104 protein-coding genes and 7 tRNA genes (1 of these 111 running past the window's edge) are annotated in these 115,343 nt (G+C 49.4%); 59 read left to right on the forward strand and 52 right to left on the reverse strand.

All coding sequences use genetic code 11. The annotated features are described in order from the left end of the window. Window positions 1–108: 108 nt before the first annotated feature. The 9 genes from NHN17_RS04580 to lolB all read right to left on the reverse strand — a co-directional run bounded on the left by NHN17_RS04580 (window position 109) and on the right by lolB (window position 5,266). Window positions 109–185, reverse strand: a tRNA-Met gene (locus NHN17_RS04580). Window positions 186–230: 45 nt separating this feature from the next. After that, window positions 231–305: transfer RNA gene (locus tag NHN17_RS04585), tRNA-Gln, on the reverse strand. Between the two features lie 59 nt (window positions 306–364). Next, window positions 365–449, reverse strand: a tRNA-Leu gene (locus tag NHN17_RS04590). 31 nt (window positions 450–480) lie between these two features. Further along, window positions 481–557 (reverse strand) — tRNA-Met (locus NHN17_RS04595). A 325-nt stretch (window positions 558–882) separates the two neighbouring features. After that, the gene (gene ychF, locus NHN17_RS04600; RefSeq protein WP_255040958.1) at window positions 883–1,974 is read right to left on the reverse strand and encodes a redox-regulated ATPase YchF; all 1,092 of its coding nucleotides are present in this window, start codon (window positions 1,972–1,974) and stop codon (window positions 883–885) included. Window positions 1,975–2,064: 90 nt separating this feature from the next. Beyond that, on the reverse strand, window positions 2,065–2,655 hold the full coding sequence (gene pth, locus NHN17_RS04605; RefSeq protein WP_107350369.1) for an aminoacyl-tRNA hydrolase: 591 nt from the start codon (window positions 2,653–2,655) through the stop codon (window positions 2,065–2,067). Between the two features lie 126 nt (window positions 2,656–2,781). After that, window positions 2,782–3,729, reverse strand: a complete 948-nt coding sequence (locus NHN17_RS04610) for a ribose-phosphate pyrophosphokinase (RefSeq protein ID WP_255040959.1) — start codon at window positions 3,727–3,729, stop codon at window positions 2,782–2,784. A gap of 32 nt (window positions 3,730–3,761) precedes the next feature. After that, entirely contained in the window at window positions 3,762–4,625 is an 864-nt protein-coding gene (gene ispE / locus NHN17_RS04615; protein ID WP_255040960.1) for a 4-(cytidine 5'-diphospho)-2-C-methyl-D-erythritol kinase, read from the reverse strand. An 8-nt stretch (window positions 4,626–4,633) separates the two neighbouring features. Continuing rightward, entirely contained in the window at window positions 4,634–5,266 is a 633-nt protein-coding gene (lolB, locus tag NHN17_RS04620; RefSeq protein WP_255040961.1) for a lipoprotein insertase outer membrane protein LolB, read from the reverse strand. Between the two features lie 245 nt (window positions 5,267–5,511). On the opposite strand from lolB, the gene hemA reads away from it, so the two are divergent. Genes hemA through kdsA form a run of 6 tightly spaced genes read left to right on the forward strand, consistent with a single transcriptional unit; the run spans window position 5,512 to window position 10,862 of the window. Next, a complete protein-coding gene (gene hemA / locus NHN17_RS04625) occupies window positions 5,512–6,774 on the forward strand; it encodes a glutamyl-tRNA reductase (RefSeq protein WP_255040962.1) in 1,263 nt (420 codons plus the stop codon). 50 nt (window positions 6,775–6,824) lie between these two features. Then, window positions 6,825–7,913, forward strand: a complete 1,089-nt coding sequence (prfA, locus tag NHN17_RS04630) for a peptide chain release factor 1 (RefSeq protein WP_255040963.1) — start codon at window positions 6,825–6,827, stop codon at window positions 7,911–7,913. Next, window positions 7,913–8,761, forward strand: a complete 849-nt coding sequence (gene prmC / locus NHN17_RS04635) for a peptide chain release factor N(5)-glutamine methyltransferase (RefSeq protein ID WP_255040964.1) — start codon at window positions 7,913–7,915, stop codon at window positions 8,759–8,761. The genes prfA and prmC overlap by 1 nt, the downstream gene beginning before the upstream one ends. A 14-nt stretch (window positions 8,762–8,775) precedes the next feature. Then, window positions 8,776–9,156, forward strand: a complete 381-nt coding sequence (locus NHN17_RS04640; protein WP_255040965.1) for a SirB2 family protein — start codon at window positions 8,776–8,778, stop codon at window positions 9,154–9,156. 2 nt (window positions 9,157–9,158) lie between these two features. Next, window positions 9,159–9,971: a SirB1 family protein gene (locus tag NHN17_RS04645; protein ID WP_255040966.1), complete on the forward strand. Its 813-nt coding sequence runs from the start codon at window positions 9,159–9,161 to the stop codon at window positions 9,969–9,971. Between the two features lie 36 nt (window positions 9,972–10,007). Beyond that, window positions 10,008–10,862: a 3-deoxy-8-phosphooctulonate synthase gene (gene kdsA, locus NHN17_RS04650; RefSeq protein ID WP_255040967.1), complete on the forward strand. Its 855-nt coding sequence runs from the start codon at window positions 10,008–10,010 to the stop codon at window positions 10,860–10,862. Between the two features lie 71 nt (window positions 10,863–10,933). On the opposite strand, the gene NHN17_RS04655 is transcribed toward kdsA, so the two are convergent. Further along, window positions 10,934–12,817, reverse strand: coding sequence for a methyl-accepting chemotaxis protein (locus tag NHN17_RS04655; RefSeq protein ID WP_255040968.1), 1,884 nt, complete (start codon window positions 12,815–12,817; stop codon window positions 10,934–10,936). Between the two features lie 329 nt (window positions 12,818–13,146). Here NHN17_RS04655 and NHN17_RS04660 point away from each other — a divergent pair, with 329 nt between their 5' ends. From NHN17_RS04660 to NHN17_RS04680, 5 genes are all read left to right on the forward strand, one after another. Next, window positions 13,147–14,508 (forward strand): Na+/H+ antiporter NhaC family protein, encoded by a 1,362-nt coding sequence (locus NHN17_RS04660; protein WP_255040969.1) that lies wholly within the window; start codon window positions 13,147–13,149, stop codon window positions 14,506–14,508. Window positions 14,509–14,721: 213 nt separating this feature from the next. Further along, window positions 14,722–16,395: a bifunctional UDP-sugar hydrolase/5'-nucleotidase UshA gene (gene ushA / locus NHN17_RS04665; protein WP_255040970.1), complete on the forward strand. Its 1,674-nt coding sequence runs from the start codon at window positions 14,722–14,724 to the stop codon at window positions 16,393–16,395. Between the two features lie 113 nt (window positions 16,396–16,508). Then, complete coding sequence (gene ybaK / locus NHN17_RS04670) at window positions 16,509–16,985, forward strand: Cys-tRNA(Pro) deacylase (RefSeq protein WP_255040971.1); 477 nt, start codon at window positions 16,509–16,511, stop codon at window positions 16,983–16,985. Window positions 16,986–17,026: 41 nt separating this feature from the next. Continuing rightward, window positions 17,027–17,935: a LysR family transcriptional regulator gene (locus NHN17_RS04675; RefSeq protein WP_255040972.1), complete on the forward strand. Its 909-nt coding sequence runs from the start codon at window positions 17,027–17,029 to the stop codon at window positions 17,933–17,935. Between the two features lie 126 nt (window positions 17,936–18,061). Next, window positions 18,062–18,676, forward strand: a complete 615-nt coding sequence (locus tag NHN17_RS04680) for a LysE family translocator (RefSeq protein ID WP_255040973.1) — start codon at window positions 18,062–18,064, stop codon at window positions 18,674–18,676. An 81-nt stretch (window positions 18,677–18,757) separates the two neighbouring features. On the opposite strand, the gene smrA is transcribed toward NHN17_RS04680, so the two are convergent. Then, window positions 18,758–19,339 (reverse strand): DNA endonuclease SmrA, encoded by a 582-nt coding sequence (smrA, locus tag NHN17_RS04685; protein WP_255040974.1) that lies wholly within the window; start codon window positions 19,337–19,339, stop codon window positions 18,758–18,760. Window positions 19,340–19,533: 194 nt separating this feature from the next. Then, entirely contained in the window at window positions 19,534–19,674 is a 141-nt protein-coding gene (locus NHN17_RS04690) for a DUF3149 domain-containing protein (RefSeq protein WP_006232775.1), read from the reverse strand. A 286-nt stretch (window positions 19,675–19,960) separates the two neighbouring features. Between NHN17_RS04690 and NHN17_RS04695 the strand changes: the two genes are divergently transcribed. The 3 genes from NHN17_RS04695 (at window position 19,961) to NHN17_RS04705 (ending at window position 20,313) form a co-directional block, all read left to right on the forward strand. Then, a tRNA-Pro gene (locus NHN17_RS04695) sits at window positions 19,961–20,037 on the forward strand. 61 nt (window positions 20,038–20,098) lie between these two features. Then, window positions 20,099–20,175: transfer RNA gene (locus NHN17_RS04700), tRNA-Pro, on the forward strand. Between the two features lie 61 nt (window positions 20,176–20,236). Then, window positions 20,237–20,313, forward strand: a tRNA-Pro gene (locus NHN17_RS04705). Between the two features lie 90 nt (window positions 20,314–20,403). Here NHN17_RS04705 and NHN17_RS04710 read toward each other — a convergent pair. Together NHN17_RS04710 and NHN17_RS04715 are read right to left on the reverse strand one after the other, a co-directional pair. Further along, complete coding sequence (locus tag NHN17_RS04710; RefSeq protein ID WP_255040975.1) at window positions 20,404–21,267, reverse strand: TraB/GumN family protein; 864 nt, start codon at window positions 21,265–21,267, stop codon at window positions 20,404–20,406. 139 nt (window positions 21,268–21,406) lie between these two features. Beyond that, window positions 21,407–24,391 carry a heavy metal translocating P-type ATPase gene (locus NHN17_RS04715; protein WP_255040976.1) on the reverse strand — a complete coding sequence of 995 codons (2,985 nt, stop codon included), beginning with the start codon at window positions 24,389–24,391 and terminating at the stop codon, window positions 21,407–21,409. 175 nt (window positions 24,392–24,566) lie between these two features. Here NHN17_RS04715 and cueR point away from each other — a divergent pair, with 175 nt between their 5' ends. Next, window positions 24,567–24,959, forward strand: coding sequence for a Cu(I)-responsive transcriptional regulator (gene cueR, locus NHN17_RS04720; protein ID WP_255040977.1), 393 nt, complete (start codon window positions 24,567–24,569; stop codon window positions 24,957–24,959). A gap of 78 nt (window positions 24,960–25,037) precedes the next feature. Here cueR and NHN17_RS04725 read toward each other — a convergent pair whose 3' ends face one another. From NHN17_RS04725 to tesA, 3 genes are all read right to left on the reverse strand, one after another. Next, complete coding sequence (locus tag NHN17_RS04725; RefSeq protein WP_255040978.1) at window positions 25,038–25,892, reverse strand: co-chaperone YbbN; 855 nt, start codon at window positions 25,890–25,892, stop codon at window positions 25,038–25,040. Window positions 25,893–26,485: 593 nt separating this feature from the next. Beyond that, window positions 26,486–27,322 (reverse strand): SDR family oxidoreductase, encoded by an 837-nt coding sequence (locus NHN17_RS04730; RefSeq protein ID WP_255040979.1) that lies wholly within the window; start codon window positions 27,320–27,322, stop codon window positions 26,486–26,488. 47 nt (window positions 27,323–27,369) lie between these two features. Beyond that, window positions 27,370–27,969 (reverse strand): multifunctional acyl-CoA thioesterase I/protease I/lysophospholipase L1, encoded by a 600-nt coding sequence (gene tesA / locus NHN17_RS04735; protein ID WP_255040980.1) that lies wholly within the window; start codon window positions 27,967–27,969, stop codon window positions 27,370–27,372. Here tesA and NHN17_RS04740 point away from each other — a divergent pair. Both NHN17_RS04740 and NHN17_RS04745 read left to right on the forward strand, forming a co-directional pair. Next, window positions 27,968–28,642 (forward strand): ABC transporter ATP-binding protein, encoded by a 675-nt coding sequence (locus NHN17_RS04740; protein WP_255040981.1) that lies wholly within the window; start codon window positions 27,968–27,970, stop codon window positions 28,640–28,642. The genes tesA and NHN17_RS04740 overlap by 2 nt on opposite strands. Next, a complete protein-coding gene (locus NHN17_RS04745; RefSeq protein WP_255040982.1) occupies window positions 28,639–31,095 on the forward strand; it encodes an ABC transporter permease in 2,457 nt (818 codons plus the stop codon). The genes NHN17_RS04740 and NHN17_RS04745 overlap by 4 nt, the downstream gene beginning before the upstream one ends. 78 nt (window positions 31,096–31,173) lie before the next feature. On the opposite strand, the gene NHN17_RS04750 is transcribed toward NHN17_RS04745, so the two are convergent. Continuing rightward, entirely contained in the window at window positions 31,174–32,082 is a 909-nt protein-coding gene (locus tag NHN17_RS04750; RefSeq protein ID WP_255040983.1) for a TIGR01777 family oxidoreductase, read from the reverse strand. Window positions 32,083–32,296: 214 nt separating this feature from the next. On the opposite strand from NHN17_RS04750, the gene NHN17_RS04755 reads away from it, so the two are divergent. The 6 genes from NHN17_RS04755 (at window position 32,297) to focA (NHN17_RS04780) (ending at window position 36,460) form a co-directional block, all read left to right on the forward strand. Continuing rightward, complete coding sequence (locus NHN17_RS04755; RefSeq protein ID WP_255040984.1) at window positions 32,297–33,031, forward strand: DUF1538 domain-containing protein; 735 nt, start codon at window positions 32,297–32,299, stop codon at window positions 33,029–33,031. Between the two features lie 9 nt (window positions 33,032–33,040). Continuing rightward, complete coding sequence (locus NHN17_RS04760; protein ID WP_255040985.1) at window positions 33,041–33,835, forward strand: DUF1538 domain-containing protein; 795 nt, start codon at window positions 33,041–33,043, stop codon at window positions 33,833–33,835. After that, window positions 33,825–34,175: a P-II family nitrogen regulator gene (locus NHN17_RS04765; RefSeq protein WP_255040986.1), complete on the forward strand. Its 351-nt coding sequence runs from the start codon at window positions 33,825–33,827 to the stop codon at window positions 34,173–34,175. The genes NHN17_RS04760 and NHN17_RS04765 overlap by 11 nt, the downstream gene beginning before the upstream one ends. Beyond that, window positions 34,172–34,576, forward strand: a complete 405-nt coding sequence (locus NHN17_RS04770; protein ID WP_255040987.1) for a CBS domain-containing protein — start codon at window positions 34,172–34,174, stop codon at window positions 34,574–34,576. The genes NHN17_RS04765 and NHN17_RS04770 overlap by 4 nt, the downstream gene beginning before the upstream one ends. Window positions 34,577–34,654: 78 nt before the next feature. Beyond that, window positions 34,655–35,203 (forward strand): phosphodiesterase, encoded by a 549-nt coding sequence (yfcE, locus tag NHN17_RS04775; protein ID WP_255040988.1) that lies wholly within the window; start codon window positions 34,655–34,657, stop codon window positions 35,201–35,203. 411 nt (window positions 35,204–35,614) lie between these two features. Further along, window positions 35,615–36,460 carry a formate transporter FocA gene (gene focA / locus NHN17_RS04780; RefSeq protein ID WP_255040989.1) on the forward strand — a complete coding sequence of 282 codons (846 nt, stop codon included), beginning with the start codon at window positions 35,615–35,617 and terminating at the stop codon, window positions 36,458–36,460. Window positions 36,461–36,633: 173 nt separating this feature from the next. Here focA (NHN17_RS04780) and NHN17_RS04785 read toward each other — a convergent pair whose 3' ends face one another. From NHN17_RS04785 to NHN17_RS04795, 3 genes are all read right to left on the reverse strand, one after another. Beyond that, window positions 36,634–37,956 (reverse strand): anaerobic C4-dicarboxylate transporter, encoded by a 1,323-nt coding sequence (locus NHN17_RS04785; RefSeq protein WP_255040990.1) that lies wholly within the window; start codon window positions 37,954–37,956, stop codon window positions 36,634–36,636. 317 nt (window positions 37,957–38,273) lie between these two features. Then, complete coding sequence (gene pta / locus NHN17_RS04790; protein WP_255041069.1) at window positions 38,274–40,412, reverse strand: phosphate acetyltransferase; 2,139 nt, start codon at window positions 40,410–40,412, stop codon at window positions 38,274–38,276. A gap of 168 nt (window positions 40,413–40,580) precedes the next feature. After that, window positions 40,581–41,777 carry an acetate kinase gene (locus tag NHN17_RS04795; RefSeq protein ID WP_255040991.1) on the reverse strand — a complete coding sequence of 399 codons (1,197 nt, stop codon included), beginning with the start codon at window positions 41,775–41,777 and terminating at the stop codon, window positions 40,581–40,583. A 333-nt stretch (window positions 41,778–42,110) separates the two neighbouring features. Here NHN17_RS04795 and yfbV point away from each other — a divergent pair, with 333 nt between their 5' ends. After that, window positions 42,111–42,563 carry a terminus macrodomain insulation protein YfbV gene (gene yfbV, locus NHN17_RS04800; RefSeq protein WP_255040992.1) on the forward strand — a complete coding sequence of 151 codons (453 nt, stop codon included), beginning with the start codon at window positions 42,111–42,113 and terminating at the stop codon, window positions 42,561–42,563. A 41-nt stretch (window positions 42,564–42,604) separates the two neighbouring features. On the opposite strand, the gene NHN17_RS04805 is transcribed toward yfbV, so the two are convergent. From NHN17_RS04805 to rlmA, 9 genes are all read right to left on the reverse strand, one after another. Further along, window positions 42,605–43,210, reverse strand: a complete 606-nt coding sequence (locus NHN17_RS04805) for a TetR family transcriptional regulator (protein ID WP_255040993.1) — start codon at window positions 43,208–43,210, stop codon at window positions 42,605–42,607. A gap of 47 nt (window positions 43,211–43,257) precedes the next feature. Beyond that, window positions 43,258–46,413, reverse strand: coding sequence for an efflux RND transporter permease subunit (locus NHN17_RS04810; RefSeq protein ID WP_255040994.1), 3,156 nt, complete (start codon window positions 46,411–46,413; stop codon window positions 43,258–43,260). Then, window positions 46,410–47,711: an efflux RND transporter periplasmic adaptor subunit gene (locus tag NHN17_RS04815; RefSeq protein ID WP_255040995.1), complete on the reverse strand. Its 1,302-nt coding sequence runs from the start codon at window positions 47,709–47,711 to the stop codon at window positions 46,410–46,412. Before NHN17_RS04815 ends, NHN17_RS04810 begins: the two co-directional genes overlap by 4 nt. A gap of 233 nt (window positions 47,712–47,944) precedes the next feature. Then, a complete protein-coding gene (locus NHN17_RS04820) occupies window positions 47,945–48,247 on the reverse strand; it encodes a DUF6172 family protein (protein ID WP_255040996.1) in 303 nt (100 codons plus the stop codon). Between the two features lie 94 nt (window positions 48,248–48,341). Continuing rightward, window positions 48,342–49,136, reverse strand: a complete 795-nt coding sequence (locus NHN17_RS04825) for an ABC transporter ATP-binding protein (protein WP_255040997.1) — start codon at window positions 49,134–49,136, stop codon at window positions 48,342–48,344. A 15-nt stretch (window positions 49,137–49,151) separates the two neighbouring features. Further along, window positions 49,152–50,081 (reverse strand): ABC transporter permease, encoded by a 930-nt coding sequence (locus NHN17_RS04830; protein ID WP_255040998.1) that lies wholly within the window; start codon window positions 50,079–50,081, stop codon window positions 49,152–49,154. Window positions 50,082–50,130: 49 nt separating this feature from the next. Beyond that, window positions 50,131–51,099: an ABC transporter substrate-binding protein gene (locus tag NHN17_RS04835; RefSeq protein WP_255041070.1), complete on the reverse strand. Its 969-nt coding sequence runs from the start codon at window positions 51,097–51,099 to the stop codon at window positions 50,131–50,133. A 453-nt stretch (window positions 51,100–51,552) separates the two neighbouring features. Then, on the reverse strand, window positions 51,553–52,515 hold the full coding sequence (locus tag NHN17_RS04840; protein WP_255040999.1) for a ChaN family lipoprotein: 963 nt from the start codon (window positions 52,513–52,515) through the stop codon (window positions 51,553–51,555). Between the two features lie 165 nt (window positions 52,516–52,680). Then, complete coding sequence (gene rlmA / locus NHN17_RS04845) at window positions 52,681–53,499, reverse strand: 23S rRNA (guanine(745)-N(1))-methyltransferase (RefSeq protein ID WP_255041000.1); 819 nt, start codon at window positions 53,497–53,499, stop codon at window positions 52,681–52,683. A 325-nt stretch (window positions 53,500–53,824) separates the two neighbouring features. Here rlmA and NHN17_RS04850 point away from each other — a divergent pair, with 325 nt between their 5' ends. Beyond that, entirely contained in the window at window positions 53,825–54,430 is a 606-nt protein-coding gene (locus NHN17_RS04850) for a porin (protein ID WP_255041001.1), read from the forward strand. Further along, complete coding sequence (locus NHN17_RS04855; RefSeq protein ID WP_255041002.1) at window positions 54,403–54,849, forward strand: porin; 447 nt, start codon at window positions 54,403–54,405, stop codon at window positions 54,847–54,849. The genes NHN17_RS04850 and NHN17_RS04855 overlap by 28 nt, the downstream gene beginning before the upstream one ends. Before the next feature lie 140 nt (window positions 54,850–54,989). Here the strand turns inward: NHN17_RS04855 and NHN17_RS04860 are convergent, their stop codons facing one another. The 4 genes from NHN17_RS04860 to NHN17_RS04875 all read right to left on the reverse strand — a co-directional run bounded on the left by NHN17_RS04860 (window position 54,990) and on the right by NHN17_RS04875 (window position 60,642). Beyond that, the gene (locus NHN17_RS04860) at window positions 54,990–56,261 is read right to left on the reverse strand and encodes a sigma-54-dependent transcriptional regulator (RefSeq protein ID WP_255041003.1); all 1,272 of its coding nucleotides are present in this window, start codon (window positions 56,259–56,261) and stop codon (window positions 54,990–54,992) included. Next, window positions 56,248–58,611: an ATP-binding protein gene (locus NHN17_RS04865; protein WP_255041004.1), complete on the reverse strand. Its 2,364-nt coding sequence runs from the start codon at window positions 58,609–58,611 to the stop codon at window positions 56,248–56,250. Before NHN17_RS04865 ends, NHN17_RS04860 begins: the two co-directional genes overlap by 14 nt. Beyond that, window positions 58,608–59,807, reverse strand: a complete 1,200-nt coding sequence (locus tag NHN17_RS04870; protein ID WP_373689542.1) for an ABC transporter substrate-binding protein — start codon at window positions 59,805–59,807, stop codon at window positions 58,608–58,610. Before NHN17_RS04870 ends, NHN17_RS04865 begins: the two co-directional genes overlap by 4 nt. A 334-nt stretch (window positions 59,808–60,141) precedes the next feature. Then, window positions 60,142–60,642, reverse strand: coding sequence for a YfbU family protein (locus NHN17_RS04875; protein ID WP_255041006.1), 501 nt, complete (start codon window positions 60,640–60,642; stop codon window positions 60,142–60,144). A 308-nt stretch (window positions 60,643–60,950) separates the two neighbouring features. On the opposite strand from NHN17_RS04875, the gene NHN17_RS04880 reads away from it, so the two are divergent. Further along, the gene (locus NHN17_RS04880) at window positions 60,951–61,604 is read left to right on the forward strand and encodes a hypothetical protein (protein ID WP_255041007.1); all 654 of its coding nucleotides are present in this window, start codon (window positions 60,951–60,953) and stop codon (window positions 61,602–61,604) included. A 47-nt stretch (window positions 61,605–61,651) separates the two neighbouring features. Here the strand turns inward: NHN17_RS04880 and NHN17_RS04885 are convergent, their stop codons facing one another. The 8 genes from NHN17_RS04885 to NHN17_RS04920 all read right to left on the reverse strand — a co-directional run bounded on the left by NHN17_RS04885 (window position 61,652) and on the right by NHN17_RS04920 (window position 70,245). Then, window positions 61,652–63,406 carry a formate--tetrahydrofolate ligase gene (locus NHN17_RS04885; RefSeq protein ID WP_255041008.1) on the reverse strand — a complete coding sequence of 585 codons (1,755 nt, stop codon included), beginning with the start codon at window positions 63,404–63,406 and terminating at the stop codon, window positions 61,652–61,654. Between the two features lie 359 nt (window positions 63,407–63,765). After that, window positions 63,766–65,862: a flagellar biosynthesis protein FlhA gene (gene flhA / locus NHN17_RS04890; protein WP_255041009.1), complete on the reverse strand. Its 2,097-nt coding sequence runs from the start codon at window positions 65,860–65,862 to the stop codon at window positions 63,766–63,768. A gap of 101 nt (window positions 65,863–65,963) precedes the next feature. Then, a complete protein-coding gene (gene flhB, locus NHN17_RS04895; RefSeq protein ID WP_255041010.1) occupies window positions 65,964–67,100 on the reverse strand; it encodes a flagellar biosynthesis protein FlhB in 1,137 nt (378 codons plus the stop codon). Window position 67,101: 1 nt separating this feature from the next. Then, entirely contained in the window at window positions 67,102–67,893 is a 792-nt protein-coding gene (gene fliR / locus NHN17_RS04900; RefSeq protein ID WP_255041011.1) for a flagellar biosynthetic protein FliR, read from the reverse strand. Then, entirely contained in the window at window positions 67,880–68,149 is a 270-nt protein-coding gene (fliQ, locus tag NHN17_RS04905; RefSeq protein WP_255041012.1) for a flagellar biosynthesis protein FliQ, read from the reverse strand. Before fliQ ends, fliR begins: the two co-directional genes overlap by 14 nt. Further along, window positions 68,149–68,859, reverse strand: coding sequence for a flagellar type III secretion system pore protein FliP (fliP, locus tag NHN17_RS04910; RefSeq protein ID WP_255041071.1), 711 nt, complete (start codon window positions 68,857–68,859; stop codon window positions 68,149–68,151). The genes fliQ and fliP overlap by 1 nt, the downstream gene beginning before the upstream one ends. 46 nt (window positions 68,860–68,905) lie before the next feature. Further along, window positions 68,906–69,289 carry a flagellar motor switch protein FliN gene (fliN, locus tag NHN17_RS04915; protein ID WP_255041013.1) on the reverse strand — a complete coding sequence of 128 codons (384 nt, stop codon included), beginning with the start codon at window positions 69,287–69,289 and terminating at the stop codon, window positions 68,906–68,908. 2 nt (window positions 69,290–69,291) lie between these two features. Further along, entirely contained in the window at window positions 69,292–70,245 is a 954-nt protein-coding gene (locus tag NHN17_RS04920; RefSeq protein WP_255041014.1) for a FliM/FliN family flagellar motor switch protein, read from the reverse strand. 623 nt (window positions 70,246–70,868) lie between these two features. On the opposite strand from NHN17_RS04920, the gene NHN17_RS04925 reads away from it, so the two are divergent. From NHN17_RS04925 to fliJ, 8 genes are read left to right on the forward strand one after another with little or no spacing between them, the layout of a single operon-like run. After that, the gene (locus NHN17_RS04925; protein ID WP_255041015.1) at window positions 70,869–71,735 is read left to right on the forward strand and encodes a MotY family protein; all 867 of its coding nucleotides are present in this window, start codon (window positions 70,869–70,871) and stop codon (window positions 71,733–71,735) included. Further along, window positions 71,732–73,099, forward strand: a complete 1,368-nt coding sequence (locus NHN17_RS04930) for a sigma-54-dependent transcriptional regulator (RefSeq protein ID WP_255041016.1) — start codon at window positions 71,732–71,734, stop codon at window positions 73,097–73,099. Before NHN17_RS04925 ends, NHN17_RS04930 begins: the two co-directional genes overlap by 4 nt. Before the next feature lie 17 nt (window positions 73,100–73,116). Further along, window positions 73,117–73,449, forward strand: a complete 333-nt coding sequence (gene fliE, locus NHN17_RS04935) for a flagellar hook-basal body complex protein FliE (protein ID WP_255041017.1) — start codon at window positions 73,117–73,119, stop codon at window positions 73,447–73,449. Between the two features lie 10 nt (window positions 73,450–73,459). Beyond that, window positions 73,460–75,214 carry a flagellar basal-body MS-ring/collar protein FliF gene (fliF, locus tag NHN17_RS04940; RefSeq protein WP_255041018.1) on the forward strand — a complete coding sequence of 585 codons (1,755 nt, stop codon included), beginning with the start codon at window positions 73,460–73,462 and terminating at the stop codon, window positions 75,212–75,214. Further along, window positions 75,201–76,232, forward strand: coding sequence for a FliG C-terminal domain-containing protein (locus NHN17_RS04945; RefSeq protein ID WP_255041019.1), 1,032 nt, complete (start codon window positions 75,201–75,203; stop codon window positions 76,230–76,232). Before fliF ends, NHN17_RS04945 begins: the two co-directional genes overlap by 14 nt. 2 nt (window positions 76,233–76,234) lie before the next feature. Further along, on the forward strand, window positions 76,235–77,215 hold the full coding sequence (gene fliH, locus NHN17_RS04950; protein WP_255041020.1) for a flagellar assembly protein FliH: 981 nt from the start codon (window positions 76,235–76,237) through the stop codon (window positions 77,213–77,215). Next, window positions 77,212–78,552 carry a flagellar protein export ATPase FliI gene (gene fliI, locus NHN17_RS04955; protein WP_255041021.1) on the forward strand — a complete coding sequence of 447 codons (1,341 nt, stop codon included), beginning with the start codon at window positions 77,212–77,214 and terminating at the stop codon, window positions 78,550–78,552. The genes fliH and fliI overlap by 4 nt, the downstream gene beginning before the upstream one ends. Then, window positions 78,545–78,973: a flagellar export protein FliJ gene (fliJ, locus tag NHN17_RS04960; protein WP_255041022.1), complete on the forward strand. Its 429-nt coding sequence runs from the start codon at window positions 78,545–78,547 to the stop codon at window positions 78,971–78,973. The genes fliI and fliJ overlap by 8 nt, the downstream gene beginning before the upstream one ends. A 254-nt stretch (window positions 78,974–79,227) precedes the next feature. Here the strand turns inward: fliJ and flgN are convergent, their stop codons facing one another. The 3 genes from flgN to flgA form a co-directional block, all read right to left on the reverse strand. Then, complete coding sequence (gene flgN, locus NHN17_RS04965; protein WP_255041023.1) at window positions 79,228–79,662, reverse strand: flagellar export chaperone FlgN; 435 nt, start codon at window positions 79,660–79,662, stop codon at window positions 79,228–79,230. Window positions 79,663–79,715: 53 nt separating this feature from the next. Further along, window positions 79,716–80,024 carry a flagellar biosynthesis anti-sigma factor FlgM gene (gene flgM, locus NHN17_RS04970; RefSeq protein ID WP_255041024.1) on the reverse strand — a complete coding sequence of 103 codons (309 nt, stop codon included), beginning with the start codon at window positions 80,022–80,024 and terminating at the stop codon, window positions 79,716–79,718. Between the two features lie 69 nt (window positions 80,025–80,093). Then, a complete protein-coding gene (gene flgA / locus NHN17_RS04975) occupies window positions 80,094–80,858 on the reverse strand; it encodes a flagellar basal body P-ring formation chaperone FlgA (RefSeq protein ID WP_255041025.1) in 765 nt (254 codons plus the stop codon). 214 nt (window positions 80,859–81,072) lie between these two features. On the opposite strand from flgA, the gene flgB reads away from it, so the two are divergent. From flgB to lafA, 14 genes are all read left to right on the forward strand, one after another. Then, entirely contained in the window at window positions 81,073–81,444 is a 372-nt protein-coding gene (flgB, locus tag NHN17_RS04980) for a flagellar basal body rod protein FlgB (RefSeq protein ID WP_255041026.1), read from the forward strand. 6 nt (window positions 81,445–81,450) lie between these two features. Next, on the forward strand, window positions 81,451–81,873 hold the full coding sequence (gene flgC, locus NHN17_RS04985) for a flagellar basal body rod protein FlgC (RefSeq protein ID WP_255041027.1): 423 nt from the start codon (window positions 81,451–81,453) through the stop codon (window positions 81,871–81,873). Window positions 81,874–81,883: 10 nt separating this feature from the next. Then, window positions 81,884–82,600 carry a flagellar hook capping FlgD N-terminal domain-containing protein gene (locus NHN17_RS04990; RefSeq protein ID WP_255041028.1) on the forward strand — a complete coding sequence of 239 codons (717 nt, stop codon included), beginning with the start codon at window positions 81,884–81,886 and terminating at the stop codon, window positions 82,598–82,600. Between the two features lie 38 nt (window positions 82,601–82,638). Next, window positions 82,639–83,841, forward strand: coding sequence for a flagellar hook protein FlgE (gene flgE / locus NHN17_RS04995; RefSeq protein ID WP_255041029.1), 1,203 nt, complete (start codon window positions 82,639–82,641; stop codon window positions 83,839–83,841). A gap of 10 nt (window positions 83,842–83,851) precedes the next feature. Next, window positions 83,852–84,583 (forward strand): flagellar basal body rod protein FlgF, encoded by a 732-nt coding sequence (locus NHN17_RS05000; RefSeq protein WP_255041030.1) that lies wholly within the window; start codon window positions 83,852–83,854, stop codon window positions 84,581–84,583. Window positions 84,584–84,593: 10 nt separating this feature from the next. Further along, on the forward strand, window positions 84,594–85,379 hold the full coding sequence (gene flgG / locus NHN17_RS05005; protein WP_255041031.1) for a flagellar basal-body rod protein FlgG: 786 nt from the start codon (window positions 84,594–84,596) through the stop codon (window positions 85,377–85,379). Window positions 85,380–85,382: 3 nt separating this feature from the next. Further along, window positions 85,383–86,081 (forward strand): flagellar basal body L-ring protein FlgH, encoded by a 699-nt coding sequence (gene flgH, locus NHN17_RS05010; protein WP_255041032.1) that lies wholly within the window; start codon window positions 85,383–85,385, stop codon window positions 86,079–86,081. Window positions 86,082–86,089: 8 nt separating this feature from the next. Further along, entirely contained in the window at window positions 86,090–87,211 is a 1,122-nt protein-coding gene (locus NHN17_RS05015; RefSeq protein WP_255041033.1) for a flagellar basal body P-ring protein FlgI, read from the forward strand. Window positions 87,212–87,220: 9 nt separating this feature from the next. Continuing rightward, entirely contained in the window at window positions 87,221–87,718 is a 498-nt protein-coding gene (locus NHN17_RS05020) for a rod-binding protein (protein WP_255041034.1), read from the forward strand. Next, window positions 87,715–89,091: a flagellar hook-associated protein FlgK gene (gene flgK / locus NHN17_RS05025; RefSeq protein ID WP_255041035.1), complete on the forward strand. Its 1,377-nt coding sequence runs from the start codon at window positions 87,715–87,717 to the stop codon at window positions 89,089–89,091. Before NHN17_RS05020 ends, flgK begins: the two co-directional genes overlap by 4 nt. Window positions 89,092–89,101: 10 nt before the next feature. Continuing rightward, window positions 89,102–90,007: a flagellar hook-associated protein FlgL gene (gene flgL, locus NHN17_RS05030; RefSeq protein WP_255041036.1), complete on the forward strand. Its 906-nt coding sequence runs from the start codon at window positions 89,102–89,104 to the stop codon at window positions 90,005–90,007. A gap of 53 nt (window positions 90,008–90,060) precedes the next feature. Then, the gene (locus NHN17_RS05035; protein ID WP_255041037.1) at window positions 90,061–91,116 is read left to right on the forward strand and encodes a hypothetical protein; all 1,056 of its coding nucleotides are present in this window, start codon (window positions 90,061–90,063) and stop codon (window positions 91,114–91,116) included. A 93-nt stretch (window positions 91,117–91,209) separates the two neighbouring features. Further along, the gene (locus NHN17_RS05040; RefSeq protein WP_255041038.1) at window positions 91,210–91,806 is read left to right on the forward strand and encodes a hypothetical protein; all 597 of its coding nucleotides are present in this window, start codon (window positions 91,210–91,212) and stop codon (window positions 91,804–91,806) included. A gap of 311 nt (window positions 91,807–92,117) precedes the next feature. Continuing rightward, window positions 92,118–93,047: a lateral flagellin LafA gene (gene lafA / locus NHN17_RS05045; protein WP_255041039.1), complete on the forward strand. Its 930-nt coding sequence runs from the start codon at window positions 92,118–92,120 to the stop codon at window positions 93,045–93,047. A 575-nt stretch (window positions 93,048–93,622) separates the two neighbouring features. On the opposite strand, the gene focA (NHN17_RS05050) is transcribed toward lafA, so the two are convergent. Then, entirely contained in the window at window positions 93,623–95,071 is a 1,449-nt protein-coding gene (gene focA / locus NHN17_RS05050; RefSeq protein ID WP_255041040.1) for a formate transporter FocA, read from the reverse strand. A gap of 794 nt (window positions 95,072–95,865) precedes the next feature. Here focA (NHN17_RS05050) and fliD point away from each other — a divergent pair. From fliD to NHN17_RS05090, 8 genes are read left to right on the forward strand one after another with little or no spacing between them, the layout of a single operon-like run. Beyond that, entirely contained in the window at window positions 95,866–97,242 is a 1,377-nt protein-coding gene (gene fliD, locus NHN17_RS05055; RefSeq protein ID WP_255041041.1) for a flagellar filament capping protein FliD, read from the forward strand. Between the two features lie 11 nt (window positions 97,243–97,253). Next, entirely contained in the window at window positions 97,254–97,649 is a 396-nt protein-coding gene (fliS, locus tag NHN17_RS05060) for a flagellar export chaperone FliS (RefSeq protein ID WP_255041042.1), read from the forward strand. Continuing rightward, window positions 97,639–97,953 carry a hypothetical protein gene (locus NHN17_RS05065; RefSeq protein WP_255041043.1) on the forward strand — a complete coding sequence of 105 codons (315 nt, stop codon included), beginning with the start codon at window positions 97,639–97,641 and terminating at the stop codon, window positions 97,951–97,953. Before fliS ends, NHN17_RS05065 begins: the two co-directional genes overlap by 11 nt. After that, window positions 97,950–99,041 (forward strand): flagellar hook-length control protein FliK, encoded by a 1,092-nt coding sequence (locus NHN17_RS05070; protein WP_255041044.1) that lies wholly within the window; start codon window positions 97,950–97,952, stop codon window positions 99,039–99,041. The genes NHN17_RS05065 and NHN17_RS05070 overlap by 4 nt, the downstream gene beginning before the upstream one ends. A gap of 11 nt (window positions 99,042–99,052) precedes the next feature. Beyond that, window positions 99,053–99,520 carry a flagellar basal body-associated FliL family protein gene (locus NHN17_RS05075; RefSeq protein WP_255041045.1) on the forward strand — a complete coding sequence of 156 codons (468 nt, stop codon included), beginning with the start codon at window positions 99,053–99,055 and terminating at the stop codon, window positions 99,518–99,520. 12 nt (window positions 99,521–99,532) lie between these two features. Then, window positions 99,533–100,267 carry a FliA/WhiG family RNA polymerase sigma factor gene (locus NHN17_RS05080; RefSeq protein WP_255041046.1) on the forward strand — a complete coding sequence of 245 codons (735 nt, stop codon included), beginning with the start codon at window positions 99,533–99,535 and terminating at the stop codon, window positions 100,265–100,267. Between the two features lie 10 nt (window positions 100,268–100,277). Continuing rightward, entirely contained in the window at window positions 100,278–101,135 is an 858-nt protein-coding gene (motA, locus tag NHN17_RS05085; RefSeq protein WP_255041047.1) for a flagellar motor stator protein MotA, read from the forward strand. Then, window positions 101,132–102,103 (forward strand): flagellar motor protein MotB, encoded by a 972-nt coding sequence (locus NHN17_RS05090; protein WP_255041048.1) that lies wholly within the window; start codon window positions 101,132–101,134, stop codon window positions 102,101–102,103. Before motA ends, NHN17_RS05090 begins: the two co-directional genes overlap by 4 nt. Before the next feature lie 414 nt (window positions 102,104–102,517). Here the strand turns inward: NHN17_RS05090 and NHN17_RS05095 are convergent, their stop codons facing one another. Both NHN17_RS05095 and NHN17_RS05100 read right to left on the reverse strand, forming a co-directional pair. After that, entirely contained in the window at window positions 102,518–104,050 is a 1,533-nt protein-coding gene (locus tag NHN17_RS05095; RefSeq protein WP_255041049.1) for a hypothetical protein, read from the reverse strand. Between the two features lie 114 nt (window positions 104,051–104,164). Continuing rightward, window positions 104,165–104,710, reverse strand: coding sequence for a CBS domain-containing protein (locus tag NHN17_RS05100; protein WP_255041050.1), 546 nt, complete (start codon window positions 104,708–104,710; stop codon window positions 104,165–104,167). Between the two features lie 615 nt (window positions 104,711–105,325). Here NHN17_RS05100 and NHN17_RS05105 point away from each other — a divergent pair. Further along, complete coding sequence (locus NHN17_RS05105) at window positions 105,326–106,234, forward strand: LysR substrate-binding domain-containing protein (RefSeq protein ID WP_255041051.1); 909 nt, start codon at window positions 105,326–105,328, stop codon at window positions 106,232–106,234. 277 nt (window positions 106,235–106,511) lie between these two features. Here the strand turns inward: NHN17_RS05105 and pflA are convergent, their stop codons facing one another. From pflA to ycaO, 4 genes are all read right to left on the reverse strand, one after another. After that, on the reverse strand, window positions 106,512–107,255 hold the full coding sequence (pflA, locus tag NHN17_RS05110) for a pyruvate formate lyase 1-activating protein (RefSeq protein WP_255041052.1): 744 nt from the start codon (window positions 107,253–107,255) through the stop codon (window positions 106,512–106,514). A gap of 248 nt (window positions 107,256–107,503) precedes the next feature. After that, entirely contained in the window at window positions 107,504–109,780 is a 2,277-nt protein-coding gene (gene pflB / locus NHN17_RS05115; RefSeq protein ID WP_255041053.1) for a formate C-acetyltransferase, read from the reverse strand. 205 nt (window positions 109,781–109,985) lie between these two features. After that, window positions 109,986–111,500: a DUF3360 family protein gene (locus NHN17_RS05120; protein WP_255041054.1), complete on the reverse strand. Its 1,515-nt coding sequence runs from the start codon at window positions 111,498–111,500 to the stop codon at window positions 109,986–109,988. A gap of 516 nt (window positions 111,501–112,016) precedes the next feature. Then, window positions 112,017–113,774 carry a 30S ribosomal protein S12 methylthiotransferase accessory factor YcaO gene (gene ycaO, locus NHN17_RS05125; RefSeq protein WP_255041055.1) on the reverse strand — a complete coding sequence of 586 codons (1,758 nt, stop codon included), beginning with the start codon at window positions 113,772–113,774 and terminating at the stop codon, window positions 112,017–112,019. A gap of 379 nt (window positions 113,775–114,153) precedes the next feature. On the opposite strand from ycaO, the gene NHN17_RS05130 reads away from it, so the two are divergent. Further along, on the forward strand, window positions 114,154–115,343 hold the 5' portion of the coding sequence (locus NHN17_RS05130) for a M20 family metallopeptidase (protein WP_255041056.1). Its footprint extends 166 nt past the window's final position; 1,190 of the gene's 1,356 nt are visible here — the first part of the coding sequence; its start codon is at window positions 114,154–114,156; the stop codon falls past the right edge of the window.

The raw sequence follows: 115,343 nt of genomic DNA on the forward strand, positions 1-115,343 counted from the left end.
AAGGAGAGACTTGAACTCTCACACCTTGCGGCGCCAGAACCTAAATCTGGTGCGTCTACCAATTTCGCCACTTCCGCATGTTTTGTGTCTCACCATAAAGGAGAGAAATGGTGGCTACGACGGGATTCGAACCTGTGACCCCATCATTATGAGTGATGTGCTCTAACCAGCTGAGCTACGTAGCCATCATGGGTTGCCGACTATACTAGTAATCCACAACCTTGTAAAGTTGGCAGGTCTACCTGGATTCGAACCAGGGAATGGCGGCATCAAAAGCCGCTGCCTTACCGCTTGGCGATAGACCTGCAGTTGCTCTTTTCAGAGACTTGTTTTCCTAATCAAGCAAAAGCTCATTAAGAAAAGATGGTGCGGAAGGAGAGACTTGAACTCTCACACCTTGCGGCGCCAGAACCTAAATCTGGTGCGTCTACCAATTTCGCCACTTCCGCACATTGTATTTCGCTTCCTGAGGAAGAGAAATGGTGGCTACGACGGGATTCGAACCTGTGACCCCATCATTATGAGTGATGTGCTCTAACCAGCTGAGCTACGTAGCCATTTTGTTGTTTTCCAAGCCGTCTGCCTATCTGGCCGCCGTCTCGGGAACGGGGCGCATTATGCTCATACCAGCCAAAAGCGTCAACAGTTTTTTTGATTATCTTGAAAAAACCCGCTTGTTCGTTGGTTATTTGGACGAACTGGGCGTTTGCCGTGCTAAACAACTGCTTTTATGCGTTTTAGCCCGTCTGAAAGCGATAAAACAACATTGGCCATGTAAAACAATATTGCCATACCGAGCGAAGCGAAGGCTAGTACGCCGACAAAAAAGAAAACCAGCGCTAAGGCTGGCTTTCTGAGAGGTTAAAAAAGCGTTGAGCTTAATTACACATTGAAACGGAAGTGGACAACATCACCGTCTTTAACGATGTAGTCTTTACCTTCCAGACGCCACTTGCCTGCTTCTTTCGCGCCGCTTTCACCGTTGAACTCGATAAAGTTGTCGTAACCGACCACTTCTGCACGGATAAAGCCTTTTTCGAAGTCGGTGTGGATCTTACCTGCTGCTTGAGGTGCGGTTGCACCAACAGGGATTGTCCATGCACGCACTTCCTTCACACCCGCTGTGAAGTAAGTTTGTAGTTCCAATAGCTCGTAACCCGAGCGGATCACACGGTTTAGGCCCGGTTCTTCGATACCCATGTCAGACAGGAACTCTTCACGGTCAGCATCGTCAAGCTCTGCAATTTCAGATTCGATAGCGGCACATACAGCAACCACAACCGCATTTTCTTTCTCTGCAAGCTCGCGCACCATATCTAGGTATTCGTTATCTTCGAAACCGTCTTCGCTTACGTTGGCAATGTACATGGTTGGCTTAAGCGTCAGGAAGTTCAGGTAGCTGATTGCAGCAAACTCTTCTTTGCTTAGCTCGATTGAGCGTGCCATACCACCTTCGGTTAGGGTTGGCAGCATTTTTTCCAGTACAGCGATTTCGAATTTGGCATCTTTATCACCGCCTTTGGCGCGCTTGGCCTGGCGTTGGATTGCACGCTCACAGGTATCAAGATCCGACAGAGCAAGCTCTAGGTTGATCACTTCGATATCGTCGATCGGGTTGATCTTACCTGCGACGTGAATGATGTTGTCATTTTCGAAGCAACGAACAACGTGGCCGATTGCATCCGTTTCGCGGATGTTGGCCAGGAATTTGTTACCCAGGCCTTCACCTTTGGATGCACCAGCAACTAGGCCGGCGATATCAACGAATTCCATCGTTGTCGGCAGGATGCGCTCAGGGTTAACGATAGCTGCCAGGGCATCAAGACGCAGATCCGGCACCGGCACAACGCCTGTGTTTGGTTCGATAGTACAGAACGGGAAGTTCGCTGCCTCGATCCCTGCTTTTGTCAGGGCGTTGAAAAGAGTGGACTTACCTACGTTAGGCAGGCCGACGATTCCGCATTTAAAACCCATGGTGTGAAACCCTTTTGGTAGTTGTTCGGTAAAACAGTCCGGCAGACTTGCTGCCGAAAAATAAATTCAGTATTGACTACAGTATCCGGCTTATACAGCTTTGAATGAATGTAGTCGATTTTGGGCCTTGTTTAAGCCATCTTTGAGCAAAATATCCATACAGCGTACCGCTTCATCAACGGCGGCATCGATATTTTCCTGCTCTTTAGCTGGTGCCTTGCCAAGAACAAAACCCGCGACCTTGTTCTTATCACCTGGGTGGCCGATACCCACACGTAGGCGGTAAAAATCTTTGTTGTTACCCATTTTGCTGATGATGTCACGCAAGCCGTTATGGCCACCGTGACCACCACCTTTCTTGAACTTGGCCACACCCGGTGGGAGATCAAGCTCATCGTGGGCAACCAGGATTTCTTCTGGTTTTATTTGGAAAAACTTCGCCAGAGCAGCAACCGATTTACCCGAGAGGTTCATGTAGGTCGACGGGATCAACAAGCGAAGATCCTGCCCATTGGTCTGGATCCGGGCTGTTTGGCCAAAATACTTGGCTTCTTCTCGTAGGCTGACATTGTGTACACGGGCCAGCTCTTCTACGATCCAGGCACCGGCATTGTGACGGGTCCTGGCATATTCGGCTCCGGGGTTTGCTAGGCCAACAAGTAAGCGAATATTGTTACTCACACTGATCTCTCAAGTCTAGGGGCTGTAAAATCGCGCGCCATATTATATCAAATTAGGCAAAATTGATATCTTAACGAAAAACGCCCCGCACAAGGCGAGGCGTTGGATCTCTTTGGCGGTCCAGAATTAGTGCTGGAACATCGCTGAGATTGACTCTTCGTTGCTGATGCGACGGATTGCTTCAGCAAGCATACCTGATAGCGTCAGAACCGATACACGGCCAGTGTCAACGATTTCCTGAGTCAAAGGAATTGAGTCAGTTACGATCACTTCGTCAATCACAGACTCACGAATGTTCTGTGGCGCGCTGCCAGAGAAGACAGGGTGCGTTGCGTAAGCGAATACGCGCTTAGCACCACGATCTTTTAGGGCTTCAGCTGCTTTACACAGTGTACCGCCAGTATCGATCATGTCATCAACGATGATGCAGTCGCGGCCTTCAACGTCACCGATCAGGTGCATTACCTGAGAAACGTTAGCGCGTGGACGACGCTTGTCGATGATAGCGATATCTGTGTCGTCAAGTAGCTTCGCGATAGCGCGGGCACGGACAACACCACCGATATCTGGAGAAACAACAACTGGATCTTCCAGGTTCTTCGCCAGAATGTCTTCTAGTAGTACAGGGCTACCGAACACGTTATCTACAGGAACATCGAAGAAGCCCTGGATTTGCTCAGCGTGTAGGTCAACAGTCAGAACGCGGTCAACACCCACGTTAGACAGGAAGTCGGCAACGACTTTAGCCGTGATTGGCACACGGGCAGAACGGACGCGGCGGTCTTGGCGAGCATAACCGAAGTAAGGGATTACAGCGGTGATACGGCCTGCAGAAGCACGGCGTAGCGCATCGATCATAACAACCAGTTCCATTAGGTTGTCATTGGTTGGCGCACAAGTAGATTGAATGATAAATACGTCGCTACCACGAACGTTTTCATTAATCTGAACACAGACTTCACCGTCGGAAAAACGGTTAACTGTTGCGTCTCCTAGAGAAATGTAAAGACGATCAGCAATGCGTTGGGCTAGTTCTGGTGTCGCGTTACCAGCAAACAGCTTCATATCAGGCACGGTGGAAACCTCAGGTTGCGTCCAAGTTGTAGTTACTGACAATCCATAGAATGTGCGTTCAAGGCTGTCAAAAGGGGAGATGTGTTGACACCTTTTGCGACAAATCCTTGGAGCCAGTCAGGTAAATTTTTCAGGGCTGCAGTGGCCGCTTCGGGAGTGCTAAATTCAGCAAACACGCAAGCGCCAGTGCCGGTCAATCTCGACGGCGCGTATTCTAACAGCCACGAAAGCGCCTTATCAACCTCAGGGTGCAGTGATCTGACGATTTTTTCGCAATCGTTTTCGTAAACCCCTGCTAACAGTGCATTTAAAGACCGTTTTTTACTGTCCCTTTTTAGCCCGGGGTGGGTGAAAATATCAACTGTAGCAATATTTACCTCTGGTTTGACAACCAGATACCACATTTCTTTCGGTTCTGCCGGTTGCAATTCTTCGCCCACACCCTCAGCAAAAGCACTCAGGCCTCGGACAAATACTGGGACATCGGCTCCCAATGTCAAGCCGAGTTTGGCCAGTTCGTCAATGCTTAGGTTGGTTTGCCATAAGTAATTGAGAGCGACCAGGGTGGTAGCAGCATCGGAGGAGCCGCCGCCGAGGCCACCGCCCATCGGTAAAATTTTGTCGATATGGATGTCGGCCCCAGCCTGGATCCCTGCCCGTTGGCGCAGTGCATCCGCGGCACGGTAGATCAGGTTATCCTCGGTTTTCACACCATCAATTGCCGGAGATAGGGTGATTTCATTGCCGTCCTTGGCAGTAATGGTCAAGGTATCGCTATGATCGAGAAACTGGAACAGGGTCTGCAGTTCATGGTAGCCATCCGCGCGGCGGCCGGTGATATAGAGAAATAAGTTCAGCTTGGCCGGTGCCGGCCATTGGGTGGTGCGGGTGATCATAGCGTACTCTAGTTAATGGACCATTGATGGATAATAAGGGTAATGCTCGCGCCAGTCGTGCTCAAGACCATACGCTTGGGCAGTGCCGGGCTGACAGAGTAGTCGTACTCGTTGTAGTCGAGTTGCCACAGTTTACCGTCAACACGCTTAGCCAGGTAGCCAACGCGATTTTCATCATTGAGTTGGTAGGTATCGGCTGCAGTCGGTAAGCCGATGAGCCAGTCGCGCATCTGCTCAATCGGCAAGTTAATACCTGTCAGGCTGGAAACCAGCTCACTGGCATTGGTACCCTGATGGGTTTTTCCTGAATTGTCGACTAAGGTCACGCGACTTGGAGTAGCATCAAGTTTTAACAGGGTCGAACCCAAGAAGTTCGTCAGTAATAGGTGGTCTTGTGCCGGCGCGGTTTCCCAAACCAAATTGGCGCCGAAACGCTGCTTACCTTTGTAGCCGAGCTTTCCTTTAGCCTGATAGCTGGAGAGTGCCTGAAGAGCCTGTTCATGGTTATCCCAGTCGGTTTGGCTTGTCTGCGGTGCTTGGGTGGCACAGCCAGCCAGTAGTGACAGAATAAGGGCTAACCATGGTGCTTTACGGGGAATGCGGGCAAAAGGATGTCGGGCATGTCGCAATAATGACATCATCGTTATCACTTTTTTATTGAGTATTGTTGGCAAACAATAGCGGTTAAAACTTAATATTTCCAACTCCTTCTCTCGGAAAAAGGCAGGTGGCTATCACTCTTTTTTCCTATCCTTTGAATAATTGAATGCTAATTTATGTGGGTTATTGCCATGTAGATTCGATATGCGTTCTTTAATTAAGCGGGGGCATCAAGTAAAATCCGCCCTTAAATCATATTTCATCGGCGAAGTGGTACACCGTCTCCATGACATTGCTTGCACTAGGAATAAACCATAAAACAGCCTCGGTAGACTTGCGTGAGCGGGTTGCGTTTTCGCCTGAAAAGATGAAACAGGCCTTGAACCAGCTGGGAAACCATCCAGAGGTCCATAGTGGGGTGATTGTCTCAACTTGCAACCGTACAGAGCTATATTGTGATGTGACGCAGCAAGGCCCCGGGCTTATGATTGATTGGTTGAGTAAGTTTCACCAGATCAATACCGAAGAGCTGATGACAAGCCTGTACTTTCATGAGGAGCAGGCCGCTGTCCGGCATTTGATGCGGGTATCTTGCGGGCTCGATTCGCTGGTATTGGGCGAACCTCAGATCCTCGGCCAGGTTAAACAGTCTTATTCTGATTCCCGAGAAAGCCAAGTTATTCAGGGGATGCTGGAAAAACTGTTTCATAAAACGTTCACCGTGGCAAAGCGGGTTCGTACTGAAACTGATATTGGCGGCAACGCGGTATCGGTGGCTTTTGCTGCCTGTACACTGGCGAAACAGATTTTCGAATCGCTTGAAGAGGCCACCGTGTTGTTGGTCGGTGCGGGCGAGACGATTGAGCTTGTTTCCCGACATTTAGTCGAACAAGGCTGCAACCGCTTGATAGTAGCCAACCGAACCAAGGAGCGGGCAGAAAACCTTGCGCGCGAATTCGGTGCTGAGGTGATCAGTTTGCCGGAGATCCCAGAGCACTTACACCGGGCTGATATCGTGATTAGCTCAACGGCCAGTCCGCTGCCGATCATTGGTAAGGGGATGGTCGAGAAAGCCATCAAGGCTCGCCGTCATCAACCTATGCTGTTGGTGGATATTGCTGTTCCCCGCGATATTGAGCAAGAAGTGGGTGAGCTTAGCGACGCATACCTTTACTCGGTTGATGATTTGCACAGTATTGTTGAGAAAAACCGTGAACAGCGTAAAGTGGCGGCCATACAGGCTGAAGCAATCGTCAGTGAAGAAAGCGCGGCGTTCATGAGTTGGATCCGTTCGCTCGAAGCGGTTGACAGTATTCGCCAGTACCGTTGTCAGGCCGAAGAGCTCAAGTCAGATCTGCTAACTCGCAGTTTGCAGGCACTGTCCAATGGCGGGGACCCTGAGAAAGTGTTGGTGGAATTCAGTAACAAGTTGACCAACAAACTTATCCACGCGCCTACCCGTGCTATGCAGCAGGCGGCCAAAGAGGGTGAGCCAGAAAAGCTGGCCGTGATCCGTGAAACGCTCGGTTTAGATATCGGCAAGAATTAATTCGGGCAGGGAACCTTCCCTGCCTTTAATGGAATACAGTAGAAATCTATATGAAACCTTCAATTTTAGTGAAATTAGAAACGCTGGTTGAGCGTTATGAAGAAGTCCAGCACTTACTCAGTGATCCAGAGGTCATTGGTAACCAGGACAAGTTCCGTGCGCTTTCCCGTGAATATTCACAGCTGGAGGAAGTCACCAAGTGCTTCCAGGCTTACCAGCAAGCCAAAGAAGATTTGGAAACTGCTGAAGAGATGGCCAACGAAGACGATCCTGAAATGCGTGAAATGGCGCAAGAGGAAGTCAAGGAAGCTAAAGCGGTGATCATCCGCCTTGAAGACGAACTTCAAGTTCTACTGATCCCTAAAGATCCAAACGATGAACGTAACTGTTTTGTTGAAATCCGTGCCGGTGCTGGTGGTGATGAGGCTGGTATCTTCGCCGGTGATCTATTCCGTATGTACAGCAAATTCGCTGAATCACGCGGCTGGCGCATCGAAGTGATGAGTGCCAACGCTTCTGAGCAAGGTGGTTACAAGGAAATGATCGCTAAAATCAGTGGCGAAGCCGTATACGGTACGATGAAGTTTGAATCAGGTGGTCACCGTGTTCAGCGTGTACCTGCGACTGAATCTCAGGGCCGTGTTCATACTTCAGCTTGTACGGTTGCGGTACTGCCGGAAATTCCTGAGGCGGAAATCCCTGAAATCAATACCGGCGATTTGAAAATCGATACCTTCCGTGCTTCTGGTGCTGGTGGTCAGCACGTTAACACCACCGATTCCGCGATCCGTATTACTCACTTGCCAACCGGTATTGTTGTTGAGTGCCAGGATGAGCGTTCCCAGCACAAGAACAAAGCCAAGGCGATGTCAGTGCTGGCGGCCCGCATCATCAAGGCTGAGGAAGAGAAGCGCCATGCTGAAGAAGCGAGCACCCGCCGTAACCTGCTAGGCTCGGGCGATCGCTCTGACCGTATCCGTACCTACAACTACCCGCAGGGGCGTGTATCTGACCACCGTATCAACCTGACTATCTACCGCCTGAACGAAGTGATGGAAGGGGACATGAACAGCCTGATTCAGCCGGTACTGCAAGAGCATCAGGCCGATCAGCTAGCCGCAATGGCTGAGCAAAACTAATGACCGTGTCGATAGACGCCCAGCTCAAGCTGGCGGTGAAGACATTGATGGACGCGGGCTGTGACAGCCCGCATATCGATGCCGCCGTATTGCTGTGCCATGTGCTTGATAAGCCACGCAGCTATTTGCTGACTTGGCCTGAAAAAGAATTAGACGCCGCCCAGCTGGCAGCGTTTGAGGCTGTCATGGCCAGACGCCAGATCGGGGAGCCGGTCGCCTATATTGTCGGTGAACGTGAATTCTGGTCATTGCCATTGAAAGTCGCACCCCATACCTTGATCCCGCGCCCGGATACCGAAAGGTTGGTTGAGTTGGCACTGGAGAAGCTGCCAACGAGCGCTTGTGATGTGCTGGACTTAGGAACGGGAACCGGTGCCATTGCTTTAGCGCTGGCCTCAGAGCGGCGTGACATTGCGGTTACAGGTATTGACCTGCGGCCGGAAGCGGCAGCACTGGCCGAAGAAAACCGCGTCAACCTGCACATTACCAACGCCCGCTTTCTTTCAGGCAGCTGGTATAGCCCGCTGACAGAGCAAGAGCGCTTCTCTGTCATAGTCAGTAATCCGCCATACATTGACGGAGCAGACCCGCACCTTGAGCAGGGTGATGTCCGCTTTGAGCCCAAGAGTGCCTTGGTGGCAGAGGATCATGGCTTGGCTGATATCCAAGTGATCAGTGAGCAGGGGCGCCAACATCTTAAAAGAGGTGGTTGGTTACTGATGGAGCACGGTTACGAGCAAGGTGTGGCGGTACGTGAAATTTTAGAGGCGCTGGGGTACCAGCAGGTATCCACAGCACAGGACTATGCAGGCCTGGATCGTGTAACCATGGGCTGCTGGCAAGGATAGAGAGATAATAACTTATGTATACCGCTGTTAAACATCTACATATGCTGGCTATCGCCTTGAGTGTGACATTGTTTATTTTGCGTTACTGCTTGATGATGGCCAACTCGACCCTGAGCGATAAAAAGTTCATTAAAATTACCCCACATGTTGTTGATACGGTGTTGTTGCTGACCGGGGTAACGTTGATTTTCATTACCGGTTTCGTGCCGTTTACCGAAGCTGGTGGCTGGATGACGCAAAAGATTAGTTGCGTCTTGGCCTATATTGCACTTGGCTACTTCACCCTGAAGGTGGGGTCGAACAAGGTCTTTAAGACCTTTGCTTTTTTCGGCTCGCTGGGCTGGGTAATGGCAGCCGCTCAGATTGCAATGACCAAAACCTCTTTCCTAGGATAACCATGTTACGCTTTACCGAACAAGAACTGGAGCAGATGCCGCTGGTGGATGGCGCGGTTGCGATGACAGAAGCGGTGGATCCGCATTTCCCCGCAGGCTGGGTCAATATCCAGTTGGCACGCCTTGCCCAGGAGGCAGAGCATGCCTTGATGGATGAGCCGGACAGCTACTTACGTCTTGAAGGCTTGTTACGATTGTTTTACCGCGAGTGGGGCTTTATTGGCGATCACGAGCAGTATTTTTCATCAGAGAACGTATTTCTCGACAAGGTGCTCGAGCGTAAGAAAGGGATCCCGGTTACCTTGGGTGCCCTATTCCTATTCCTGGCGCATCGTCTGGACTTGCCGGTAAGTGCTGTGGGTTTTCCGACCCAGTTTATCCTGAAGGTCGAGTGGTACGGCAGCGAACCTCAGTACATTAACCCGTTTGATGGTGAGTACCTGAGCAAGCATATGATGGCTGCTTGGCTGAAAGGGCACAAGGGGCCCTTTAGCGAGTTGCGTAGTGAACACTTCGTCACGGCCGGTAATGGCGATATTTTGGCTCGCTGGCTAACCGTGATGAAAAGTGCCCTGCTGCGCGAGGGGCTGTTTGCCGAAGCGCTGCGCTGCAGTGATGTGGCTATTGGCGCTTTCCGTCCGGGAGACCCGCACGAAATCCGAGATCGCGGCTATATTTACCAGCAGCTGGAATGCAGCCATGCGGCAGTGTCGGATTACGAATATTTTATCGAGCAATGCCCTGAAGACCCAGCTGCTGAGCTGTTGAAAATTCAGGTTAAAGAACTCAACAAAGAGCCGCTGACCCTGCATTGATCCTTGCAGGCATAGGTTCAAAAATTAAGAGAGAAGATGATGGAACAGAAAGTTGTTCGCGTTGGCGATATTGATGTTGCCAATGATAAGCCGTTTGTCCTATTCGGCGGTATGAACGTATTGGAATCACGTGATTTAGCGATGCAGATCTGTGAAAAGTACGTTGAAGTGACAGACAAGCTAGGCATTCCTTATGTCTTCAAGGCTTCTTTCGACAAGGCAAACCGTTCTTCTGTGCATTCATACCGTGGTCCGGGTATGGAAGAAGGATTGAAGATCTTCCAAGAGCTGAAAGACACCTTTGGCGTGAAAATCATTACTGATATCCACGAGCAGTACCAGGCCCAGCCTGTTGCCGAAGTGGTTGACGTGATCCAACTTCCTGCCTTCTTAGCACGCCAGACTGACCTGGTTCAGGTGATGGCTAAGACTGGCGCTGTGATCAACGTGAAGAAGCCTCAGTTTATGAGTCCTGGTCAAGTGGGAAATATCGTTGAAAAATTCGCCGAGTGCGACAACGAAAATATCATCCTGTGTGAGCGTGGTGTGCTGCACGGTTATGACAACCTAGTGGTTGATATGCTAGGTTTTGACGTGATGAAGAAGGCTTCTAAAGGTAGCCCAATTATCTTTGACGTCACTCACGCCCTGCAGTGTCGCGATCCAAACGGTGCAGCCTCAGGTGGTCGTCGTGAGCAGACGGTTGATTTGGCTCGTTCTGGTTTGGCGACTAAGATTGCAGGCCTGTTCATGGAAGCGCACCCGACGCCGGATCAAGCGCGTTGCGATGGCCCGTCAGCGTTCCCGCTGGATAAGCTTGAGCCGTTCTTGAGTCAGCTGAAGCAGCTTGATGACCTGGTGAAAGGCTTCGAAGAGATTGAAATTAAATAAGGCTTAGCGGCTTTACTTATAAAAAAGGCGATACCTAGGTATCGCCTTTTTTGTTGCCGTTGGCTTGTCGCTTACAGCTTAAAGCGGCTGATTTCCTGCTGGAGCTGAAAGGATAGCTCCGACAGTTCTGCGGCTTGCTTGGCGGCCTCGTTGGCTTCTACTGCTAGCTCGTTGGAGACATCGCGGATCCCTTCGGTATTACGGGTAATTTCCGATGTCACAGATGATTGCTCTTCTGCCGCCGAGGCAATTTGAGTCGCCATATCATTGATGTTGGTAACGGCGCTGTTGATCTGCGACAGGCTAGCTGATGCGGAGTTGGCATCATCAACACTGGTCTCAGCCAGTTTGCGGCTGTCTTCCATGATCCCAACCGCTTTACCTGTGGTCTGCTGCAGGGTTTCGATCATCTGCTGGATTTCCTGTGTCGACGCATGTGTACGCTGACTCAGTACTCGTACTTCATCGGCAACCACGGCAAAGCCTCGTCCCTGCTCGCCGGCGCGGGCAGCCTCGATGGCGGCATTCAGTGCCAGCAGGTTGGTTTGCTCGGCAATCCCCTGAATGGTCGACAAAATAGTGTTGATGCTCTGGGCATGAGTATTCAGCTCGCTGATCACGCCGGTAGCCGTATCGACCTCGGTAGCAAGGCTGGTAATAGAGTGCTGACTCTGACCCACCTGGGTCGCACCATGATCAGACACATTCACCGTTTCACCTGCGGTGCGTGCCGTGTTGTCGGCGTTACCGGCAATTTCCTGCGTCGCTGCGGCCATTTCATTGATGGCTGTGGCCACCATATTGATTTCATCCTGTTGATGCTGGATGCGGGTGCTGCGCTCTTCTGCTTGCGAGGCGGTAATGTGTGCCTGCTGGGTCAACGAGTTCGACACATCGTTAAGCTTGCAGACCATGGCATGCATGTTGCCGACGAAGCGGTTGAAGTTATGGGCAAGTTGACCTACCTCATCATCGCTGCGCGGCTCTAGGCGTTGGGTTAAGTCACCTTCACCCGTCGCAATCTCAGCAAGTGCATCAGATACTCGCGCCAAGTCGCGGAATAGGTAGCCGACGAGGGTGGCGGTTATCGCAACGACTATCAGGGTGATCACTATGGCTGTGATAATAAGCTGGCGAAGCAGGGTTGTCTGGTTGGCTTGTTCCGTAGCGCGATCCATCTCTAGGCCCAGCACCCAGTCGGTACCCGGAACAGGTGCAAAGTAGAATAGTTTCTCTTCACCTTTAATGGTCGCGATTTCAATGCGGCCGTTACGGGCTGCATCATCAATCAGAGCCATGTTTAGCTCGTTGCTGAAGCGGTTGATAGGCTGGAGGATCAAAGACTCATCAGGGTGGGCAAGAAAGGTGTTGTCCTGTTTGTTGATCAGCATGGCGTAGGCATTTTTGCCGACATCCAAGTTGATCACATCACTGACTAGCTGGTCGATGAGCACATCGGCACCAACGACGCCCTGAAGACTACCGTTATTTCGTACCGGTTCGGCAATGGTGATCAGCAACGCATTGGTAATGGCATCACGATAGGCGGTGGTCACAATTTGGCGGTTGGCACTGACCGCATCGCCATACCATGGGCGGGTGCGGGGATCGTAGTCAGCACGGTTACGCTCTGGGTGGGAGCGGAACATCTCTCCGGCTGGTGTGCCGAAAAATATATCATCGAATCCGCCAGCTTTTCGGGCTAGCTGGAGATACGGCACCATGTTTTCTTCGGAGCTGTAATCATTGAATGAACTGGCAATATCACGGCGGATTTGCACCCAGTCGCCAATCCCTTCATTGGCTGCATGGGCGATACTCTCGGCACGGGCGTAAATGCCCTGACGGGTCTGGTCAAAAAGTTGGTCGGCAGCAAGCCAAGTAAGAGCCGTTGCCATAATCACAACGGCAAAAAGGCTGGCGCCGATGAGTTTCTGTTTCAAGGTTAATGTCATTGTATTTATCTCAATAACAGAGGGTGGGTAGGGGGTTGCGTGGCGGATTCTATAGCGATTTATTGCCTGTTGCACGGAAAAGTAGCCTTGGTCGAACATTTTTCAACCTGATGATTTATTATGACTTTGGGTTGACGAATTTACACCTGGCGGCGTCAATAAATTGTCGATCTATCGAGGGAATATGTGTGTTGTTACAGTAATACCTGATGAGTTTACTATTCTATGATTGGTGGTTTTTTTAGATGTTTAGACGTCTAGAAGTTGACGCGGCCATTAACAACACTTAGTCTAGACGCAATTTCTAAAATAGATGTCCTGTAGCCATCATGTCGAACACAACACAACATAACTCTAGTGAGCCAACTCCTTCAGCGTTGGCATTACTCCCTCTTGGGATCTTCTTAGCCTTGTTCATCGGTGTCGGTACGTACCTGACATTGCAAGGTGTAGATTTTGCTTTCTACCAACTGCCGGCACCGGTAGCTGCGCTGCCTGCTGTCATGGTGGCTATCTTGCTGAGTAAGGAAAAGCTCAACAAGGCGATTGAACAGTTCCTGCGTGGGGTAGGCCATAGCGATATTATTGCTATGTGCATGATTTACCTGTTGGCTGGTGCGTTTGCTTCTGTCGCTAAAGCGACGGGTGGCGTGGATGCCACGGTAAACCTTGGCCTTTCAATGCTGCCTGCCAGTATGATCCTGCCGGGTATTTTCGTGATTTCGGCCTTTATCGCAACAGCGATGGGGACCTCTATGGGGACAATTGCTGCTGTTGCACCTGTTGCTTTGGGTATCGCGCAAACTGCGGGTATGGATGTCGCCCTGACGGCCGGTGTGGTACTGAGCGGTGCGATGTTCGGTGACAACCTGTCGATTATTTCGGATACCACGATTGCCTCGACACGTTCGCAGGGCTGTCAGATGAAAGACAAGTTCCGTGAAAATATTCGTATTGCCTTACCTGCCGCTATTGCCGCTATTCTGCTGTTCATGTTCAGCAGTACGCCGACAGAAGTGCCAGCAAGTTCGGATGTTGAGTGGCTGAAAGTGCTGCCGTATATCACTATCTTGGTTTTAGCTGTGTCGGGCTTGAACGTCTTTGTTGTGCTGAGTATCGGTATTTTGCTCGCGGGTGGTATTGGTCTGTTTGGCACCCCGGATTACAGCCTGTCGACTTACGGTCAGGACATCTATGCCGGTTTCGGCAACATGCAAGAGATCTTCCTGCTGTCGATGCTTATTGGTGGCATGGGTGAGCTGATGCGCCGCCAGGGTGGCCTGGCTTACCTGACTCAATTGATCAGCAAGGTCATTCGTGTCTTTAGCAAGCAGCATTCGCAAGCCCAGAACTTGCGTGCCAGCGAGATGGGTATTGCCGGTTTGGTCGGTTTGACCAACTGCTGTACCGCGAACAATACTGTGGCGATTATTGTCTCTGGTGGGGTAGCGCGCGAGTTGGCAGAAGAGAACGGTGTGACCCCTCGTCGATCGGCAAGCTTGTTGGATATCTTCTCATGCGTGGTACAGGGTGTTTTGCCTTACGGTGCACAGGCGCTATTGCTGGGATCGGTATTTGGTTTGTCACCGTTAGAGGTTGTCAGCCACTCTTACTACTGTTTCTTCCTCGCTTTTGCAGCGATCACGGCGATCTTCCTTAAGCATCCAACTCGCAAGCCTGCGATTGCTTGATCGGTGGCCAGTTAAGTTAGAAAAATCCAAAGTAGTATCAGAAGCCTCACGCTAGTGAGGCTTTTTTTTGCTTGTTACTCCGGTGTTATGAAATTGCGATGTTCGTATAGTGATCTGGTCAACAGATTGATGAAAACCACACAACAGCGTGCAGTAAATAACTTAAACTGACGCTGTCAAATCAATCATATAACGAGATCAAGGTGACCCCCCATGAAGGAATGCTTTTTCACCAAGGCAGTGCTAACGGCTGCTATTCTGGCCTCATTGACAGGCTGTGCGAGTCAATCTGAAACAACAGCGCCATCTTGGCAGGCTGATCAAACGTACAAGATCACTATTCTCCATACCAACGATCACCATGGTCGTTTTTGGCAGAACTCCAACGGTGAGTACGGTATGGCGGCACGTAAGACGCTACTGGATCAGATCCGTGCAGAAGTGGCGGCTAAAGGCGGAACTACCCTGTTGCTTTCTGGGGGCGACATTAATACTGGTGTGCCAGAGTCAGACTTGCAGGATGCCGAGCCGGACTTCAAGGGCATGAATATGCTAGGTTACGATGCGATGGCACTGGGGAATCATGAGTTTGATAATCCGCTGGAAGTACTGCGCAAGCAGGAAGAGTGGGCTGAATTCCCGATGTTGTCTGCCAACATTTATGGCAAGGAAACTGGCGAGCGCCTGTTCCAGCCTTACCAGATCTTCGAACAGCAAGGCATTAAGATCGCGGTTGTCGGACTGACAACTGAAGATACGGCGAAAATAGGTAACCCTGAATATATCGGTGGTGTTGATTTCCGCGACCCTAAAGCAGAAGCTCAGAAGGTGATCGAAGAGCTGAAGGAAACCGAGAACCCAGACGTTATCATTGCGGCGACCCATATGGGTCACTACGCCAATGGTAACAACGGCATTAACGCACCGGGTGATGTTGCGCTTGCACGTTACCTACCTGCCGGTGAGTTAGATATGATTGTTGGTGGTCACTCCCAAGAGCCTGTGTGCATGGAAGGGCCTAACATGTACAACAAGAATTTTAATCCGGGTGATGCGTGTCAGCCAGATCAGCAAAATGGTACATGGATTGTCCAGGCTCACGAGTGGGGAAAGTATGTCGGTCGCGCTGATTTTGAGTTCCAGAACGGTGAACTTCAGATGGTTAGCTATGACTTGATCCCGGTTAACCTGAAGAAGAAAGTGACGTTGGCTGATGGTTCTAAACAGCGTGTTTTTATCCAAGATGAAATCGCCCAGGATACAGAGGTCAAAGCCTTCCTACAGCCATTCCAGGAACGTGGACAAGATCAGCTGAATATCAAGATCGCCGAATCTAACGGTAAACTTGAAGGTGATCGCAACGTGGTTCGTTTCCAGCAGACGAACCTAGGGCGTTTGATTGCGGCTTCTCACATGCAGCGTGCCAAGGCAGATTTTGCTGTGATGAACTCAGGCGGTGTGCGTGATTCTATTGCCGCGGGCGATATCACCTATAAGGATGTACTGACTGTTCAGCCGTTTGGCAACATTGTGACCTATACCGATATGCTGGGTAGCGAAGTGATGGACTATCTTAACGTGGTTGCCACCAAGCCGGTTGACTCGGGTGCTTATGCCCAGTTTTACGGTATTTCAATGGAGGTTACCAATGGTAAGGTTAGCAATGTATCGATCGGCGGCAAACCGCTAAGCCTGACTGAGACATACCGCTTTACAGTGCCGAGCTTCAACGCGGCGGGCGGTGATGGTTATCCTAAGCTGACCGATCACTTAGGCTATGTAAACACCGGTTTTGTGGATGCAGAAGTCCTGAAGGAATTCCTACAGACCAATAGCCCCATTGACGTGAATGCTTTCGCGGACAAAGGTGAGATGGTTTACCGCTAACGCTTACGGTAAATTGTTAAGTTAGAACGAAGCCCTGCTGATACAGGGCTTTTTGTTTTGGCATCAATTGCATTGGGCTATAGTAGATGCCTGTTATAGATAATGGAGTGGTTATGACCCCTGCTATCAACCTTGCCAAGAAAAAGAAAATCGCTCATACCATTCATCAGTACAAGCACGATCCGACCAACACCAATTTTGGTCTGGAGGCGGCAGAAGTTCTGGGGCAGGATCCGAGTCAGGTATTCAAAACCTTGCTGTTCTCTCTCAATAGCGATCCAAAAAAGTTGGCGGTTGCGATTGTGCCTGTCGCGGGGTTGCTCGATCTGAAAGCGGCCGCGAAGGCGGCTGGTGCCAAGAAGGCAGACATGGCCGATCCCCAAATAGCGGAAAAGACGACTGGATATATTGTCGGCGGGATCAGTCCGCTGGGGCAAAAAAAACGCTTGCCGACCTTTCTTGATGCCTCGGCCCAGCAGTTCGAAACTATCTGCGTCAGTGCCGGACGGCGGGGACTGGAAATCGAGTTGGCTCCCAGCGATTTGCTAGCACTGACGGGGGGACTGTTTGCCCCGTTGGCAAAACTGTAATTGGATCCAGAGACAAATACGTCTAAAGCGAAAGGCTGGCAATGCAGAACGTGAATTTGAACTTGCTGCGAACCTTACAGGTACTGCTGGAAGAGTCTCATGTTAGTCGCACGGCGGAGCGCCTGTGTGTAACCCAGTCAGCAGTCAGCCGCCAGCTGACTCAGCTGCGTGAGCTGTTCGGTGATCCTTTGCTGATAAGAGAAGGTAACCGCTTGTTGCCTACTCCCAAGGCGCTTCAACTGAAAGGCAAGGTTGATAATATCCTTGCTAGTTGCCAAGGGCTACTGGAAGAACCCGCATTTTCACCGCAGCAGTGGACAGGGCCGATGATCATGGCCTCCTCTGATTATGTTGCCCAATATATCCTGCCTGATATTGTCGAACGGGTGCAGCAGCAGGCGCCGCAGGTGAATATCAGTTACCGTTTGTGGTCACCGGAGTACTTATCTAATTTAGCTGATTTAGACATCCAGTTGGTATCGACCATGCTGCCGAAAATCCCAGAAGGGCTGTGCGGAGCTCTTATTGGCTCGGACTTTCCGGTGTGCGTGATGCGTGGGCAGCATCCTCTGGCCAATGAGCCTGAGCTGTCATTGGCACAGCTTGCTGGCTACCCGCATATGCGGGTGTCGGCGGGTGGGGATAAAGATAGCTTTGTCGAGCGGGAGCTCAAAGTACGGGGGCTGCATCGAGATGTTCAGTTTTCTGTTCCTTTCTTCAGTGCTGCCTTTCAAACCTTAGTACGCACCGATATGTTAATGGTGTTGCCCGAGCACATATCCCGTAATATGCAGGCTTGGTTTGATATAACTTATAAACCCTTGCCTATCCCGAAACCCACACATAGCTATTGGCTGCTCTGGCATCTCCGCTATGAAAATGACCCTGCCCACCGCTGGTTCCGCGAGCAAGTACTGATGGTGATGAAAAGCTCGATGTATTCGATTTAGGAGGGGGTTTATACGGTTATGATTTCAAATCATAACCATGATGATTTCTTTTGATTTCCTCGCATGGCATGTCGTTGTTAAAGTGTGTGATATCAAGGAAACACTGTAACCCACAGGAAAACAATAATGACACTCAGTATTTGGCTTTCGTTACTTATGATATGCATGCTAGGCGCAATGTCGCCGGGACCAAGTTTGGCTGTTGTTGCCAAGCACAGCTTGGCGGGAGGTCGCTTGCATGGGGTCGTGACGTCCTGGGCACACGCTGCGGGTGTTGGTGTTTATGCGCTGGTGACCTTGCTGGGCCTAGCGGTTGTACTCAAGCAGTCACCGATGCTGTTTAGTGTTATCACTTATGCGGGGGCAGGTTACTTAGCTTACCTTGGGGTCAATGCTTTGCGCTCTAAAGGTGGAGTCGCAGCGAAATTGGCTGCGGGCCAATCAACGAGCCTAGTGGAAGCTGCTCGCGATGGGGCAATGATTTCATTGCTCAACCCTAAGCTAGCCTTGTTTTTCCTGGCACTATTCAGCCAGTTTGTGGCGGTAGGGACGGAATTGAGCAGCCGAGCGATTATTGTGGCAACACCTCTGCTGGTGGATGGCATGTGGTACACCCTTATTGCTTTTGTTTTATCTAATCCGAAGGTATTAGATAAACTGCGTACCAAAGCGCAGATGATCGATAGGCTATCTGGCGTCGTGCTGATCCTGCTGGCGATGCGGGTTGTTGTTCAGGCTTAGTGCTTTAATATCCAGACTGGTATTCGAATGATAAAAAGGAGCTTCGGCTCCTTTTTTAGTTGGAGGATGTGTACCCTGGGTTTAACTTTGTCGCTTGCTATGACGCTCACGGTTTTCCTGCTTGCGCTCAGCGCTTTTTTTCAGCATGACATAGAGTGCACCGTTACCACCATGCTGGCGCAAGGCTGAGTGGAAACACATCACATCAGATATTTGTTCCAGCCAAGTGGCCACATAACTTTTCATCAGTGCTGGTGGGTTGGATTTCTCTCCTTTACCGTGAACAATCATCACAGTACGGATATCCATTCTTTGGCACTGGCGAAGAAAGTTGAGTACTTCATCACGCGCTTCTTTTAGGGTCTTGCGGTGTAGATCCAGTCGGGCATTGATATCGTATTTACCCAGACGAAGCTTACGGAATACGCCTTCTTGAACACCATCACGTTTAAACGCCAACATATCGTCAGGCTTGACCATTTTTGCGTAGTCTAAAGAAAGGTATTCAGGATCGCTGTCAGACAAGGTCTGTGCCGCAAGACGCCTTGCGAGGTGGGCTTCGGTGACTTGGTGCTTGTGGGCGACTTCGACTTTGTCCTGCTTGATAGGAGCGACATCAGCCATCATCTCTCGGAAGAGATCTAATTCATCGTTTTTAGACATGGTGTTCGTGGGTTGAAGGCATATAACTCGATTATATACCCAGCGACTTCTATACCCAAGTGACTTCAGTTGCTAAGGATTGCAATATGTTACAGGTGAGGGTGTGGTTAGAAATACGGATAGAAGAAAATAAATCCAGGGCCAAAACCGACAAGTTGGACCCTGGCGCAAGCAGATGACATTGCTAAATGGCTCTAGTGAGGAGAAGGTGCAGACAGTACCTTGTAAACAAAGTAACCGCCAAAAAAGAGCATTAATCCCAGCGTGATAAAGATAACGATCATTGACGACAGGCCGACGGCATTGCCAAAGAGGAGATCTAACCAAAAATCCATGTGTAATCCTTTAGGTCACGGGATAGTGGTCATAAGATAAACAATGCAGCGAAAATGTTGTGATGATCTGGATCAATGGTTTACAGGTTGTGTTAAGTTTGTGTTGGTGGGTGTGGTTGCGATCACTTTTTCGCCGGGGTTGGTAGTTCTGTGAGCAGTTGGTAGTGGTTTTTTTTAAAAATGTGCTTTTCTACTTGCGTAAAATCTTTTGCTGAGTAATATAAGCCACCTCAGCAACGAAGCTGATTCAAGTAGAGAGTTTACAAGACTTTTTATTTGTACTTGTCGGTGAATAGCGCAGCTTGGTAGCGCATCTGGTTTGGGACCAGAGGGTCGGGGGTTCGAATCCCTCTTCACCGACCACTATTAAATCTGTTGGTTTAGACCGGGCAGAATCATCTGATAAGATGTCAAACATATATGTCGGTGAATAGCGCAGCTTGGTAGCGCATCTGGTTTGGGACCAGAGGGTCGGGGGTTCGAATCCCTCTTCACCGACCACTATTAAATCTGTTGGTTTAGACCGGGCAGAATCATCTGATAAGATGTCAAACATATATGTCGGTGAATAGCGCAGCTTGGTAGCGCATCTGGTTTGGGACCAGAGGGTCGGGGGTTCGAATCCCTCTTCACCGACCACTATATAAAGCCTCAGTCGAAAGACTGGGGCTTTTTTCATTTCTGTGTCTGTTGAATAGCGCCGTTTGGTCGCGCATCTCTGGCCCTTTTTTAACCGCAAGAACCCTGCTCGCTTTGGCTCAGCTGCTTGATTGAAAAGCCCTGTTGCTTGAGCAGCTCGGGAAGCCCTTCCTCTCCCAATAGATGCATCGCACCGACCACGATCAAGAACTTACCCCGCTGATACGTCGGATCGTTTGTTAGTTGTTTTGCCCAGTCGTGGTTGCGGTCGTTGATAAGGGCAGCGTCGGTTTCGTCGGTGTACTGGCTGTCATCAAACAGGGTTGCGAGCTGTTGTTGATCTCCGGCCTGCCAGGCACTGATCAGACAAGAGAGCTGATTGGTCATCTCTTCCCACTCATTGACCGTCGTCATCAGAAGATCTTTACCGTGATCATCGAGTTGCTCCATCAAACGTAGTTGCTGTTCGATGCTTTCCAGCTCGAGGATAGGCATCTGTTTGGCCTGAGCGCGTTTGAGCAAGGTGATATCAATGCCTCTATCTGGACTCAGCCCAGCTTGCTCGGCCATCTTCATCTGTAGGCTGATGGCTGCCAACCAAGGTGGCGAGCTAAGCAGTGGTGAAGACGATATCCCAGCTTGTTTGGCAGTGGCAGCAAGCGACTGTTTCTCACTGTCTGTCAGCATCTGGGCCGTTGTTGCGATTGCTGGGTTGAGTTGTGCCGAGCTAGGTCTGAGGATATTGGCCTCAACGACGAGGGCATCGGCACTGTCCCAATGGGTGGTAAACGCTGTCGGCAGGGGGTAGAAGTTATCGTCACCGGCATGGATTGAGCCCAGGATGATAAATTGTCGATTGGCATTTTCAGCTTGCCAAACTAGAGGCTCGGCAACAACGCTGGTTGCGATGAAAGGCAGAAGTAACGCTGTATGGGTGAAGAGTGATTTCAGCATAGTGATCCTGTGAGCTGATATAACCAGTGATCTGTTTGTTATATCAGCTCATGACAGGGTCGGGTAGGCCTATTTTGGCTGGAGCCAGAACCACCAGACAATAAAGGCAATGGCAAGGGTGCCGATAATAGCGACCATGTTAACTCTCCATCTTAGGTTGTAGTCGGGTACCTGGTCGGTCTTCGCCATCAGGTTTGAATAGCCTTAACCGGTTGGCATTGCTGACAACGGTAATGGAAGACAGTGCCATGGCGGCACCTGCCACGACAGGGCTGAGCAGCGCGCCGGTGAACGGGAATAGGATCCCTGCTGCAATCGGAATACCCAGCGTGTTATACACAAAGGCGCCGAACAGATTTTGCTTCATATTTCGGAGCGTTGCCTTAGAGAGTTGCAATGCATCGGGTACACCATGGAGGGAGTGACGCACCAGAGTCAGCTGGGCACTCTCAATGGCGACATCACTGCCACTGCCCATTGCGATACCAATATCGGCTTGGGCTAAGGCTGGGGCATCATTGATGCCGTCACCGACCATGGCAATCCGTTTACCTTGTTGCTGGATCTTTGCCACTTCGCTGGCTTTACCGTCAGGCAGTACACCGGCGATGACATGGTCGATACCAGCCTGTCTGGCGATGGCATTGGCGGTTGTTGGAATATCACCCGTGAGCATGATGACCTCAAGGCCCATCTTCTTCATCCGTTTTATCGCTGCCACCGAATCATGACGGATCGGATCACTGACGGCCAGTAAGCCTGCCAGTTGGCCATCGACGGCAACATATATCGGCGTAGCCCCTTGTTCGCTTGTACTTTCGGCGGCTGAATTTGCGAGTACGAGATCGATCTGGTGCTGGGCCATTAATTTCTGGTTGCCCAGTAACACGCTGTGGCCTGACACTTCGCCGCTGATGCCAAAGCCGGGCAGGGCCAGAAAATGTTGCTGCGGCTCTAGGCTGAGTGCTTCTGCTTTGGCAGCGTTAACAATAGCGGTTGCGAGGGGGTGCTCGGAACCTTGCTCAAGACTGGCTGCCAGTGTCAGCAGTTGCCCCTTGTTGAAGCCGTTATAACAGTTACTGTCGACAAGCGCAGGCTTACCTTCTGTCAGGGTACCGGTTTTGTCCAGCACTACAGTATTGATATCAGATGCGATTTGCAGCGCTTCAGCGTTACGGATCAATACCCCGTATTCAGCGGCGCGGCCAACGCCCACTGTGACCGACATCGGGGTCGCAAGACCCAGAGCACAAGGGCAGGCGATGATCAGCACGGTAGTGGCTGTTACCAACATATAGACTGATGAGGGTTCAGGTCCGAAGTAGTACCAGATCATGGCCGTGATGATAGCAATGATCATGACGGCTGGTACGAAAATAGCTGAAATAGAGTCTGCTAATCGTGCTAGTGCCGGCTTACTGCTTTGCGCTTGGCGGACCAACTCAATGATCCTTGCCAGCATAGTGTCGCGGCCAATTTTTTCTGCGGTAAACAGTAGGCTACCGTGCTGGTTGATAGTACCTGCATGGAGGGGTTCGCCTGCTTTTTTATTGGCCGGGATCGGTTCACCGGTCAGCATTGACTCATCAATATAGCTTTGCCCGTCAAGGATAGTGCCATCGACTGGGACCTTGGCTCCGGGATGAAGACGCAAGACCATGCCGGTACGGACATCGGCAAGGGGGACTTCCCGCTCTTTGCCATTGTCCATGATGATGGCGGTTTGCGGCTGCAAATCCATTAGCTGCTCAAGTGCTTTGGAGGTCCGGCTGCGGGCATGAGCTTCCAAGGCATGGCCTAGGGTGATCAAACCTAAAATCATTGCCGAGGCTTCGAAATACACATGTCGGGCCTGCATCGGCAACAAGTCCGGCACCAGTACCACCAACATCGAATACAGCCAAGCCGCACCGGTTCCCAATGCAACCAGAGTGTCCATTGAAGCACGATGGTACTTGAAGGCTTTCCAGGCATTGACGAAGAAATGCCTTCCGACAGTGGCAAGCAGTAATAAAGTGATAAGACCAATGGATCCCCAGCCTAGCTGGTCTGCTCTAGAGGTGATCATCATGCTGCCGCCAAATACTCCCCACGCCATGAGCGGGCCACCGACGGTCAGTGCAATATAGGCATTCTTGATATGCTGGCGGTAAACCTGTTCGTTCTGGGCCTGCTGGCGTTGACGACGTGTGAGTTCATCTTCTGATAGTTCAGCTTGATAGCCAGCATCTTCAATAGCTTGAATGATCAGATTACTTGATGCGCTACCGCTTACCAGCGCGGTTCTTTCGGCGAGATTGACACTAGTGGATGAGACGCCGGATACGCTGAGAATAGCTTTCTCGACAGAGCTGACGCAGCTGGCACAGGTCATACCCGACAAGATAAATTGTTGAGAGGTCACCTCGTCATTCGTTGTTGCATTGTCATTCTGTGACTGGCTGGTTTGCTGTGGGTTGCTGGTAGGTATGTCGTTTAATACCGCTTCAGGATTAACACTGATTTTGTTAGCAACACTTTCGCTTGCTGGCGAGGCGCTAAACCCAGCCGCTTCAATCAAACTGATAACCTCAGCCTGTCCCCGTGAGGTTTGTATGCTGGCATGGGTTTTGGTCACGGAGAAGCTTTCAATATCGGCGTGCTCTTTGAGCAAGGTTTCGACTTTGGCGACACATTTACCACAGCTCAGGCCCGACAGGGAGAGCTCGTAAGTGCGAGACGTAAGCTCAGATTGTTTTGTCTCATAAAAGGGCACGCTGAAGCCGAGTGATTCTATCAGCGCAATTAACTTCGGTTCAGGTAAACAACCGGTAGCGCTAAGCTCGGTCTTGCTGACGTCTGCTGAAAAGATCTCTGGGTGGCTGTCCAGTGCATCCTTGACCTTGCGTACACATTTGCCGCATGACAGGCCAGCGAGTGGTAGCTGGTAGTGGTAGCCTGCTTCGTATCCAAGCTGGGTGATGGCATCGACTGCCGCCTGTGGAGCAAAGTCGCCCCGTAGGTTAGCCCGCTCGGTATTGACATCAACGGACTCGATGCCCGGAATTTCAGTGAGGGCCGCTTTGATTTTATTGGCGCAATTCATGCAGCGCACTTTGCTTAGCGATAGGGTTAAGTCGACCATATTAAAGCCTTACTGGTGATACAGTTTGATTCACTTAAATCTATCTTAAAGCTTCCATCAACTGGAAGGTCAAATCATTTTGAGGTTTATCAAGAAAAGCGAAAATGGGCTTGTCACTGGCTCTAAGACAGCGAATACTAATAAGTATAACCTTCCATAAGCTGTAAGGATGAGTATGAATATCAGTGATGTCGCCCAACAAACCGGACTGACAGCCAAGACTATCCGCTTTTACGAGGATAAAGGCATTATTTCCCCCCCGGCCCGGGCGGCAAATGGCTATCGCCAATACAGTGCCAAGCATATCGATGAGCTGCATTTGATCCGGCGCTCGCGTTTGGTGGGCTTTACTTTGGATGAAGGCCGCGAGCTACTGGCTTTTTCCCGCGATCCACAGCGGCGCAGTGCCGACGTCAAAGCCAAGGCCGAACAAAAGCTGGTCGAGATTGACGAAAAGATCAAAGAGCTGCTGGAGATGAAGCAGACTTTGGAGAGCCTGACCAAGCAGTGCCCGGGTGATGAGGGGGCGAGTTGTCCAATTATTGAAGGTCTATGCCGCAACGGCTGAGAAAAAGATAAGGCAGGGGTATATCCCTGCCTTGTTATTTCTGCATTGTCATTACTGGCTTCGAGTGGCTGTATGTACTCAGTAAAGCAGTGAGTAAAGTTGGCGGCGGTATTTGCTTGCCACAGCATTGCCTTGGCCAAGGGCAGCTAGAATGTCCATCATGCTCTTTTTCGCGGCACCATCGGCAAAGTTCATGTCTTGACGAAGTAGCTTGATCAATAGTTCCAGCGCCTCTTCTGCACGCTCAACTTGGCTATATTGCACTGCCAGTTCAAAGGTAATATCACGATTGTCAGGTTCAGCCGACAGTTTTTCTTCCAGCAGGCGGATTTCCGGAGAGTCGCTGGCTTGCTGGTGCAATTCCAGTTTCGCCATCAGGCCCTTGTACTTGGCATCTTGATCTTGCATTGGGATAGTGGCAAGTAAGGTTTCTGCCTCGTCAAACTGTGAAGTCCCCAGGAGGCATTCGGCAATTGCCAAGTTGATCACGCTGTTCTGAGCAAACTTAGTTGCCAGTTCACGCAGTACTGGCAAGGCTTCGTTGTACTGCTGGTTGTCGACTTGCTCCAAAGCCGCTTTTAAGGCGAGTTCTTCAGGGCTTGGCAGGTGTTTAGCCAGCATCTCGGCAAGGCTTTGTTCGGTTTGCGGCCCGGCAGCGCCATCAACGGGTTGGCCGTCTTTAAACACGGCGACTGTCGGTAGGCTACGTACACCAAACTGTCCTGCAACCATTGGTTGAGTTTCGCAGTTAAGGGTCGCAAGAGTGACCTGGCCTTGATAAGACGCTGCCAGCTTTTCCAAAATTTGATTAACTTCAGCAGTTTCAGGCATTGATGGGGCCCAAAAACTGATCACGACAGGGGTCTGCATCGATTGCTCGATCACCTGCTGAAGATTCTGTTCATTCAGTTCAATGGCTAGTTGGTCATACATGGGTTTATCTTCACTCCCTGGACTTCTGAAAAAGCGCGTAGGCCATAAATATCTTTGTTGAATTAGTTATGGGGGGGAAGGTGTGAATTTTCAAGGTGGGGCAGTGAGATGGTACTGGCAGGGATAAAATTAATCTGGGTAGGAGTGAGTCAATAGCGGGTCTTGAGTCAATACAGCAGAGGCTGGTGAAACCGGAGCGAATAAAAATGGAGAGCCCGGCTCTCCAGTTTTATTGAAACGTTAACAGCAATGCGAGTGTCACACACACACAAAGCATATTTATTTGGCGTAATGTCATTGTCACACCTTTCTTCTTTTTTTGTTTCGGAACGGTTATGGATGAAAATGAAGGTCTGTAGGGAGTAACCTTTAATTTACACTACAAGCTTAACCGTGCCGTGTGACATAAATATTACATTTCTTGTTTTTTTTGGCGGAAGCATTGTTTCCGCCCGGCAATTCCGTGTTTTTAAAGGTTTGTTCTTCCCCGATGGTGCTTTTTTGAACCCAGTTACTTATAACTAGCTATTTTTTATGAGGGTTTATTGAGCACCATTAACCCTGGCTATCATTGGGCTAAGGTGTTCCGTGTGTTAATCACTTTTGATTAACAGGGCGTCGAGCAGCCGAGTTGGCAAAATACGGCGTAGGAAGCCGAAAATGTATGTTGGCTGAGTAACATAGTATCGGGCTTTTGGCTCAGTGGTTTCCATGATGGCTTGTAATGGTTTCAAAACGGCCTCGGGGCCAAGGGTGAATTTGCCTGATGGTGACTTTTTGCCCAGTCGGCCTAGGGTGTTCTGATAGTTGGCCAAGTGGCGGGAGTTAGGCATATCGATGTATTGCTCGAACTTTACCTTGGCGTTGGCCCTAAACAGGCTATCAATCGGTCCGGGTTCAATCAAGCTGACTTTGATCGGTGTATTGGCCAATTCTAAGCGCAAGGTATCGGTATATCCCTCGAGGGCGAATTTACTGGCATTGTAAGCGCCGCGGTATTTCATCGCCACGAGCCCGAGTACAGAACTGTTCTGGACGATTTTTCCGCTGCCTTGTTGCAGCATTACAGGGATAGCCTGTTTCGTCAGGTGATGCCAACCGAATAGGTTGCTTTCGAACTGCTGACGCAGGGCGTGGGTTGGCAGATCTTCAAGGGCGCCGGGCTGACCGTAGGCGGCGTTGTTGAACAACACATCCAATGTGCCACCAGTGATGGCAAGCATATCGCTAAACCCTTGCTCAATGGAGGCTTCGTCATCCATGTCCATCAGCACACAGTGTAAGCCTTCTTCTTTTAATCTATCGACATCGCTTTGCCGACGGCAGCTGGCAACAACGTGATGGCCTTGTTGATGGAGTGATTTTGCGCAATGGTAGCCAATGCCGCTGCTGCAGCCGGTGATCAGAATACGGAGTGTGTTACTAGGCATCGTCGGGAGCATTCCTTGTCAAACGGATCTTTGGTGAATTGTGTTTGTTAAAGGTGTGGGGCAATTTCTTTGGCCATGAACTCGGCTATCCAAGGTTGAGCGTCGGGTTTGGGGTGTAAGCCGTCATCCATCATCCACTCCTGCTTGAGAATAATGTGTTCGAGGAAAAAAGGCAGCAGTGGGATCTCCAGTTGGCTGCTGATATCTTGATACACTTTTGCGAACTGATCGCTATAGCGCTTGCCATAATTAGGCGGTACAAATATTTGCATCAACAGTGGATAAGCCCCAGCTTGTTCAATCTGGGTGATCATTTCACCCAGATTATTGCGTATAGTTGTAGGAGGAAATCCTCTGAGCCCGTCATTGGCACCGAGCTCAATCAAGACAAAGTCTGGTTGGTGCTGCTCTAGCAGAAGGGGAAGTCGAGCTATCCCATTGCCAGTGGTGTCACCGGAAATACTGGCATTGATGATGGTGACGTCGTGGCCATATTTTTCAAGCTCAGTATCTAACAGGCTTGGCCAGCTCTGCTCAGCCTGCATTTGGTATCCGGCACTGAGGCTGTCACCCAGCACGACAAGGGTTGCAGCAAAGGTCTGCTGAGTAAAAACAAGAACAAAAATGAATGAAAGGAATCGCATCATGTCTACATCCGTGATTAAAGCTGAATCAGTGTCCAAGCAGGTGACGACAGCATCATCGTCACTCACCATTTTGCAGGATGTTTCGCTCGAGGTCGAGCAAGGCGAGGCAATTGCTTTGGTCGGTGTGTCAGGTGCAGGTAAGTCAACCTTGATGACCTTGTTAGCCGGTCTTGATATTCCGAGCCAAGGGAGTATTGAATTATTAGGCAAGCCTCTGGCAGAGATGGATGATGAAGCGCGAGCAGCACTGCGTAGTGACAGTATAGGTTTTGTGTTCCAGAGCTTCTTGTTGATCCCTTCGTTATCGGCACTGGAAAATGTGATGTTGCCAGCCATCATCAAAGGCGAAGAAGCCGATGAAGGGCGGGCGCGTGAGCTACTTGATAAAGTTGGGCTAGCTGGGCGGGAAGTGCATTTACCAGCACAGTTATCCGGTGGTGAACAACAGCGGGTTGCGTTGGCAAGAGCATTTATGACCCGTCCCCGAGTTCTGTTTGCCGATGAGCCAACCGGTAATCTCGACCAACATACTGCCGCTACGATTATTGAGCTACTGTTTGCCCTTAACCGCGATCACGGTACAACTCTGGTGTTGGTGACCCATGATCCGCAATTGGCACAACGCTGTGATCGGACCTTGACGCTGGAAAGTGGGAGCTTGGTAGCCGCATGACAGAAATGACTGATATTCAATCTGAGTCTTCAGTAACGAATCGCTCGATGCTACTCAAATGGAGTTGGCGCGAGCTTTGGCATGGCCAATTATGGCCAGTGGCCGTTGCCCTGACTTTGATTATTGCCTGCGTGTTTGCTCTAGCTGCATTGGTCGTTAGGGTTGAGAAAATCATGGTTGATCAGGGGCGATCCATGATTGCTGCTGATTTGGTGTTCCGCTCGGCCAACCCTGTTGAGACACCAACCTTGGAAAAGGCTGAGCAACTTGGGCTGACGGTATCCCAGCAGGTTCGTTTTGGCACCATGGCCTTCAGCGATGAAGCGATGCAGTTGGTCAGTGTCAAAAGTGTTGAAAGTGACTTTCCGCTTCGGGGTGAGCTTGAATTGCAAAGCCCAGTTGACACTCATCATCAAGTCCAGCCCGGCGAGCTGTGGTTGGCTGAACGGTTGTTTGATTTATTGAAGGTCAAGCCCGGAGATGTATTGGCGATTGGTGATGCCGAGCTAACGGTTAGCGGGACGATAGTACAAGAGCCAGAGTTATCGTTTAACCCCTTTAGCCAGATGCCTGCGGTACTGATCCACGCCGACGATTTGGAAAGCACCGGCGCGATCCAGCCGGGAAGCCGAGTGCAGTACCGGGCCTACTTCACCGGCGCAGATAGCCAGCTCAAAGCGTTGCAGCAGCAGATAGAGCTTGAGCCCGGACAGCGCTGGTTGAGCGAAACCTCGCAGGGACGTACCGGTGATGTGATTGAAAAAGCCCGCCAGTACCTGTCGCTCACCCTGATATTGGTGATATTGATGGCGACAGCGACCTTGGTGCTGACTTGTATGCATTATGCCTCAACCCGAACCGAGGTAGTGGCGATGATGAAAAGCCTCGGTGCGAGCCGCAAGTGGCTATGGCAGTGGCTTGCGCGCCAGTTGACCATGCTGTTTGCCCTGGCTCTGGTTGCCGGAATAGCCATCGGGGCTTTATTGGAATATTTGCTGCGGGTCCCATTGGTGGATGTGTTGCCAGAACCTCTGCCAGGGATCGGTTTTACGCCGCTGGCAGTGAGTGTATTGGTTGCTTTGCTGGTCGCGATACCCGGGATGGGGATCCCGCTGTTGCGATTGGTCGATGCGCCCGCTATTTCGGTGATCCAGCGGCAGGAGAATTGGCCGAGAAATAATAAAGCTTATCTGCTGGCACTGTTGCCGCTGGTCGCTGGTCTGTTTTGGTTAGGAAGTAACGGATTGATGTGGTTAACCCTATTGGGGCTGGCAGCGATCCTTGTCATTCTCGCCGTGTTTGGCGTCGCCATTGTTCGGGGGCTAAAGCGGGGGCGCTGGAGACCAGCAATTACCTTGGCGCTAAGCCGAATAAACCGTAGTCCGATGGCGACAGGGGCGCAGTTGGCTGCCTTGACTAGTTCGTTGATGCTGTTGTCGGTGATCTGGTTGCTTCGTTCCGATTTACTGGCGGACTGGCAGCAGACTTTGCCTGCCGATGCGCCCAATGTGTTTGCTCTCAATATCAGCCCGGAGCAGCAACAGCAGTACTTGAACGTTCTGGATCAGCAGCAGGTGATGCGCTCCGATAGTTATCCGGTGATCCGTGGCCGGATAACCCATATCAATCAACAGGATTTGTTGGAAAGGGCCCAGCAAGGCAGTCAAGAGCGTGATGAGTCGCTGCGCCGCGAGCTCAATTTTACTTGGCGTGAGTCCATGCCGGTTCATAACGAATTGACAGCCGGAGAATGGAACAAGGAAAGCGGGGTTTCGGTTGAGTCTGGGATTGCCGAGCGACTGGGGATCACCGTTGGCGATGAGCTGGCGTTTAACGTTAACAGCCAGCCTTTCAGTGCCAAAGTGACCAGTATCCGCGATGTTGAATGGCGTAACATGCGACCCAATTTCTATTTTATTTTCACACCCGATGTGATGGCCGAATTGCCAGCCACTTGGTTGGTCAGTTTCCGTGTCGAGGCTGATCAGGAGACCGTGGTTAACCAGCTTGGCCGGGATTATCCCACGGTAACCTTGCTTGATTTGCGTACCATGGCCACCCGTATCCAGGGCATCATGCAGCAGGTGTCGTTGTCGCTGTCGGTATTGGCGGGGTTGGGTGTGGTCAGCGGGCTGCTATTGGTAATGACCTTGCTGCGCTTGAGTTTGGCCCAGCGGCGGGATGAAATACGTTTGTACCGCACCTTGGGGGCCAGCCGTAAAAGGGTATCGGCCACGGTATGGGGGGAGTATGGCATTATGGCTTTACTGGCTGGCGTAATGGCAGCGGCTGGTGCTGAATCGGTGGTTGCCGCTTTGGTGAAGTGGGGCTTTGAGCTCCCTGTTAGCTGGCACCCGGGGGTGTGGTTGGTTGTGCCTTTGCTGTCTCTTCTTTTGGTGGTGCTGATCATCCGCTCGATGATCAATAGCCTGCTGTTACCTGTGCGTGGTTGATCGACTCGCGGTAATATCCCTCAGGCTCTCCTTACTGTTTATGTAAAGAGAGCCTCTTATCAGGTGGAGGCGAAAAGATTAAGCCGCAACAATGTTCTTGAGGGCCGAATCAATATCTCGATAGCTGAAATCAAAGCCGAGTGCCTGTAGTTTTTGCGGGATGGCACGTTGCCCTTCCAAAAGTAGGGAGGATGCTTCGCCAAGTGCCAATTTCAGTACAAAAGCAGGCGTGAACAGAATATGCGGACGACGGAGGGCCTTGGCCAGAGATTGGCTGAATACCTTGTTGGTCACTGGTTCGGGGGCCGTTAGGTTGAATGCGCCAGTGGCAGAGGTGTTGTCCAGCAAAAAGACAATCGCGTCCACCATATCCTGCAAGTGGATCCAGGGCGTGTACTGCGAACCATTGCCGATCGGTCCGCCAAGTCCCAGCTGGTAAGGTGGCAGCATTTTTACCAATGCGCCGCCATGTTTACCTAGCACAATACCGGTACGCAGCAGGCAGACCCGGGTCTGATCACTGCAGGCTTCATTGGCAATATCTTCCCACTGTTGGCATACATGGTGGGCGAAGTCATCGTGGTTAACATGATCGCTGATGGTAAATGACTCGTCGATGACCGTGTTTTGCTGGTCGCCATATATCCCCACAGCCGAACCGCTGATAAAGGTATGGGGTGGTTGGTTGCCAGCTTGTATCTTCTTGACCAATTGCTCTGTCAGGTCCCAACGGCTGTGGCAAATTTTCTTTTTTTGCTGCGGGCTCCAGCGTTTGTTGATTATGGGCTCGCCAGCGAGATTAATGACGGCTTCAAAATTATCAAGGTTTTCGAATTGGTCCAGAGAGGCAACGGCGTTGATCCTGCTGCCGAGGTTTTGGCTGGCTTTGGTCGGGTTGCGGCTCAATACGGTGATGTCATGCTCTTTTAGCGCATTGATTAATGCCGAGCCGATGAACCCGGTCCCGCCAGTCACTAATATTTTCATGCTGCTCCTTTATGGCTGTGCCTGCCAAACTCAATGGTGTTTACCCCAAAGATATAAGTATAGCTAAACCAAGAGCTTGTTATCCCCTCCTTATGACATAAGGTTATGTGTGCTAGCTCTCGTGTTGGTACATAAAAGCTGTGTCTAATTGTTAATGGGGAGTACCTTGAAGGTATACCCTTTTTCTAATGCCGGGATACAGTCAGGAGGTGGAATGACTTTTTTGCTCGCCCTGCTGAAATCTTTGTTGTCTAGCCTGCGTGACTTATTGCCGATTATCTTGGTGATCAGCTTCTTCCAATTGGTTGTTCTTCAGCAACCGCTGCCACACCTTGGCCCGATCCTGGTCGGCTTGGCGTTTGTCGTGGTCGGGTTAACGCTGTTTGTATTTGGGCTGGAGATGGGACTGTTTCCTATCGGCGAGTCGATGGCCCGATCCTTTGCCAGCAAGGGCAGTGTTTGGTGGCTGCTATTGTTTGCCTTCTGCCTCGGGTTTGGAACAACGATAGCTGAGCCTGCGCTTACTGCCGTTGCGGCTGAAGCGGCTAAAGTCGCTGCCGAGGGGGGCCTGATCGCCCCGGATGCAAAGAGCCAGTTGGATTATGCGACCGGTTTGCGCTTAACCGTTGCTTTATCGGTAGGGATTGCGATTATGCTTGGGGTGATACGGATACTAAAGGGCTGGCCTATCCAATGGATGATTATTGGTGGTTATCTGTTGGTGATGATTATGACGTGGTTTGCGCCAGCGGCCATTGTCGGAATTGCCTACGATTCTGGCGGGGTGACGACATCAACCATAACCGTGCCTCTAGTGACTGCGCTAGGCGTGGGGTTGGCATCATCGATCAAGGGCCGTAATCCGATCGTTGACGGTTTTGGCTTAATTGCTTTTGCCTCGCTATCGCCCATGATATTTGTCATGGCCTACGGCATGTTGGTGCATTAGGAGGCTGGAATGACAGATCTCAACGGAATTATTCCTCACTTTTTCACGACCTTGCTGATGACGGTACGTGATGTCCTGCCGATCGCCATCATTATATTTGGCTTTCAACTCGCGGTGTTACGCCGACCTGTGACCAATTGGCCCAGAGTCGCACTGGGCTTTGTCTACGTCATTGTCGGGTTATCATTTTTTCTGCTGGGGCTTGAGCTGGCTTTGTTCCCACTGGGTGAGTCAATGGCAGCCCAGTTAACCGCCATGGATTTCTTGTTTGACAGTGGAGAGGGGATCCCAGAGCAAATCCCTTGGACCCAGTATTACTGGGTGTATATTTTTGCTGCAGCTATCGGTTTCAGTACCACCATCGCCGAACCGTCCCTGATAGCCGTTGCGATAAAGGCCAATCAAGTTTCAGGCGATACAATCAGTGTCAACGGTTTGCGTGTGGCGGTTGCGTTGGGGGTAGCGGTAGGTATTGCTCTTGGCAGTTATCGCATTGTGGCTGGTGATCCGCTGCATTATTACATTTTGGCGGGTTACTGCGTGGTTGTGGTGCAGACCTATTTTGCACCGAAAATGATTGTACCCTTGGCCTATGACTCCGGCGGTGTGACAACATCGACGGTAACGGTGCCGATAGTAACGGCCCTAGGCCTAGGACTTGCTTCCACAGTGCCGGGCCGAAACCCGATGCTCGATGGATTCGGGTTAATTGCATTCGCCAGTTTGTTTCCGATGATCACGGTAATGGGTTATGCCCAGTTGTCGGCAAGGCAGGCAAAGAGGAGAGATGAAAATGCGCTTTAAGCTGTTATTGGCTTTTGTTGAAGATTCGAAAACCGATGCTGTCTTGGATGCAGCCCGCAAAGCCGGGGCGACTGGGGCGACGGTGATCAACAATGCCCGTGGGGAAGGGTTGTACCAAAAGAAAACGTTTTTCGGCCTCGGGCTTGATGTTCAGCGTGATGTGATCTTGTTTGTTGTAGAGGAACATTTAGCGCGGACCATTCTGGAAACGATAGAGCATGTCGGAGACTTTGATTCATCGTCGGGGCAAGGGATCGCGGTACAGCTCGATGTCGAGGATGCGGTGGGCGTAGCCCATCAGGTAGAAACATTAACCAAAGTCGTTGAGGCAAAGCTATGAATAATGACACCTTGGTCCGGGTACGGGATGTAATGATGGACACCTACGCGATTGTCGAAGGGCTAACTACGGTTGCCGAGGCAATCCGCATAGCCAAGAGAAAGCAAATCAAGGCGCTGATCGTCAATAAGCGTAACGATGATGATGAATACGGTATCGTCTTGATGAACGATATTGCCAAGAATGTATTGGCGCTGGACCGATCGCCGGAGCGGACCAATATCTATGAGATCATGACCAAACCGGCCTTATCCGTCAGCGCCACCATGGATGTCCGCTATTGTGCCCGCTTGTTCGAGCGCTTTGGCATCAGCCGGGCACCGGTCATTGAAAGCGGTAGGATCATTGGCATGGTGAGCTACAATAATATCGTTCTGAACGGTATGCTGCGGGACGAGTAGTCATATTTCACGTAATGGCATTGTCATGGGGTTCGGTGTAGGATCTCTGCATCCTGTTTCGAAGAAAGATCACCAGACATGAAATTGTTTTTTGCTTCTGATATCCACGGCTGTGCCGAAAGCACCCGTCGTACCCTTGCCAAGTTTGAGCAAAGTGGTGCTGAACACTTAATTCTGCTGGGGGATGTACTAAACCACGGTCCACGTAATGCGTTGCCGGCAGGGTACGCACCGATTGACGTGGCTGAGCAGCTCAATCAGCATGCAGAAAAGATCACCGCGGTCAGGGGTAACTGCGACAGCGATGTTGACCAGATGCTGTTGGATTTCCCGATGATGGCGGACTACAACCTTGTACTGCTGCCAAATGGCCGCCGCCTCTTTCTAACCCACGGCCACCTGTATAACGGTGACAAGCACCCACGCTTACGTGATGGTGATGTCGTGGTGTCAGGTCATACTCACTTACCGGTTGCCGATAAGAAAGAAGCGCTATACCTCTATAATCCGGGATCGGTAACGATTCCGCGTGGCGAATACCAAGCAAGCTATGGCCTGTTGGAAAATGACACGCTTAAAGTGTTGTCGTTTGATGATGAGGTCATTTGTCAGGTTGAACTGGTGTAGTTGATAAATTACTCACCATGAACAAAAGGCGACCAGCAAGGTCGCCTTTTTTGATCTTGGTGACCCGCCCTGAAATGTGTTTATACCAATCTGGATAAGTAGTTGATCAAGTATTGGCACTGGAAAAATCGTTGTTATCAAGGCAGATATTGCAGTAACTAGGGTTCTAATTACAAAATATCTAACACAGAAAACAGCGACAATGTGACAATATGTTGGTGATATGTAAACCTTTGGCGTATGGATATGCTACTCAATGTTTACACAACTCATTAGATCGGTAAATCCGAGTTATTCGTTCGTATATATCGAATTATTGTTTTGGCAATGGCTTGAATATTTGTGTGATAAAAGCCACTATCTCGCCTCCTTAATTTTGTGTGTTTCAAGATGTGTCAGGTGCCAAACAATATGTGTCAGAATCAGTTTGATTCGCTATTACCGCCGCAAATGGCGGAGAAAGCGGCCGAGGTAGGTGTAAGCAAGGCGACCAAAGATCCAATGAAGTCGTTGCTGCTGGCGATCACTGCAGGGATGCATATTGGTATCGCGTTTGTCTTCTATACCACAGTGACAACCGGTACCGGTGATATGGCGTGGGGAATGTCGCGCTTTGTTGGTGGTTTGGCATTTAGCCTAGGTTTGATCTTGGTTGTGATCACTGGTGGCGAGCTATTTACCAGCTCGGTACTGACCTTGGTTGCCCGTGCTAGTGGAAAGATCAGCTGGAAGAGCCTGTGGCTGAACTGGGGGGTTGTCTATATCGGTAACCTGATCGGTGCCCTGTTGCTAGTCGGTATCATGCTAATGACCAAGCAGTACATGTCCGGAAGTGGTGCTGTTGGTATCAATGCGATGCAAATCGCCCAGCACAAGTTGCATCACGACTTTACCCAGGCGGTTGCCCTTGGCGTGATGTGTAATGTCCTGGTGTGTGTCGCGGTATGGATGACTTTCAGTGGCCGTACCTTGACCGATAAAATTTTGGTCATGGTCCTGCCCGTCGCGATGTTTGTTTCATCGGGCTTCGAGCACTGCATTGCCAATATGTTTCAGGTACCTATGGCAATTGGTATCAAGTATCTTGCAACACCTGAGTTCTGGCAAATGACGGGGATGAATCCAGCGGACTTTGCCGATTTGACCTTGAGTAATTTTGTTATCAATAACCTGATCCCGGTGACCCTGGGTAACATCATTGGTGGTGGTGTGTTTGTGGGGATGGGGTATTGGATTATCTACTTACGCAGCAAGTAAGTGGGGAGTACGGTGTTCTACGTTTTACTAGCTTGGTATTGAGTTAGTCGTTATACCAAGTTGAGGTGTCTGCTTGGTATTTGATTTCTTGTGTTGATTCGAGTCTGACATGTTGGCCGCTACGGATGTAGCGGCCTTTTTTATTCTCGATATCTCGGTAATAGGGAGCTGTCTTAGTTAACCATCATTGAGATGAAGTAACCAATAATCGTTGCTGAGCCGACACCGATGAAGCCAGGGAGCATGAAGCTGTGGTTTAGAACGTATTTGCCGATCGCCGTAGTGCCTGAGCGGTCAAAGCTGATAGCCGCCAGATCACTTGGGTAGAACGGGAAGAAGAAGTAAGCGTAACATGCCGGCAGCACACCAATCAGTACCGCTGGGTCGATACCCAATGCAAAACCAAGTGGTAGCATGATAGTTAATACTGCAGCCTGACTTTTCAGGAAGGCAGACACGAAGAACATGGCAAAAGCGAATGACCACGGATAGATATTGACCATGCCGCTAACTAGATCAACCAGGTATTCTTTGTGGTGACCGATGATAGTGTCACTGAACCAGGCGATACCGAAGATAGTAATTACCGCGCTCATACCGGCAATGAACACATTGCTGTTAACGATACGCTTAGGTGAAATATTGGTGGTCAGTAGGATAATCGCACCGACTGATAGCATCAGGAACTGAATGGCTACCGACATACCAACGCCTTGAGGCAGTAGCTGCTTGCTGAATAAAGCAATACCGATCACCGATAGAATACCCAGTAGGAACACAGTCAGGCCTTTTTTCGCCGTACGCTGATGTTCCGCTTCTTCTTCCGCTGAGCCTTCCTGCTCGGGATCGACCAAGCTATTGCGGAATTCTTCATCTTGAATACGCGCTTGGAATTCAGGATCTGCATCCAAGTCTTTACCGCGTTTCAAACTCCACAAACAACCAATAAGTAGGCCGCCGAAGGTGGCTGGAATCGTCACCATCAACACATTGACCAGGTTGATATCTAGGTTGTTGTCCATGGCTGTTGCCATAACAACAGCAGCAGCAGCAGCAATTGGGCTGGCTGTGATACCCATTTGTGAAGCAACACTTGCCATTGCCATCGGGCGCTCAGGACGGATGCCTTTTTTGTAGGCAACGTCATAAATAACAGGCAGTAGTGGATACACTGAGTGACCCGTACCAACCAGCACCGTCAGGGAGTAGGTACAAATCGGCCCCAAGAAGACAATATGCTCAGGGTGTTTACGAAGCAGGCGTTCGGCAAATTTTACCAGTAGCTTCAAGCCGCCAGTGGCCTCTAGGGTCGCCGAGGCGGCAACCACCGCGAGGATGATAAGCATAACGCCGACGGGTGGTTGGCCCGGGGCGATACCAAAAACAAATGTCATTACCGAGACGCCGAGGCCCCCGAGTAGACCGAAGGCTATACCACCATGGCGTATACCGATCAAAATAACAGCTAGCAGTAGTAACAGGTGTATCCAGAACATTATTCCATTATCCTTGTTTCATATAAGTTAAAAGCCGCTCGAACTTCTGCACTAAGTTCACAAGGTGGGTTTATAAACCAACAACTACACAAAAAGTGGTATACAGGTTCCGAAAAAACATACTGTTAACGAATAATTCTGCTATTTAGGTAGAGATTGTGACACCTGTCAATATATGCTGTTGGTTGCGTGAAAAAAGAGAGAATAAATATTCAGCTGAAATGATGAGCAATTGGTTTTGTAAGGATAAAAAAATGCCCCGCACTGCGGGGCATTGAAAAATTATTTACACAAGAGTGCATTCAAGCAAGAAAGTCTTACGAGTTTGCTTCTTCAGCTTGTTTTGCCTGAATCGCCGTTAGTGCCACTGTGTATACGATATCGTCTACTAGTGCGCCACGCGAAAGGTCGTTAACTGGCTTACGCATGCCCTGAAGCATTGGACCGATAGAGACTAGGTCAGCTGAACGTTGTACTGCTTTGTAAGTCGTGTTACCTGTGTTTAGGTCAGGGAATACGAATACCGTTGCTTTACCCGCTACAGGCGAGTTAGGCGCTTTAGAAGCAGCAACGTTTTCCATGATCGCAGCATCGTACTGAAGAGGGCCATCGATGATTAGATCTGGACGCTTCTCTTGAGCAATGCGAGTTGCTTCACGTACTTTATCAACGTCTGCACCTTTACCAGAAGTACCGGTAGAGTATGAGATCATTGCAACGCGAGGCTCGATGCCAAATGCTTTTGCAGAGTCTGCAGACTGGATAGCAATTTCTGCTAGCTGCTCAGCGTTTGGATCCGGGTTGATTGCACAGTCACCGTATACCAGTACCTGATCAGGCAGTAGCATGAAGAATACTGAAGATACGATAGACGCATCCGGTGCAGTCTTAATGATCTGGAACGGAGGAACGATAGTGTTCGCCGTTGTGTGAACAGCACCAGAAACCAGGCCGTCAACTTCATTGTTTTCTAGCATCATTGTGCCAAGGAAAACAGAATCTTGAAGTTTTTCACGGGCAACAACATCCGTCATGCCCTTCGCGCCACGAAGCTCAACAAGGCGAGCAACATAGTTTTCACGAACAGCTTCTGAATCGATGATGGTTACGCCAGCACCGAGTGTTACGCCTTGTTGCTCAGCAACACGCTTAATCTCTTCTGGGTTACCAAGAAGCACACATTCAGCAATACCGCGCTCAGCACAGATAGCTGCTGCTTTAACGGTACGTGGTTCGTCACCTTCAGGCAGGACAACACGCTTAGCTGCTTTACGTGCAAGTTCCGTTAGTTCGTAACGGAATGCAGGTGGGCTTAGGCGACGTTCTTTCGCTGAACCTTCTGTTAGCGATTCAATCCACTGGCCGTCGATATGGCTAGCCATGTATTCGTTAACCAGTTCAACACGCTCTTTATCGTCTGCAGGTACTTCTAGGCTGAAGCTCTGAAGGTTCAGAGATGTCTGCCAAGTGTTACCCAGTGCAGTCATAACAGGTAGGCCTGTTTTGAATGCGCGCTCACATAGGTCCATCACTGGCTTAGGTAGCTCGTAGCCGCCAGTAAGCAGTAGGGCACCGATTTCAACGCCGTTCATTGCAGCAAGACATGCAGCAACGATTACATCAGGACGGTCTGCAGAAGTCACTAGCAGAGAGCCAGGACGGAAGTGCTCAACCATGTGCGGGATAGAACGTGCACAGAAAGTGATGCTCTTGATACGGCGAGTCGCGATATCACCTTTGTTGATGATTTCAGCGTTCAGGTGCTTAGCGATGTCAGTTGAACGAGTCGCGATCAGCTCTGCGCTCCAAGGTGCACAACCAAGTACACGGATAGGGCTTGAGTTGAATACCTGCATAACTTCAACATTTGAAGGTACAGTGGCTTCAGCGTCGTCGAAGATTTCAGACAGATCTGGGCGAGTACGGCCTTCTGCGTCAACAGGTGCGTTTAGCTTGTTAACGATAACACCAGCAATTTGCTTGTTCTTGATACCGCCGAAGTTAGAACATGCTACTTCGATACGCTCTTTAAGTTGAGCTGGGTTATCAGTACCAGAAGCAACAACGAATACGATTTCCGCACCCAGAGTTTTAGCAATCTCGTAGTTGATTTGGTTAGCAAACGGATGCTTGCGCGTTGGCACAAGACCTTCAATTAGCGCAACTTCAGCATCAGCTGTTGATTCTTTGAAGCGTGCAACGATGTCTTCTAGCAGCACATCGCTCTTATCGTTACTGATAAGCTCTTGGGCGCTAGCCATTGAGAAAGGTTCAGCCACTTTCATATCACTGTTAGCAGTGATGATGTTAGTTGTTAGATCTGGCTGATCACCGCCGTGGCGCGGCTGGGCGATAGGCTTGAAGAAAGAAACGCGAACACCTTTGCGCTCCATTGCACGAAGCACACCAAGGCTTACGCTAGTAAGACCAACACCGGCACCAACCGGAACAAGCATAATAGTACGGGACACTATGGATTCCTCAACTATTGAAACACGACAGTGCTATGCAATAACGATGGGTGAACCGGTATTGGACAGCACCACACAAAAGCATGACCTAAAGGTCATAAGTCATGAAAAAACGGCCGGCCTAGGCCAGCCGTAGCAATCAGTATCGAGCGATTAGATTTCAGCTAGACGAGCTGTATCTTCAGCGATAACGAGTTCTTCGTTAGTTGAAACAACCATTGCAGGAACACGGCTGTTTGCTGTAGTGATAACGCCTTCGCCGCCGAAGCGTGCTTTCAGGTTCGCTTCACCGTCAACTTCAACACCTAGGATAGCAAGGCGGTTTAGAACCATCTCACGGATTGGTGCAGAGTTTTCACCGATACCGCCAGTGAAAGTGATTGCGTCTAGACGACCTTCTAGAGAAGCTGTGTAACCAGCAACGTACTTAGCTAGACGGTGACAGAACACGTCCATTGCACGAGTCGCTTCTTCTTTCTCGCCGTAGTTGTCTTCAACGAAACGACAGTCAGAAGTCACTTCAGTTAGACCTTGTAGGCCAGACTCTTTAGTTAGCATCGTGTTGATTTTCTCAACAGAGTAACCTAGGTTGTCGTGCAGGTGGAAGATGATAGCTGGGTCGATATCACCACAACGTGTACCCATCACTAGACCTTCAAGAGGAGTTAGACCCATAGACGTATCTACAGACTGACCGTTCTTGATTGCACAAACTGACGCACCGTTACCTAGGTGGCAGTTGATGATGTTTAGCTCTTCTTCTTTCTTACCTAGCAGCTTCGCTGTTTCGCGAGTGATGAATAGGTGAGAAGTACCGTGCATACCGTAGCGACGGATACCGTGCTCTTTGTATAGGTTGTACGGAAGCGCATATAGGTATGCTTCTTCAGGCATTGTCTGGTGGAAAGCTGTGTCAAATACCGCTACGTTCTTAAGTGCAGGGAAAGACTTCTGAGCTGCCTTGATACCGATGATGTGTGCTGGGTTGTGAAGCGGTGCTAGTGTTGCACAGTCTTCGATACCTTTTAGTACATCGCCGCAGATAAGTGCAGACTTAGTGAACTTCTCGCCGCCGTGTACAACACGGTGACCGATAGCTTGTAGGTTTTCTGCTAGTTCTGGCTTAGAAGCAAGAATAGTGTCTACCATGAACGCTAGCGCTTCTTCGTGAGCAGCGCCTTCGCCTAGTTGTGCTTCGTGCTTACCGTCAAGTTTCCACTTGATACGTGCTTCTGGAAGGTGCAGACATTCTGCAAGACCTGTCAGGTGCTCTTCACCTGATACTGCGTCAACAACAGCGAACTTAAGAGAAGAACTACCGCAGTTAAGAACTAAAACCAGCTTAGACATGAGTGACTACCTATAATCTGTCTGAAAGTTGATATTCAACTGATATAAAAATTACCCATAGGATAGACGACTTTTCGATAAGCCGGTCTAACCAGGGTCAAAATCGTGCTACATCCGTATCAAGATAGAATCGTGAAACCCAGATTCTGGGCCATCCTTGGAAGCGCCTTCAGTTGCCATAACGATGATTACGGGCAACAATAAATGTAGGCGTGCTTAGGATAGCGATTGTGACGCAATATAACAAAAGTATTTTTAGAAAAAATTAATTTGAATCAAGTTTCTTATCGCTAGTTTTTAATGTTTACTCTTTTTTTTGAAATTTGGTGGTTTATGAGTCAACAACATTCGATTTGGCAAGCTTTCCGTTATGGTCAGGATTACATGGCCACGTGGCCAATGCGCAAAGAGTTGGCCATTCTGTTTCCTGAGCAGCGTTATATCAAGGCCACGCGGTTTGCGATGCGTGTGATGCCAGCTGTTGCTGTCATGAGTGTGCTGAGCCAGATGGCGTTCGATAATTACAATGCCTTACCGCAGGCGATTACGGTTGCATTGTTTGCCTTGAGTATGCCGTTGCAGGGGTTATGGTGGCTGGGCAAGCGAAGCCGGACTGACTTACCGCCGTCACTGGCAAGTTGGTACCGTGAGATCCATGACAAGATTGCCAGTGAAGGGCATGCCCTGCAGCCGTTGAAAAGCCGGCCGCGGTACAAGGAGCTGGCGCAGGTGCTAAATCGTGCTTTCAAGCAGTTGGATAAAAGCTCATTGGAGCGCTGGTTCTAGCGATTTGGCGGCTATCTTCGGTTTGTCTGTTGGATCAATTATTACTGGATAAATAGTGCCAGTGACAGGGAGTGGACGTACTGCTCTATCTGTTCGTCGGTTGTAGCAATGCGATCGTACATTGTCCATTGTTCACAGATCCCTGTCAGCAGGCCACTGTAGATAACGGCAGCTATGTCAGCGGTAAGGTGGGGCAACAGCAGGCCATCTTGCTGCAGTTGCGACATTGCCCCTTCTACTTTTGCATTGTCCTCTTGCCCCTTCTCGATACTGCGTAGACGTAGATCTTCATCGGTAAACCCCTGCAGTGATAGCTGAATAATCATGGCCATTTTAGGGGTGTCACGCATCTCTGTCAGAAGCACCCGGGCGATATTGAGTACACCTTCTCGCAATACAGGGCCAGTTTGTTCTGCGACGGCTTCTGCCGCATGCTGAACAGCGGTCGACTGCTCTTGCCATAGTGCATCAAGCAAATCGGCTTTGTCTTTGAAATGCCAGTAAATCGCTCCTCGGGTGAGTCCCGCCTCTGAGGCGATACCGGCGAGGGTCGCTTTGTTCAGGCCTTTTTGACTGAATACTTTCATTGCGGTATCAAGCAACAAAAGCCGGGTCTGTTCTGCTTCTTCTTTACGTTTTCTTGCCATTTACGTTACCCGAAATTCGGGAGCGCCACAGCACTCCCGATAATCAATTAGGCGCTTTGTGTCACTGGGCTACCTAATGGTTTGGTCAAAAGAATATACAACGCGGGGATTATTACAATGGCAATAATCGTCGATGCGACCAAGCCATAGATAATCGCCATACAAAGCGGGTACCACTGTGGATCGCTGTATGCCAGAGGCAATAGACTCAGGATAGTCGTCAAGCTGGTACTTAGGATAGGTCTTAGGCGCTCAGCGGCGCCATAGGCTGCTGCTTGTGCGACAGACTCGCCTCGCTTTAGATGGCGGTTCATGGTGTCAACCAACACGATACCGTTATTCACCGCTATTCCTGCTAGCGATACGACACCGATCAGCCCCGAGAACGATATCGCGGTGCCTGAGAGGAAATAACCGAAGAAGGTCCCCATCAAGGCGAGTGGTACAATCAACAAGATAATCGCCGGTTGGGCAAACGAGTTGAACATCACTGCCAGCAATACGAAGATTGAGCACATGGCCAGTACAAAAGCCGTTCCCATCGCGCTGTAGCTTTCGTCGGCTTTGGCCATTTCACCACCAAGCTGATAGTAATAACCGTTCGGCCACTGGGCTTGCAGCTGTTCCAACTGCGGGAGCAAAACCGTGAGTACCTCGCTTGCTGTGCGCCCTTCCGTTCGCGAGGCAACGGTAACAGCACGCTGTCCCTCCTTGTGAACGAAGACCCGCGGTGTTTCGACAATCTGGTAATCAACCAGATCGGTCAGTGGCACGGCTCGGCCATCCTGACTGATGATGTGAAGTAACTGCATTTCCGACAAATGTCGAGGACCGCCTAGGTTGTCACCGCGGCTTGGCCACAATACGCTAAGACGCATCTTGGCATCGTCATCGATACCTTCAATCTTGAAGTGACCGATTTCGTCTTGCTCCATCGCCACTCGAATTTGCTGTGAGACTTCGGATTCAGACAGTTGGTGGAAGCTTAGCATTTCATGCTTGAAGTGAAAGCGCACCTCATAGCGGGCAGGGCCTAGGTTGTCATTGATATCGCTGCTACCAGGTACCCGCGCTAGTGCGGTTTTGACTGCTGCGGCGTTGGCAATCAGTTGGGTATAATCTGGACCAATTAAGTCAATTTGGATCGGTGCAGAGGTATCTGGGTTGCCACCAATGTGGACTAAAGACACTTCGATCCCGGGCTCATCGCGTAATGCTTGTTGGATGCCATCACGGATTTCCTCCAAGTATTCGAATGACAACTTATCGCGCTGATCTTTCGGATAGAGAGTCAGGCTGAAGCCCACTTGGTTCCATTCTTGGGACGGCAGCAGGGCATCATTGAGCGAAGCCGTTGTCATTGGGCTTTTGGCTCCGACATAGGTAATGACTTTTTCGACCCAAGGTTGTTGGCGCAGGAATTCACCGGCTTTATCCGCAGCCCGTTGCGATTGCTCCAAGGTCGAGTCGGGGGCAAGTACCAGTGATACGCCAATCTTGCGATCATCGGATTCTGGGTACATTTCCGAAGGCATCAAACCAACCAACATGATACTGGCAATGAAGAGAACCAGTGTACCGCCAACCCATACTCCGGCCCGGCGCTTACTCTTGAGCACATAGGTGTTCAGCCAACGACGTAAATGGTGGCGATAGCGGCTTGAGAGCCTATCGATTAGCAGCTCTTTGTTGTTGTCGGCAGCTTTTTCGAGCATGTACCGTGACAGCGGGATACAGATCAGAAAGGCGATAAACAGGCTGAGCAGCAGGGTGACGGTGATAGTGATTGGCAGAATACGAATAAACTTACCGTCAATCCCCCCCACCATCATCATTGGCACCATAGCCAGAATGGTGGTGAGCTGACCCGCGGTTGCTGGCAAGATGAACTGACGGACCGTTTCCATTGCCGCGTCGGCAAACGAGAGCTTTTTGACATATAACCCCTCATGCATTCCTTCCATCACCAAGATATAGACATCCACCATCAGGCCGAGTGCCAGTACCATACCGATCATGATCATGGAGTTGAAGGAGTAGCCAAAGCTTGCCATCACGGCCAGCGTTGCCAGCAGGGTGACAGGCAGGGCGATGCCGGCAACCAAGGCTTCGCGCCAGCTGAGTAGCAGCATCAACACGATAAACACGATCACAACGGCTTGCTGCATGGAGCTGGAGATATCATTGAATGCCAGCTCAATTAACTCGCCGTCGTCGCTGACCCGAGACAAGGATAGCCCTTGGGGCCAATCAGAGTGGTTGGTGAGTTGATCGACCATTTTCTGGGTAGACACGATGACGGCAAAGGTATCGGCTCCAGGATGTTTTAGCACATCGAGGGTTATCCCCGGCTCGTAAGCTTGGTTGTTAACGCTAAAGAAAGTTCGGCTGACTTCGCGATCAAGGCGATGGCTAACTTCGGCGACTTCACCCAACCGTACCGGACGGTTATCACTCAGGCGGGTGATCGGTAGTTGGCGCACCTGATCGACGGTAACGAAACGGCCAGATAAGTAGAGATTAAAGGTATTTTCGTCAGACTCAAACTCCCCCCAAGCCATATCGTGGTTGGCATTTTGTAATCGATCGCGAACCAACAGGGGGGAGATCCCAAGATCACGCAACCTGTCCATTCTCAGGCGAACATGTAGGCTTTTCTCGCGCATGCCATTGAGGTTAACCTTTTTAACCAATGGCAGATTTTCAAACTGGGTTTCCAGCCGTTTGGCGGTATCCGACAGTAAGATATCGTCGACGTCACCACTTAGCACCCAGCTTATTACCGGCATATTGGAGACTGACATTTCTTCAATATCGGGTTTTTCGATACTGCCATCGGCCGGAAATTCGGCTTCGGCCTTATCGACGGCGGCACGCAGCAATTGCATCGATTCGGTCATTGGCATGTCGGCATCAAACTCGACGGCGACAATCGAGTAAGAGTTGTATGATCCACTGGAGAATGACTTAAGCCCTTTTAAGCTACGGATCTCATCCTCAAGGTGTTTGGTGATTTCTTTCTCGATTTGCTCTGGCGCAGCCCCTGGCCAGAAGGTCATCACAATGGCTTGGGGGATTTCGAGATCGGGGTAGTTCTCGCGTACCATATTGTTGTACGACAACAACCCTGCGAGCACCACCATCCCCAATAACAGGCGGGCAACCAAGGTTTGGACAAAGAGTTTTCGTGCAATCGGCCTCATCGGGTCGCTCCTACTACCTCAACAGCGCTACCGTTTACCAGTAGGTGTTGGCCTCGGGTGACGACGTGATCATCTGCCTTGAGGCCACTTAGTACTTCAATGCGACGCAGTCCTTGCAGGCCGAGGGAAAGCTGGCGCTCTTCGACGTGGTTATCGTGATTGACGACAAACGCAAAGGCGTTGCCACCACGGAACGATATCGCGTAGATCGGCAGAGATACTGCGTCTTCGACGACTGTCGAGGCGATCCAGGCCCGAACGAATTCACCGTCGATGAGTTTCTGATCCTCGTTCAGTACACGTACTTTGACACTTTGTGAGCGGCGTTGAAGGTTGATCGTTGGGCTTACCGACCAGATAGTTCCCGTTACGACTTCGTTACCTTGGAATTGGTTTTCTTCTGCTCGGTACAGGATGGCGTTATCGCTTGCGAGATAAACAGTCTGGCCTTCTTTTAGTTGGCGGGCATCTTCAACCGGTAACTCGAGCTGGATTTCCAATAGGCTGTCATCAACCACCACAATGGCACTGCTGGCTTCGCGATCGCGGTTTGAAGTGATCCCTGCGGGTGGGTAGTAGTGGTTATCCTCGCGGATATTCATCGCGGCAATATAACCGTCGAATGGGGCAAATAAGCTGGTTTTCTCAAGGCTAACCGTTTCACGGTTAATATCTGCGGACACACTCAGAATGTCTGAATCAATGGCCTCCAGTGCGCTAATGTTCATGGTAACGGCTGAATGGGCATTAAGTAGAGCGGTTTTGTTGCGTTCGAATTCATCCAGAGAAATCACGCCGCGCTCATAGACCTCCTCCATCCTGGCAAAGTTTTGCTGGGAAAGAGCGAGATCATTCTCTGCCTGTTGCAGGCGAGCTTGGGCCTCTTGTTTCTGGGCGCGTACTGCTTGCAGACGGGCTTCGAGTGCTTTTACTGATGCCGAGTTTTGGCGGCTGTCAATTTGTGCCAAGAGTTGGCCGCGCCTGATCGCTTTGTCAGGACCGAAGACGCGTGCTCCTTCCCGAAGTTGGGTGCCGTTTTCCAGTTCACCGATGGTAACGACTTTGCCCGGCATTTCGAAATCGAGGAATGCCTTGCGGTAGGCTTGCACTGTCCCCTCGGAGAAGGACCAACCCGTTAGCAGTTCTGGCGTGATTTTCTCCGTTTGAACTTTTACCGGTTGAGGGGGGGGGAGAATCTGATTGGTGTCTTCCAGTTGCGAGAACCGATAGCCAGTCAGCAATAGCAAGCCGATAGGAAATATGAGCCATACCTTGGCAGTTAGCGAACGAAGTTTCATGGGTATTCTCTGGGTAAGGGCATTAGCTTTATTTTACATACACCCATGAATGTATGTAAGTGGGGGAATTTTACTTCTAATATCAACGACGACTTCTTCTCACTGACTTTTAGCTAGCCAATAAGCGAGTTTATTTGTAAGAGGAAAATGGCTGAAGAGGTGGTAAAAAAGCAGAAAAGGGAAGTGATGCAGACAAAGCCACAGCGATTGTGGCTTTGTCTTGAAAACGGCGATTACTCTTCGTCTTCAACTTCTCGCTTGGTGCGAACACCCGGCTTAGCCAGGATTTCCAAGTAGAATGACTCTAGCGCTAGTGTTTCAGCTTCGTCAATGCACTTATTGATTTCTTTAACGTGGATAACCTTTGCTTCCTGCTCGGTATGACCAAACTTACAGTCGAAATCCCAGTAATCAGCACCAGCTGGAAGGGATTTGTTACGTTCACGCTTGAGGTACTTTTTTACTTCGTACTTGATGGCTTCTACAACGCGTGGAACCGCTTTTTTTGGGTGAGTTAAGGCAAATGTTTTTTTCATCGTTTTCCTAAAAATCAAAAAGGGCCCAGAACATGCTGGGCACGATGTGTATTTTACTTTAATTTGGCGCTGGTCGCGAATAGCAATTTTATTGCTAGTTTAATAGCAGACTATCATCTGCCAATTCCTCCCCTCGGACCTTGCTGAACATCTCTAGCAGATCTTTCACGCCCATCTGACTGCGAGTCTCTCCAGCCACATCAAGAACCACTTCTCCCTGATGCAGCATTACGGTGCGCTCGCCGTAGGCCAGCGCATCCTTCATCGAGTGGGTGACCATCATTACCGTGAGGTCAAATTCCTCAACCACTTTATTGGTCAGTGCCAACACAAAGGCGGCCATTCGTGGATCCAAGGCGGCGGTATGCTCATCGAGCAGTAGTAGCTTGCTGTTTGCCAGTGTGGCCATCACTAGGCTGACTGCCTGGCGCTGCCCGCCGGACAACAGTCCGATGCTATCACCCAAGCGATCCTCAAGGCCGAGACCTAAGATACTGATCCGCTCCTGAAACAGTTTGCGGCGCTTGGACGACAGAGCCAGCTTCCAACTACGCTGACTGCCGCGTTTGTAGGCCAGCGCCATGTTCTCCTCGATGGTGAGCGAGCCACAGGTGCCAGCCAGCGGGTCTTGGAACACCCTTGCCGCATATTCGGCACGCTGATGGACACTTTTTTGGGTGACATCGATATTGTCAATCAACACTTGCCCCCCGACCATTGGAGTCTCGCCGCTAACCGCACCTAATAGCGTGGACTTACCGGCCCCGTTAGAGCCAATCACAGTGACAAACTGTTTTTCCGGCACTGTGAGAGAAACACTCTTGAGCGCTTGGTTTTCCAAAATGGTGCCTTCGTTGAAGGTTACACGGATATCGTTTAGTTCAATCATGCTTACCTCAACGTTCTAGGCTAACTTTTTGGTGGCTGCGGATGGCTTTTTCTTGTTACGAATCCATTTCCCTTTCATGCGCGGGGCGATCAAGGCAACGGCAACCAACAGGGCAGTGATCAGGTTGAGATCTGAGGCTTGCAGGCCAAACATCCCGCTGCTGAGGGCAAAGGCGACAGCCAAGCGATAAAGAATGGAGCCGAGGATCACCGCAACGACAGCGACCCAGATTTTCCGGCCGGGAAGCAAGGTTTGGCCGAGGATCACCGCAGCAAGACCAACCACTATAGTGCCGACGCCCGAGGTGACATCGGCAAAACTATTGGTTTGGGCAAAAAGGGCACCGGAAAAGCCGACCAGCCCGTTGGATAAGGCCAAACCGAAGTAGGTATACAGGGCGGTATTGCCCCCTTGGGCATTGACCATCCGGCTGTTCACCCCAGTTGCACGCAGGCCAAGGCCGAAGTCGCTGGCGAGCAATCGTGTGATAAACCAAGCGCTGGCGACCACCAGAGCAAGCACTATCACCAGGCGGATAATGCCTTCGTCCAATCCGTAATCAAAAGCGAGCATTTCAAATGGGGTGAACAAGGTATCTTCACCCAACAGGGAGAGATTAGGACTGCCCATGATCCGGATATTAATCGAGAAGGCGGCAATCATGGTCAGGATACTGGCTAGGAGGTGGAGTATCCCGCAGCGAACCGCCAAGAAGGCGGTTACCAATCCACATAACCCGCCAGCGGCAATAGCCAGTGAGGTGGCGACCCAAGGGTTGAACCCCGCAATAATCGCGGTTGCCGCAACTGCGGCACCCATAGGAAAGCTGCCATCAACTGAAAGATCGGGAAAGTCTAAAATACGGAAGGTCAGGTAGACCCCTAGGGCAACTAGCCCGTAGACCAGTCCGATCTCGAGTGTTCCGAGAAAGGCAAAGAAAGACATCCTTATTCTCCTTGTCTTTATGAGTGTTGTTACCGAGCATCCTGCTCTCTTACTTCTCTATCGACGATGCTCGCTCAAGTACCGCGGCAGGGAAGGTGAAGCCCAGTTTATCGGCGGCTTTTTGGTTAAGGGCCAGATCGGAACCTTTCGCCACTTTGACAGGAAGCTCAGAGATTTTTTTCCCTTTAAGCAAAGCATCGACATACTCAGCCGTCTGGACACCGACTTGGTAATAGTCGAACCCAAGGGCCGCTAGGGCACCGTTCTCAATATAGGTTGTTGAGGCGCCGACAATTGGGGTGTTGGCTTGGTTGCCAGCATTGACCAGGCCGTCAATCGCACTCGCCACGGTGTTATCGGTTGGGGCGTAAATAACGTCAGCTTTGGAAGCGACAATCTGGGCGGCAGATTGGACATCGGCACTTTTCAACGCTGTGCCTTCTACCACTGTCAGGCCTTTGTCTTCGGCAGCAGCACGGAGTAGCTGAACAAGGGCAACGGCGTTGGCTTCACCCGGGTTGAAGACCACCCCGATGGTCTTCATCTCAGGCAATAATTCCTGCATCAGTGCAACGTGCTGGGCAACCGGTGAGAGATCAGATAGACCTGTAACATTGCGCGTTGGCTTTTGCATATCTTTGACCAGTTTGGCACCGACTGGATCGGTCACAGCCGTGAAAACAACCGGGATAGATCGGGTGGAAGCCGCCAGTGCTTGGGCGGTAGGGGTGGCAATGCCCACCAGAACATCGGGACGTTCGCCCACGAACTGTTTGGCAATTTGCACTGCAATCGCCGGGTTACCTTGTGCAGTTTGGTAGCTGAACTCTAGATTCTCGCCCTCTACATATCCTTTTTGTTTCAAGCCATCGAGCAAGCCATTGCGCGCAGCATCCAATGCCGGGTGCTCAACGATTTGTGAGACCGCCACTTTTGCCACATCAGCCACAGCGGCTGTAGATGCCATACTCAATGAGGCGGCGACCCAGATGGCTGTTAGCAGTTTATTGTTTCTCATATCCATTCTCACACTCCTTGTTGGTTTCACGCTGTTCAAATTGTTGCTTAGCATAATGTTTTATCGTATCAGGGCGTAAAATGACATAACGCATTTAACATTTACGCAACGCGGTGGTGGTCAATAATGCTGCAACACAATCATTGAATAGTGAGAGTGATTGCTTGTTGAGATGAATTTATATCGCTGACTGGTATTTGGGTCAGTATGAGGATAATTGTGCTTTATTGATATATTTATGGTTTTAGAGAAATATTTTCTTATTTACGGTAAGGACGCGATGAAAATCTGTGCCACAGATCAAACTGCAGAGAGGCCGGTGTTCAGTGAAGGGTCAGGTCTGGTAAGAGATAATAATTGCTATGAGATATTAGCTGTATCTCTCCCAATGACCCCATAAGCTTGGCCGCCGATGGGGTCTGTTCTTTTCTTGGCTATTGGTTTTTCTCGCAGTTATTCATAGCACTTCAACGTTTTATTCCTGCCGTATATTTCTTTCATCGCAGCATGCATTTTGTCTTTATCGACATAGGCTGTCGGTAGTTGCATGACCTGAAAAGTAAAATCAGGTGATCCTTCTGCCACATTGGCCTTTTCGGTAACTGGGGTCACCATCATGACGTTTAGAGCCGGGTTGCGTGCCGTGATCCGTGAAGCGGTACCTAAACCTTCGGCTACATGGAAGCGTCCAGCAACATGAATAATTTGTTTGCCGGGGTGAAGAGCAAGGTAATCCACCATACTTTCAGCCATTGTGTCATCCCAAGTCGTTTGGGCGGCAAACTGGCGTTTGGTTTTTTCTTCGTCGCCATGGTGCATCGACGCGTTGAATTTTTCATGGTAGGCATCGTCGCCCAATGTGAGTTGTTTGGCTACCCATTTGCGCTCAGTGGTTGGTAGCCGATCCAAGTAGCTTTCGCCTTGCTGGCCAATGCAGCGAACAATGGGTTTCGGGGCATTGGCAGCAATAACATCCAGCTGGTTTATTTTGGCGAATTCAACCAGGGGGCGGTAGTCGCTACTGTAGTTAGGCCAAGCATTTCCATCCTTGATCAGCGTTTTCTCGCCGATTTCACCATTTAAATATTGATTAACGACATGCTGCTTATCCCGGGTGAACTGCTCCATTGATAGGGCCATATTAGGGCTCTGTTGGTAAAGGGCAGCAAAAAGGCGGGCCTGCATCAGATGCGCTCCCGGGTGGCCGTGCCATTCACCAACCAGCACAATATCAGCATCTTTAAGTGCATCGGCGAGCTGGGTAAGGGTCATAGATTGCCCTTGTGGTGAAAGGATTGTCGAGTCGTACATGGTTGGCAGCGGTTGGGGCATGCTGTCGTTCATATCAGTAACGTCAATATGGGAGGTGCAGCCGAACATTAAGCTAGCAAGGCCGAGGGAAAGCCATTTCTTCATGGGCATCAAATCACAGTGAGTTGGGGGAACGTCGAGTAAAAAATACACGACAAACAAATCATTAAGTATAGAAGCTGTGATGATAAATGAGTTGATAGTAGTTATCAAATGCAATTGATAACTACTATTATTTGATGATTGCGATGTGATTGCTGTTGCTGGCCGTTAAGCTTGTCGCTGATAAACCCTAATCGCGAAATCGGCTTCGCAACGGAATTGTTTGCTTGCTGCCAGTTGCTGCCAGACATTATCACTGGTTTTCCACGCAAACGGCGTCATCTGCATCAGCGCTGTTGCCTCTTCGCCGTTAAGTGTCATGTCGTAGTGGAGTTGGGTCTGGTCGATAAGCTCAAAGCCTTCGATACTTTCGGCTGCCATATCATGCAACCGCACACCGTCGTAAATAAGCTCTTTTAGCTGGTATAAATGGCGGGCTGCCGGCGTCACGGTAACAATAATACCGCCCGTTTTAATCGTACGCTTTAGCTCTTTGTCTTTGCATGGTGCATAAATGCGTACCATGCCATCGAGAGAATGATCGGAAAAAGGCAGACGGTGGCTAGAAGCGACACAAAAATGGCTGGTCGGGTAGCGTTTGGCCGCGTAGCGAATCGCCACTTTCGAAATGTCTAAACCATGCACTTCCAACGCTGGGTGAGCTGGCAGTGCTGCGGCAAAACCGGATGTGTAATATCCCTCGCCACATCCGATATCTAACAACTGTTCAGCCTCTTCCGGGAGATATTTTTCTAGCTTATCAATGACCATCTGGCGCATTGGATCATAGTGGCCGGCGTCGAGAAATAGACGTCTGGCCTGCATCATCTCTTTGTTATCACCAGGGTTTTTTGACCCTTTGTGGTGTGCCGGCATCAAGTTGACATACCCTTCTTTGGCCTGATCAAACTGGTGGTTACTGGCGCATTTCCACGTTTTATCTTGTTGGGTCAGCGGCTGGTGGCAGAGAGGGCATTGGTATGGCATAGGGATCACCGGTCAGTGGAGTTGCGAGCATTGTAAACGTCTGTTTAGGCAAGCTGCAAGCAAACTGTATAAGTGCCCCTCTTTTGCTGATGAAATAGCCTTCTACTAGGCCAAAGCCGCCCTCTTATTATGATTATCTTGTCATTACTGAGGATAAAGGGGGGCAGGGTGAATGCAAAAAGTAGAAGTCAGGATGAATAAAAAGTTATTATTTTGTAATTTTTTTTCCTGTCACCTAAGTTAATAATGGCAAGTTTTTATTGCTAGTAGGAGTTAATTCAATAACAGATTTTTATCTGATTAACGAAGATAGGATATCTAATAAATGAATAAAAAAATTCTCGCCATAGCAGTGGCAAGCGCATTTTCAACCACATTCGTTTCTGCCGCAACGGTTTATCAGGATGATGACACCACCTTTAACATAGGTGGACGAGCGGAAGTCAGGGCTAACTTTTCTGACGCCAACAAAGAACCCGGAAACAGCAGTAGTTACGCTGATCGATCTAGGGTGCGATTGAGTGTTGATGGTACGCAGGTGGTATCAAGCAACGTGTCATTTTTCGGTAAGTATGAGTTTGAGATCACAGAGGCGGAAGATGGCTCGAGTGATGATGTCAAAATGAATACCCGCTACTTATATGCAGGGATTGAGACAAGTCACGGTAACCTCTATTACGGCCACCAAACGAATGCCGTTACTTATTTGACCGATTGGACTGATATGGCCGAAACATTTAGTGGCTATATTAATGAATACACGGTAGCAACAGCGGATAGGGCCAAAAATGTCCTACGCTATGAATTCACCACCGACTATGGGTTGACGTTTCAAGTTGATGGCAACTTCAATTCAGACAGCGAAAGTGCGAAAGTGCGAAAAGTGATGGTTACGGTGCCGCATTGGCCTACAGTATCCCGATGGGGTTAGATCTCGGGATCGGTTACGCTGCGAGTGATGAGACTTATGGCAATGGCTCTGACACCGATACCTCCGATGCGTTTTTCGCTGCGGCAAAATACACCAATGATATCGGCTTATGGCTAGCCGCTTTATATCAAGGAGGCAGTATTTCATCCCTCGGCATTAAAGGTTCTGACTACAGTTCTGCTGATGTCTATTTGGGTTACTCCTTTGATGATAACAACGTTAACCTGACATACAGTTACTTTTCGGCCGATGATATAGCGGATTTGGACATCAATTTTATTGGTGTTGAATATGCTCGCTATATTGGCGGTGTCACTTTATTTGGCAGCTATAAGTTCAACCTGCTCGATGAAGGCGAAGGGGGGGTCGGCGATAACGACGAAGATGAATTAATGTTAGGTATGCGTTACGCTTTTTAAGCCCTATCTCTAAGCGAGTGCCTTATTATACTGTTTTAGATCTTAAGCTCAGGAGCGTGCTCCTGAGCTTTTTGCTATGTTATGCCGTTATACCAACCTACATAAATACTTGATCAACGACTTATCCCAATTGGTATTATTTAGCTTCTCGCTTTGTACTCGGCTTTATCCAAATTGTGTTTTTTCATCCGAAGGTACAACTTCTTGCGCGGGATCTGGAGGTAGTTGGAGACATCGTTGATCCGGCCAGCAAACAGATACAGCGCATCTTCAATCACTTGCTTCTCGTAGCTGTCGACCAGATCATCCAGCGGGCTGCTCATATGCTCCAGCGGTTTGGTGCGGTCCTGTCCGGCCAGTTTAACGATGCCTATCGCGTACAGCTCGGCTACGTTTTTCAGCTCAAGGACATTCCCACTCCACTCGTGGCGGTTTAGCGTGTTGATATAGGCTTTGTCGATCCCAGGTACGGCCTTGTGGAGCTTCTGGCAACTTTGCTTTAGGAAGTACTTGAACAGCGGGGCGATATCGCTGACTCGTTGACGAAGAGGTGGCAGCTGGAAGCGAACTTGGCTCAGGAAATAAAACAGCTCGGGCAGCAAGACTTCCCGCTCAACCAAAGCCTCAGGGTTGGCTCCTGTGATTGCCAATACCCGGACCTCTTTCTTATTTTGGCGTTCTTGTTCGAGCAAGAATCGGCACAGCCATTGGTGGGCTTCTAATGGCATGTTTTGTGGTTCGTTGAGGCTGATGCTACCGCTGCGGGCGGAAATCATCGCTCGTTGCAGATCGGCGGTGCAGGTAATGTTACTGCCCAGGGTGGCAACGAACGGCCCTTTGTTCATCTGGCTGTGTTGGTGCAGCAGTTTGGTCACGGTATGGCGACCGGTACCGTTTTCACCTTCAACCAGGACATCCTTCGACGTCAAGGCTATCTGGGTGACTTTTTCACGGATTTTAACTATCAGTGGGCTTTCACCCAGTAACACATCGTGGGTGGACTGACCGATGGCCTCACGCTGTTCAATCACGGCCTTTCTGGTCGGAAGGTGCTTGCCGAGTAACTCTAATAATTCGGCGGGCTGTAGCGGTTTTTGCAGGAAGTCGAGTGCGCCGCGCTTGACGGCATCGACGGCCATTGGGATGTCACCGTGTCCCGTGATCATAATGACCGGCAGCTCGGGATCAAGGCCTTTGATATATTCCAGTAAATCCATCCCGCTGAGCCCTGGCATATACATGTCGGTCACTACAACACCGGGCCAGTTTTTGTGCAACAAGGTAGTCGCCAGTGTTGGGTCTGTAATGGCTTTGACTTTAAAACCTGACATTTCAAGCAGTTGCTGGTATGAATCCAACACGTCTTGGTCATCATCAATGATTAGTACTTCGATATCATTATTCATTATCATAATTTTTAAGCTCCAACACGACCATGGCACCACCTTGTAGGTTCGAGGCGAGGAAAATATCACCATCAAGGCGGTTCATGATTGAACGGCAGATACTTAAGCCAAGGCCCAGTCCCACCTCTTTTGTTGTTGTAAATGGTATAAAGAGTTTTTCGATTATTTCGACGGAAAATCCATTGCCGCTATCGCTGACTGCCAGGCAACATCGACCAGCCTGGCAACCAAGGGATTCGAGGGTAATGATGCGCTGTTCGCAACCAGCGACGGCATCACAGCTATTCACCAGTAGGTTGACCAAGACCTGCTCGAGCTGGATCTGATCGGCGTAGCAGTAGCATGAAGTGGTAAGCTGGTTACGGATTTCCGTTTGTTGTACCTTGGCCCGGCTTTCTACAATCATCATCGCTTGTTTGATCGAAGCGTTGAGCTCTACCGGCTTCATTGGATTGTCAGATGATTGTTTCTTGGAGAAACTCTTCAGACTCGCGATGATCCGTCCCATCCGGGCGGCAAGGCTTTCCACTTTCTCCAGCGAAGCCGATAGCTGCTCCAGCCGTTGTTTGTCCAATGCCAGCTTGGCCGTGAATATATGGGTTGAAATAGCCGAGAGTGGTTGGTTCAGCTCATGGGCCAGCGAGGTCATAGTCTGGCCTACCACTGCCATTTTCGCCGCTTGGATCAATTCGTCCTGGGTTGCGCGCAAGTCATCTTCCACCCGTTTGCGATCTTCGATTTCCAGCTTCAACTGGCGGTTGCGACTGGTGAGCGAGTGGGTTTTTTCCCTCACCATTTTTTCCAGCCAGCGGGCGGCTTTTTCCTGCTCGGTGATATCAGTCATAGTGATGATCACCTTTTCATTCTGGCCTTGCTGAAACAGGCGGAAGTCCAAACGCAAATAGAGGTTTTCTTGGTCGAGCTTCTTTTGCTTCAAGGTCAGGTTGCATCCACCTAAACTAAATAGCGGACTGGTTTCGGTAAATAATGACTGCAACCGGGCATACATGGTCGGACTGAAAAGCTCCCAAATTGACCGGTTCTTTGGCATTTCAATATTGTCGAAAAGGTTCAGGGCACTGGGGTTGACCGACTCGATAATACCGGCAAGGTTGCAGGTAATGATACTGGCTTGAGTGTTGTTGATCAGGTTCAGGGCATTGCTCTGCTGCATTTCCTGCATTTGGCGGCAGAAGTGGCGCAGGTTATCGCCTAATTGGCCGATTTCGTCATTACCGGACACTTGAATTTGTGCGTCGAGTTGGTTGTTGGCAACCGCCATGAGATCCTGGGATAGGAGGTTCAAACGTTTGACTATGCCCTGACCGACCAAGTAAATCGACAACATTACCGATAGGAACAAGGTGACCACCATGGTGCCGAACAAGATCAGACTACTGATGGAAATCGCCTGACGGGTTTTCTCATTCAGTACGTTGAGCGAGGCATCTTCTTGTTCCACCATCGTCAGGATAAGCGCTTCCTGATAAGCCAGTTGGGCTTGGATCTTGTCTTGGTAGCTGGTGATCTGCTGATAGATTTTGTAGTCCTGCAGTAGTTGCTTTTCTAGGATCCCGCCGGGTTCGACCAAGGCAATTAGTTCGTTGAGCAGCTGACGGTATGAGACAGTCGAGGTGTAGTGGCTCAAGCTTTGGCTCATTTGGCTGATTTCTTTGGTTTTGTAACCAATGAAATAGAAGGCGTTGACAATATCCCTTTCCTGCCGCTGCAAAATGATTTCTTGCACCAGCTGGTGCAGTTCATTTTCCTTGACGGTGATGGCCTGCAGCAGAGAGAACTCGGTCATGACTTCATTGATGGTGCTCGATACCAAGGCATTGGGCAGCATCCGTGTCAGCTGCCATTCTACCTCTTGGCGGATGGGGGTAAGCTCGTCAACCATGTCATGGTGAAGCCATTTGATGTTGCTTTCGGTTTGTGCCAGCACATAAAGATGGGTATTGCGCTGGTACAGCAGATCAGCATAGGCGTTGATGTCATTGAACAGGGTGTCGTGTTCACTCTTGATGGCTGAGTGGTATTTTAGGCTGGCGGTCTGCACGATTGCCTCGTTGATCTTGGTCAGCTTGTTGTTGATATTTTGCTTCAGATCCGCATGAAGGATTGGATCGGTATTGTTGCTGAGCAAGTTCAGAGCGGCTTGCAGGCCGGCAGTATTGCGCTCCAGTTGGTAGCTAGCTCGCAGGGTCGGCATATTCTTATCGACCATGGTCTGGATTTGATCGTCCAGGCTTTCCCAGTTATAGATGGCGATCAGGCTGACACTGATGGTGAGTAAAGCCATTACGGCAATCGACGCAATAAGGCGGTTGCCAATGGTGTTGCCGAACCTCATTCGCCGGCACCTTTCTGCTTGTGGTTATCGAGCAACTGCTCGCAGATACTAATGGCCTGATTGAGCTGATTGGTCATCAAAGTACGCCATTCCTTGATGAGGTGCGTCGTGTGCATGTCGGTTTTCGACATGGTAACCGCTTTTCGTAACTGAGGATTTCGTGACTGGGCTTCGGATATCGGTGGTGTAGAGGCCAACTTGATCGCCAAGTTGTACTGACGCTGCTCTTCCGCTGTCAGCGGGGTCAGTTGCTTGACCTTGTGGATCAGCTGCCAAGCCTGGTTAAGCCGAATAAGCTGGTGGTTGATGCTTTGCTCAAACAGCTGCTTGACCAGGAGTGAGCGCTCTTCCATTAGTTGGTGGTCAATCGAGGCGACTTCAAATGGCTGGGCCATGGTTTGATGTAGGGCATATTTGTTGAGTGAGCTGGTCGACAAGGTTTGCTGGATCTCGTCCGAGAGTAAGAATTCAATAAATTCAATGCTTCGCTTTGCTTGGTTGATATTTTTCACCGCTGCAACATAGCTGGGTAACAGCGGGCTTTTAGGCTGGTAGGAAAAATTGATAAAGGGGAACAGCTTTTGGCTTTCATGGGCATAACTGTCAATGATCGGCCCTATACCGGCCAATCCGCGGGCAATACTGTTCTTGGTGCCATAGCTACGGGCCGAAATCGATGATAGGTTGCCACCGATTTGCAACAACAACTGCCACCCGTTCTTCCAACCATACTGCTGGAGGATGTTTTCGACCATGATATGCGTTGTACCGGAACGAGCCGGACTGCTCATAACCAGATGACGGGAGTAGCGCGGGTCGGCAAGGCTTTCCCACTTGTTAGGTACAGGGAGTTGATGTTTTTTGATGTAGTCCTTGTTCCACATTAGCCCGTAACCGGAATAGCCGAAGATAGCGACATTGGCGATGGAGTCTTGCATAAAACGTTGTTGCTGAAACGTCGAATCGAAATTCAAAGCGTTGAGCGGCAATAAGCGATCCTCGTCGACCAACGGTGTAAACAGTGACCGCGAAGAGGAAATTACGATGTCGATGTCATGGTCTTCGTGGCTGAGCAGGCGTAGGCCAGAAGTTTCCCGTCGGTGGAGTATAGTGAAGTGGACTTCGGGGTATTGTTGTTGAAACTGCTTCAATATGGGGTGTAGCGACTCAACAGTAAACGTGGTTAGGATGATCAGTTGATCAGTTGATCAGTTGGCTTGGCCCAACTTGAGAACGAAAAAAGGAGTATGACGGCATAGATAAGTTTCATCATCGGAGATCAACCAACCAGAATGTTTCTTTGTATACAGGGAAAACGGCACCAAGAGTAGTGCAATCACGGGCTAATAATTTGAATTATTTGTGGTTTATCGCTTTTACCACGTTTAATACTGGCTAAGGGTCAAAGTTGACACAAGTTGCGAGTATTTAATGGCTGGGCTCACATTTTTACTAAGGGGGAGAGGATGTCAAGTGGCAGAAGTAACAAGCCGGAGCAAAGGCTCCGGCTTGGGGGATAGCGTCGTCAGGTTAGGCGTTTAGAATCTGCTGGATTTCAGCGGTAGACAAGTGGTACTGACGCGGGCAGTTGCGCCAGGTGCGAAGCATACGTTGGTATTTTTCCAACATCGGCACCTGACTGTTGAACATGTGCTCTGCCTTGTCGAATTGTGGGTACAGACCCTCTTCCTCTGTTAGGAAGCGCACATAGTGGACATGCTGTGCTTCTGAGGCGGCATCAAAGCCTAGGAATTGAAGGCGGCGCTGATCAACCTGGCTCTGGTTGTCGTCAGACAGCATTTTGTAAGATTCCTGCATTGCGTGGTGCATTTCCATAAAATCGATGATTTCACGGCAGTTATCTTCAGGCAGGTCACCGAACTCTTTATCCAGCTCACGCATTTGTAGGCCGTAACCGCGTTCTACGATAGTCTGCAGACGGCGGTACTTAGTTTCGTTCTCAGGCGTGAGTTTAGACATCAAGTAATACTGGTTAGATAGGATCAGGCGTTGCGCGTTGGTCATTTCCATAATGATAGGCCTTAATTTTTTTATTGAGCTGGCATTGAGGTTAACAGGATAAAACGAAAATAAATTGATCTAGTTACGTCTTGCTAACTTTTTTTTGTTAAAAATTACTAATCGCATAAAGTCTATCCAAAGCCACTATGATTAGGCGATAAAATTAAACTATGTCCTTAATTATTACATGGATTTTAGGGTTTGTTGGATTGAGATGATTGTTCTGAAGCACGTTGTTTGTGTTTTATTCTGGTGGTGGAGTGGGTCAGTCTACTTAAAGGTCAGATGTAAAGGATAGGCAAAGAGTGGGGGAAAGGATGTCAGGTGCGTTGAGTGGGTTCCAATTAGCGGGTTTTGTAGCGACGGCCGTAATACTCGTGCTGGGCTTTCCAAGGGATTTCTGGCCTAAGTTTCGTGCAGAGAAAGACTACCAGCACTGGGTCTTGGCCAGTATGGTGGTGCTTTTTTTACTTTGGAGCCTCAAGGCCGGGCTGTCCGATGGGCTACAAGTACATTTTTTGGCGATGACCACAGTGGCATTGTGCCATGGCTGGAGGATCGCTGTGCTGATAGGGGTTATTCCGACTCTGTTGTTGGCGCTATTTGGCTTGTTGCCGATAGTCGAAATAGGGAATTACTTGCTGGTTTCAGTCATTTTCCCTGCTTGGCTGAGTTTTTACCTGTTTCGTTTGGCGTATTGTTATCTGGCACGGCACTTATTTGTTTATATTTTTGTTGCTGCTTTTCTTAACGGTGCGTTAACCATTGCGGCCCATCAATTGCTTAATGGTACGGTGATGTGGCTCAGTGGTCTCTATAGTTGGTACTACATTGTCGATAATTATCTGGTGCTGACGCCACTGTTATTGTTTCCCGAGGCATTGCTTAACGGAATGGCGATCACTTTGCTGGTGGTTTACCAACCGCAATGGGTCAGAACGTTCCACGACAATGATTACCTAGGCAGGTAAAAACAAGAACGCCAGCGAAAGCTGGCGTTCTTAGTAGGTAACGAGCGTTAGCTCAAGCCGACGATATTGCCGTCATTATCAATATCCAGTCCCAGGTAGGCTGGCTTCTCTGATAGGCCTGGCATGGTCATTACGTTACCACACAGGGCATAAACGAAACCGGCACCAGCGCATAATTTTAGCTCACGGATCGGTACCAAAAAGTCGCTTGGTGCGCCTTTCAGGCTTGGGTCATGGCTGATAGACAGTGGTGTTTTCGCCATGCATAGTGCAAGGTTGTCGTAACCCTGGGCTTTGAACTGGGCAAGTTGCTCTTTGGCCAAATCAGACAGTTCGACACCGCGGCAGCCGTAGCCGACTTCAGCAACCGTCATTAGCTTCTCTTCCAAAGACTGTGATAAGTCGTAGAGCGGCTTGAAGTTAGCGGGTGTTTCACAGGCACGGGTCACGGCGTTAGCCAGTTCAACCGCACCTTCACCCCCTTTGCCAAAGGCTTCGCTGATCGCGACATCAACGTGGGTTGTAAATTGCTCGGCTTCAACCATTTCTTTTAGTTGTGCCAATTCAGCATCCGTGTCTTGCGGGAAGCGGTTGATGGCTACCACGACAGGTACACCGTACTTGGCTGCATTGTTGATGTGCCATTTCAGGTTGTCGAACCCGGCAATCAGTGCTTTTTCGTCTTGTTCGAAGATGGCTTGCGGCAGGGCTTGGCCCGGACGTAGGTCATATAGGCCTGAGTTAGCTTTAAGACCGCGCAGGGTCGCCACTACCACAGCACAGTCTGGCCCACGGCCTGCTTGTTGTGCCTTGATGTTACAGGCTTTCTCAAAGCCCATGTCCGAGCCGAAACCGCCTTCGGTAATGGTGTAATCAGCAAGTTTAAGCGCGATACGGTCAGCAATGATAGACGAGTTGCCGTGAGCGATGTTGGCAAAAGGACCGGCGTGGATCAGTGTCGGTACCCCTTCTAGGGTTTGCATCATGGTTGGCTCAATAGCTTCAATCATGGTCACTGCCATGGCCCCGGCAACCTGAAGATCTTCTGCCGTTACAGGCTTGCCATCAAGATCATAAGCCAATACGACACGGCCGATACGCTGACGCATGTCAGCCAAATCTTTTGACAGGGCAAGGATAGCCATAAGTTCAGAAGCCGCCGAGATATCAAAGCCATCTTCACGTTCAATACCGTTGATGGTTTTACCCGGTTGGTTCTTACCCACAGTGATCATGCGAAGAGCACGGTCATTGTGATCCATCACCCGCCTCCAGACGATGCGCTCCCTATCAATGCGAAGGGCTTGCATTCCGGTTTTTTCGCTAAAGCCTTCGTAACCGTGGCGCTCTTCGTGATAGACGCGGGCATCAATAGCAGCGGCAGCAAGGTTATGGGCTGCTGTTACGGCGTGGATATCACCGGTCAGGTGAAGGTTCAGTTTTTCCATCGGGGCGACTTGGCTGAAACCACCGCCGGCAGCGCCACCTTTAACACCAAACACTGGGCCCATGGAAGGCTGGCGGATACATGCCATTACCGACTGGTTGATTTTAGCCAGACCTTGGGCTAGACCGATTGTGGTAACGGTCTTACCTTCACCCAATGGGGTTGGCGTGATAGCGGTGACCACAACCAGTTTACCTTCTTCGTGATCGGCCAGACGTTTTAGGATTGAAGGCTTTACTTTGGCTTTCAATGAGCCCTGCGGAGTCAGGTCTTCAGGTAGCAGGCCAGCCCGCTGAGCGATGTGATCAATCGGCGTAAGCGTTGTATCACGGCAAATTTCAATATCACTTTTCATGGGCGACCATAACCTCGCATTCGGTAACTTTATATATATCGCACAATCAGTTTATATGAGTTGCGCAATCGTTTGCGTTGGATTTATACCATAATTTTATCATGGGTAAAGTGATAAATGCGGATAGTTATGTCATGAGAATGGTTGTTCTTTATAGGGATGTTGCACACAGAATGTGTTGTTATGTTGAAGTGTTTGATGGATAAGAAAAAAACCGGTGTTATCTTTTTGTGTCAAGATCGTGGTTTCGTCGGATTTTTATTGACTTAATTTAGTGTCAGTTTGCGTAATTACGCTTTTTGGGGAGCGAATGAAAGACCGGATACACAATGTATCCGGTCCAGAGAGCATGGCGGTTTTTAGCCCAAGTGACCAAGCACATTGATATTTTTATCTTCAGGGATCTCGTTGTACGAAAGCACGAACAGTCCTTTGGCGAAGGTGCGGGCGTAACGGGCCAGAAGTGGTCTTAGCTGCGGCGTGACCAGCAAGATGGGTTTGAAGCCATTTTGCTTCAATTGCTCTTTGACTGCGGGCATATTCTGCTGCAGCTGGGCTAGCAGAGTTGGCTCGACAGGGAAGCTATCAAGTGCTGTTTGGCCGCCACTTTGTTGGGCTTTGCTCAACGATGTCAGTAGCATTTTCTCGAGGTTGTCACTCAGGGTATAGATATTGAAATCTTTGCTTGAACCAACCAGGCTATTGGTCAGCGAACGCTTGAGTCCACAGCGCACATCGGCAGCGATCAGGATCGGGTCTTTGGTGATTTCACTACTTTCAACCATGATGGAAGCGATGTTAGCTATATCTTTGATAGGCATCTGATCGATAAGAAGTTGGCGGAAAACACGCATTTGCTGCTGGTGGTTTAGCTGGCTGGTGAGGGCTTCCATGAGTTTTGGAGCCGAGCCACCTAAGCGTTCCATCAAGCGTTCGACATCATCGTGACAAAAGAGCTCAGCGAGATGTTCCTTGATGATTTTGCTCAGATGGGTCGCCACCACCGTCGCGCCATCAACCACGGAATAGCCCTGATTAAGTGCTTGGGGTTTATTGGCTGGTTCAATCCATACCGCATCAAGGTTGTAGGCCGGATCTTTACCGAGTACGCCATCGAGTTGGCCATACACTTCACCGACGGCAAGGGCCATTAGGCGCTCAGGGTCAATATCGCCTTGTGAGATAACCTCACCATGGAGCAGTAATGAATATTGAGTTGGTTTGAGCTTGAGATTATCGCGAATAGCGATTTCTGGGATCAAAAAGCCCACCTGTTCGGTTATCGTTTTCCTTACCCCGCGGATCCGCTGCGCGAGTGGTTCCCCTTGGTTTTTATCGACCAAGTTCACTAATCGATAACCCAGCTCGAGGGCAATAGGGTTAACCACCGGAACGTCATTCCAGCCAAGGGTTGGGGCGTTGTCTTGGGCAATCGCTTCGGCAACAGCTTCAGCCTGTTCGAGCGGTTCGGGATCGTTTTCAATCCGTCTTTGTTTCCAGCCGGCATAGGCTAAGACGGCGGCAAAGATGAAGAACGCAAGGTGCGGCATACCCGGCACCAAGCCAATGATCAACATGATGGCCGAGGCGGTAAACAAGGTTGTCGTGGAAGCCAGCATCTGGCGGTGGACATCAACAGAGATATCGCCGCTGTCGTTGACCCGGGTAACAATAATGGCGGCAGCGGTTGCCAGTAGCAAGGATGGGATCTGGGCAACCAAGCCATCACCAATGGTGAGCAGGGCGAAGCGCTGGAATGCCTCGCTGGCGGCTAAGTCATGTTGCACCATACCAATGGTAATACCGCCCAAGATATTGATGACCAAGATCATCAAACCGGCAATGGCATCACCCCGGACGAATTTTGAGGCACCGTCCATCGAGCCGTAGAAATCCGCTTCTCGGGCTACGTCATCACGGCGGGTTCGGGCTTGGTTTTGGTCTATCAGGCCGGCATTCAAGTCGGCATCAATTGCCATCTGTTTACCAGGCAGGGCATCAAGGGTAAAACGAGCCGATACTTCCGAGATACGTTCGCCACCTTTGGTGATCACCACAAAGTTGATGATCATCAGAATGACGAAAACGACAATACCGACGAAGTAGTTACCACCGACAACCACATCACCAAAGGCCTGGATTACCTTACCGGCAGAGTCACCACCGAGGTGACCATTGAGCAATACCACCCGGGTAGAGGCGACATTGAGGGTCAGTCGCATCAAGGTAGCGACCAGCAAGATAGTCGGGAAGACCGAAAAATCTAGTGGTCGTTTGCTCGATACCGCAACCAGCAGCACAATGACGGCCAGTACGATATTGAAAATGAACAGGCCATCGAGCAGCCACGGCGGCAAGGGTAAGATGACCATGGCAAGGATTGCCAGCAGCATAATGGGTATCCCAAAATAGCTGGTGGTCAGGTTCGGAAACAGTTGTTGCAGTTTCGCTTTCATAGGACTTCTAGCTCAAAGTTGACGGTGCTTGTTGTAATAACGGTGCTTGTTGTAATAATTGCTGGTTGAGAGTAATCAGTGGTGTTGCTGGTATCGGTTAGCTATTTTTTAGTTAATAAATGCTTGGGGATCGCAAAGCTTGGCAAAGGCTGAGGTTTCTCTTTATTGCCCTCTTTATAGGCCTTGAGCTGCATTACGTATGTTAATACGTGGGCCACGGCGACAAACAGCGGTCCTGGTATTTCCTGATCGACACGGGTATTGAAATAAATCGCCCGCGCCAGTGGCGGCAGGTTCATCACCTCAATGTTGTGTTTTTTGGCAATCGCCTTGATGTGGAAAGCCATTTCGTCTTCCCCTTTAGCAACGACGAAAGGAGCGCCAGCTCGGCTCAGATCATACTTGAGCGCGACAGCATAGTGAGTCGGGTTGGTCAGAATGACATCGGCAGTCGGAACTGAATTATCAATTCGGCGGCGAGACATCTGTTGCTGAATTTGCCTGACCCGCTGCTTGACCTCTGGACGACCTTCGCTGTTCTTGTGCTCGTCCTTCACTTCCTGTTTGGTCATCTTCAGCTCTTTGGTGTGGCTCCATAGCTGGTAGGGCATATCAATCAAACCGATTAGCAGGACAACGACACCGAAATAGATCAGCGCTTTGATGATATGGCTAAGGGTGATCCCCATACCTTGCTCGAAAGGTGCTCGCTGGGCGGCAATCAAGGTGGTGAGATTATTATCGAGCAGCACATACAATACGGATGAAAGCAGAGCTATCTTAAGGATGGACTTGAGCAGTTCAACCAGTGACTTGATGGAAAAAAGCCGTTTTAGGCCAGCGAGCGGGCTGATTTTACTGAGTTTTGGCTGGATAGGTTTGAGCGACATAACCCAACCGCCTGGAACCATTGAAGCCAGGATGGTCATGATGATCAACACCATGGCCATCGGGACAAAAATGCCGGCCAGCAAGCGTACACTCTCAGCGAGCTTGCGGGCCATGATATCGGGCTCTTTGAGCTCGGCGGCACTGAGCTGGTAGTTTATGGTAAACAGCTTCTCGGCTTGCTCGCCGAGGAAGTGGCCATAGGCCCAAAGGAACATTGCAATAGTGATAAACAGTACGCCGACCACGAATTCCTTGGAGCGGGCGACTTGACCTTCACGCTTGGCTTTGCGCAGTTTCTGGGGGCTGGGTTTTTCGCTTTTATCTTGGCTGCTTTGCTGCTGAGACATGTCAGTATCCTCCCATCAGTCGCATCTCGGTCAAAATTTGGTGGCAAAGCTCGGCATAGATCCCTGGCAAGCCAGAGGTTGATAATAAGACGGCACATAGCCCGAGCATCATCGACATCGGAAAGCCCAAGGCAAACACGTTCAATGACGGAGCTGCACGGTTCATTACCCCGAAAGTCAGGTTGACGGTGAGCATAGCGGCAATGGTTGGCAGAGCGATAGTGACTGCTGCGGTCATCATCCAGCTAAACAAGTCAATCAAGCGGGCAAAGGAGACTTCGTCGAAGCCACCGCCGACGGGGTAGCGACCAAAGCTCTGGATCACAATATCGACAGCCACAAGGTGACCATCCAAGGCAAGGAACAGCAAGGTGGTGAACATCAGAAAGTAGTTACCCAGCAGGGCAACGGTTACCCCGTTGGCGGGATCGTTCATCATCGCCATCCCCAAACCCATTTGCATCGACATGATTTGGCCGACCATGGCCATGGCCGCGAACAGGAACTGCAAACACATACCGAGCAGGGCACCGATAATGATTTGCTCTCCGGCCAGTACCAACGCTTTGAGAGAGACGGGATCAACCGCTGGCATTGGCGGCAGTAACGGGGCGCAAACCAGTGAGATGGATAATGCTAACAGCAGCCGGGTGCGATTGTTGATATGCGCGTTGCCCAAAAAGGGCATGGTCATGAAGGCTGCCGAGATACGAAAAAATGGCCACCATAACTGGCCGGCCATCGCCGTGATCTCGGCAAAGGTGAGGTTGACCAGGCTATCAGCTAACGACATTGGCAATCGTATGGAACAGTGTGGTGAAAAAATCGCTAATGTTACGCAGCAACCAAGGACCGGCAAAAATCAACATCAACAGAGTTGTGAGTAGTCGGGGTAGAAAACTCATCGTTTGTTCATTGATTTGGGTGGTGGCCTGGAATATCGCTACCAACAGGCCGACCAGCAGACTTGGACCAATCAAGATGACGACCATGGAGATAATCATATAGATCGCATCAGCATAAAGACTCGCCGTCGCTTCAATGCCCATCACAAGCCTCCAAAGCTGGCGGTTAGGCTACCGACCGTCATGGTCCAGCCATCGACCATCACAAAGACCATCAGCTTAAACGGTAACGAGATGATCAGCGGTGACAGCATCATCATACCCATGGCCATCAATACACTGGCGACCACGATATCGATGATCAGAAACGGAATGAATAGCATGAAGCCGATTTGAAAAGCGGTCCTGAGCTCACTGAGGACAAACGCAGGCATCAGCACAGCAAAGCTTATTTCTTCGGGTTCGAGATCGAGCGGATCGCCAGCAATGCGCAACATCTGCTCGAGGGAGTTTTCATAGGTTTGCGCCAGCATGAAGGCTCGTATTGGTTTCTCCGCAGTGGCGACTGCCTGCTGTAGAGTGATCTCCCCTGTCTCATAAGGCACGTAGGCATCGGTATAGATAGGATCCCAGACCGGCTTCATCAGTAGCATGGTCAAGGTAAGGCCAATACCGATCAGAATTCGGTTAGGTGGACTTTGCTGTAAGCCCATAGCTTGACGGAGAATTGCCAGCACCACGATGATCCGGGTGAAGCTGGTCATCATCAACAGCATCGACGGTAAAAAGCTCAGCGCCGTCATCAGCAGCAAAATCTGAACTTTAACCGAGTATTCCTGGTTACTATCACCGTCAAAGACCGACATAAATGCGATCCCCTGATCCGCTAATGCTTGGCCGGAAAAGCCAAGCATTAATGCCACGAGAGGAAGGAACTTCAGCCAGCTAGGCATCGTTGTTTTATGCGGTAACGTCATGCAATGCATCTTCGGCAATGTCAGTAAGGCGCAGACCATACTTGTCGTTGATTACCACGACTTCAGCATGGCCAAGCAGGCGACCGTTGACTTTTACATCCAGCGGTTCGCCATTGAGCTTGTCCAGTTCAATCACTGAATTAGGGCCAATAGTTAACAGCTCACCCAAAGCAATATCCGTGCTGGCTACTTCTAAGGTAACGGTCACTGGAATTTGGCGGAAAAAGCCAAGGTCTCGTGATTTTTGTGCTGTGTTTGTCGCGTTGTCCAATGTGTCCGATGCCGTAGGGGTATCGAAAATATCTGCGACATCGGCGTCGATATTCAGATCGCCATCAAGAAGGTGTTGGATGTTTTGTTCGTTCATAATCAGTGTCGCTCCTGAGGAGTAATGTTATCGATAACTTGCAATACAAGGTGACCGTTACGCTCTACAACATGGGCCTGATACAGCGGTAGCGTGCCTGCATTTACATCGACAACTTCTTGGATTTCGGTAGAAATGATGTCACCAACGTTTAAGTTGATAACTTGGTCTAAGGTCAAGGTTTGGCGGCTCAACATCGCATTGAGGCGAAGTGGAACCTGTTTGAGGTGCATATCCCTCAAGCTATCGACTTTCGCAGGATCAATCTGGGTGACAACGTCCTGCGCAGTCAGTTGTAGCAACAGATCATCATCGAGATGGAGGTGGATTTCGCCATGGCTATCTTCGATTTGGATCGCGAATTTTGCATGCAATACGCCATTCTTAAAAGCTGTGTGTTCGGTTGCCACTTGCCACTGGTGGCTGATCTGATTCAGCAAAGTCGCGGCAAGTCTGGCTTGAACGCGTTTTTCACTGGCGTTCATCAGCGGCATTTTATTTTCTGGGGCAGAGGTAGTATCGGGGTCCCCATCCGGACTCTCTTCTCCAGTAACGATACCTGTAACGTTTGCTGGCACGGTTGCGTTCTGGTGAGAAAAGTCCGGTGTACCGCCATAGAAAGCTTCGGCAATAAGGTGGGTCAATGGTTGTGAAATACTCACTAAGCATTGACCATTATATTGATTGTGGGTAAAACAAATTGGCTCTCTATCTTTAATTTCTTGGTAACTGACCTCTAAGCCATAGCTGAGTAGTTTTACATGGCAATCTGTGCGGCGAGTCATATTGTTAAGCGTTTGTTCTAGTACTATCACCGCTTGATAAATATAGGAGGATAAAGACTGCTGAGCAGCATTCAATGGTCTTCCTAATGAACGAATGTCGATAGGAAATACATTTTGTGAACTATGTATATTCCTCGGTTTGATTTTATTTTTGCTAATGCTCGGTTTCATTATTAATCCCGAAGATATAAAAGTTAAACTGAATTGCCGAATAAGCTCAATTATTTGCTTGTATCTTTACGGCGACTATTTCTAACAGTATTAGTCGAATAGTTCAAATGCTTATAAATAGATGTCATATTTCTGCAAATTAAATTTTTTAAATGAAAATCCAGTTATTTGGTGAATCAAGATCACAAAATCATTCAAGAAGTTAATGCGAGCGAATTTCCCCTTGTCTTGAAAGTGTGCGTGAGTGCATGTTTTTTCTACCGATTTGTGTTGTTTTTGTTTCTATTTGGGGGTGAGCTTGTTTGGGGTGTTTGTTTTGTGTTAATTTTACCTGTTTGTAACTAAATCTAAAAATGTGATCTTAAGTCAATTAAATTAAATGTTGTAAATTACTGCCTAGTAAATCAATTAAATGCTGCCTAATATCCAGCCGCAATGTCTTGCTTTATTGACAAATATAATAATAGCCGTGTCTTGTTGCATATAAATATATTTAAAGTTATTACTTGTTGCATATGAATGTATTTGTCGCTAACAAAAATGTGCTTGCAGACGTTGTTATTCTCGTTATTTATTTATACGAGAGTGAAAATAATTATTACCAGTTAGGCAATTTGTTTAATATGAAAGCAATCAAATCAACCGCAGTGCTTTCTTTGTTAGTTTTTTTATCAACAAGCGCACAAGCAAAACCTATCTTAGCGCCTTTAGATAAAGTAGATTGGCAATTCTCAGGAGATCGCTTTTCTTGTAAATTAACAAAGGATCTTAAGTTCGATGGCAGTGTTGCGTTTATTGTAAACTCGGCTCAGCCATATTTGTTTTCCTTTACTAGCAGCCAACGACCATATTTTGTCGACAATGTGTCGTTAAGCGTCAATTATTCGCCGTGGGAGCAAGATAAGCCCCTGCGCAAGCTGTTGCAAGGCCGAGAAAATGGTCAGCATGGGCTGATTTTTGAAGGAACGGAATCGCTCCACTATCTACTTAATGAAATGGAAAAAGGGGCATGGGGACAAATCTCGGTCAGCTATAACCAGCATCAAGAAATAAAAAGCTGGGATATTCCTGCGGTTAGTTTTGCTCCGTCTTATCAGGCGTTCAAATCATGTTTGGCGCAAATGCTGCCAGTCGGGTATGAGCAAGCGAAAGACAATACCTTCCTGTTTGCCAGCAGTGATAGCCGGATGAGCGCTGAACAAAGCCAAATGCTCAGTGATATTGCCCGTTATATCCGCTACGACCAAGGAATCAGTGCACTACTCATTGATGGTCATACCGATCTCACCGGGACATCGTTAGATAATCTATGGCTTTCGCGCCAACGTGCTCAAGCCGTTGCTGATGAACTGGTCGCTTTGGGCATTCGTCGTGATCTCATTCAACTTCGCGCTCATGGTCAGCGTTATCCCGTCCACCAGGGTACGAGCATAGATGCCAACCAGCAAAACCGCCGGGTACAGCTACGTTTGGTCAGGGAGGGAGCATGACATCCAGCGATGTGATTTTTGCTCACCGTTGCCTTATCCAAGCAGCGGCAGCTATCAAAACCTTGAGTGCTGAGGGATACACGGTTCGTAATGCCTCCACCGCTGCAGATGCCTTGATGAAATTGCGCCAGCAGCCGGATAGCTTATTGTTTGTGGCTGACAACCTGACAGATATGGACATGCTGTCGACTATTCGTCGGGCCAAGCAGATAGCCATAAAGGGGACGGTGGTCGCAATTGTTGATTATCAGCAAAGCAAACTGGCCAGCGATGCCATGCAAGCTGGCGCTGATGACTATTTATTACAGCCCTATCAGCCAGAACAAATTACTGCGCTAATGCAGCGTAACCAGACCGTACAATCGCCAAAACGTGAAGTCGTGGCTTCCAGCCGTCGTAGCCTGCAAGTGCTGCAAATGGCCCACCGTGCTGCTCAGACGGATGCAACCGTACTGATCACTGGTGAGTCTGGTACTGGCAAGGAAGTTCTAGCGCGATATGTTCACGATAACTCGCCACGCAGTGAAGAGCCATTTGTCGCGATTAACTGTGCCGCGATCCCTGAAAGCATGTTAGAAGCCGTGTTGTTTGGTCACAATAAAGGGGCATTTACCGGCGCAACCCAAAGTCAAGCCGGTAAGTTCGAAGAAGCTAACGGCGGCACCCTGTTGCTCGATGAAATTGGTGAGATGCCGCCGGCTCTGCAGGCTAAACTGTTGCGCGTGTTGCAGGAACGTCAGGTTGAACGCCTAGGTAGTCACCGTTCGATTGCCTTGGATATTCGTGTTATTGCTGCGACCAATGTTGATTTGCAGCAGGCTGTTGCGGAACGGCGTTTCCGCCAAGATCTTTATTACCGCTTGGATGTTTTGCCACTACAGTGGCCACCGCTGCGTGATCGCAAAGAAGATATTTTGCCTCTGGCCAACCACTTTATTCGCAAACTCAATGCCGGTTGCACTGACTCTTGCAGCCTATCGGAAGAAGCGCAACAGGTGCTGCTGCACTACAGCTGGCCGGGTAATATCCGTGAGTTGGAAAACACAATCCAGCGGGCGTTAGTGATGCGCCATGGCCATTGGATCACGGTCCAGGATCTCATGCTCAACGATATGCTGAGTACCATGGTGGAAGGGGCAATCACCGAGGTGGTTGAAGATGCCAAGCAAGCCCTTAAGCAAAGCCGTATGAATGCCGAGCACCAATTTATTCTCGACACGTTAGCTCGCTTCAATGGCAAACGTAATCACACAGCAGAAGCCTTGGGGATGTCGACTCGCGCATTGCGCTACAAGATTGCCGCCATGCGTGAGCAGGGGATCAACATCGACTCTTATATTCACCAATCTGGCACTGCGGCATAAGGAAAAGGACGGACGTTATGTCGAATCAAACCTCAATGATGCAGAACGAGATGTTACAGCGTATGGCCGTGATGCGCGAACAGGCGCAGAGTGGCACTCAAGTCGCGGTTAACCTCTCGCATCCCTCAACCGGTAACTTTCAGACTGCCATGCAACAAGCCGTGCGTCGGATTGATAACCAGCAGCATACAGCCCACCAACTAACGGCTGATGTGGATGCCGGTCGTTCCGATGATTTGGTTGGCGCGATGGTCGCCAGCCAGAAAGCCAGTATTTCTTTTTCAGCATTGACACAGGTAAGGAACAAGCTCTTGGCCGCCTATGACGATGTACTGAAGATGCCTCTGTAGTGAGAAGAAAATGAGTACAACAGTAGCTGAAAACCCAGAACAGACAGCATCAAGCAAATGGCTGTCATACAAAAACAAAATCCAAACGCGATTAGATGGCAAGTACAAGAACGTAGCACTGATAACGGCGCTTGCTCTGCTGGTTTCGCTATTTATCGTGGTGGTGATGTGGACCCAGACGAGCCCGTACAAGCCTCTTTATGGTACCCAGGAACGTTACGATAATAGTGAGATTTTATCGGTATTAGAGCAGGAAAAAATCCAGTTTCAGCTCGATAGCCAGTCAGGTCAGATCCTCGTTCCCGCCAACCGTTTGGCGGATGTAAGGATCGTCCTTGCTGCCCGTGGAGTGAAGGCGAAATTGCCAGAAGGACTAGAAATCCTTGACCGTAGTACGGGCCTTGGCACCAGCCAGTTCATTGAAAATGCCCGTTACCGTCAGGGGCTGGAAGGGGAGTTGGCTCGAACCATTCTGGCTATCCGTTCGGTGAACCATGCTCGGGTTCACCTGGCTATTCCGAACCGTACTTTGTTTGTTGGTATTAACGAAGAAAAGCCATCGGCAGCTGTGATGCTGGAGTTGGAGCCGGGCATGCAGCTCGACCAGTCTCAGGTGGAAGCCATTGTTAATTTGGTCAGTGGCAGTATTACCGGTATGGCGGTCGATGCGATATCAGTGGTCGATCAGTACGGTAATCTGCTTAGCGCTGACTTGGCCATGGGGCAGCAATCTCAGGTCAATGTGCGTTTCCATGAGCTGCAACAGCGGGTGGAACGCGACATCGTACGCCGTGCTGGCGATATGCTGGCACCATTGTTGGGGGTTGGAAACTTCCGGGTTCAAGTCGCGGCGACGCTGAACTTCGACCAAATCGAAGAGACTCATGAATCTGTCGACAGTGATCCTGTGTTGCGTACTGAGTTTACTAAGCAGGATAACACCCAAGGTCAGTTGGCGATGGGGATCCCGGGCGCACTGAGCAACCAGCCGACTGGGGAAGAAGGGACCACCAACAATGAAACCCGCAATGAGCGCGCTGAGCTTAGCCGCCAATATGATGTGGGTCGTAAGGTTCGCCATACCCGCCACGCCCAAGGTGGGATCGAAATGTTATCTGTCTCAGTGTTGCTTAACGATGATGTTCATGAACAAGGTTGGCAACAAGCACAATTGGAGCAAGTGGCTCAAATGGTTAAAGATTCTGTTGGATATGTCGCTGAGCGAGGAGATCAGTTCAGCCTGCATGCATTTAATTTTGCCCGTTCGATAGATGCTGCGCCGGTTGATACCCCGTGGTGGCACGATCAGCAACTGTTGTTGCTGGCAAAATACGGTGTTTACACCCTGCTGGGTTTGTCATTCATCATCTTTGTACTACGCCCATTAGTTAAGGCGTTGCAGCGCCAAGTACCAGTGACGACGGCACTGGCAACCGCACCTGCCGGGGCTGAAATAATGCCTAGCGATGAGATGCCTGCTGTCGATTCAGCCCGTGAATTCCAGTCATCAAGCATGAATACCCCTATCGGCAGCGAGCAGGACCTAGCCGATGCATTACTCGACTCCATTGCCCAAGGCGGTATGGTGGATGAGGACAGTGCTCCGCAGTCTGCTGGAGAGAGCGAATTTGATTTATCGACATTGCCACCACCGGGATCGGAGTTGGAGGTACAGGTGAAGCACTTGCAAAAGCTCACCGAAGTTGAACCAGAACGCGTCGCAGAAGTAATCAAGAAGTGGGTGAATAGCAATGAGTCTAAGTAATTTTAGCCATTTGGCAGACGGTGAAGTGCTGCTGGAACCGATGGAGCAAACCGCGATTTTGCTGCTCAGCATGGGTGAAGAATCTGCCTCACAGGTGATGCGGCATATGTCGCGGGATGAACTGCTTAAAGTCAGCCACGCGATGGCCCAGCAACCAGCGATCCGCAGTATTGAAGCGCGTTTTGTATTACAAGGGTTCTTTGAAGAGTTCCGTGCCCAATCGGGGATCAGCGGGGCATCACGCCCGTTTTTGCAACGTACTTTGGATAAAGCATTGGGGGGACGCTTGGCCCGTAACCTGCTGGACACAATCTATGGTGATGAGATCCGCACCACGATGCAGCGGTTGCAGTGGATTGAGCCCAAGCAACTTGCCAAATTTTTGATGAATGAACACATTCAGATGCAGGCCGTCTTTATTGCTTTTCTACCGCCGGATATTGCCTCTCAGGTGTTGGCCGAGCTATCGCAAGATGAGCAGAAAGATGTTTTGCGCCGAATTGCGGTGTTAACAGAAGTCAGCCGTGACGTAGCGCTGGAACTGCAAGATTTGGTTGACCGCTGTATTGAATTCCTGGCTGAAAATTCGGGAGCGGTGATTGAAGGTGAGAAGCAGGTTGCTGACATTATCAACCGTTTCACCGGTGATCAATTGAGCCTGATGACCGCCCTTGAAGAGCACGATACAGAACTGGCCGAGCGCCTTAAGAACAAGATGTACGAGTTCTCTATCCTTATTCGTCAGCCAGAAGCGGTGCGTTTGCGTATTCTGGAAGAAATCCCAACCGATTTGCTGGCAATGGCATTGAAAGGGGCTGAACCGGCAATGCGCAAGGCATTGCTAACTGTCTTGCCACGTCGTATGCAGCAATCGATGGAAAGTGAAATATCCCAGTTGGGTAAAGTGTCATTACGTCAAGTACAAGAAGCTCGCTCGGAAATCATGGACTATGTTCGTGATCTGAATGAATCCAAAGTGATTAGCCTGCAGCTATATCAAGAAACCACGGTGGAATAGAGATGTTTAGACGAAATAAAATCATGCGCTTGCAAGCAAGCCAGTTTCGCAGCCATCGTTTCCCGCCGTTGGTTGACCCATCAAGCCTAGCACCGTCGACGAAAGCGCACTCTGCAGCATCAGCCCGTAACCATGCAGGCACGGCGTTTGGTGATGGGTTCGACAACAGTCTGGATGACGGACTTTTGATGGGTGATGAGCTTGGAGGGGATGACTTCGGTTTCGATAATTTGGCGCTGGATGACTTCGGGCTCGATGAGCTGAATGAGGATGCCCGCCTTATGACCGGTATTGAAGGAGATGCATTACTCGATGCCTCTGCCGAATTGGATCAGCAAGAAGACGTTCAAGCTCAGTTTAACCAAGGCTTTCAACAGGGTATGACCCGTGGCCACGAGGAAGGATTGCAGCAGGGGATTGAACAGGGCCAGCAGCAAGGCTTCGATCAAGGTGTGCAGCAAGGCCGGGATCAAGGGATCGCTCAGGGGATCAAAGAGGGTAAGGCACAGTTTGTCAAAGCAACCCAGCCCTTTGCCCAAATGCACCAGCAGATGGCTGAGTTGTTTTCTGAGCACGAGCGTCGCCAGCGAGAGCAGATGTGCGAACTGGTGCAGAAAGTCGCTCAACAAGTGATCCGTTGTGAGCTGGCTCTCCAGCCTCAACAAATCTTGGCTTTGGTTGAAGAAACACTTGAAAGCCTGCCTGGTGAGCCTGTCGGCCTGAAAGTCAAAATGGCCAGTGAGGAATTTACTCACCTCGAAAATGTGGCCAGCGATAAAATTGATGAATGGAACATTGTCTGTGACGACACCCTACGCCAAGGCGAATGTCGGGTTGTAACTAAAAATGCCGAAGCGGATGCTGGCTGCGAACAACGCCTTGATGCTTGTATGTCTGCGGTAAAAGGTCATCTGCTTGATGAGCAAGTCGTACTAGAAGTTAATGCTGAAGAACATGATGGGGCGATCAAGCAGGCATCATGAGTAACATAATCGATTACCGGCTAGAGCAAGCACTGGCCTCTCTCGACTCAGTCCCGGTGGCGAAAGTCACCGGGCGGTTGGTGAAAGTCACTGGATTGATGTTAGAAGCCGTCGGTTGCAGGCTGCTTACTGGACAGCGATGTCTGGTTGAAACGGGGAATGGCACCAAGATTGAAGCACAGACCGTGGGTTTTAATCGTGAGGTTGCTTATTTGATGCCTGTCAGTAATGCGTCGGGTCTATTCTCTGGAGCCAAAGTTTGGCCACTCGAAGGCGAGAGCCTGATCCGTATTGGTCCACAATGGCTTGGTCGGGTGCTCAATGGCCTCGGTGAGCCTTTAGACCGCTTGGGTCCGGTGCTAGGTCAGGATGATATCAGCCTTGAGAGTGAAAACATCAACCCGATGGCAAGGCGGCCGATTGATGGGGCGCTGGATGTCGGGATAAGGGCTATCAACAGCTTATTGACCCTAGGTAAAGGCCAGCGAATTGGCCTTTTTGCCGGTAGTGGCGTGGGTAAAAGTGTTTTGCTTGGTATGATCACCCGTCAAACCAGTGCCGATGTCGTGGTGGTGGGCTTGATTGGTGAGCGTGGCCGCGAAGTGAAGGAGTTTATTGAACACTCCTTGGGACCTGAGGGTTTGGCACGGGCGGTCGTGATAGCGGCCCCAGCTGATGAATCGCCCCTGATGCGCCTGCGTGCTTCTCAGCTTTGCCATCGGGTGGCGGAATATTACCGTGACCAAGGCAAGGATGTGCTGTTGTTGATGGACTCCCTAACCCGTTTTGCCATGGCGCAGCGGGAGATCGCTCTGGCACTGGGTGAGCCACCTGCGACCAAAGGTTATCCGCCCTCGGTATTTAGTATGTTACCGCAACTGGTTGAGCGGGCAGGTAACAGTGCCTCGGAGCAGGGTAGTATGAGTGCCATTTATACGGTGTTAACGGAAGGCGACGATCAGCAAGATCCCATTGCTGACAGTGCACGGGCTATTCTCGATGGTCACGTGGTTTTGAATCGCCAACTGGCAGAAGCCGGCCATTATCCAGCCATTGATATTTCCCAATCCATTTCACGTACCATGCCGCAGGTGGTCACGAAAGATCAGTTACGTCATGCCATGCGCTTTAAGCAACTGTATAGTCGTTATCAGGAGGTTCGCGAATTGATCCCACTGGGTGGTTATCAGCCGGGTAATGATCCGGAAATGGATCAAGCGGTACTTGCTCACCCTAAACTGGTGGCTTTCCTGCAACAAGAAATGGATGAGCAAGCGGATTGGGGAACAGTTGATCGACAAATGAGCCAATTGATACAGGAGCTAAACCTTGGCTAAGCAATCAAAGGCATTAGATCGGTTTCGCCAAATCAGACAGGGAGAGCTGGAAAAGTTGGGACAGCAGTTCCAAAAGAAACAGCAAGATTGCGCCAATCATCTCGAAAAACTAGAACAGTTGGATGCACTTTACGATTCTTGCCAAGTGGTCGCTGGTGAAACGGCATTGGCGTGGACTAACCGCTTTGCTATTCGTGATCACCTCAAGCACTTAACTGAAATCCAAACACAAACGCTCGCATTGTCCCAGGCTGAGCAGGTAAGCCTTAAGCAGCATGTTGTCCAGCAGCATGTGAAGGTTAAAAGCTTGGAGAGTGTAATAGAGAAACGTCGCCAGCATCATGACAGGCTTGCTGCCAAGAGCGAGCAAAAGCTGATGGATGAAATGGCCATGCAACGGTTTATCCGGCCCACTTTCTAATTTTTATTGGCAAAGCAAACAAAAACGCCGCAGTACTCACTGCGGCGTTTTCTATTGGGCTTAAGTGACAGAATAGTCGATGGTTTGAGAGTTATACCAATCTGGATAAGTCGTTGATCAAGTATTTGCACTGGAAAAATCGTTGTTATCAAGGCAGATATTGCAGTAATTAGTGGCTCTAATTACAAAATATCTAACGCAGAGAACAGCGATTTTAACCTGCAAGACTGATCAAATATTTATGTAGGTTGGTATTACGCTGGCTGGTAGGTGGCATCATTGTCTTGATGCAGTACCTGAGTGAGGATGTCTTGCTGCATCATTAACAAGCGGCTGTTGCGCTCGTTTTGTGCCATGCAGGTATGAACCAGGCTCTTGAGCAGTGTCCATTTTTGGTCGACAGGCTGGCGATACTGGGCTGGAAGGGCGGAGATCAGGCGATTGACACTGTCGGGGGAGTTATCCATACCAAGTTGGTTGAGTGTCCACGTCCGTTGATCAGCGCGTTGCTGTAATTGTTGTAGTAAATGCTGATGGGACTCCGCCATCGCGGTGAGTTTTTCGCCATTGCGATGCAGCATATTATGATGCTGCACCTTCAATAGTTGATGAAGCTGCTGGTAATCAGCCAGATCACGCTGGATATCTTGAATGAAGCTCTTGATGACTGACGCTGATTTTTGGTTCATGGTATTTAACTTCCGGGGGTGTTAAACGTGATGTTAAATGTGGTCTTAAACAATCAGTCGCGGTTGTGGGCACCGCGGATGCTGGCAGCCAGTCCATCAAGATCAACTTCGTAATTGCCGCTGGCTAGTAAGGTACGGATTTCATTGACCTTAACCATATCGACATCAGGGATACGCTTAAGCTCCTGCTGTAAGGTATCCATGCTTTGTGCTTGCGGGCTGACATCAGCACTGGGCTTTTTCACTGAAGAGATCGGCGCTGGTGAAGTTGATACTTCATTACTGGCCGCTTCAGGTGTTTTCTTCGGTTGGTTTTGGATTGCAGTGGCTAACTGCAAACTTGCTTTGGTTGACTCGATCATGGCATATCTCCTGACTTCTTCTCCGATACTAAGGTTAAACGACCAACCAAGCCGCTTGATTAAATCAATTTAAAAAAGCGTGGTAACCAGTCCGGGCTTAGCGATAGCGGCTTTGATCACCTTGCCTGAGCTGGTGTTTCTTACCCGTATTTGCTGTCCGGAATACCCGCCTTCTAGCGCAATGCCTGACATATTGGCGCTAAAGTGTCCATTGTCGGCTTGAATGATCACCTTGTCACCAGCTGAAACCAGGTAGGCTGGGCTCAGGTGAGAAGGGGAGAGTTGCTGATCGCGGCGGATCTGCCTGAGGGCGCGCAGGCCGATAAAATCTTGCGAGGTGGCAAAGAATTCTCGGTTGATAGACGCGATGTCAGTTGGTTTTAAGACGATATCATCGGCGGTGACGATTTCGTCTTTACGCAACGTACGTACCGCGAATGCAACAGGGACGGTAATACTGACATCGGCTTGTACCGTCAGTTGCCATGTTGTTGGCTGATGACAACTGACAGTAAACCGTAATCGTCCTGCTGGGTAACGGCGTCTGTCTGTCCGTTCAATTTTCAGAGGAGAGGCACATTTCTCCATCCGGTGGCTGCCGCTAGGCAATCGGAGTAACATTTCAGCTTGTTCGGTTGGCCACTGGTGCTGTTTCGCTGCCCGGCTGACTTCTCCTCTTATTGCATCTGACACTTGATTTTCTATCTGAGCTTCAACCGTTGCAACGGCTGGTTCCGAGACGGCTTGGGCCAACACCGAGGAGCCTGAAACTGTACAAAATAGCAGCAGGGCAATCGCGGAGGTTGTTGCTGAGTTGCGGGTCAATGTCGCCATTTCAATTATTCCATTCTTCATTTTCCGGTGTGCGGAATCGTTTCCGCCTTGGTATTTCCGCTTGCTTTTCCGTATCGGAAGTGCCGCTTCCGCTTTTGACTTCCCCTTGAGTGTCATAGTGTTTTTATTGTTATTAATCAGGCGTTTGAAAAGTTGGCATGCATTTTGTTTGTACTTGGCAAGTTTATGATTTCTTGCACTTAAAGGACACCAAATGGGAATCAACTTTGACAAAGCCCTCGGGATTCACCCGCACACTTTAAACCTTCGTACCGAGCGTGCCAAGGTGTTGGCCGGTAACTTGGCAAATGTCGATACACCGGGGTTCAAAGCGCGAGATTTTGATTTTCAGGCTGCAATCGCTTCTGTCGAGGCGCAACAGCAAAGCCGCAGTGGCCAGGTAGCGGCGCAAACAGCGCCAGCGTTGCAATACCGTAACCCTTATAACAACACGATGGATGGCAACACTGTAGAACTTGGGGTTGAGCAGGCGCAGTACGCTCAAAATGCCATGGACTTCGAAACCAGCCTGACTTTTTTGAACATGAAATTTCAAGGGCTGGCGACAGCTATTCAAGGACAGTAATCCAGTATGTCATTTAGTGAAATTTACCAAATTGCCGGCTCTTCAATGACTGCGCAAACCCTGCGTCTCAATACTATTGCCAGTAATTTGGCCAATGCCGACGCGGGATCAACCACCGAGGCGGGAACATACCGAAGCCGTAAGCCGGTGTTCTCGACGGTGTATGAAAATAGCCAGTTTCAGACTAACCAGAGTGCTGGTGCCCGGGTGCAAGTTCTGGATGTGGTGCCCGTTGAAGGTGAGCTGGCTCGTCGATATGAACCGGGCAACCCAATTGCTGATGCTGATGGCTATGTGTTTTATCCCAATGTGGATGTGGTATCGGAAATGGCCGACATGATGTCAGCATCACGCAGTTTTGAAACCAGTGTTGATGTCCTTGGGCGTGCGCGCAGCATGCAGCAAGGCCTGTTGAAATTAGGTCAGTAAGGATATCCCGATGAGCACTCCCTACGTTACTAGTAGCAATGGCACTACAACCACCAGTGGTCAGGATCCAATCGCTAGCAATGGTGAGCAGGATAATACCTTCCTCACTTTGATGATTGCGCAGATCCAAAACCAGACACCGCTTGACCCATTGGATACAACCCAGTTCATGAGCCAGTTGGCGCAAATGACCCAGGTGGAAACCATGCAGAACATGAACAGCACCGTCGTCAACCAGATGGTGCTGCTCGACAACATTCAGGTGCTGACCACTGCCGGTATGGTGGGTCAGGATGTGCGTGTGACGACCGATACCTTGGATCTTGAAGGCGAGTCTTTGAGTGCGGTGATTGATCTCGATAGTGCCGTTGACGATCTCAAGGTCGAAATCCGCAACGATGCCGGTGAATTGGTAGAAACGATTGAACTTGGGGCTAACAGTGAAGGTGAAGTGGCCTTTGTTATCGACCCAGAAACACTGGGCCTTAAAAATGGCCAATACGATCTTACTGTGGTGACCAATGACAGCGACTACAAGCCGGATGTCATGATTGCAGGCACCATCGAGAAAATGCGTATTCCACCGGGCGGCGGTTCACCAGAGTTCTTGATCTCTGGCGTGGGCTATGTGCCGTTTTACAATGTTAACCAGTACGGCGATACACAAGGTTCTGATTCTCAGTCTCCGGAACCGACCCCTTTATTTACGTTGGCAGGCCGCCGATAGAGCGGTTTTCAAATATCTAGGTTAGAAGAGAAATAATAATGAGCTTTAACATTGCAATGAGTGGTTTGAATACCACCTCTCAGGAATTGAACACGATCAGTAACAACATCGCTAACGTATCCACCGTTGGCTTTAAATCATCTCGCGCGGAATTCTCGGCACTGATGAACGGTGGCATGGGTGGTGGTGTTGAACTGGCGAGCCTGTCTCAGTCATTCAACGATGGTGCCTTCAATATGACGGGACGCACCACCGATTTGGCGATTGGCGGCAATGGCATGTTTGTTCTGCAGGGCGAAGATGGTGCCTACACCTATAGCCGTGCTGGCATGTTTCAGCAAGATAAAGACAACTTCCTAGTTAACAGTGCCGGTTTACGTTTGCAAGGCTACACCACAGACAGCAGCGGTAACCTTCAAACCGGTTCTGTTGGCGATATTCAGGTCTCGACAGGTTCGGTTGCGGCTAAGGCCACGGATCGTGTTGATTTTGCCGCAAACTTGGATGCTGGCGCCTCAGAGATTGTTGATGAAAACGGTGATCGTATTCCGTTTGATCCGGAAGACAGCGATAGCTTCAACTCTTCGTACACGACAACGGTTTATGACTCATTGGGTAATGAGCACACCTTGACCCAATACTTTGTTAAAACTGGCGATAACGAGTGGGAAGTGCATTACGCCATGAATGGCGAAGTGATGGAAGACGAAAGTGGTCAGGCATTGGAATTCGATGATAACGGTAAGTTGGTTGAGCCAACGGGCAACATTAGCCTTTCGTTTGCCCCGGAAGGTGCGGCAGAGATGAATATTGCTCTTTCCATGTCAGGTACTACCCAGTATGGCAGTGAGTTCGCGGTATCGACTAACCGTAGCAATGGCTATACCGCCGGTGAACTGACCGGTATCACTATCGATGACAGCGGTATGGTATTTGCCAACTACAGCAACGGTGAGCAGATGATGCAGGGGCAAATCGTATTGGCAGACTTCCCCAATACCGGCGGTTTGATGCAGGTGGGCAATACCGGTTGGTCGGCGACACAAGCTTCGGGCCAGCCACTGATCGGCGTACCGGGTACGGGCACTTTAGGCGGGTTGTACTCAGGTTACATTGAGGAATCAAACGTTGACCTAACCGGTGAGCTAGTGGGCCTAATGACGGCGCAGCGTAACTATCAGGCCAATGCCCAGTCACTATCAACCCAGCAGCAGCTTGCCCAAGTGCTGTTCAACATGTAAGGACGGTAGTGTGGATCGTTTGATTTATACCGCGGCAAGCGGGGCTGGGCGGATATTTAACGCCCAGCAGGTTCGGGCCAACAATCTAGCTAACATCAATACCCATGGTTTCCGTGCCGATATGGAGCGAGCGCAGGCGTTTGCCGTACAGGGCAGCGGCTTTGACAGCCGTACGCTGGTTGAAGCCCAGTCGGCGGGGACTCGTTTTGATGCCGCGGAGCTACAAACCACCGGACGTGAACTGGATTTGGCTATCCGTGGTGACGGCTTTTTTACCGTTCAGTTGCCAGAAGGCGATGAAGCTTATACCCGTTCAGGGGCGATTGAGCGCACCGAAAACGGTGATCTTATGATTGGTGGTTTGCCTGTACTGGCTGACGGTGGCGATGTGATGAACGTCCCGCTCTACAGCAGCATCGAATTTGGTGACAACGGACTGATCAATATCGTGCCGGAAGGTGAGGTGTTGGCGGTTGAAGTAGGACGCCTGAAGTTGGTGACCCCGCCGGTGCAGGACTTGGGTAAGCTGGAAAACGGCTTATTTACGACCAATGATCGCCAGCCGCTTAACGATGACGAAACCGTAATGATGGTATCGGGCTTTCTCGAGCAAAGTAACGTTGTGGCCGTAGAAGAAATGGTGGCATCGATGCAACTGAGCCGTAACTTTGAAATGCAGCTAAAGATGATGCAAACCGCAGAAAAAATTGCAGAAGCAGGCAACCGCCTGATCAGAGCGTAAAGGATAAGAGATGAACGCAGCACTATGGATCAGTAAAACTGGCTTAGCCGCACAAGATACGAAAATGGCGACCATTTCCAACAACCTTGCCAACGTCAATACCGTCGGTTACAAGCGCGACCGCGTGGCGTTTGAAGATCTGTTCTATCAAATTCAGCGCCAGCCGGGTGCCATGGCGGATGAAGTCAATGAATTGCCGACCGGCATTCAACTTGGTTCGGGTGTGCGTGTTGTTGGTACTCAAAAGGTCTTTACCGAAGGGATGTACCAAACTACCAGCCAAAGTTTGGATGTGGCTATTGATGGTCAAGGCTTCTTTGAGCTCGAAACGCCGGATGGTGAGCAGGCATTTACTCGCAATGGTCAGTTTCACATGAACTCTGATGGTTTGCTGGTCAATACTCAGGGCTTGCCGCTGGCTCAGCAAATCCAAGTTCCTGAAGATGCTGAAACTCTTACCATTGGTACTGACGGTATTGTCACGGCCAAGATTGCCAATGACGATATGCCACAGGAAATTGGCCAGATTACCTTGGCTAACTTCATCAATCCAGCTGGCCTTGAGGCACTTGGCGGTAACCTGTTCCGCGCCACGGCATCAAGCGGTGATGTGATTGACGGTATTGCCGGCGAAGGGGCATTCGGGCAGCTAAAGCAAGGGGTGTTGGAAGGCTCGAATGTTCAGGTGGTCGAGGAGATGGTTGACATGATCACGACCCAGCGCGGCTACGAGATGAATGCCAAGGCACTGTCTTCATCGGATGAGATGTTGCAGTACATTTCTCAGGTACTGTAAGCCATGGCAAGACTGACGAAGGTTAAAACCGTGAGACGCTTGGGAGCATGGCTTGCCGCCATGCTTCTGGCTGGTTGTTCATCCACTCCCTCGTTGATGGATGAGCGTCCAGCTCCGGATGATTTGGATTACGCCCCCCCGATGCTGGATTACTCGCTGCCGGATGCCCGTAGTGGCTCGGTCTACCGTGATGGGTATATGTGGACCCTGTTTCAGGATCGCCGTGCCTACCGTGTTGGCGATATGTTGACGGTATCGCTGGATGAAGATACCCGCTCGAGCAAGCAGGCCAATACCAACTTTGGCAAAAATGCCAGCGGTGGCTTGGTGGGTAGTTTTGCGACCGGCTCTAGCAGCGGCAGTGCCAGTGGTGATCTTTCCGGTAATCGGGATTTTCGCGGCAGTTCAGCCAGCTCGCAGCGTAACTCTTTGAGTGGCTCCATTACGGTGATGGTGCACGAAGTGCTGCCTAACGGAGTGCTGCGGATTAAAGGGGAGAAGTGGATCCGCCTTAACCAAGGCGACGAGTTTATCCGCCTTGATGGCTTGGTGCGGGGGGATGATATCGACAACGGAAACCAAATTTCCTCTCAGCGCGTGGGTGATGCACGTATTACCTATTCCCAAAGCGGTGTATTGGCCGATGCCAATGACGCAGGCTGGTTGACCAAGCTGTTTGTTAATCCGTTGTTCCCAATCTAAGAGGCATTATGTTTAAGCAACTTATCATTTTATTGACTGTGCTGGTCGTGCCTTTCCTGTTTGTTGATGCCGCCAATGCTGCAACCAACGAGCGCCATTTGATTGATTTGGTGGATATCCAAGGGCTGCGAGAAAATCAGTTGATTGGCTATGGCCTAGTGGTCGGTCTTGATGGGACAGGCGATCGTAATCAGGTAAAATTCACCAGTCAGTCGGTCACGAATATGTTGCGCCAGTTTGGTTTGCAACTACCTGAAAAAATTGACCCTAAGCTGCGTAACGTGGCAGCGGTCAGTGTTCACGCTTCTATTCCACCATTGGCCGGACCGGGGCAAACCATTGATGTAACGGTATCGTCTATCGGTGATGCCAAAAGCCTGCGCGGCGGCAGCTTGGTGATGACACCACTGCGTGCGATTGATGGCCAGATCTATGCGGTTGCCCAAGGGAGCTTGGTGGTGGCGGGGGTCAAAGCCGAGGGCCGCTCCGGTTCAAGCATTACGGTTAACGTGCCAACCACTGGTCGCATTCCAGGTGGGGCGATAATCGAAGAGGAAATCCCATCCGATTTCACTTCCCAGCCTAAAGTCACATTGAATTTGCTACGTCCTAACTTCACGACCGCGCGTAATATCTCTCGTCAAATTGACGAGGTCTTTGGTCCGGATACAGCGATGGCATTGAGCAATGCTCGGGTCGAAGTTTCTGCGCCGCAGGACTTTGAACAGCGGGTGATCTTCATGTCGATGTTGGAAGATATGACCGTTGATATTGGCCGCCAGCGAGCGCGAGTAGTCTTTAACAGTCGCACTGGCACTGTCGTGGTCGGTAATGGTGTGCGTATTGGCCGGGCAGCCGTGAGTCACGGTAGTTTGACGGTGACCATTGCCGAGTCGTTCAATGTTAGCCAACCCAATGCGTTTGGCAGTGGCAACACGGTCGTGACCCCGGATAGCGAAATTGATATCAACCACGAACGTAATCCAATGTTCATCTGGCCGGAGGGCGTAGAGCTGGAAACCATCGTTTCAGCCGTCAATAGCCTCGGTGCTTCTCCCGATGACTTGATCGCCATCCTTCAGGCGCTGCACTCTTCGGGTGCATTGGATGCTGAACTGGTTGTGATTTAAGGACAGAGAATGACAGTAACTGTTTTACCGGTAAATACCATGGCGTTGCAGCCAATGGCGACCAGCCGCATTGCGGCAAACTCTTCGATGGGAACGATAACCACATTCGACAGTCGTCAGTTGGCTGATCTGAAAAGCACGGATGACTCGCAGCAGGCGATTCAAACGGTCGCGGAGCAATTTGAATCGCTGTTTTTACAGATGGTGCTCAAGCAGATGCGTAAAGCGAGCGAGGCACTCAATACCGATGATGACAATGCTTTGTTCGGAAGCCGTGAGCACAAGACCTATCAGGAGTTTTTTGATGGTCAGGTGGCTATCGAGATGTCAAAAAGCCAGCTTGGTTTGGCGGAAGTGATTGTCCGTCAACTGGGCGGTGAGTCGGCGTTTAAGGAAGCTAACGATGAGGTCGCTTTAACGTCAAGTAAGGCAGAGCAAGGTCCGATCGCGGGCAGCGCATTTAGCCAGTCTTTGCTGCATTTTAACCGTGAGGGCTCTAACGTATGAGTTTGATGAATATCGGCTTGTCTGGACTACAGGCAAGCCAAGTGGGCATGAATGTGACGGCCCAGAACGTTGCTAACATCAACACCCCGGGCTACAGTCGCCAGCAAGTAAACCTGTCGGCGATTGGCTCAACCAGCATGAGTATGAAAGATGCGGGTAACGGTGTGTCGGTCAGTGCCATTCGTCGAGTGACCGACCAGTACCAAACCAACCAGATCTTCCGTGCAGGTTCTATGCTGGGTGAAACGTCGACATCAGCCCAGCAGCTTAAGCGCTTGGAAACCTTGCTGTCTGGCGATTCGATGGACTTGAGCCAAGGCTTTGACAGCTTTTTCTCGGCACTAAACGGTGCCAGTGCCTCGCCTTACGGTTCGGCTCACCGCTCGTTGATCATCAGTGAGGCGGAAGCCTTGGGTAACCGCTTTAATCAATTGAGCAGCTCGCTGGATGGTCAGTACAGTGATCTATCACAGCAGCGCAGCAGCGGGGTCTCGCAAGCGAACAGTTTGCTTTCTAATATTAGCAAGCTCAACGACGAGATCCGCAAAGGTGATGCCACGGGTGCCAATACCTCTGCGCTTCAGGATGAGCGTGATGTGTTGATTGCCGAGCTGTCGGAAATTGTGGATGTCCGTATTACCGATGCCGGTGACGGCACGCTGAATATTGCACTGCCTAACGGCCAGCCATTGGTGATGGGGAGTCAGGTTGCTCAGTTTAGCTTGGAATCGGATCCGGATAATCCGCGCAGTGATGTGCTGTCGTTATCGCTCAATGGCCAAAGCTTCCCGCTAGATGACGACATCGGGGGCAAGCTGGGGGCACTGTCGGCATATGAAAAAGATGTGCTGATCCCAACTCAGGAAGCGATCAATGATATCGCCTTTGAGTTTGCCCAAGCCTTTAACGACCAACTGGCCGAAGGTTTTGACTTAAACGGTGAGCCGGGTAAGCCCTTGTTTGTTTTTGATCCGGAAAACCCAGCGTCAACGCTGTCTATCAATCCGGATTTCAAACCAGAAGACTTGGCTCTGTCGGGTGACGGCACCCCAGGTAATACCGACAATCTGCTGAAATTGATCGAGATTAAAGACCAAGAGTTTGAGATTGGTGATCTGGGCTCGCAAACCTTAGGCAGCGCGTTTAATTCTCTGCTGGGTGATATCGCAGTGAAAAGCCGTCAGGCGCAATCGGATCACGATGCGGCCAGTAATATTTATCTCCAGGCAACGATTGAGAAATCGGCAACCAGCGGGGTTAACCTTGATGAAGAAGCCGTCAGTCTGATGATGTACCAGCAAGCTTACCAAGCCAACATGCAGGTGATTAGCGCATCGAATCAGATGTTTGCGTCAATCATGCAGCTATTCTAAGGACACCGCCATGCGTGTAAGTACTAATCAATATAGCCAGATGATGTCTGGTAGCCTGAGCCAGAACTCCTTGGGCATCAATAAGATCATGCAGCAAATGGCAACCGGTAAGCGGTTGCTGGTTCCATCTGATGATCCAATGGCCTCGACGCGGGTGATGAACCTTAAGCGTGAGCAGGCAGCGATCGGCCAATATCAGGGCAATATCGAGCAGGCTGATGTGGCTTTGAAGAAACAAGAAACGTATTTGAGCAGTGCAACCGATGTCTTGCATCAAGTCCGTGATTTGATGCTATGGGCCGGTAACGGAGCTAACGGCCCTGATGAACTGGCCGCGATGGCTAACGAACTTGAGCACTTGCAAGACAGCTTGGTGAGTTTGGTTAATTCGAAAGATGAAAACGGTAAGTACATCTTCTCGGGTAATGAGGTGAATACCCAGCCTTTGGTGAAAGATGAAGAAGGCAACTGGACTTACCAAGGTGACACCGGCATCCGTGAAGTGGTGGTTGGCGATGGCGTAACGATTCAGCTTAACGTCAATGCTGGGGATATGTTCTTCTCGGGCGGGGTGGATATCTTTAATCAGTTAGATGAGCTGGTTGATGCGTTGCGCGACCCTGATTTTGACTTTGAAGGCAGTGAGATTATTGGCCGTAGCATCGATGTGCTTGATGATACCTTGCTGTCAGTGTCGGGTACGGTGACCAGTTTAGGTAGCCGCCAGAATGCCTTGACCACGATGCAAGATGGTCACAGTGAAGTTGAGCTATTTAACAATGACTTGATCGGGCAATTGGAAGATCTCGATTACGCCGATGCCATGGTGCAATATAACAACTACTTGTTGGCACTGCAGGCAACCCAGTCGACCTATGCCAAAACAGCCAGCTTGTCTTTGTTTAGTATTATGTAATAGTTGCCCTGCCGGTGATCTCGGCAGGGCATTTTTTGATTGATGGAAAACACATGGTTTATCAGGTAAATGATCTTCGCTCGGCAGCGGCCGGTGCCAGTCGCCAGCAACAGGTAATTGCAAGGCCAGCTACTAAAACGGCTGCAGTACCTGATAACAAGCAGCCGGATCCATTGCGCCTGTCGCAAACCCTTACCCCCGAACATACCCGCCAGCACAGCTTGATCCAGCGAGCTCAGCATAAAGTCGCCGCTTCTCGTGTGGCGGAGTCTAGCCTCAATGACATTGGTCAAAACCTAGCCCAACTGGGTAAGCGGGTAGAGTTTGCCATGCGAGCCGGTAGTGCTTCGCCAAAAATCACCGCTGACATTGAGCAGCTAGCCAGTCGGATGGAACAGCGCCTGCAGCAGGCGACGTATAAAGATCAGCCTGTGCTAAGCCGTCAGCTCAAGCCCGTGTTCCATGGTGAGCCGCGTACGTCCTTCCAAATCAAAGGACTGGATACCAAACGCAGCAGCCCGCGTGATGAAACGGTCATTTTCAACCTTGCCAAAGGCGGTGCCAATGCGGTGCCGGTTAAATTGGCGGCCAATGCGACGCCAGAGCAGCAGGCCATGCAGTTTCGCCAAGCACTTAACGAGCATGGGATCGGGGTATCACTCAACAAGCAGCGCCAATTGGTGTTCTCGGCCAATGAAGCGGACTGGCAGCATTTGTCGCAAAAAATGCGGGTAGTCGGTCAGGGCGACCGCTTCCCGGCAGGCCAGCCAAATCGAGTCAAACTGGAAACCACCGAAGCTCGATTTGAGCCGCAAACCTGGCAGACCGATAAAGATCAGCTGCGTCAGACGTTGGTACAAACCCAGCAGATGATGAAGCAGATCAAATCCAGTATTCAAGAGCTTCGCACTCATAACCAAGATGTCATGCAGCGGATTGATACGATCAACCAGCGCAACCGCTATTTAAGTGACAAGGTATTGGACAGCGCAGAAGCGGATTTATCCCGCATACTGCCAAGCGGGGATAACTTTAGTTCGGCCTTTCAAAACTTGAAGGTCCAAGCCAATGTCCACCGTCAAACCGTGGTATCTTTGCTAAGCCGGTAAAATAGCTAAGCGATTAATCCTTAGCCAGTAAAATTAAATGTTGCCACTCGTTACCAACAACAACGCGTGGCAAGCTGATATCGAGGGTTCACCATGCTGTCACCTATCTCTGCGGCGATTAATAAATTACTGCGAATTGAGCCCCAGCAGTTAAAAACGGAACAATTCACGCCGCCGCCGCAAGGCGCCAAGCTAGGTGCCAGCACTGCCAATACCCACTCTTCGACACCTCAACCTTTACCACAAGCCCAGTGGCAGGTTGTCCGTATGCTGGCCAACTTATCAGGCATGTCACTGGGGCAACCCCAAGCTTATAGCGCGCAAACATTGCAATCGCCGAGTTTCCGCTTAGCCGGTGGGGAAGGTGAGCTACAATTACGTTTGCAGCTAGAAGGCCAAACCCACACTATTCGCTGGCAAGTTGGCGGTAATCAAACAGAACCGCAACTGCTTAACTCCACTTTGCCGCCAGCGTTATCATTGGCGTTGTTGCCAACCGTTGACCAAGGTTGGCGCATGGTTGCCAAAGGTTTTTTGCAAAATGAACCGCTGCAATTGTTGTGGACCCCCTATGGCAATAACGGCAAAGGCGGTTCTGCCGCGGGCTCAGCTATATCACTCAAAGTGTGGCTGCGCACCGGCTTCATTATCTCGGTTATGGTATTTTCTTTTTGCTACTGGCTGTTTTAATCTTTCTTACTTCTTACTTCTTACTTCTTACTTCTTACTTCTTACTTCTTACTTCTTACTTCTTACTTCTTACTTCTTACTTTTCTTTATCTCGTTACTCTCTGTAATTCCCCCATAAGAAAGTTAATTCATTCTAGCCAATAGCCAATAGCCAATAGCCAATTTTAAAATTTATATTTAAGAAAAAATTATTATTGTCGTTGGCGAAAAAAATAAAAAAAATTGGCAAAGATAGGTTTAAGGGGCAGAGATAGGTGTCGTTTTATAGAGGTGTAGACACTAATACAGAATATTAAACAGAGGGCAATAACATGCTATCGATTCATACTAATTACACATCTCTAATCACTCAGAACAACCTAAACAAAACGTCTGGCGCGATGGATAACGCGATGCAACGCATCTCGACTGGCTTACGTATCAACTCTGCATCTGACGATGCTGCGGGCCTACAAATTGCCACTCGCCTTCAATCACAAGTAAATGGCTTAGGTGTTGCACAGCGTAATGCACAAGATGCGACATCTATGATGCAAACCGCTGAAGGTGCATTTGATGAGATGACTAACATCAGTCACCGCATGAAAGATCTAGCGACTCAAGCAGCAAACGGCACTAACTCTGCTGATGAGCACGATGCAATGCAGGCTGAGTGGGATCAACTGGCAGCTGAACTAGATAGTGTTATTGAAAATACCCAATTTGGCTCTGGTAACAACTTGTTTGCAGCGGGTGGCCAATTTGATGGCGCTGTTACCTTCCAAATCGGCTCTTCAACAAGCGAAACACTGACGGTTGATATTTCTGACGGCCTAGGTGATATCCGTGATGCGATTGGTGCTCTAGCTTCTGCCGATCTTTCTGCTGCAGGAGATGAAGACCCAGCAGGTGACGGTTCACAACCAGCTATTCCAAGTGGTGCCGCTCTAGCGATGGACGCTGTTGACGCACTGCTAAATGGTAATGCTGATCCAGCAGGTGACGGTTCACAACCAGCAACTGTCGGTATCGGTTCAGTTCGCTCTGAGCTAGGTGCTAATATCAACCGTCTAGACCACACGATCACTAACCTTGGCAACATGGCGGAAAACACTGAAATGGCGAAAGGCCGTATCATGGATACTGACTACGCGGTTGAATCTTCAAACATGATGAAGAACCAGATGCTAACGCAGATGAGCATGTCTATGCTTTCTCAGGCGAACGGCATGTCTGGCATGGTAATGAGCCTAGTAGGCTAATAAGCCCTCGCCTCAATACCAGATATATAAAGCGCAATCAAACCACTCCAATTAATCAAAAGCCGCAGCCCCCGCTGCGGTTTTTTTGTACTCAGAATATGGAAGTTACATTTGTTACCGATACACACCCATACGGTATCGTTAATAAATGGCAATAATGCTACCCGTCAATATTCTTGAATATTACCAGTCATAGAGTGCCGGGTTGGATAAACGGTTATTGAATTTAATTCTGTGGCAGTGCAAAGACATTGTGTGGTGTGTATGGCCAAGTCGACTCGCCCGTTGGGTGTTCACCAATAGACCCATTACGGGGTTAAATAACCTCATCATAGGTATATCAACCTACATAAATAATTGACCAGTCTTGCAGGTTAAAATCGCTGTTTTCTGCGTTAGATATTTTGTAATTAGAGCCACTAGTTACTGCGATATCTGCCTTGATAACAACGATTTTTCCAGTGCAAATACTTGATCAACTACTTATTCAGATTGGTATTATTCCAGCTAATAAAAAACCGCAGCCTTGACTGCGGTTTTCTCATTGGGAGAGTGTTATATTGGTAAGAAGCCGATTAAACAACTTCTAAACGCGACACCGTTTGTGTTTTGGCATCTTGATAGATGTTGCGTAGCTCAGCCATTACACCCTCACGGGTGACCGTGCCAACAAACTGGCCGTTATCCAGCACAGGCAGGATACGAGGCTTGCTCACTTGCAGCGCTTTTACCCGATCTTCCAATGAAAGGGCTGTGGTGCTGGTGGCGATCCCCATTGCCGAGGTGGGGTAAAGCTGCTCTTTATCGATACACAGAAACTCGACCACATCGACCAGGCGGTCTTTGGTATTAACAGCAATAACATCTTGCTTCATCAAGTCGACCACCTTGGTCTCTTGGTTTGGCTGGTAGTCGCGGTACCACAACTCTTTCATTACATCGTACATCGACAAGAACCCGACTAAACGGCCTTGGATATCACAAACCGGTGCGCCTGAGACATTGGCGGTGGTCATCATGTCGATAGCGGTAGGGATCAGCATATCGGCCGATAGGGTAAGAGGTTGTGGGTCGGTGATATCTTTAATGGTTAGGTGTGACAGCATATCGGCCTCCTTGACTGATGCGATGTCTAAGCTCTGGGTAATAGCACGGATGTTTGCAGCCTTGAGCTCTGGGCGGCGGAAAATACACCAGTTAGTCAGGCCCACCAATACCGCACCGCCGACAATATTGCCCAGTGTCACCGGCAGCAAATTGGCCATTAGGAAGGTTGGGATATTCAGATCGCTGTACTGCTCTGGGCTGGCAGAGATCATTTGCCAGAATTGCTCGGGCGCAAAGTTCTGGATGGTGATACCCAGCGGCACCATAAACATATTGGCGACTGAGTGCTCGAAGCCGCTTGAGACGAACATAGAAACCGGCAGCACCATGATCATGGCTTTGCTTAAGGCGTTGGCTGAGCTGAAGGTCATCCAAATAGCCAAGCAAACAAGCAGGTTACACAGCACGCCTAATGAGAAAGCCTGTATTGGGGTGTGATGGAGTTTATGCTGGGCGATATTGAGGGCATTCATGCCCCACTGGCCGTTGTTGAGCATGAACATACCGGCAGCGCTGATCAGCAGCAGCATAAACATGGCACCGATGAAGTTGCCGATATACACCTTGGCCCACAGGGAGAGCATCTTTCTTAGTGTGATCTGGCGGTTAGCCCAAGAAATACTGGACAGTACCGAACTGGTAAACAGCTCACCACCACATAGGACAATCAATATCAGCCCCATGCTGAACACCATACCACCGACTAAGCGGCTGAGACCCCATCCGGTCGTCGCGCTGCCAGTAGTAACCGTGATATAAAAAACAAAAGCAAGGCCAATAAACGCCCCCGCCATAATAGCCAACCCCAGTGTCATACCGCTGGTTTTCTTTGCTTTGCTTAGCGCGAACTTTTCCGCTTCCGCCATCATTTCCTTCGGCGAAAACAGTTGGTTATTGCTGGAATCTACGTTATTCATGCTTACCCCAAGTGCTACACATCCTTTCCGTCGGCGTTAACCGCTTCTAACTTGAATGTCCCTATCAAGCCATATGCCTAAAGTGCAGGCATTGCCATGATAAGAAAAACTGATAGCCATAGAAAGCTGAATCATCTTTTATTATGTGAAATATATGATTACATTTTCGTATATTGCGACATAGGTAGAAATAGTGGGTGTGCAACATGGCGCAAAGCAGGTGTGAAGCGGGGTGCCTATCTTCGTTGCCATCCCTGCCTGCTTTTGTTCTGTTTTTTAAAGCGTGTGTAGCGATAAAACTTTGAAATTGCTCACTGATATTTCTGTTATTAAATATTTCTGTTGTGGTGGTGTGTGCGGGCGGATTTGTGCGTTTAATCGGGCGTGTTGGCAGCCTGGCAGAGCCGCAGGACGCACTCTAAAAGTGGGCTTTTTTGGGGGGGTATTTTGTCTTCGATTTTTTGACCTTTTCCCCGCTCCTTGCTTAGCACGGTTAAATGCCGTTTAAGTCATTAAGACATTCCATTGTTTTGTCGCCTTATATTGATAGCAACTTCAACTTTATTAAGCGGAATAAATATATTTCCGCAGGCGGAAATAAAGCTTCCGCTTATTCATAAAGAATGAAATTACATATTTATTCGTTTGGCTAAATAGATTTAAAAATAATCAAATTCGGCCGTAAATAGCATGATTTTACTTAATTTAAAGTTGGAATGGTTCTTGCTTTAAGGCTTCTGATTTAGATGTTTTTAGTGAAATTAGCGACTTCTGGCTGAGTGAGGAGAAACGCAATGTCAATGATGGACCCAGCTTCAATGGCGATGCAAATGGTGATGATCCAGCGTCAGCCATTTGATATCCAATATGCTAACCAGCAGAAAACGTATCAGTCACAATTAGATGCGTGGAAAGATATCGATTCTGCTTTCAGTAGTTTTTCATCAGCGTTAGAACGTATGAACAAAGCAGATAATAGCTTTGTTAAAAATAGCGCGACGACAAGTGAAGATGGTTATATCGATGCTTCGGCGAGTAATTTTGCCCGTAATGGCAGTTACGACTTGTTCGTTAAGCAATTGGCTACCGCTCAACAAGAAGCCTTCACCTTAAAAGGGGAAGACTTGCCTACTGACGGCGTGATCACTATTGAAGTACCTGGTGGTGAAGCTATTGAAGTCGATTTTTCGACCTTCAACCCAGATGGCGACAAAGATATCCATGATTTGGCTGATTACATCAACGAGTTTGATGAAGGAGTCTCTGCCTCTGTAGTGCGTTCCGGCGATGATGTTAGCCTGGTTCTGAGTAGCACTGAAACCGGTGAAGAGAATGCATTCAAGGTGTCATTTGATCAGGGTATGGGTGATTACTTTGAGCCGCCACAGGTTCTGAGTAAGGCACAAGATGCCATTGTGATGATGGGCGGTGAAGATGGCCTTGAGATCCGTGATAGCTCAAACACTATCGATGGTGCTATTTACGGTGTGACGCTTGAACTAACCAAAGCGCATGAGCCGGGCGATAAGCCGCTAACCCTTGTTGTTGGTAGTGATGAGTCAGCATCGAAAGAGGCGGTTCAGGAATTCGTCGATGCTTACAACGATCTGGTTAACACCGTCCTTAAACACACTATGACTGATTACCAGCTCGAACAAGATGAAGATGACAGTAGCAGTGGTGATGACGATGATAGTAGTGACAACAGTATTACTATTACGGAAGCGGGTGCATTAGCCGGTGATTCAACCGCCCGCGGCCTCAAAAATATGCTCAATAATGTTACACGAGGCCAGTTTGATGAAGGCACGTTGTACAGCATTGGAATAGAAGCCAACCGTGACGGCACACTGAAAATTGATAGTGCTCGGTTTGAAAAAGCGCTCACTGAAACCCCTGAAAAAATCGATGCTATTTTCTTCGGTGACAACGGTGCGTTAACCGCATTGGAAAAGGCTATTGAGCCTTACACCGGATCGTCTAACTCAGGCAGTAACTTGCTGAAAAGCCGTCAAGATACCCTGCAAGGCAATATTGACCGAGTTGACGATAAAAAAGAGCAACTCGATTACCGCATGGAAAAAACCTACAACCGCTACTTGCGTCAATACACCGCAATGCAGCAAACCATGACGCAGATGGAATCGACCGGTTCCATGTTTATGTTTTAGAGGAACAACAAATGTTAATGGATGACTCTGGCTTCGATGCGTACCAGCAAGTCGATGTAGAAGCACAAGCAGCGGCAGCGAGCCCTTATCAACTGGTACTGATGTTGGTTGACGGTTTTATGGATAATTTAACCCGCGCCGAAGGCCATATGGCGGCTAACCGCCTGAAGGAAAAAGGGGAATCTATCGGTAAGTGTATCGACATTATCGGTGGCCTTAATAGTGCGTTGGATATGCGCCAAGGTGGCGAACTCGCTCAGCAGATGAACCAGCTTTACGATTTTTGCAGCATGAAATTATTTGAAGCCAGCGTCCATAACGATGTGGTTAAACTGGCGGAAGTGCGTTCTGTGATGGGGAATATTCAAGAGGGGTGGCATAACTTCGGGGTAACCCATGAAGGTTAACATTACTCAGATCAGACAACTCACTGTGCAGCTTAACCAGAGCTACAAGCGCAAAGAGTGGCAGTCAGTGCGTAAAATAGACAAAGAAATCTACAGCATGCTGGCTGATTTAAAAGCCCAGCCAGCGGTTGCCGAGTCACTTCGCCGCGACATCCTTCAGCTTAAAAAGGTGCATTTAGCCGCCATGACGGCGTGCGAAATGGAAAAAGAACACCTCGGACAGATGTTGGCAAAGTTCCAGAATCAGCGTGAAGGGGTATCGGAATACCAGCAGGTCGAGATGGCTGGAGGCTTTATTCGATGAGCCATATTTCGATGTCACAGCCACATGGGAACGCGCAAGCCACAACGGCACGTCCATCACAGGTACAAACCGGTGACGGTGGCTCTTGGTTTGACAGTTTTGCAGCATTGCTTGGTCTAGATACTGGGGCTGAACTGGCCACGGCTGAGGTGTCCGGCGAGTCGGAGAATAACCCATATTGGTTCGATCTCTATGAGCAGCTTAAAGGGCTGGCAGAGGGTGAAGATTGGGTGTTCAGCAGCGCCCATCCGTTTATGGAACAGCTGCCGCCAGAAGGGCAGTTCCGCCTGATCAATATTACCAATGAACTCAATAGCGATGTTCGTGAGCAATTGCTAGGCATGATGCGCAGTGCTGACGGCCTGCAAAGTGTATCGGTGCAGTTGGGGCAGACGCAGCCTGGGATCCCACATTACCTAGCGGCTAATGGCAGTGCTCAGGGCGAGTCTTTGTCGTTCGACCAAGCGATTGAGCGGGTGATTTCCAATGCGATGACGCCAGTCAGGCAGGAAACCACCAACCCAGTGTTACTTCAACAACTCGCGCAGGCAAGCAGTTTTACGACCTTATCATTGCAAGACTCACCGAATGCAGCCCCACTGCCTGCAGATGCCCAATCCAACAACGTAACGGCTTCTCGTGCTGAATGGGCGCCTGTCAAAATGGCGGAAAACCAGCAGCAATGGGGACAGCAACTGGTGTCGGTACTTAAAGATCGGGTGCAGATGCATCTTAACCAAGATGTCCAGCATGCTCGTATCCGCCTCGACCCGCCTCATCTTGGCAGCTTAGAGCTGTCGGTCAAGGTGGAAAACAACAAGGTTCAGGTACATATCGCTGCCACAGACCCTGCATTGCGCGAGGCCGCGCAGCAGGGCGCCGAGCGTTTGCGCGCCGAGCTTGAAGGCAAGCAACTCGCGGGCGCGATGGTCGATGTTGATGTGAGCGATCAATCACAGCAGCAAGCGTTTGAACAACAGCAAGATATGTCTTTGGCAATTCAGCCCGTGGTTGAAGAATCAGACTGGCATGAATCAACCGATCTCTTATTAAAGACGGATCAATATCGTCTCACTCGTATGGTGTAAGGAAAATAATAATGGCTAGAACAAACGTAATGAGCACGAAAGTTATTCTGGCGGCACTTGCTGCCTCGGTGCTTATTGCCCTCTCATCGATTGCAACGTACGCGTTTATCGTCAATGACAGCTCGGCAGAGTTCAGCATTTTTGCTCGAAATGACGCGGATAGCCGTGCTCATTTCATGAATCTCGATAAGTTTGTCATCACCATTGATGGTGAAGAGCGCACTCACTATCTGATGCTGGAGTTGGCGCTGAAGACGAACTCGGCAAAGGCGCATGATCAGCTGGTTGAGTTCAAGCCGCTGGCGCGTAATGTCCTGCTGAAAATGTTTAGCCAAAGTACCTTCGAAGAGTTGCGTCAAATGAATGAAATCGAACGGTTGCAAACAGAGGTACTGGGGCAGCTTCGCCAGGCAATGGCAGTAAATGGATATGCCTACCAGATTGAAGAAGCGTTGTTTACCAAGCTCGTGCTGCAGTAAAGGAAGGGAATCATGTTAGAAGCACAGCAATTACCGTTTGAGGATGAGTATGCCCAGTGGCAAACGAAGCCCTCACAGAATAATGAAGAGCAGGTCTTGCGCCAGCACTTGAAGTTGGTGAAGCGTATTGTTCAACAGCTCCATCACCATGCATCGGGCTGTATGGGGCTGGATGATATGGAGCAAATTGGTTTGCTTGGCTTGCTTGAGGCAACTCGCCGTTATGGTGAAATGGATGAGAATTTCCGCTTCTTTGCTGCCCGCCGTGTACGCGGAGCCATTTTAGATGAGTTACGCCGTCGCGACTGGCGCCCGCGTCAGCTGCGCCAACAAGTCCATGAACTTAATAAAGTATCCAAGTTGTTGACCAAGCAGTTGAAGCGCCATCCGAACGAACATGAATTGGCGAAAGCAATGCAAATCAGCTTGGAGGAGTGCCACCGTCTGCTCTACGCCGCTCAGGCGGAGGAGCTGTATAGCTTAGAGCAGTTATTTGAATCAGACAGCTCCAGTGTCGATTTTGGTCAGAGTGACAGTAATCTTCAGCACTTGATCAACGATGATCTGCTTAAGCATGTGTTGTCTCAATTGCCGAAGCGTGAACAGCTCATCTTGGATTTTTACTACCAGAAGGAGCTTAGCTTGAAGGAAATCGCCATTGTGGTTGGCCTGAGCGAAGCGAGGATCTGCCAGCTTCATAAGCAGGCCATTAAACAAATGAACGCCATGATTAAGAGCGTGATGTAGGAGAAAGGTTATGCAAAAAATTATTGGTATCTTAATCATTATTATCTGTGTGTTCGGTGGCTTTGTGTTTGCGGGGGGATACCTCGGTACCATGTGGCAACCTGCAGAGCTGATGATCATTTTGGGCGCTGGTGCCGGTGCTCTGGCTATCGGTAACCCGCACCATGTGATCGTTGAAATGTGGCATCAGACCCGTGGCATCATGACCAAGCGCGATGAGCGCAAACTTTATCGCGAGCTACTTTCATTGATGTATCACTTGCTGGAGCAGGTACGTCAAAACGGTATGCGGGTGCTTGATGAACATATTGAAGAGCCGCACCAGAGCAGCTTGTTCCTGATCTACCCGGAAGTATTGGAGTACCCGAAGCTGGTCACTTTTATAACCGATAACTTCCGCTTGATGGCGATGGGTAAAATTACCGCCCATGAGCTGGAAAGCATGTTGGAGCTGGAACTCGAAGCTATCGAAGAAGATCTGATGGAGCCGTCGCACTCAATGCACCGGGTTGCCGAAGCAATGCCAGGTTTTGGTATTTTGGCGGCAGTGATGGGGATTGTGATCACCATGACCAATATCGATGGGGATATGGCGCAAATCGGCATCAGCGTCGCCCATGCTTTGGTGGGTACCTTCCTCGGTATTTTCTTCTGTTACTGTGTGTTTGACCCGATTAGTACTGCCATGGCCAATCAGGTAAAGCGTGAGCTGTCTGCATTTGAGTGTGTAAAAGCCATGATGGTGAGTTACACCGCCGGTAAGCCGACGTTGGTTGCTGCGGACTCGGGCCGTAAGTTGATGTTACTCGATGTGAAACCGACCTTTGCTGAAATGGAAGGCTGGGTAACGCAGCAGGTATTCCAATGATGAAGGGCAATACTGCAGATACAGTTATCATAAAAAAGCGCCGTAGCCGTGGTCATGCGGCTCGCCATGGCGGGGCGTGGAAAGTCGCCTTTGCCGACTTCACCTTGGCGATGATGGCATTTTTTATGGTGATGTGGGTGTTGCAGGTGACCACGGAAGATGAAAAGCAGCGCATTGTTGGTCGCCTCAGTGGCCAGCAACAGCTGCTGGCGCATGATGGCTTGTTTGTGGAGAACAGTCCGTTTGCGGTTGATTTTGGTGGAAAGGCATTGCCAGGCTTGCAGAGCCAGCAACCGAGTAATCCTCAGAATCTGGGTAACTCACTGACTATCAATGTGGTTGATGGCGATGGTGATAATTTTGGTGGGCTGGGAGAAGACGGGCCTTCACTTGTCCCTGGGCGCTATGAAAGCCATGAGCAGATGGTTGTACTGGGCGAGTACTTGAAAGATGTCAGTGAATTCCTTTCTGCTAGTAACCAACTATCGGTGGAAGTGGTACCGCAAGGGCTTCGGGTCCTGGTCAATGACGATAATGAAAAGCCGATGTTCAAACTGGGTGGGGCAGAGCTCACACCGTTTTTTGAGGATCTTCTGCTAGCGATTGCACCAACGTTTGCCACCATTGAAAACCCGATTATGATTTCTGGCCATGCTGATGCCAGTGGTTTTAGCCGTCGTTCAAGAGGTAATAACTGGGCCTTGTCTGGTGAGCGCGCACAAAAAGCGAGGGAAGTGCTGGAGTATGGCGGTATGCCAAGCGAGCGAGTCGCCCAAGTCACCGCAATGTCCGATACTATGCTGCTTGATGAAGATGCACCCTATAGCCATTTGAATCGTCGTATCGAGATCTTAGTGTTAACCTCGGATACAGAAGAGCAGCTACAGCAGTTGTTTGGCCGAGACAATGGTGAGTCATCACTGGAAGCGGCTAAGCAAGCCGCGTATGCCAACCAGCCAGTGAGCTGACCTTTAAATCAGGTTCCAACGTCAGCGTGCTAGGTGACGATAAAAGCCTGCCCATAATATTATGGGCAGGCTTTTTTTATAGATGCCCTGCTTTAAGTAATACCAATTTGGATAAGCCGTTGATCAAGTATTTGCACTGGAAAAATCGTTGTTATCAAGGCAGATATTGCAGTAACTAGTGGCTCTAATTACAAAATCTCTAACATAGATAGCAGCGATTTTAACCAGTAAAACTGATCAAATATTTATGTAGGTTGGTATAAGGCTGTTGAGTGCCCTTGGATACGATACATAGACTGATGAGTCTGCAGAGATGTTATATCACTTAAAAAGAAAGGGGGCTGATATGAAATCAGCCCCCTCTATGTTTCATTGAATCCGTTAAGCTAAACTCGCCAGACTCATAGACCCATGTTAAATCATTAAGGTCGAAGAAATAACGCCGATCAAGCCAGCACTTGCCAGTACCGTCACTGCTTTCTCTGCCATTTTACCGTTGCTTTCAGCAGCTTTGCCGAACATAGCGAACACAAATGGGTGTACCAGGAAGGTCATTGCAAAAGTAAAGGTGATAAGGCTTGCCGCTGTCGCGCCAAACATACCTTCTTGTACTGCGGCAAACAGACCGAAGTGAGAAAGACCGGAAGCGGCAGACATCGATGCATGCTCAAGTGACATACCGGCTACGCTTAGCAGCGTGAAGCTACCGAAGACAGCCATGATCTGCCAACCAAGTGAGAATAACATTAGGCCTTTAACTTCTGTTTTTTCACAACCGTTGGCCGAACGTAGGCTTTTCAGTGCGAGGATAACAAACGCTGCGCCAGCTAGAATCAGTGGTAACGTCCAGCCAACCATTAGCGCTCCGCGCTCGGCACTTGCCGCCAAAATCGTAAATACGAAGATGTGACCGGCAAACGGAATGTTGATCATAATCGGAGCACGAGAAGCCGCTGTGCGACCGAAGTCACCCGCAGTACATGCGCCAGTTAGACCTGAGTGAGACAAGCCTCCTGCCAGACCCGGTGCCAGATTACGTAAATGGTTAGATTTGCCGACAAAGATTAGCAGCGCAAGGCCACCGAACATCCAGAAAATCTGACCGGAGAAACCGTACACGATAACACTCTGAAGACCAGGGATACCGAAGGCTTCAACCATGTGAGAGCCACCAACTAGGAAGCTACCAGATAGCACCAGTGGGATACCCGCAAATAGTAGTGCGTTCATTGCCGGGCCATGCTTCCATTTTGGAAGTGCCGCACCCAAGCCTGAAGACAGAATCATGGCAAAGAAGATCTGCGGTAGACCAATAATTGACGAAATCGTAGTAGCTAGCCATAGCGAGACGTTCAACACCACAATAATCGCAATAACTTCCAGTAGGCCTTTACGGATGTATTGTGCTTTGTTGGAGATCACTGCTTTACGATCAACAAGGATAAACGCCAGTGCCAAACAGATGTAAGAAAGAAGTAAGAACGAGTCTCCCATTGCAAAATCTGCGGTACGGCCTGAAATCAGAACATCTGCAGTTTGAATACCAATGAGCAATAGGAAAGCACGAATAATGTACGTTAATTGCGTACTGCTTGTACCCAATACCACTTCCTGAGCGGAAGGGGCAAAAAAGTCACACTCTTCATTAAAGTCTTGTTTTGAAAGCAGGCGTCTAATTTCCTGTCCACCAACGAAGAATGAGGCGATCAATGCAATTACGGTTGTCTGGCCAATCAATGCAACAACAGGGAACTGTTCTAGTCCCGGTGTCGCCATACCGCTGTGTACCAATAGTGAGCCTAAAGCTAGACCGAACACAACGATAACTAACAATGATGAATACTTCGTACCAGCAACGATGGTACGGGCAACCAATACCATAATTGTTAAAGCGGCTATCGCGATAACAAAATGGTTAAAAGCAAAAAGGTGGGAAACTTGTTCCATTTTAACTCCAATAACTCTTACGATCAGCTCACAGGGGCGCCTCATGCATTAGATACATGATGTTCCAATAATGGTGTTAGGCAGGCTGTGGGCGAGTGACTTGTTTGTTACTAATTAGGTAACAACCTGTGGGGCAACATTTCCAGCGACTGGCGCTGGTGTCGTCGCATCATTAAATAGGGCGCGCAGGGCTTTTAATACTTCCTGGCGAGATACCACACCGACATATTTACCGTCTTCTAAAACAGGTAGAATTTGTGGCTTGTTAACCTTGATTGATTTAGCACGCTCTTCAAGCGACAAGGTTGTCATTTGCGTTGCATAGCCCATCGCGGTTGTTGGGTATAGCTGCTCTTTGTCCAGAGCCAGGAACTCAAGTGCATCAGTCAAGCGATCTTCGATATCCATGGTAACCAAATCTGTCTTCATTAGGTTTCCGACCGTTACATCCTCATCAGGAATGTAGTCTTGGCACCACATTTCTACCATGATGTCGTGGGCAGATAGGAAACCAACTAGGTTGCCGTTTGCGTCACAAACTGGTGCACCGTTAATGCGGTTTTTAGACAACACATCGATAGCTGAAGGTAAACTTGTTTCAATACTCAACGTCGGGGCTTGCGTATCTACAATGTCTTTCACTGTAAGTAAAGCGCTCATAACAATCTCCTAAAATCAAAATCAACACTGCTGCAGTAACTCGCTAAGAGTCATTGCACAATGGCCCATTAATCTGTTGACGGGAATGTTACCCAGCACCGGCGCATTAGTAAAATTGATTTTACTGAGGTTGTCATTCAGTTTTTCTGATACTTTGTTTGAAAATGTTTCAGGGAATGTTTTGAGATAGGCCGCATAAATTTAGGTGATAAAGGAATAGGAAGGGGAAATTTTCAATTTTATTAACCACCTAGCGGAGGTGGTTGTTTTGGTCTATTTTGTTTTAAGCGTATAAGCATTGTTGATGTGGTTTTGAATACTGATAAATTTAAATGATTTAGAATATTATCCTTAAATGAAGGGGGAGTGGAAATACTGCGCGAACAGGCATTTGCTTACAGTTTTTCGAGTATTTACTGGGATGTAGTCGCTGATGTGCATACGACATACATTACCCAACTGTTAAAACTTGATACAATATTGACTGAGTTTATATAGTAATCAAATTAATTGATTTGCAGAAACACCCAAGAGCTAGGTACATAGAGCAGTCATTTGGGTATAGAAGTTACTTTACCGGCGCTGAGCCCACCCGTTGTAAATCTAGGAGTATAAGTGCGCTATTCGTTGAAACAGTTATCAGTGTTTGATGCGGTTGCTGAATTGGGCAGTGTAAGCCAAGCTGCTGAAAGGTTGGGCGTTACCCAGTCTGCTGCCAGTATGTCACTCAGTCAATTAGAAAAACTACTAGGACGCGATCTTTTCGTACGCCAGGGTAAGGATATGCGCTTGAGCCATTGGGGCAACTGGTTGCGACCAAAGGCGCGGCGATTATTGCAAGATGCCGAGCAGATTGAAGCGGGCTTTTACGATCAACACCTTTTCAGCGGCAGTATCAGTATTGGTGCCAGCCAAACACCGGCAGAGCACTTGGTTCCAGAGCTTATCAGTATTCTTGATACTGATTTTCCAGAAGTCAGGACGGGGATGGATGTCAAAAGTAGTCAGGGTGTCATTGAAGGGGTTCTGAACTACAAATACGACATCGGCATTATCGAAGGCCGTTGTGATGACAACCGTACCCACCAGGAAGAGTGGTGTCGTGACCACCTCGTTGTTGTCAGTGCCTCTCATCACCCTTTTGCTAAGAACTCTCGAGTTAGCCTGGCACAATTGGAGCAAGCACAGTGGGTACTGCGTGAGGGGGGGGCCGGTACACGGGCGATTTTTGAAAGCGCGATGGTACCATTGATCCCTGATTTGGATGTGTGGCGTGAATACTCCCATGTACCCGTGATCCGGACTATGGTCGCGAACGGTCATTACCTAACCTGCTTGCCTTATTTGGATGTTGCTCCGTATATTGAACGTGGAGAATTGGTCGCCTTGAATGTCCCTGAATTAAAAATGGATCGGGCGATTTCGTTTATTTGGCGCAAGGAAATGGGTGATCACCCGTTACTGGAGTGTATTAAACGTGAAGGGCACCGAATGATGAAAAACCATAAACTTAAGATTTCTTAAGACGTGCTTTTGCCGAGTTAGGAAGAGGTATGAAGGTGGTATTGCTTATAAGGTAGTGATACCACCTTTTTATTTATATGCCACTTGGTTCATTTTTATTGATAATATGCATCTAATTAACTCATCGGTTAATTGCAGCCATAATCAAATCTTTTTCTTTGCCGAAATAAACTATCAGTATTTCTGATGATTGTTCTATTTTATTCACTAATAGTGATAGGTTAATAAAAAAGGAGAACTGAGGTTCTCCTTAATCACTTTGTTGAAAAAAACGATATTAATAAATCACTCTAGCCGCTGTGTAGCTGCTGATGATCTCTTTGACTTTTTCCATCACTTCTTTTGATGGTGGCTTAACACCTGTCAGTTGGTAATCAAAGCCCATTGCTTCCCATTTGTGCTCACCGAGTTGGTGGTAAGGAAGAAGCTCGACTTTTTCGATGTTGTCCATATCTTTGATGAAGTCACCCAGTAGGTGAGCAGAGCGTTCATCGTCAGTATATCCAGGTACAACAACATAACGGATCCAGGTTTTTTGGCCGCGTTGGTGCAGGTAACGGGCAAAGTCCAATACACGCTTGTTGGGCACGCCAACCAGGTTTTGGTGGATGCTGTCATCCAATTGCTTAAGGTCAAGCATCACTAAGTCAGAAGCGTCGAGCACTTCATCAACCACGTCTGTGTGTTTGCGGATATAGCCGTTGGTATCTAGGCAGGTGTGAATACCTTCGGCTTGTGCTGCGCGGAAGAAGTCACGAACAAACTCTGGCTGCAACATGGCTTCGCCACCAGAAGCGGTGACACCACCACCGGATGATTTCATGAAGAAGCGGTATGACTTAGCTTCATTGATCAGCTCTTCAACAGTGATTTCCTTGCCGTCATGGAGATCCCAGGTATCACGGTTATGGCAATATTGGCAGCGCATAAGGCAGCCTTGCATGAACACGATGAAACGAATTCCGGGACCGTCGACAGTACCGCAGGACTCAAAAGAGTGGATTCGACCTTTTACTGACATTACTTAGCTTCTCCGCTTGGGGGCGTGTTTTACCTGTCATTTTATTACAAAAAAGGCGTTCAAAATAGCGAAAAAGCATCTAAAAGGTAAGGGTACTATTCGTTGTGTTATAAAGGCGTGGTTGTTTGGTTGGTGTTTTGTACGAAGAAGGGTAAGGGGCATCGCGGGAAAAAGGTATAAAAAAGCCGATCTTTGCAGATCGGCTTTTCTTCTCATTGCCTATGACAGCAATGGTCTAAGGCTCTAGATTATAGAGACTCAGTGAAAGTACGAGCGATAACGTCTTTCTGCTGTTCTGCAGTTAGAGAGTTAAAGCGTACAGCATAACCCGATACACGGATAGTTAGCTGTGGGTACTTCTCTGGGTGCTTAACAGCGTCTTCTAGCGTTTCGCGGTTAAGAACGTTAACGTTCAGGTGTTGACCACCTTCAATGCCAGACTCGTGGTGGAAGTAACCATCCATAAGACCTGCAAGGTTAGAACGCTGAGTATCCTGCTCTTTACCCAGTGCGTTAGGTACGATAGAGAAGGTGTAAGAGATACCGTCTTTCGCATCAGCAAATGGTAGTTTACCAACTGAAGTTAGAGAGGCTACAGCACCTTTCTCATCACGACCGTGCATTGGGTTAGCACCTGGTGCGAATGGAGCACCTGCTTGACGACCGTCAGGCGTGTTACCCGTCTTCTTACCGTATACCACGTTTGAAGTGATAGTCAGGATAGACTGAGTAGGAACCGCATCACGGTAAGTCTTAAGCTTACGGATCTTGTTCATGAAGCTAGAAACAAGTTCACAAGCGATGTCATCAACGCGAGCGTCGTTGTTACCGAACTTCGGATAGTCGCCTTCGATAGCGAAGTCGATTGCGATACCGTCTTCGTCACGTACTGGCTTAACTTTAGCGTACTTGATAGCAGCTAGTGAGTCAGCAGCAACAGAAAGACCAGCGATACCACAAGCCATAGTACGTTTAACGTCACGGTCGTGTAGAGCCATAAGCGCTGCTTCGTAGCTGTACTTGTCGTGTGAGTAGTGGATTGCGTTTAGTGCAGTCACGTACTGAGTTGCTAGCCAGTCCATTAGGCTGTCTAGGCCTGCGTATACTTTGTCGAAGTCTAGAACTTCGTCAAGCATTGGCTCTGCCTTAGGACCAACCTGAATTTTCAGCTTCTCGTCCACACCACCGTTGATTACGTATAGTAGTGTTTTAGCAAGGTTTGCACGTGCGCCGAAGAACTGCATGTGCTTACCGATAACCATTGGTGATACACAACAAGCGATAGCGTAGTCATCGTTGTCGAAATCAGGACGCATTAGGTCGTCGTTTTCGTACTGGATAGAAGAAGTATCGATAGATACTTTTGCACAGAAACGCTTGAAGCCGTCAGGTAGCTGCTCAGACCATAGAACAGTGATGTTCGGCTCTGGAGAAGGACCCATAGTGTATAGCGTGTTTAGGAAACGGAAGTTAGTACGCGATACTAGCGTACGACCGTCAACACCCATACCACCCATAGATTCTGTTGCCCAGATTGGGTCGCCAGAGAATAGCTCATCGTACTCAGGAGTACGTAGGAAACGAACCATACGTAGTTTCATTACGAAGTGGTCGATCATTTCCTGAGCTTGAACCTCAGTGATCTTACCTGCCGCGATATCACGTTCGATGTAGATATCTAGGAAAGTAGACGTACGGCCTAGAGACATTGCCGCGCCGTTCTGAGATTTAACTGCTGCTAGGTAGCCGAAGTATAGCCACTGGATAGCTTCTTGTGCGTTAGTAGCAGGTTGAGAGATGTCACAGCCGTATTTAGCTGCCATTTCTTTCATTTGACCTAGTGCACGGTGCTGCTCTTGAATTTCTTCACGAAGCTGCATAGTCATCTGTAGGTCATCGCCCTTCTCTAGCTTCTCTTGTAGAGAGTGGAATTGAGCAACTTTTTCCTTGATTAGGAAGTCGATTCCGTAAAGAGCAACACGACGGTAGTCACCGATGATACGGCCACGACCGTATGCATCAGGAAGACCAGTTAGAACACCAGACTTACGACACTTAAGGATGTCTGGAGAGTAAACGTCGAAAACGCCTTGGTTGTGCGTTTTACGGTACTCAGAGAAGATCTTAGATACTTGTGGATCAAGAGCACGGCCGTACGCTTTACAAGAACCTTCGATCATGCGCACGCCGCCGTTAGGCATGATTGCACGCTTAAGAGGCGCTTCAGTCTGAAGACCAACGATAGTCTCTAGATCTTTGTTGATGTAACCTGCGTCGTGAGCAGTGATGGTAGAGACAAGAGAAGTATCAAAATCAACAGGAGCGTGAGTGCTGTTTTCTTGCTTGATACCTTCCATTACCTGATCCCAAAGCTTGTTAGTTGCTTCAGTACCTTCAGTAACTAGGAAAGACTCATCACCCTCATATGGAGTGTAGTTTTTCTGGATAAAGTCGCGAACGTTAACGTCGTTCTGCCATTCGCCTGCAGCGAACCCTTCCCAAGCTTTAGCAAATTGCTCTGCCATGACATACCTACCTTTTTAGTAGAAAAAACACGTACTGCGCTGGCTGTTGAGCCAGCCATCACCAAATGGTGAACAGCACACTTTATATATACAATAATACGGATAACCAAAAAGCGTGTCAGGATAGTGACCGTTTGATTATTCGTATTAGTGCTATCGACACTAATGGAGTAGGGCAGTGCATGCACTGCCCTGTATACCTTTCTTACAGTAGCGCTGGAATACCGTATTGGCCTTCAAGCATACCTACTGCCAGCATCGCAACCAAACAAATGATTAGCGCGCCTGCTGGAATGATGATTTTATCGACAATTGACAGCTTAGCTGCACGTTCTTTGTTACCGATAAGACCATTGTTGTCTAGCAGCATGGTTAGTGCCCATGCTAGAACAGGGTTAGCAACGATTGCTGCGAACACACAGATACCAGCAGCCTGTGAGTCTTTGGTGTCTTTCACCATCTGAACACCGGCTTCAAGAAGCGGCAGGAATACACCTACAAGCAGTGCGATACGCATTACTGGTGGCCATACTGCTACATCCATTGGGAAACCAAGGATCGCGACGATGATACACATCACACCCAGTAGAATCGCACCTGCTGGAATTGGACGCTTCGCAATACCAGCTGGGATAATATACGTACCCCAAGATGACGTGATGTTACAACCACCGACCGCTGTACCTACCATCTGGCGTAGTGAACAAGTTGTCATGGTGTCATCAACGTCCATCAGAACGCGATCAGTGCCTTTCGGGTAGTTCAGCTCTTGGAAGATACGGTGACCCAAGAAATCTGGTGACCACATAGCTACAGCAAGAATCGCAAACGGCAGAGAGGCAATGAATTGCTCAAGACCTGGCAGGCCAAGCATCCAACCCTGCTCTGTGCTACCCCACCAGTACACTGGGTTTAGGTTAGGCAAACCTGTTTCGGTTTCGAATACTAGGTCAAAGCCCGCACCAAGTGCAAGGGAAACCAGCAATCCGGTTATTGCACAGGCTGGGATCGCCAGCCAACGCTTGTTTACTTTGGCTAGGTAGGCGTAAAGAATAATGTTTACAGCCAGTACCACCAAGCCGATATACCCGAGGCTACCTTGTGCAACATCCGCACTCTGCAGGCCAACAGCCCAAGACTGGATATCGCTGATCTGGCTCATCGCACCGGTAAAACCGAGGAAGATGAGTAGGCCACCGGCAACCCCCTCACTGGTGAGGTTAACCAGCTTCGAGCCACCCTTGAAGTAACTCAGCAATAGGCCGAAGACACCAATAAGGATAGCGAGCGCAAGTGGGTGGGCACCAGCCAAAGCAATGGTACCGATCAACGGGATCATTGGGCCGTGGTTACCCGCCAAGTTGGCGCGTGGGTTAAAAAATCCCGAGGCAAGGATACAAAAAAGAAGGGCCGGGATTAGCATTTCAACACGGGCGACTTCGATAGCAAATGTTTTGCCAAGCTCCACGTGATCCCAAGCTGCAGTCAGGCCATCAGCCCAAGACATCGCAACTGATGAGTACATCGCGATAATTGCAATCGTACCCGCTAGCGCAGGAACCAGATCTTCAAGCTCAAAACGGAAGTCACGGCCAGGAAGGTTTAGCTTCCAGCGGCGCGGTTTCATGATTTTCAGCTCATGATCAAGATAGTCGGAACGACTAGCGAAGTCAGATGCAGGGCGGTGTAGCTCCTGATAACTTCTTTCTTGTGATGACATAAGTGCCTCGTTCTACATTAAAAAATAATTATTATTTATATTGTTGGTTGAAACTTCCCCAACAAATCTGCCTATTGTTTGTATCTAAGCCAAGCAGTTGTTAAGTGTAATTTAATTTCACCAAATTTGGCTGCAGTGTACCGCTTGTCCAGTTAAATGGAATTGATCTCGATCACTCTCGCTAAAATTTTGTAAGTAAATCACCAAAAAAAATTGAGTGAAAAGAAAGTTTGTTGCGAACCATGAAAGAACATTTATAACAAAAGTAAAGTTATGTAATGCCGTTCTGGCCGTGTTTTTTGTTGTATAATATTGTTTTTATTGTGGTTATTGGCCTGCGCGGTGTTTTGTGCGGGCTACATAGATGTTACCTAAAAAGTAGCAGCTAAGTAAAAGCATTTTGTATAATGCATTCAACTTTTTTTGAATGAAATGAATAGGCGAAAGTGTAATCAAAGTACAAAATGAGCCCAGACTGATAGGGCATCAGTCTGGGCGCAATGCTACCATTTTAGCTTAGTTCTGCTTTTTTGCTGCTTGCAGCTTATGGTAAGACTGCAGTAGCTGTTGGTGAGTCGGGAACTGCCTCATGGTCAAATCGCCAGCCGTTAGGCCATGGAAGCGCACGCTACCTTCTATGGAGCCCCAAGCGGCTGCAACAACCTCTGCGCCGAACGTACGCTCGAAATCAGCTTTTAACGTGGCGGGATCATGCTCTTCGTCCAAAGCTAGCTTCAAACTGTCGACTAGGCAGCGAAAGAAATTGGTACGATCAGCGCTGTATGTCGAGGCATTGAACCCAATGCTCCACTCAGCGTATTCCAGCGCCAACTCAAGATCGCCGCCAGCCAGGGCGATTAAACATTTCAGTTCGCCGACTCGCAGGGTTTGCCACGCACTACCGGTATCGGTCGCCATACCAAGCATTGTCGGTAGCAATGTGTTGTCGTCGAACTCTTCTTCGGCAATATGGAACATTTCGGCATATTGCTCAGCATCCCATTCGATACTCGGTAATGCCAATAGCACCTCACGTAGCTCCAAGGCCACATTGTTGTTGGCTTCAATCAGATCTTCTACTGGGGATACCTCAGACCAGCCCGGTACGATGATACGGCAGCAATCAACACCGAGGTGGTCGTAATCAGCGATGTAGATATCGGCACCTTCAGCGTGCAATAAGCCTACCAAATGAGTGAAGTGCTCTTCAGAGGTACCCTTGATGTTCCAGTCGGCGAAATCAAAGTCTGGTTCAGGTTGGAACAATAGCGGTGAAACTAAGTTTGCTGATTCCGCTAACGGGTTTTCCGGAGAATAATCAGTATTGGTTGCTGATGCTTCGGCACAAGGTGCAAGGAGTGCATGAAGTTCATCAAGGCTTCTGCCTTGCAAGAGCTCGGTCATTGCACGCTCGACAGCGACCTCGAAACAAGGGTGAGCACCGAAAGATGCAAAACTCGCGCTATTGTCGGGGTTGGAGAGAACAACACAGACCACCGGGTACTTACCACCAAGGGAGGCATCGTAGCTGTTGACTCGGAACCCTTTCGCCTTGAGTGCGTCAATTGATTGCTGGATTTTGGCAAAACGGCTAATTACAGGTTCTGGGATTTCTGGCAGGCTGATTTGCTTATCAATTACGCGGCTTTTGATTTTACGTTCGATGATCTCGGATAGGGCCTGAGTACGGGCTTCGAACTGAGTATTACCCGCGGAAATACCACTGGATGCATACAAGTTGCCGATGATATTGACCGGCATGTAGATTGTTTGCTTGTCGCTTTGGCGTTCGAGAGGCAGAGTACAGATCCCTCGTTCCATGTTGCTTGACTGTAGATCGATCAGATCGGTGCCCAATAGTTCAAGGGTGGGATCGTAAAACTGGGTCAGGCGCTCGTCTAAGATCGCTTCCGGAGGCAAGTTTTCCTCAAGATCGATGGGGAACCACTTTTCGTTCGGGTAATGAACGAACTCGTTATTGGCAATCGCTTCGCCCAAATAGTAATCGTTGTAGAAGTCGTTGGTTGCCAGACGCGTGAGGTAGTCGCCAAGAGCTGACGCCAGAGCTGACTTTTGACTTGTTCCCTTACCGTGGCTGACATTCATCGGTGCATCTATATCGCGGATCTGTACAGACCAGATATTGGGGAGCGGGTTGTGCCACGAGGCACTTTCAATGCTGTCAATATTGAAGCCAAGCGCTTGGAGTTGAGTTTGGAAACGCTCAATGGTTTCTTCTAGCGTGGCGTCTTTACCGGTTATAAATGTTGTCATTATCGATCTCGTCACAAGACAGGAGGTTGAATGGCGCGAAGTATAACTAATTATGAACAAGTTGCCTAAATGTGGCCGGATTAGGCACGCGGTTCAATTCCGTACCTGCCCTAAACGAACATATTGATGAAAGGCCAAATAGTGCTAATTGAAGTCACTGGGGGATGGAAACATTTTGTCGATATTTTGACCGCAGTCCCATATTGTGCGGGCGACCAGTGAAAGTAGTCACAGATATTCCCTATTGCTTGTAGCAGAATGAATTGGTCAGACGAGTTCTAACTAACTAATAATTCTGATTTAAAATAGATATTCACTACTTATGTCGGTGGGCGTTCACCTATGCAGACAAAAGTAGATGGAATCAAAGAGGGATACGATGAAAGCAACAATAGCATCAAATATCGACGCGCTGCGTGATGACTATATTGCCGCAGTGACGCGATTGGTGGCGATACCCAGTGTGTATCAGGAGGATGATAGTGGTAAGCCGTTTGGCAAGCCTATTGACGACTGCCTGGATGAAACACTGAAGTTATGCCATGACCTTGGGTTTGCCATCTATAAGGATCACAAAGGATATTACGGCTATGCCGAGATCGGTGATGGCGAGCAAATGATAGGGGTGTTGGGCCATTTGGATGTGGTACCAACCGGTGATATGTCGGCTTGGCATTCTGATCCGTTTAGCCCGGAAATCCGCGACGGTCGTTTATATGGCCGCGGAACCCAAGACGACAAAGGGCCAGCGCTGGCTGCTATTTATGCAGTAAAAGCCCTGATTGATAGCGGTGTGGTGTTGAATAAACGCATCCGCTTCATTTTTGGCACCGATGAAGAAACCTTGTGGCGCTGTATCGACCGCTATTTAGCAAAAGAAGAAGTGCCAAGCTGCGGCTTCACGCCAGACTCTGCCTTCCCGCTAATTCATGCTGAAAAAATGCTGATCCAATCTTGGCTTCATGGCCCGGGCGATGATCTGCTGTCGCTTGATTGTGGTGGTGCCCTGAATGCAGTGCCGGAACTGGCCAAATATGAAGGTCCGTTATGGGATGAATTAGCCGCCAAGCTTGATGAGCTGGGCTATGACTTTACCGCAGAAGATGCTGAAGTCACGGTGTTTGGCAAGGCCGCGCACTCTGCTGCCAGCGATACCAAAGGGGTCAACGCGATTGCTCGCCTGTGTTTGGCACTAAGCCGTATTGGGGTGACGCACCCTGTGATCAAATTTGTTGCCGAGCAGGTAGGTGAAGATGCCAATGCCAAAGAGATTTTCGGCCCGCTCGAGGATGTCAGTGGCCGCTTGACCTTCAACGTTGCCCAGCTTGAACTCAGCGAGCAGGCAAGCAAGCTCGGGATTGATATCCGAGTGCCGGTTTCATTCGAAAAAAACGACTTCGATAATGATATTCAGGCGGTGGCTGAGCAGTATGGTTTGCGCTACGAGGAATTTGATGTGCTACCTTCCTTGTATATGCCTGCAGAAAGCCCGGTGATCCAAACGCTGATGAAGGCTTACCAAGAAATCAGCGGAGATATGGACAGCGAGCCGATGACATCCGGTGGGGC

Origin of the sequence: Photobacterium pectinilyticum (assembly GCF_024357955.1) — a bacterium.
GTDB lineage: Bacteria > Pseudomonadota > Gammaproteobacteria > Enterobacterales > Vibrionaceae > Photobacterium > Photobacterium pectinilyticum.

Coding starts and splice junctions, on each gene's coding strand:
- NHN17_RS05070 (WP_255041044.1), top strand. CDS start 97,950: ATGAGCCATATTTCGATGTCACAGCCACATGGGAACGCGCAAGCCACA.
- prfA (WP_255040963.1), top strand. CDS start 6,825: ATGAAACCTTCAATTTTAGTGAAATTAGAAACGCTGGTTGAGCGTTAT.
- flgM (WP_255041024.1), bottom strand. CDS start 80,024: ATGATCGAGTCAACCAAAGCAAGTTTGCAGTTAGCCACTGCAATCCAA.
- fliQ (WP_255041012.1), bottom strand. CDS start 68,149: ATGGGCATTGAAGCGACGGCGAGTCTTTATGCTGATGCGATCTATATG.
- NHN17_RS05040 (WP_255041038.1), top strand. CDS start 91,210: ATGCTGTCACCTATCTCTGCGGCGATTAATAAATTACTGCGAATTGAG.
- yfbV (WP_255040992.1), top strand. CDS start 42,111: ATGAGTCAACAACATTCGATTTGGCAAGCTTTCCGTTATGGTCAGGAT.
- pflB (WP_255041053.1), bottom strand. CDS start 109,780: ATGGCAGAGCAATTTGCTAAAGCTTGGGAAGGGTTCGCTGCAGGCGAA.
- NHN17_RS04835 (WP_255041070.1), bottom strand. CDS start 51,099: ATGAGAAACAATAAACTGCTAACAGCCATCTGGGTCGCCGCCTCATTG.
- NHN17_RS05120 (WP_255041054.1), bottom strand. CDS start 111,500: ATGTCATCACAAGAAAGAAGTTATCAGGAGCTACACCGCCCTGCATCT.
- ybaK (WP_255040971.1), top strand. CDS start 16,509: ATGACCCCTGCTATCAACCTTGCCAAGAAAAAGAAAATCGCTCATACC.
- flhA (WP_255041009.1), bottom strand. CDS start 65,862: ATGAAAGCGAAACTGCAACAACTGTTTCCGAACCTGACCACCAGCTAT.
- lolB (WP_255040961.1), bottom strand. CDS start 5,266: ATGATGTCATTATTGCGACATGCCCGACATCCTTTTGCCCGCATTCCC.
- NHN17_RS05035 (WP_255041037.1), top strand. CDS start 90,061: ATGGTTTATCAGGTAAATGATCTTCGCTCGGCAGCGGCCGGTGCCAGT.
- NHN17_RS05080 (WP_255041046.1), top strand. CDS start 99,533: ATGTTAGAAGCACAGCAATTACCGTTTGAGGATGAGTATGCCCAGTGG.
- NHN17_RS04745 (WP_255040982.1), top strand. CDS start 28,639: ATGACAGAAATGACTGATATTCAATCTGAGTCTTCAGTAACGAATCGC.
- NHN17_RS04760 (WP_255040985.1), top strand. CDS start 33,041: ATGACAGATCTCAACGGAATTATTCCTCACTTTTTCACGACCTTGCTG.
- lafA (WP_255041039.1), top strand. CDS start 92,118: ATGCTATCGATTCATACTAATTACACATCTCTAATCACTCAGAACAAC.
- NHN17_RS04640 (WP_255040965.1), top strand. CDS start 8,776: ATGTATACCGCTGTTAAACATCTACATATGCTGGCTATCGCCTTGAGT.
- NHN17_RS04885 (WP_255041008.1), bottom strand. CDS start 63,406: ATGAAAAGTGATATTGAAATTTGCCGTGATACAACGCTTACGCCGATT.
- NHN17_RS04675 (WP_255040972.1), top strand. CDS start 17,027: ATGCAGAACGTGAATTTGAACTTGCTGCGAACCTTACAGGTACTGCTG.
- fliS (WP_255041042.1), top strand. CDS start 97,254: ATGTTAATGGATGACTCTGGCTTCGATGCGTACCAGCAAGTCGATGTA.
- pta (WP_255041069.1), bottom strand. CDS start 40,412: ATGCTTGTTCCGGTTGGTGCCGGTGTTGGTCTTACTAGCGTAAGCCTT.
- NHN17_RS05095 (WP_255041049.1), bottom strand. CDS start 104,050: ATGGAACAAGTTTCCCACCTTTTTGCTTTTAACCATTTTGTTATCGCG.
- NHN17_RS04765 (WP_255040986.1), top strand. CDS start 33,825: ATGCGCTTTAAGCTGTTATTGGCTTTTGTTGAAGATTCGAAAACCGAT.
- flgA (WP_255041025.1), bottom strand. CDS start 80,858: ATGGCGACATTGACCCGCAACTCAGCAACAACCTCCGCGATTGCCCTG.
- NHN17_RS05065 (WP_255041043.1), top strand. CDS start 97,639: ATGAAGGTTAACATTACTCAGATCAGACAACTCACTGTGCAGCTTAAC.
- ushA (WP_255040970.1), top strand. CDS start 14,722: ATGAAGGAATGCTTTTTCACCAAGGCAGTGCTAACGGCTGCTATTCTG.
- prmC (WP_255040964.1), top strand. CDS start 7,913: ATGACCGTGTCGATAGACGCCCAGCTCAAGCTGGCGGTGAAGACATTG.
- kdsA (WP_255040967.1), top strand. CDS start 10,008: ATGATGGAACAGAAAGTTGTTCGCGTTGGCGATATTGATGTTGCCAAT.
- hemA (WP_255040962.1), top strand. CDS start 5,512: ATGACATTGCTTGCACTAGGAATAAACCATAAAACAGCCTCGGTAGAC.
- flgE (WP_255041029.1), top strand. CDS start 82,639: ATGAGCTTTAACATTGCAATGAGTGGTTTGAATACCACCTCTCAGGAA.
- NHN17_RS05090 (WP_255041048.1), top strand. CDS start 101,132: ATGATGAAGGGCAATACTGCAGATACAGTTATCATAAAAAAGCGCCGT.
- NHN17_RS04805 (WP_255040993.1), bottom strand. CDS start 43,210: ATGGCAAGAAAACGTAAAGAAGAAGCAGAACAGACCCGGCTTTTGTTG.
- fliH (WP_255041020.1), top strand. CDS start 76,235: ATGTTTAGACGAAATAAAATCATGCGCTTGCAAGCAAGCCAGTTTCGC.
- NHN17_RS05100 (WP_255041050.1), bottom strand. CDS start 104,710: ATGAGCGCTTTACTTACAGTGAAAGACATTGTAGATACGCAAGCCCCG.
- flhB (WP_255041010.1), bottom strand. CDS start 67,100: ATGTCTCAGCAGCAAAGCAGCCAAGATAAAAGCGAAAAACCCAGCCCC.
- NHN17_RS04875 (WP_255041006.1), bottom strand. CDS start 60,642: ATGGAAATGACCAACGCGCAACGCCTGATCCTATCTAACCAGTATTAC.
- NHN17_RS04660 (WP_255040969.1), top strand. CDS start 13,147: ATGTCGAACACAACACAACATAACTCTAGTGAGCCAACTCCTTCAGCG.
- NHN17_RS05020 (WP_255041034.1), top strand. CDS start 87,221: ATGACAGTAACTGTTTTACCGGTAAATACCATGGCGTTGCAGCCAATG.
- NHN17_RS04655 (WP_255040968.1), bottom strand. CDS start 12,817: ATGACATTAACCTTGAAACAGAAACTCATCGGCGCCAGCCTTTTTGCC.
- fliD (WP_255041041.1), top strand. CDS start 95,866: ATGTCAATGATGGACCCAGCTTCAATGGCGATGCAAATGGTGATGATC.
- flgG (WP_255041031.1), top strand. CDS start 84,594: ATGAACGCAGCACTATGGATCAGTAAAACTGGCTTAGCCGCACAAGAT.
- NHN17_RS04755 (WP_255040984.1), top strand. CDS start 32,297: ATGACTTTTTTGCTCGCCCTGCTGAAATCTTTGTTGTCTAGCCTGCGT.
- NHN17_RS04730 (WP_255040979.1), bottom strand. CDS start 27,322: ATGCCTAGTAACACACTCCGTATTCTGATCACCGGCTGCAGCAGCGGC.
- smrA (WP_255040974.1), bottom strand. CDS start 19,339: ATGTCTAAAAACGATGAATTAGATCTCTTCCGAGAGATGATGGCTGAT.
- NHN17_RS04880 (WP_255041007.1), top strand. CDS start 60,951: ATGTCAGGTGCGTTGAGTGGGTTCCAATTAGCGGGTTTTGTAGCGACG.
- NHN17_RS04710 (WP_255040975.1), bottom strand. CDS start 21,267: ATGCTGAAATCACTCTTCACCCATACAGCGTTACTTCTGCCTTTCATC.
- fliE (WP_255041017.1), top strand. CDS start 73,117: ATGTCGAATCAAACCTCAATGATGCAGAACGAGATGTTACAGCGTATG.
- yfcE (WP_255040988.1), top strand. CDS start 34,655: ATGAAATTGTTTTTTGCTTCTGATATCCACGGCTGTGCCGAAAGCACC.
- flgN (WP_255041023.1), bottom strand. CDS start 79,662: ATGAACCAAAAATCAGCGTCAGTCATCAAGAGCTTCATTCAAGATATC.
- ychF (WP_255040958.1), bottom strand. CDS start 1,974: ATGGGTTTTAAATGCGGAATCGTCGGCCTGCCTAACGTAGGTAAGTCC.
- NHN17_RS04820 (WP_255040996.1), bottom strand. CDS start 48,247: ATGAAAAAAACATTTGCCTTAACTCACCCAAAAAAAGCGGTTCCACGC.
- NHN17_RS04785 (WP_255040990.1), bottom strand. CDS start 37,956: ATGTTCTGGATACACCTGTTACTACTGCTAGCTGTTATTTTGATCGGT.
- NHN17_RS04750 (WP_255040983.1), bottom strand. CDS start 32,082: ATGAAAATATTAGTGACTGGCGGGACCGGGTTCATCGGCTCGGCATTA.
- NHN17_RS04825 (WP_255040997.1), bottom strand. CDS start 49,136: ATGATTGAACTAAACGATATCCGTGTAACCTTCAACGAAGGCACCATT.
- fliR (WP_255041011.1), bottom strand. CDS start 67,893: ATGTCGTTAGCTGATAGCCTGGTCAACCTCACCTTTGCCGAGATCACG.
- NHN17_RS04715 (WP_255040976.1), bottom strand. CDS start 24,391: ATGGTCGACTTAACCCTATCGCTAAGCAAAGTGCGCTGCATGAATTGC.
- NHN17_RS04860 (WP_255041003.1), bottom strand. CDS start 56,261: ATGATAATGAATAATGATATCGAAGTACTAATCATTGATGATGACCAA.
- NHN17_RS05015 (WP_255041033.1), top strand. CDS start 86,090: ATGTTTAAGCAACTTATCATTTTATTGACTGTGCTGGTCGTGCCTTTC.
- NHN17_RS04920 (WP_255041014.1), bottom strand. CDS start 70,245: ATGAAACCGAGCATTAGCAAAAATAAAATCAAACCGAGGAATATACAT.
- pflA (WP_255041052.1), bottom strand. CDS start 107,255: ATGTCAGTAAAAGGTCGAATCCACTCTTTTGAGTCCTGCGGTACTGTC.
- focA (WP_255041040.1), bottom strand. CDS start 95,071: ATGAATAACGTAGATTCCAGCAATAACCAACTGTTTTCGCCGAAGGAA.
- NHN17_RS04830 (WP_255040998.1), bottom strand. CDS start 50,081: ATGTCTTTCTTTGCCTTTCTCGGAACACTCGAGATCGGACTGGTCTAC.
- NHN17_RS04945 (WP_255041019.1), top strand. CDS start 75,201: ATGAGTCTAAGTAATTTTAGCCATTTGGCAGACGGTGAAGTGCTGCTG.
- rlmA (WP_255041000.1), bottom strand. CDS start 53,499: ATGCCATACCAATGCCCTCTCTGCCACCAGCCGCTGACCCAACAAGAT.
- fliF (WP_255041018.1), top strand. CDS start 73,460: ATGAGTACAACAGTAGCTGAAAACCCAGAACAGACAGCATCAAGCAAA.
- NHN17_RS04725 (WP_255040978.1), bottom strand. CDS start 25,892: ATGTATGACCAACTAGCCATTGAACTGAATGAACAGAATCTTCAGCAG.
- cueR (WP_255040977.1), top strand. CDS start 24,567: ATGAATATCAGTGATGTCGCCCAACAAACCGGACTGACAGCCAAGACT.
- flgB (WP_255041026.1), top strand. CDS start 81,073: ATGGGAATCAACTTTGACAAAGCCCTCGGGATTCACCCGCACACTTTA.
- NHN17_RS04690 (WP_006232775.1), bottom strand. CDS start 19,674: ATGGATTTTTGGTTAGATCTCCTCTTTGGCAATGCCGTCGGCCTGTCG.
- flgH (WP_255041032.1), top strand. CDS start 85,383: ATGGCAAGACTGACGAAGGTTAAAACCGTGAGACGCTTGGGAGCATGG.
- ycaO (WP_255041055.1), bottom strand. CDS start 113,774: ATGACAACATTTATAACCGGTAAAGACGCCACGCTAGAAGAAACCATT.
- NHN17_RS04740 (WP_255040981.1), top strand. CDS start 27,968: ATGTCTACATCCGTGATTAAAGCTGAATCAGTGTCCAAGCAGGTGACG.
- fliP (WP_255041071.1), bottom strand. CDS start 68,859: ATGCTTGGCTTTTCCGGCCAAGCATTAGCGGATCAGGGGATCGCATTT.
- NHN17_RS04990 (WP_255041028.1), top strand. CDS start 81,884: ATGAGCACTCCCTACGTTACTAGTAGCAATGGCACTACAACCACCAGT.
- NHN17_RS04925 (WP_255041015.1), top strand. CDS start 70,869: ATGAAAGCAATCAAATCAACCGCAGTGCTTTCTTTGTTAGTTTTTTTA.
- NHN17_RS04770 (WP_255040987.1), top strand. CDS start 34,172: ATGAATAATGACACCTTGGTCCGGGTACGGGATGTAATGATGGACACC.
- fliN (WP_255041013.1), bottom strand. CDS start 69,289: ATGAACGAACAAAACATCCAACACCTTCTTGATGGCGATCTGAATATC.
- NHN17_RS04930 (WP_255041016.1), top strand. CDS start 71,732: ATGACATCCAGCGATGTGATTTTTGCTCACCGTTGCCTTATCCAAGCA.
- ispE (WP_255040960.1), bottom strand. CDS start 4,625: ATGATCACCCGCACCACCCAATGGCCGGCACCGGCCAAGCTGAACTTA.
- flgL (WP_255041036.1), top strand. CDS start 89,102: ATGCGTGTAAGTACTAATCAATATAGCCAGATGATGTCTGGTAGCCTG.
- NHN17_RS04810 (WP_255040994.1), bottom strand. CDS start 46,413: ATGAGGCCGATTGCACGAAAACTCTTTGTCCAAACCTTGGTTGCCCGC.
- NHN17_RS04680 (WP_255040973.1), top strand. CDS start 18,062: ATGACACTCAGTATTTGGCTTTCGTTACTTATGATATGCATGCTAGGC.
- NHN17_RS04850 (WP_255041001.1), top strand. CDS start 53,825: ATGAATAAAAAAATTCTCGCCATAGCAGTGGCAAGCGCATTTTCAACC.
- focA (WP_255040989.1), top strand. CDS start 35,615: ATGTGTCAGAATCAGTTTGATTCGCTATTACCGCCGCAAATGGCGGAG.
- NHN17_RS04865 (WP_255041004.1), bottom strand. CDS start 58,611: ATGAGGTTCGGCAACACCATTGGCAACCGCCTTATTGCGTCGATTGCC.
- motA (WP_255041047.1), top strand. CDS start 100,278: ATGCAAAAAATTATTGGTATCTTAATCATTATTATCTGTGTGTTCGGT.
- NHN17_RS04815 (WP_255040995.1), bottom strand. CDS start 47,711: ATGAAACTTCGTTCGCTAACTGCCAAGGTATGGCTCATATTTCCTATC.
- flgK (WP_255041035.1), top strand. CDS start 87,715: ATGAGTTTGATGAATATCGGCTTGTCTGGACTACAGGCAAGCCAAGTG.
- NHN17_RS04795 (WP_255040991.1), bottom strand. CDS start 41,777: ATGTCTAAGCTGGTTTTAGTTCTTAACTGCGGTAGTTCTTCTCTTAAG.
- NHN17_RS05075 (WP_255041045.1), top strand. CDS start 99,053: ATGGCTAGAACAAACGTAATGAGCACGAAAGTTATTCTGGCGGCACTT.
- NHN17_RS04645 (WP_255040966.1), top strand. CDS start 9,159: ATGTTACGCTTTACCGAACAAGAACTGGAGCAGATGCCGCTGGTGGAT.
- flgC (WP_255041027.1), top strand. CDS start 81,451: ATGTCATTTAGTGAAATTTACCAAATTGCCGGCTCTTCAATGACTGCG.
- fliI (WP_255041021.1), top strand. CDS start 77,212: ATGAGTAACATAATCGATTACCGGCTAGAGCAAGCACTGGCCTCTCTC.
- NHN17_RS04840 (WP_255040999.1), bottom strand. CDS start 52,515: ATGAAGAAATGGCTTTCCCTCGGCCTTGCTAGCTTAATGTTCGGCTGC.
- tesA (WP_255040980.1), bottom strand. CDS start 27,969: ATGATGCGATTCCTTTCATTCATTTTTGTTCTTGTTTTTACTCAGCAG.